This is a genomic window from Allobranchiibius sp. GilTou38, assembly GCF_017565325.1.
Lineage (GTDB): Bacteria > Actinomycetota > Actinomycetes > Actinomycetales > Dermatophilaceae > Allobranchiibius > Allobranchiibius huperziae.
In genome coordinates, this window is the sequence record NZ_JAGEKN010000006.1 from 746,323 (window position 1) to 860,012 (window position 113,690).

Annotated in this window: 107 protein-coding genes and 1 riboswitch (2 of these 108 only partly in view); of the genes, 39 read left to right on the plus strand and 68 right to left on the minus strand. The window is 70.3% G+C overall.

Annotation, left to right across the window (positions count from 1 at the left end; genetic code table 11):
* The 4 genes from JOB34_RS08610 to JOB34_RS08625 form a co-directional block, all read right to left on the minus strand.
* Positions 1-1,018, minus strand: partial view of a 3-deoxy-7-phosphoheptulonate synthase class II gene (locus tag JOB34_RS08610; protein ID WP_347813806.1) — the 5' portion only. 371 nt of this gene lie to the left of the window's left edge; only the first 1,018 of its 1,389 coding nucleotides appear in the window; it begins with the start codon at positions 1,016-1,018; the stop codon falls past the left edge of the window.
* Between the two features lie 42 nt (positions 1,019-1,060).
* Positions 1,061-1,561, minus strand: coding sequence for a hypothetical protein (locus JOB34_RS08615; RefSeq protein WP_208052275.1), 501 nt, complete (start codon positions 1,559-1,561; stop codon positions 1,061-1,063).
* A gap of 1 nt (position 1,562) precedes the next feature.
* Positions 1,563-2,432, minus strand: coding sequence for a heavy metal-binding domain-containing protein (locus JOB34_RS08620; RefSeq protein WP_208052276.1), 870 nt, complete (start codon positions 2,430-2,432; stop codon positions 1,563-1,565).
* A 76-nt stretch (positions 2,433-2,508) separates the two neighbouring features.
* Entirely contained in the window at positions 2,509-3,267 is a 759-nt protein-coding gene (locus JOB34_RS08625) for a lysophospholipid acyltransferase family protein (protein ID WP_347813792.1), read from the minus strand.
* A gap of 154 nt (positions 3,268-3,421) precedes the next feature.
* On the opposite strand from JOB34_RS08625, the gene JOB34_RS08630 reads away from it, so the two are divergent.
* On the plus strand, positions 3,422-4,171 hold the full coding sequence (locus tag JOB34_RS08630; RefSeq protein WP_208052278.1) for an alpha/beta fold hydrolase: 750 nt from the start codon (positions 3,422-3,424) through the stop codon (positions 4,169-4,171).
* The gene (locus JOB34_RS08635) at positions 4,168-4,629 is read left to right on the plus strand and encodes a hypothetical protein (RefSeq protein ID WP_179481384.1); all 462 of its coding nucleotides are present in this window, start codon (positions 4,168-4,170) and stop codon (positions 4,627-4,629) included. The genes JOB34_RS08630 and JOB34_RS08635 overlap by 4 nt, the downstream gene beginning before the upstream one ends.
* Before the next feature lie 62 nt (positions 4,630-4,691).
* Here the strand turns inward: JOB34_RS08635 and JOB34_RS08640 are convergent, their stop codons facing one another.
* The 8 genes from JOB34_RS08640 to JOB34_RS08675 all read right to left on the minus strand — a co-directional run bounded on the left by JOB34_RS08640 (position 4,692) and on the right by JOB34_RS08675 (position 10,699).
* Complete coding sequence (locus JOB34_RS08640) at positions 4,692-5,417, minus strand: endonuclease/exonuclease/phosphatase family protein (protein ID WP_208052279.1); 726 nt, start codon at positions 5,415-5,417, stop codon at positions 4,692-4,694.
* A complete protein-coding gene (locus tag JOB34_RS08645) occupies positions 5,410-6,402 on the minus strand; it encodes an ROK family glucokinase (RefSeq protein ID WP_179483708.1) in 993 nt (330 codons plus the stop codon). Before JOB34_RS08645 ends, JOB34_RS08640 begins: the two co-directional genes overlap by 8 nt.
* Before the next feature lie 56 nt (positions 6,403-6,458).
* The gene (locus JOB34_RS08650) at positions 6,459-7,409 is read right to left on the minus strand and encodes an ROK family glucokinase (protein WP_208052280.1); all 951 of its coding nucleotides are present in this window, start codon (positions 7,407-7,409) and stop codon (positions 6,459-6,461) included.
* Position 7,410: 1 nt separating this feature from the next.
* The gene (locus tag JOB34_RS08655; protein ID WP_208052281.1) at positions 7,411-7,998 is read right to left on the minus strand and encodes a hypothetical protein; all 588 of its coding nucleotides are present in this window, start codon (positions 7,996-7,998) and stop codon (positions 7,411-7,413) included.
* The gene (locus tag JOB34_RS08660) at positions 7,985-9,007 is read right to left on the minus strand and encodes a hypothetical protein (RefSeq protein ID WP_208052282.1); all 1,023 of its coding nucleotides are present in this window, start codon (positions 9,005-9,007) and stop codon (positions 7,985-7,987) included. The genes JOB34_RS08655 and JOB34_RS08660 overlap by 14 nt, the downstream gene beginning before the upstream one ends.
* Positions 9,007-9,450, minus strand: a complete 444-nt coding sequence (locus tag JOB34_RS08665; protein ID WP_208052283.1) for an SRPBCC family protein — start codon at positions 9,448-9,450, stop codon at positions 9,007-9,009. The genes JOB34_RS08660 and JOB34_RS08665 overlap by 1 nt, the downstream gene beginning before the upstream one ends.
* A 71-nt stretch (positions 9,451-9,521) precedes the next feature.
* Positions 9,522-10,433: a hypothetical protein gene (locus JOB34_RS08670; protein ID WP_208052284.1), complete on the minus strand. Its 912-nt coding sequence runs from the start codon at positions 10,431-10,433 to the stop codon at positions 9,522-9,524.
* A 20-nt stretch (positions 10,434-10,453) separates the two neighbouring features.
* Complete coding sequence (locus JOB34_RS08675) at positions 10,454-10,699, minus strand: hypothetical protein (RefSeq protein WP_179481398.1); 246 nt, start codon at positions 10,697-10,699, stop codon at positions 10,454-10,456.
* Between the two features lie 114 nt (positions 10,700-10,813).
* Here JOB34_RS08675 and JOB34_RS08680 point away from each other — a divergent pair, with 114 nt between their 5' ends.
* Positions 10,814-12,541, plus strand: a complete 1,728-nt coding sequence (locus JOB34_RS08680; RefSeq protein WP_208052285.1) for a DEDD exonuclease domain-containing protein — start codon at positions 10,814-10,816, stop codon at positions 12,539-12,541.
* Positions 12,542-12,557: 16 nt separating this feature from the next.
* Positions 12,558-12,839: an Lrp/AsnC ligand binding domain-containing protein gene (locus tag JOB34_RS08685; RefSeq protein WP_208052286.1), complete on the plus strand. Its 282-nt coding sequence runs from the start codon at positions 12,558-12,560 to the stop codon at positions 12,837-12,839.
* A gap of 44 nt (positions 12,840-12,883) precedes the next feature.
* On the opposite strand, the gene trpD is transcribed toward JOB34_RS08685, so the two are convergent.
* Positions 12,884-13,948: an anthranilate phosphoribosyltransferase gene (trpD, locus tag JOB34_RS08690; protein ID WP_208052287.1), complete on the minus strand. Its 1,065-nt coding sequence runs from the start codon at positions 13,946-13,948 to the stop codon at positions 12,884-12,886.
* A gap of 2 nt (positions 13,949-13,950) precedes the next feature.
* The gene (locus JOB34_RS08695; RefSeq protein ID WP_347813793.1) at positions 13,951-14,382 is read right to left on the minus strand and encodes a hypothetical protein; all 432 of its coding nucleotides are present in this window, start codon (positions 14,380-14,382) and stop codon (positions 13,951-13,953) included.
* 341 nt (positions 14,383-14,723) lie between these two features.
* Here JOB34_RS08695 and JOB34_RS08700 point away from each other — a divergent pair, with 341 nt between their 5' ends.
* From JOB34_RS08700 to JOB34_RS08715, 4 genes are all read left to right on the plus strand, one after another.
* Positions 14,724-15,284 carry a heme-copper oxidase subunit III gene (locus JOB34_RS08700; protein ID WP_233767754.1) on the plus strand — a complete coding sequence of 187 codons (561 nt, stop codon included), beginning with the start codon at positions 14,724-14,726 and terminating at the stop codon, positions 15,282-15,284.
* A 62-nt stretch (positions 15,285-15,346) separates the two neighbouring features.
* A complete protein-coding gene (locus tag JOB34_RS08705) occupies positions 15,347-16,132 on the plus strand; it encodes a c-type cytochrome (protein WP_179481410.1) in 786 nt (261 codons plus the stop codon).
* Entirely contained in the window at positions 16,132-17,262 is a 1,131-nt protein-coding gene (locus tag JOB34_RS08710; RefSeq protein WP_208052290.1) for a Rieske 2Fe-2S domain-containing protein, read from the plus strand. Before JOB34_RS08705 ends, JOB34_RS08710 begins: the two co-directional genes overlap by 1 nt.
* Positions 17,259-19,073: a ubiquinol-cytochrome c reductase cytochrome b subunit gene (locus JOB34_RS08715; RefSeq protein WP_208052291.1), complete on the plus strand. Its 1,815-nt coding sequence runs from the start codon at positions 17,259-17,261 to the stop codon at positions 19,071-19,073. The genes JOB34_RS08710 and JOB34_RS08715 overlap by 4 nt, the downstream gene beginning before the upstream one ends.
* A 309-nt stretch (positions 19,074-19,382) precedes the next feature.
* Here the strand turns inward: JOB34_RS08715 and JOB34_RS08720 are convergent, their stop codons facing one another.
* The 9 genes from JOB34_RS08720 to JOB34_RS08760 form a co-directional block, all read right to left on the minus strand.
* Positions 19,383-20,399 (minus strand): NADP-dependent oxidoreductase, encoded by a 1,017-nt coding sequence (locus JOB34_RS08720; RefSeq protein ID WP_208052292.1) that lies wholly within the window; start codon positions 20,397-20,399, stop codon positions 19,383-19,385.
* A 62-nt stretch (positions 20,400-20,461) separates the two neighbouring features.
* Positions 20,462-20,845 carry a cytochrome c oxidase subunit 4 gene (locus tag JOB34_RS08725; RefSeq protein WP_243757724.1) on the minus strand — a complete coding sequence of 128 codons (384 nt, stop codon included), beginning with the start codon at positions 20,843-20,845 and terminating at the stop codon, positions 20,462-20,464.
* 14 nt (positions 20,846-20,859) lie between these two features.
* On the minus strand, positions 20,860-22,626 hold the full coding sequence (gene ctaD / locus JOB34_RS08730; RefSeq protein WP_208052294.1) for a cytochrome c oxidase subunit I: 1,767 nt from the start codon (positions 22,624-22,626) through the stop codon (positions 20,860-20,862).
* Positions 22,626-23,564, minus strand: coding sequence for a cytochrome c oxidase subunit II (gene coxB / locus JOB34_RS08735; protein WP_347813794.1), 939 nt, complete (start codon positions 23,562-23,564; stop codon positions 22,626-22,628). Before coxB ends, ctaD begins: the two co-directional genes overlap by 1 nt.
* A gap of 135 nt (positions 23,565-23,699) precedes the next feature.
* On the minus strand, positions 23,700-24,389 hold the full coding sequence (gene aat / locus JOB34_RS08740) for a leucyl/phenylalanyl-tRNA--protein transferase (protein ID WP_347813795.1): 690 nt from the start codon (positions 24,387-24,389) through the stop codon (positions 23,700-23,702).
* A 16-nt stretch (positions 24,390-24,405) separates the two neighbouring features.
* A complete protein-coding gene (locus tag JOB34_RS08745) occupies positions 24,406-25,392 on the minus strand; it encodes a carbohydrate kinase family protein (RefSeq protein ID WP_208052295.1) in 987 nt (328 codons plus the stop codon).
* A gap of 137 nt (positions 25,393-25,529) precedes the next feature.
* Entirely contained in the window at positions 25,530-25,910 is a 381-nt protein-coding gene (locus JOB34_RS08750) for an iron-sulfur cluster assembly accessory protein (RefSeq protein WP_179481428.1), read from the minus strand.
* A gap of 287 nt (positions 25,911-26,197) precedes the next feature.
* On the minus strand, positions 26,198-27,328 hold the full coding sequence (locus JOB34_RS08755; protein WP_208052296.1) for a glycerate kinase: 1,131 nt from the start codon (positions 27,326-27,328) through the stop codon (positions 26,198-26,200).
* Positions 27,329-27,358: 30 nt separating this feature from the next.
* A complete protein-coding gene (locus JOB34_RS08760) occupies positions 27,359-28,069 on the minus strand; it encodes a M50 family metallopeptidase (RefSeq protein ID WP_208052297.1) in 711 nt (236 codons plus the stop codon).
* A 97-nt stretch (positions 28,070-28,166) separates the two neighbouring features.
* Between JOB34_RS08760 and JOB34_RS08765 the strand changes: the two genes are divergently transcribed.
* Together JOB34_RS08765 and JOB34_RS08770 are read left to right on the plus strand one after the other, a co-directional pair.
* A complete protein-coding gene (locus JOB34_RS08765) occupies positions 28,167-29,051 on the plus strand; it encodes a MurR/RpiR family transcriptional regulator (protein ID WP_208052298.1) in 885 nt (294 codons plus the stop codon).
* On the plus strand, positions 29,051-29,911 hold the full coding sequence (locus JOB34_RS08770; protein WP_208052299.1) for a DMT family transporter: 861 nt from the start codon (positions 29,051-29,053) through the stop codon (positions 29,909-29,911). Before JOB34_RS08765 ends, JOB34_RS08770 begins: the two co-directional genes overlap by 1 nt.
* Positions 29,912-29,962: 51 nt before the next feature.
* Here the strand turns inward: JOB34_RS08770 and JOB34_RS08775 are convergent, their stop codons facing one another.
* On the minus strand, positions 29,963-30,994 hold the full coding sequence (locus JOB34_RS08775) for a glutathione S-transferase C-terminal domain-containing protein (RefSeq protein WP_208052300.1): 1,032 nt from the start codon (positions 30,992-30,994) through the stop codon (positions 29,963-29,965).
* Positions 30,991-32,373, minus strand: coding sequence for a dipeptidase (locus tag JOB34_RS08780; RefSeq protein ID WP_347813796.1), 1,383 nt, complete (start codon positions 32,371-32,373; stop codon positions 30,991-30,993). The genes JOB34_RS08775 and JOB34_RS08780 overlap by 4 nt, the downstream gene beginning before the upstream one ends.
* Before the next feature lie 39 nt (positions 32,374-32,412).
* Between JOB34_RS08780 and JOB34_RS17850 the strand changes: the two genes are divergently transcribed.
* Positions 32,413-33,051 carry a DUF3043 domain-containing protein gene (locus JOB34_RS17850; protein ID WP_347813797.1) on the plus strand — a complete coding sequence of 213 codons (639 nt, stop codon included), beginning with the start codon at positions 32,413-32,415 and terminating at the stop codon, positions 33,049-33,051.
* A 15-nt stretch (positions 33,052-33,066) separates the two neighbouring features.
* On the opposite strand, the gene JOB34_RS08790 is transcribed toward JOB34_RS17850, so the two are convergent.
* Both JOB34_RS08790 and JOB34_RS08795 read right to left on the minus strand, forming a co-directional pair.
* Entirely contained in the window at positions 33,067-33,282 is a 216-nt protein-coding gene (locus JOB34_RS08790) for a hypothetical protein (protein ID WP_179481440.1), read from the minus strand.
* Positions 33,283-33,431: 149 nt separating this feature from the next.
* Positions 33,432-34,604 (minus strand): NADP-dependent malic enzyme, encoded by a 1,173-nt coding sequence (locus JOB34_RS08795; RefSeq protein WP_347813798.1) that lies wholly within the window; start codon positions 34,602-34,604, stop codon positions 33,432-33,434.
* 142 nt (positions 34,605-34,746) lie between these two features.
* On the opposite strand from JOB34_RS08795, the gene JOB34_RS08800 reads away from it, so the two are divergent.
* The gene (locus JOB34_RS08800; RefSeq protein WP_208052302.1) at positions 34,747-35,253 is read left to right on the plus strand and encodes a bifunctional adenosylcobinamide kinase/adenosylcobinamide-phosphate guanylyltransferase; all 507 of its coding nucleotides are present in this window, start codon (positions 34,747-34,749) and stop codon (positions 35,251-35,253) included.
* Between the two features lie 72 nt (positions 35,254-35,325).
* Here JOB34_RS08800 and gcvT read toward each other — a convergent pair whose 3' ends face one another.
* Positions 35,326-36,474, minus strand: a complete 1,149-nt coding sequence (gcvT, locus tag JOB34_RS08805) for a glycine cleavage system aminomethyltransferase GcvT (protein ID WP_208052303.1) — start codon at positions 36,472-36,474, stop codon at positions 35,326-35,328.
* Between the two features lie 103 nt (positions 36,475-36,577).
* Here gcvT and JOB34_RS08810 point away from each other — a divergent pair, with 103 nt between their 5' ends.
* The 7 genes from JOB34_RS08810 (at position 36,578) to JOB34_RS08840 (ending at position 44,978) form a co-directional block, all read left to right on the plus strand.
* Positions 36,578-38,071, plus strand: a complete 1,494-nt coding sequence (locus tag JOB34_RS08810; RefSeq protein ID WP_347813799.1) for a leucyl aminopeptidase — start codon at positions 36,578-36,580, stop codon at positions 38,069-38,071.
* Between the two features lie 66 nt (positions 38,072-38,137).
* Positions 38,138-39,535 (plus strand): dihydrolipoyl dehydrogenase, encoded by a 1,398-nt coding sequence (gene lpdA, locus JOB34_RS08815; RefSeq protein WP_208052305.1) that lies wholly within the window; start codon positions 38,138-38,140, stop codon positions 39,533-39,535.
* Positions 39,536-39,579: 44 nt separating this feature from the next.
* On the plus strand, positions 39,580-41,454 hold the full coding sequence (gene sucB / locus JOB34_RS08820) for a 2-oxoglutarate dehydrogenase, E2 component, dihydrolipoamide succinyltransferase (protein ID WP_208052306.1): 1,875 nt from the start codon (positions 39,580-39,582) through the stop codon (positions 41,452-41,454).
* Positions 41,455-41,461: 7 nt separating this feature from the next.
* Entirely contained in the window at positions 41,462-42,376 is a 915-nt protein-coding gene (locus tag JOB34_RS08825) for a TIGR01777 family oxidoreductase (protein WP_208052307.1), read from the plus strand.
* Between the two features lie 75 nt (positions 42,377-42,451).
* The gene (locus tag JOB34_RS08830) at positions 42,452-43,366 is read left to right on the plus strand and encodes an ABC transporter ATP-binding protein (protein WP_208052441.1); all 915 of its coding nucleotides are present in this window, start codon (positions 42,452-42,454) and stop codon (positions 43,364-43,366) included.
* Positions 43,366-44,166: an ABC transporter permease gene (locus JOB34_RS08835; protein WP_208052308.1), complete on the plus strand. Its 801-nt coding sequence runs from the start codon at positions 43,366-43,368 to the stop codon at positions 44,164-44,166. The genes JOB34_RS08830 and JOB34_RS08835 overlap by 1 nt, the downstream gene beginning before the upstream one ends.
* A complete protein-coding gene (locus tag JOB34_RS08840; protein ID WP_208052309.1) occupies positions 44,166-44,978 on the plus strand; it encodes an ABC transporter permease in 813 nt (270 codons plus the stop codon). The genes JOB34_RS08835 and JOB34_RS08840 overlap by 1 nt, the downstream gene beginning before the upstream one ends.
* A gap of 18 nt (positions 44,979-44,996) precedes the next feature.
* Here JOB34_RS08840 and JOB34_RS08845 read toward each other — a convergent pair whose 3' ends face one another.
* Positions 44,997-46,580: a serine/threonine-protein kinase gene (locus tag JOB34_RS08845; protein WP_208052310.1), complete on the minus strand. Its 1,584-nt coding sequence runs from the start codon at positions 46,578-46,580 to the stop codon at positions 44,997-44,999.
* A gap of 89 nt (positions 46,581-46,669) precedes the next feature.
* Between JOB34_RS08845 and JOB34_RS08850 the strand changes: the two genes are divergently transcribed.
* Positions 46,670-47,842, plus strand: coding sequence for a citrate synthase (locus JOB34_RS08850; protein WP_208052311.1), 1,173 nt, complete (start codon positions 46,670-46,672; stop codon positions 47,840-47,842).
* 6 nt (positions 47,843-47,848) lie between these two features.
* Here the strand turns inward: JOB34_RS08850 and JOB34_RS08855 are convergent, their stop codons facing one another.
* Entirely contained in the window at positions 47,849-48,991 is a 1,143-nt protein-coding gene (locus JOB34_RS08855) for a citrate/2-methylcitrate synthase (protein WP_208052312.1), read from the minus strand.
* 92 nt (positions 48,992-49,083) lie between these two features.
* Here JOB34_RS08855 and lipB point away from each other — a divergent pair, with 92 nt between their 5' ends.
* A complete protein-coding gene (lipB, locus tag JOB34_RS08860) occupies positions 49,084-49,713 on the plus strand; it encodes a lipoyl(octanoyl) transferase LipB (RefSeq protein WP_208052313.1) in 630 nt (209 codons plus the stop codon).
* A 13-nt stretch (positions 49,714-49,726) separates the two neighbouring features.
* Here the strand turns inward: lipB and JOB34_RS08865 are convergent, their stop codons facing one another.
* Positions 49,727-50,305 (minus strand): cysteine hydrolase family protein, encoded by a 579-nt coding sequence (locus JOB34_RS08865; RefSeq protein ID WP_208052314.1) that lies wholly within the window; start codon positions 50,303-50,305, stop codon positions 49,727-49,729.
* Between the two features lie 173 nt (positions 50,306-50,478).
* Between JOB34_RS08865 and lipA the strand changes: the two genes are divergently transcribed.
* Together lipA and JOB34_RS08875 are read left to right on the plus strand one after the other, a co-directional pair.
* On the plus strand, positions 50,479-51,504 hold the full coding sequence (lipA, locus tag JOB34_RS08870; protein WP_208052315.1) for a lipoyl synthase: 1,026 nt from the start codon (positions 50,479-50,481) through the stop codon (positions 51,502-51,504).
* A gap of 5 nt (positions 51,505-51,509) precedes the next feature.
* Positions 51,510-52,298 carry a DUF4191 domain-containing protein gene (locus JOB34_RS08875; protein ID WP_208052316.1) on the plus strand — a complete coding sequence of 263 codons (789 nt, stop codon included), beginning with the start codon at positions 51,510-51,512 and terminating at the stop codon, positions 52,296-52,298.
* A gap of 287 nt (positions 52,299-52,585) precedes the next feature.
* Here JOB34_RS08875 and JOB34_RS08880 read toward each other — a convergent pair whose 3' ends face one another.
* Complete coding sequence (locus tag JOB34_RS08880) at positions 52,586-53,035, minus strand: RDD family protein (RefSeq protein WP_343048506.1); 450 nt, start codon at positions 53,033-53,035, stop codon at positions 52,586-52,588.
* A gap of 172 nt (positions 53,036-53,207) precedes the next feature.
* Between JOB34_RS08880 and glnA the strand changes: the two genes are divergently transcribed.
* The 3 genes from glnA (at position 53,208) to JOB34_RS08890 (ending at position 56,317) form a co-directional block, all read left to right on the plus strand.
* Positions 53,208-54,632: a type I glutamate--ammonia ligase gene (gene glnA / locus JOB34_RS08885; protein WP_208052318.1), complete on the plus strand. Its 1,425-nt coding sequence runs from the start codon at positions 53,208-53,210 to the stop codon at positions 54,630-54,632.
* Between the two features lie 747 nt (positions 54,633-55,379).
* A complete protein-coding gene (locus JOB34_RS17855) occupies positions 55,380-55,502 on the plus strand; it encodes a hypothetical protein (RefSeq protein WP_279538877.1) in 123 nt (40 codons plus the stop codon).
* Entirely contained in the window at positions 55,499-56,317 is an 819-nt protein-coding gene (locus JOB34_RS08890; RefSeq protein ID WP_208052319.1) for a family 16 glycosylhydrolase, read from the plus strand. Before JOB34_RS17855 ends, JOB34_RS08890 begins: the two co-directional genes overlap by 4 nt.
* A 151-nt stretch (positions 56,318-56,468) precedes the next feature.
* Here the strand turns inward: JOB34_RS08890 and JOB34_RS08895 are convergent, their stop codons facing one another.
* Positions 56,469-57,173: a nitroreductase family protein gene (locus JOB34_RS08895; protein ID WP_243757727.1), complete on the minus strand. Its 705-nt coding sequence runs from the start codon at positions 57,171-57,173 to the stop codon at positions 56,469-56,471.
* A gap of 264 nt (positions 57,174-57,437) precedes the next feature.
* Between JOB34_RS08895 and JOB34_RS08900 the strand changes: the two genes are divergently transcribed.
* Complete coding sequence (locus JOB34_RS08900; RefSeq protein ID WP_208052320.1) at positions 57,438-59,606, plus strand: MMPL family transporter; 2,169 nt, start codon at positions 57,438-57,440, stop codon at positions 59,604-59,606.
* 79 nt (positions 59,607-59,685) lie between these two features.
* Positions 59,686-59,949 carry a DUF4031 domain-containing protein gene (locus JOB34_RS08905; RefSeq protein ID WP_208052321.1) on the plus strand — a complete coding sequence of 88 codons (264 nt, stop codon included), beginning with the start codon at positions 59,686-59,688 and terminating at the stop codon, positions 59,947-59,949.
* A gap of 57 nt (positions 59,950-60,006) precedes the next feature.
* Here JOB34_RS08905 and JOB34_RS08910 read toward each other — a convergent pair whose 3' ends face one another.
* On the minus strand, positions 60,007-60,495 hold the full coding sequence (locus JOB34_RS08910) for a VOC family protein (RefSeq protein WP_179481482.1): 489 nt from the start codon (positions 60,493-60,495) through the stop codon (positions 60,007-60,009).
* Positions 60,496-60,620: 125 nt separating this feature from the next.
* Here JOB34_RS08910 and JOB34_RS08915 point away from each other — a divergent pair, with 125 nt between their 5' ends.
* Positions 60,621-61,355, plus strand: a complete 735-nt coding sequence (locus JOB34_RS08915) for a TetR-like C-terminal domain-containing protein (protein WP_208052322.1) — start codon at positions 60,621-60,623, stop codon at positions 61,353-61,355.
* Between the two features lie 16 nt (positions 61,356-61,371).
* Positions 61,372-62,871, plus strand: a complete 1,500-nt coding sequence (locus JOB34_RS08920; RefSeq protein ID WP_208052323.1) for an amidohydrolase family protein — start codon at positions 61,372-61,374, stop codon at positions 62,869-62,871.
* A gap of 38 nt (positions 62,872-62,909) precedes the next feature.
* Here JOB34_RS08920 and JOB34_RS08925 read toward each other — a convergent pair whose 3' ends face one another.
* The 6 genes from JOB34_RS08925 to JOB34_RS17515 form a co-directional block, all read right to left on the minus strand.
* Entirely contained in the window at positions 62,910-65,024 is a 2,115-nt protein-coding gene (locus tag JOB34_RS08925; RefSeq protein WP_208052324.1) for a S9 family peptidase, read from the minus strand.
* Position 65,025: 1 nt separating this feature from the next.
* Entirely contained in the window at positions 65,026-68,592 is a 3,567-nt protein-coding gene (gene dnaE, locus JOB34_RS08930; RefSeq protein WP_208052325.1) for a DNA polymerase III subunit alpha, read from the minus strand.
* Between the two features lie 200 nt (positions 68,593-68,792).
* Positions 68,793-69,314 carry a DUF1643 domain-containing protein gene (locus tag JOB34_RS08935; RefSeq protein WP_208052326.1) on the minus strand — a complete coding sequence of 174 codons (522 nt, stop codon included), beginning with the start codon at positions 69,312-69,314 and terminating at the stop codon, positions 68,793-68,795.
* 58 nt (positions 69,315-69,372) lie between these two features.
* Positions 69,373-70,302 carry an RluA family pseudouridine synthase gene (locus JOB34_RS08940; RefSeq protein WP_208052327.1) on the minus strand — a complete coding sequence of 310 codons (930 nt, stop codon included), beginning with the start codon at positions 70,300-70,302 and terminating at the stop codon, positions 69,373-69,375.
* Positions 70,295-70,915: a signal peptidase II gene (lspA, locus tag JOB34_RS08945; protein WP_208052328.1), complete on the minus strand. Its 621-nt coding sequence runs from the start codon at positions 70,913-70,915 to the stop codon at positions 70,295-70,297. Before lspA ends, JOB34_RS08940 begins: the two co-directional genes overlap by 8 nt.
* Positions 70,888-71,382 (minus strand): TraR/DksA C4-type zinc finger protein, encoded by a 495-nt coding sequence (locus JOB34_RS17515; protein WP_343048507.1) that lies wholly within the window; start codon positions 71,380-71,382, stop codon positions 70,888-70,890. The genes lspA and JOB34_RS17515 overlap by 28 nt, the downstream gene beginning before the upstream one ends.
* On the opposite strand from JOB34_RS17515, the gene JOB34_RS17520 reads away from it, so the two are divergent.
* Positions 71,372-71,971, plus strand: a complete 600-nt coding sequence (locus JOB34_RS17520; protein ID WP_243757728.1) for a hypothetical protein — start codon at positions 71,372-71,374, stop codon at positions 71,969-71,971. The genes JOB34_RS17515 and JOB34_RS17520 overlap by 11 nt on opposite strands.
* 114 nt (positions 71,972-72,085) lie before the next feature.
* On the opposite strand, the gene JOB34_RS17860 is transcribed toward JOB34_RS17520, so the two are convergent.
* From JOB34_RS17860 to mraZ, 16 genes are all read right to left on the minus strand, one after another.
* Positions 72,086-73,180, minus strand: a complete 1,095-nt coding sequence (locus tag JOB34_RS17860; protein WP_208052330.1) for a DivIVA domain-containing protein — start codon at positions 73,178-73,180, stop codon at positions 72,086-72,088.
* A 93-nt stretch (positions 73,181-73,273) separates the two neighbouring features.
* Positions 73,274-73,561: a YggT family protein gene (locus JOB34_RS08960; protein WP_179481495.1), complete on the minus strand. Its 288-nt coding sequence runs from the start codon at positions 73,559-73,561 to the stop codon at positions 73,274-73,276.
* A gap of 177 nt (positions 73,562-73,738) precedes the next feature.
* Positions 73,739-74,242 (minus strand): cell division protein SepF, encoded by a 504-nt coding sequence (gene sepF, locus JOB34_RS08965; RefSeq protein WP_179481497.1) that lies wholly within the window; start codon positions 74,240-74,242, stop codon positions 73,739-73,741.
* A 67-nt stretch (positions 74,243-74,309) separates the two neighbouring features.
* Positions 74,310-75,023, minus strand: a complete 714-nt coding sequence (locus JOB34_RS08970) for a YggS family pyridoxal phosphate-dependent enzyme (RefSeq protein WP_208052331.1) — start codon at positions 75,021-75,023, stop codon at positions 74,310-74,312.
* A complete protein-coding gene (locus JOB34_RS08975; protein ID WP_208052332.1) occupies positions 75,013-75,765 on the minus strand; it encodes a polyphenol oxidase family protein in 753 nt (250 codons plus the stop codon). Before JOB34_RS08975 ends, JOB34_RS08970 begins: the two co-directional genes overlap by 11 nt.
* A 45-nt stretch (positions 75,766-75,810) precedes the next feature.
* Positions 75,811-77,151 (minus strand): cell division protein FtsZ, encoded by a 1,341-nt coding sequence (gene ftsZ / locus JOB34_RS08980; RefSeq protein WP_208052333.1) that lies wholly within the window; start codon positions 77,149-77,151, stop codon positions 75,811-75,813.
* A gap of 277 nt (positions 77,152-77,428) precedes the next feature.
* Positions 77,429-78,868: a UDP-N-acetylmuramate--L-alanine ligase gene (murC, locus tag JOB34_RS08985; protein ID WP_347813800.1), complete on the minus strand. Its 1,440-nt coding sequence runs from the start codon at positions 78,866-78,868 to the stop codon at positions 77,429-77,431.
* Positions 78,869-78,871: 3 nt separating this feature from the next.
* Complete coding sequence (gene murG / locus JOB34_RS08990) at positions 78,872-79,990, minus strand: undecaprenyldiphospho-muramoylpentapeptide beta-N-acetylglucosaminyltransferase (protein ID WP_208052334.1); 1,119 nt, start codon at positions 79,988-79,990, stop codon at positions 78,872-78,874.
* Positions 79,987-81,234, minus strand: a complete 1,248-nt coding sequence (gene ftsW / locus JOB34_RS08995) for a putative lipid II flippase FtsW (protein ID WP_208052335.1) — start codon at positions 81,232-81,234, stop codon at positions 79,987-79,989. The genes murG and ftsW overlap by 4 nt, the downstream gene beginning before the upstream one ends.
* Positions 81,231-82,712, minus strand: a complete 1,482-nt coding sequence (murD, locus tag JOB34_RS09000; RefSeq protein WP_208052336.1) for a UDP-N-acetylmuramoyl-L-alanine--D-glutamate ligase — start codon at positions 82,710-82,712, stop codon at positions 81,231-81,233. Before murD ends, ftsW begins: the two co-directional genes overlap by 4 nt.
* 43 nt (positions 82,713-82,755) lie before the next feature.
* Positions 82,756-83,832 (minus strand): phospho-N-acetylmuramoyl-pentapeptide-transferase, encoded by a 1,077-nt coding sequence (mraY, locus tag JOB34_RS09005; RefSeq protein WP_179481511.1) that lies wholly within the window; start codon positions 83,830-83,832, stop codon positions 82,756-82,758.
* Complete coding sequence (murF, locus tag JOB34_RS09010; protein WP_208052337.1) at positions 83,829-85,214, minus strand: UDP-N-acetylmuramoyl-tripeptide--D-alanyl-D-alanine ligase; 1,386 nt, start codon at positions 85,212-85,214, stop codon at positions 83,829-83,831. Before murF ends, mraY begins: the two co-directional genes overlap by 4 nt.
* Complete coding sequence (locus JOB34_RS09015) at positions 85,211-86,974, minus strand: penicillin-binding protein 2 (protein WP_208052338.1); 1,764 nt, start codon at positions 86,972-86,974, stop codon at positions 85,211-85,213. Before JOB34_RS09015 ends, murF begins: the two co-directional genes overlap by 4 nt.
* A 376-nt stretch (positions 86,975-87,350) precedes the next feature.
* Entirely contained in the window at positions 87,351-88,058 is a 708-nt protein-coding gene (locus JOB34_RS09020; protein WP_208052339.1) for a hypothetical protein, read from the minus strand.
* Complete coding sequence (rsmH, locus tag JOB34_RS09025; protein ID WP_208052340.1) at positions 88,055-89,038, minus strand: 16S rRNA (cytosine(1402)-N(4))-methyltransferase RsmH; 984 nt, start codon at positions 89,036-89,038, stop codon at positions 88,055-88,057. The genes JOB34_RS09020 and rsmH overlap by 4 nt, the downstream gene beginning before the upstream one ends.
* Before the next feature lie 192 nt (positions 89,039-89,230).
* Positions 89,231-89,665, minus strand: coding sequence for a division/cell wall cluster transcriptional repressor MraZ (mraZ, locus tag JOB34_RS09030; protein WP_208052341.1), 435 nt, complete (start codon positions 89,663-89,665; stop codon positions 89,231-89,233).
* Positions 89,666-89,920: 255 nt separating this feature from the next.
* Between mraZ and JOB34_RS09035 the strand changes: the two genes are divergently transcribed.
* The 3 genes from JOB34_RS09035 to JOB34_RS09045 are packed head-to-tail and all read left to right on the plus strand — an operon-like array spanning position 89,921 to position 94,465.
* Positions 89,921-90,922 carry an AAA family ATPase gene (locus JOB34_RS09035; protein ID WP_208052342.1) on the plus strand — a complete coding sequence of 334 codons (1,002 nt, stop codon included), beginning with the start codon at positions 89,921-89,923 and terminating at the stop codon, positions 90,920-90,922.
* 1 nt (position 90,923) lies between these two features.
* Complete coding sequence (locus JOB34_RS09040) at positions 90,924-92,204, plus strand: DUF58 domain-containing protein (protein ID WP_208052343.1); 1,281 nt, start codon at positions 90,924-90,926, stop codon at positions 92,202-92,204.
* Positions 92,201-94,465 (plus strand): DUF3488 and transglutaminase-like domain-containing protein, encoded by a 2,265-nt coding sequence (locus JOB34_RS09045; protein ID WP_208052344.1) that lies wholly within the window; start codon positions 92,201-92,203, stop codon positions 94,463-94,465. Before JOB34_RS09040 ends, JOB34_RS09045 begins: the two co-directional genes overlap by 4 nt.
* Positions 94,466-94,555: 90 nt before the next feature.
* Here JOB34_RS09045 and JOB34_RS09050 read toward each other — a convergent pair whose 3' ends face one another.
* The 6 genes from JOB34_RS09050 to JOB34_RS09075 form a co-directional block, all read right to left on the minus strand.
* A complete protein-coding gene (locus JOB34_RS09050) occupies positions 94,556-95,941 on the minus strand; it encodes an RNA polymerase sigma factor (RefSeq protein WP_233767745.1) in 1,386 nt (461 codons plus the stop codon).
* Between the two features lie 304 nt (positions 95,942-96,245).
* Positions 96,246-96,602, minus strand: coding sequence for a universal stress protein (locus tag JOB34_RS09055; RefSeq protein ID WP_179481529.1), 357 nt, complete (start codon positions 96,600-96,602; stop codon positions 96,246-96,248).
* 48 nt (positions 96,603-96,650) lie between these two features.
* Positions 96,651-97,841 (minus strand): homoserine O-acetyltransferase, encoded by a 1,191-nt coding sequence (locus JOB34_RS09060; RefSeq protein ID WP_208052346.1) that lies wholly within the window; start codon positions 97,839-97,841, stop codon positions 96,651-96,653.
* Positions 97,842-97,885: 44 nt separating this feature from the next.
* Positions 97,886-97,999: riboswitch (SAM riboswitch) on the minus strand.
* Positions 98,000-98,271: 272 nt separating this feature from the next.
* Entirely contained in the window at positions 98,272-99,255 is a 984-nt protein-coding gene (locus JOB34_RS09065; RefSeq protein WP_208052347.1) for a DUF4192 domain-containing protein, read from the minus strand.
* 97 nt (positions 99,256-99,352) lie between these two features.
* Positions 99,353-99,703, minus strand: coding sequence for a YkvA family protein (locus tag JOB34_RS09070; RefSeq protein WP_243757729.1), 351 nt, complete (start codon positions 99,701-99,703; stop codon positions 99,353-99,355).
* A 20-nt stretch (positions 99,704-99,723) separates the two neighbouring features.
* Positions 99,724-100,434, minus strand: coding sequence for an EcsC family protein (locus JOB34_RS09075; RefSeq protein WP_347813801.1), 711 nt, complete (start codon positions 100,432-100,434; stop codon positions 99,724-99,726).
* A gap of 84 nt (positions 100,435-100,518) precedes the next feature.
* Here JOB34_RS09075 and JOB34_RS09080 point away from each other — a divergent pair, with 84 nt between their 5' ends.
* From JOB34_RS09080 to JOB34_RS09095, 4 genes are read left to right on the plus strand one after another with little or no spacing between them, the layout of a single operon-like run.
* Positions 100,519-101,400, plus strand: coding sequence for a sulfurtransferase (locus JOB34_RS09080; protein ID WP_208052350.1), 882 nt, complete (start codon positions 100,519-100,521; stop codon positions 101,398-101,400).
* 20 nt (positions 101,401-101,420) lie between these two features.
* On the plus strand, positions 101,421-101,876 hold the full coding sequence (locus tag JOB34_RS09085) for a SufE family protein (protein ID WP_243757903.1): 456 nt from the start codon (positions 101,421-101,423) through the stop codon (positions 101,874-101,876).
* Positions 101,873-103,441, plus strand: a complete 1,569-nt coding sequence (locus JOB34_RS09090) for a hypothetical protein (protein ID WP_208052352.1) — start codon at positions 101,873-101,875, stop codon at positions 103,439-103,441. The genes JOB34_RS09085 and JOB34_RS09090 overlap by 4 nt, the downstream gene beginning before the upstream one ends.
* Positions 103,442-103,482: 41 nt before the next feature.
* Entirely contained in the window at positions 103,483-105,177 is a 1,695-nt protein-coding gene (locus JOB34_RS09095; RefSeq protein WP_208052353.1) for a DNA polymerase, read from the plus strand.
* Between the two features lie 64 nt (positions 105,178-105,241).
* Here the strand turns inward: JOB34_RS09095 and JOB34_RS09100 are convergent, their stop codons facing one another.
* Positions 105,242-106,159, minus strand: coding sequence for a PAC2 family protein (locus JOB34_RS09100; protein WP_208052354.1), 918 nt, complete (start codon positions 106,157-106,159; stop codon positions 105,242-105,244).
* A 140-nt stretch (positions 106,160-106,299) separates the two neighbouring features.
* Positions 106,300-106,725, minus strand: a complete 426-nt coding sequence (locus JOB34_RS09105) for an HIT family protein (protein ID WP_208052355.1) — start codon at positions 106,723-106,725, stop codon at positions 106,300-106,302.
* Positions 106,726-106,954: 229 nt separating this feature from the next.
* Here JOB34_RS09105 and JOB34_RS09110 point away from each other — a divergent pair, with 229 nt between their 5' ends.
* Positions 106,955-107,521, plus strand: a complete 567-nt coding sequence (locus JOB34_RS09110) for a cysteine hydrolase family protein (RefSeq protein WP_233761308.1) — start codon at positions 106,955-106,957, stop codon at positions 107,519-107,521.
* Positions 107,522-107,561: 40 nt separating this feature from the next.
* Here the strand turns inward: JOB34_RS09110 and hrpA are convergent, their stop codons facing one another.
* From hrpA to JOB34_RS09130, 4 genes are all read right to left on the minus strand, one after another.
* On the minus strand, positions 107,562-111,434 hold the full coding sequence (hrpA, locus tag JOB34_RS09115) for an ATP-dependent RNA helicase HrpA (RefSeq protein ID WP_208052357.1): 3,873 nt from the start codon (positions 111,432-111,434) through the stop codon (positions 107,562-107,564).
* A 104-nt stretch (positions 111,435-111,538) separates the two neighbouring features.
* On the minus strand, positions 111,539-112,129 hold the full coding sequence (thpR, locus tag JOB34_RS09120; RefSeq protein ID WP_208052358.1) for an RNA 2',3'-cyclic phosphodiesterase: 591 nt from the start codon (positions 112,127-112,129) through the stop codon (positions 111,539-111,541).
* A gap of 43 nt (positions 112,130-112,172) precedes the next feature.
* A complete protein-coding gene (locus JOB34_RS09125) occupies positions 112,173-113,321 on the minus strand; it encodes a DUF4185 domain-containing protein (RefSeq protein ID WP_208052359.1) in 1,149 nt (382 codons plus the stop codon).
* Between the two features lie 73 nt (positions 113,322-113,394).
* On the minus strand, positions 113,395-113,690 hold the 3' portion of the coding sequence (locus JOB34_RS09130) for a serine/threonine protein kinase (protein WP_208052360.1). It continues 772 nt past the right edge of the window; the window shows 296 of its 1,068 coding nt (coding positions 773-1,068); its start codon lies off the right edge, out of view — the gene reads right to left on this strand; it ends in the stop codon at positions 113,395-113,397.

Sequence of the window (113,690 nt, forward strand, 5' to 3'; positions counted from 1 at the left end):
TCCGCGGCAGCGCGTCGTGGATCTTGCCCGCGCCCATCCGGGTGATGAAGGTGAGCCGGCCCGGCTCGCGCTCGGGGTCGAGCTTGTCGATGACCCGCATCAGCTCGTCGGGGTCGGCGGTCGGTCCGACCTTCATGCCGATCGGATTGTGGATGCGGGAGACGAAGTCCAGGTGCGCACCGTCCAGCTGGCGGGTGCGTTCGCCGACCCACAGAAAATGCCCGGACACGGCGTACGGGTTGCCGGTGCGGCTGTCGATACGGGTGAGCGGCTTCTCGTAGTCCAGCAGCAGCGCTTCGTGGCTGGCGAAGAACTCCACGGCGCGCAGCGCGTCGAAGTCGGCGCCGCACGCGGCCATGAACTTCATCGCGCGGTCGATGTCGGAGGCGATGCTCTCGTAGCGCGCGTAGGCGCTGTTGGCGATGAAGCCGCGGTTCCACTCGTGCACGTGCCGCAGGTCGGCGAAGCCGCCCTGGGTGAACGCCCGCACGAGGTTCAGCGTGGACGCGCTCGTGTGGTACGCCTGCACCAGGCGCCGCGGGTCCGGCGTGCGGGACTCCGGCGTGAACGCGAAGTCGTTGACCATGTCGCCCCGGTACGCCGGCAGCGTCACGTCGCCGCGGGTCTCGCTGCCGCTGCTGCGCGGTTTGGCGTACTGACCGGCGATCCGACCCACCTTGATGACAGGGGTGCTGGCGCCGTAGGTGAGGACCGCGGCCATCTGCAGGATCGTCTTGATCCGGTCGCGGATGCCGTCGGCCGTCGCGGCGGAGAACATCTCGGCACAGTCGCCGCCCTGCAGGAGGAACGCCTCGCCGCGGGAGGCCGCAGCGAGTCGCTGCCGCAGGACGTCGCACTCACCCGCGAACACCAGCGGGGGCGCGGCAGCCAGCTCGGCCCGAGCGGCCGTCAGGGCGGCCTGGTCGGGCCAGTGCGGCTGCTGCGCGGCGGGAAGGTCGGCCCACTGCGGCAGGGACGAGGGCTCGTGGGACGCCGCGGCGGACAGGGTGGGACTGATGATGCTCACCGATCAAGACTAACGGCGCCCCGACCGGCGGATTTACAGCTCCAGTCCCGGGTCGCGCTCGCCGTACTTCTCCTCGAGGAAACGGTGATTGGCGCGCAGCTGGGTCTGGCCGACCTCGCCGGCCCTGTCCAGCAGGCCGCGGACCGCCTCCAACAGCAGGTCCAACTCCTCGATCAGGAGGTCCGCCCCGGTCCGGCCGTCCTGCAGCACCGCGGTATCCGCCGTCGTCGGAGGAAGCCCGAGGTAGGCGTGCACGGCCGAGGGCCCGAAGTCGTCGCGGATCTGGACCACCTCGAACGCGTCCCGCCCGGTGATCCCGCGAGCGGCCAGGTATTGCTGCGCCTGGAGCGTCTGCGTGTCGAGACGCAGGATCCGTTCGCGTGCGGCATCCGGCACGCGCGCGTGCCGCGCCAGCGTCTCCAACGCGCTGCTGGGCGCGTTCCCCAGCAACTCCGAGAACGGCCGCGGGACCGTAGGGCCGTACGCCGGTGGAGGCGGGGTCAGATCTCGACCCCGACGGCTCAGGAAACCCATGTCACTCCAGCGACAGGGTCATCGTGGGGTCGGGGATGCCGCTCTCCGGGGAACTGGTGACCCCGGTGCCGACGGCCAGGAACTCCGAGGCGTGCGCACCCCACACGTGTCCGCTGACCTGGGTGTTGACGCCCACGATCCCGTCGGCCCCGAAGCGGTTGGCCTCGTCCTCCATCCGCGTCATGGCCAGCTCGCGCGCGGTGTAGGCGGCCTCGGTGAACTGCGGCATCTCCATGTTGCGTCCGGCCATCCGCATCGACTGGCGGATGCTCTGGTGCGCCACGTGATAGACGCAGGCGCCGAAGACGAAGGCCCTGGGGAAATGTCCTGCTCGCACCAGCGTGTAGAAGTCCTGACCCGACAGGTCCGAGGTGAACGGACCCCCGTCGCGCAGCTTGTACGCCGGGTTGGGCTCGCGCGCCCGGATGGCCGTGCCCTGGGCGATAAACTCCAGCTCGTCGGTCGCCCACGCGTACCGCTGGATCTGCAGATCGACGCCGACGATCCCGTCGGCGCCCAACGCGTGCGCCTCGCTGCGCATCCGATCGAGCGCGAGGGACCGCGCGTGGTACATCGCCGCCGACAGCACCTCCAGCTCCATCGACTGTCCCCAGTTCTGGAACTGGTAGCCGATGTGGTAGATCGAGGTGCCCATGACGTAGCCGAGCGGCTCGAAGCCGAGCTTGTGCACGAGGACGAACTCGTTGACCGACAAGTCCGAGGTGAACGCGGACTTGTCGCTCTGCTCCCGGGCCGCGAGACGTTGGACCCGATTGCTGGCAGCAGCGGGGATCTGGGGCCCGGCTGCCGGGGGTCCACCCGCCTGAGTGGCACCGGGCAGTGGTGCACCATCACGTCGACCGAAAGCCATTGCACGCTCCTCGCATCGCAGGGGTCTGATCGCCCCGCCCGGACCGTACCCCCGGAAGCTGAGGGTCAGGGGCGTTTCAGCTGGTCGCCGTCTCGACGTCCTCGCTCGGCACGGTGCTCATCTCGGCGTGCTCCCCTGCGGCCCGGCCCTCGGAGCCCGGCACGAGCTTGTGGGCCGCCGTGCTCGCCAGGGCGGCGGCACCCTCGCCGATGCCCTTGGCCCGCTGGGTGACCCGGTCCTTCAACGACGAGGCGTAGACGTCGACGTACTCCTGGCCCGACAGCAGCATCAACTCGTACATGATCTCGTCGGTGATCGAGCGCAGGATGAAGCGGTCGTCCTCCATGCCCTCGTAGCGGGAGAAGTCCATCGGCTGGCCGAACCGCACGTGAGGGTGGGCCATCCGCCCGAAGATCTTGCCGGGAGGCGCGACCTCGTCGGTGCCGATCACGGCCACCGGGATCAGCGGGACCTTGGCCTCCAGCACCATCCGTGCGACGCCGGTCTTGCCCTTGTAGAGACGCCCGTCGGGTGAGCGGGTGCCCTCGGGGTAGATGCCGAAGAGGTCGCCGTTCGCCAGGATCTTCAGGCCGGTGGAGATCGCTCCGGCCGCGGCGCTGCCGCTGCTGCGGTCGATGGGCACCTGACCCGCTCCGGTGAAGAACCAGCGCTGCAGGGTGCCCTTCACGCCGGTGCCGGTGAAGTACTCGGCCTTCGCCACGAAGGTCACCCGCCGGGGAAGCGAGAGCGGCATGAACAGCCAGTCGGCGTACGACAGGTGGTTGCTCGCCAGGATCGCGGCCCCCTCGTCGGGGACGTGGTGAACGCCTTCCACGGAGGGTCGGAAGACACTCTTCAGAAGCGGTCCGACAAGGACCCACTTCAGCAACCAGTAGAACACCTTCGCTGGGCTCCTTCATCGCAAGATCGGCGCCTCGCACAATACGGCACCCACCACACCCCGACGGGCGAAGTGGAAGGATGATGCGATGCAGATCGTCCCCGGCGCGGAGCCGTTCACCCACGACGCCGGGGCGGTGGGCGTGCTGGTGTGCCATGGCTTCACCGGGACGCCGCAGAGCATGCGGTCCCTCGCCAAACGCTTCGCCGCCGAAGGCTTCTCGGTGCGCCTGCCGCGCCTCCCCGGGCACGGCACCACGTGGCAAGAGCTGAACAGGACGCGGTGGACCGACTGGTTCGCCGAGGTCGACGCGGCGTACGCCGAGCTGGCCGCCACCTGCGACCAGGTCTTCGTCGCGGGTCTGTCGATGGGCGGCACCCTCGCGACCCTGGTCGCGGAGACCCACCAGAACGACGTGGCCGGGCTGATGCTCATCAACCCGGCGTACGTCATGAAAGACAGACGACTGCTCGCCGTACCCGCGCTGCAGCACCTGGTGCCCTCGGTCGCGGCCATCAGCGGCGACATCAAGAAACCGGGCGTCGCCGAGGTGGGGTACGCGCGTACGCCGCTCAGGGCGTTGCGCTCGCAGATGCGGATGTGGGAGCAGGTGACCCGCGACCTGCCGCAGATCACGCAGCCGGTGATCCTCTTCCACTCACCGCAGGATCACGTCGTGCCCCCGGCGTGTTCGGAACTGTTCCTGTCCCGCATCTCCAGCGAGGACGTCACCGACGTGGTGCTGCACGACAGCTATCACGTCGCGACCCTGGACAACGACGCCGGCCTCATCGAGGATTCATGCGTCGACTTCATCACGAGAGTTGCGGACCTATGAGCGCACCCGGCAGCGAGAGCCACGACGAGCAGACCGATTACGACGCGCGGTTCGCTGAGATCGTTGCGCAGTTGTCCGGGACCGTCGATCCGGACGCCCTGGCCGAACCCGAGGTCGAGGAGCCTGAACCGCAGCCGCCCGCACCCCCCGCTCTGCCCGTGCAGTGGCGGGTGCCGGACTCCGGTGCGGCCAACGACATCCTGGAGGACGACGGCACCTACGAGCCTCCACCCCCCGCGCCGCTGCCCCGCGACGACGTGCAGTTCTGGGCCATCTGGGCCTCGCTCGTCGGCGGGCCGCTCTGGCTGATCTACCTCTTCGCCTTCGAGCGCGACTGCCAGCCCATCTGGTGGGTGCTGGCGTGCCTCGTCTGCATCCTCGGGGTCGTGTTGCTGGTGCTGAGGCAACCCAACAGCCGCGACGACCAGGACCCGTTCGACGACGGCGCCCGTCTATAAGTCACCCCACGAAGTTCTCCGCTGCGCTCCCCCGAATACTTCGGCGGGGCCCGAAGCTGCGTTCAGGGCGTCGCGGGGTCTGCCAGAGCGGTGAGGTCCATGTCCACGTAGACCGGCCGGTGATCGGTGGCCATCCGCAGCCGCAGCGGGTCCAGATCCAGCCGGGTCACCGTCGCGCCCACGGGACCGGAGACAAGCAGTCCGTCGATCGTCTTGCCGGGGGTCCCCGACGGGCTGGTGAGGACGTCGCCGGTCACCTCACGCATCCGCACTGCCAGGTCGCGCCAGGCGCCCTCGCCGTACGTCTCGTTGAGGTCACCGCCGAGCACCGCGGCCGCAGCTCCGATCGCGTCGATGTCGCGCAGGATCTGCTGCACGTGCGGCCCACGCTGTGCCGGCCGGAGGCTGAGGTGCACGCTCACCGCCGTGAACGGGAGATGACCGGGCAGGCGCAGGCGCGCCACGGCGTACCCCCGCGGCTCCTCACGCCGCCCGACCGGCAGGTTGCGGTGCTCGCAGGAGAGCAGGTCGAGCCGCAGCGAGCTCAGCAAGGTGGTGCTCATCCGACCGCGCCGCCCGTCGGCCCAGGCCAGTCCCACCTGTTCGGCGAACGCCGCCACCCGATGGCCCGACCCGGGATGCCTCGGCGCCTCCTGCAGCAGCAGGACGTCGGGATCGATCCGACGCACCACCTCCACCAACGCCTCACGGTCGTCCTTGAACGCGCGCACGTTGTACGACGCGACGCGCACCGTGTGGGCGTCGCGGGGTCCCGGGCGCTCAGTCATCCTCGTCGCCCAGGCGGGCGAGGTCGGCGGCGCCGATCAGACCCGCCTCGTTGCCCAGTTCGGCCTGCACGATGTCCGCCCGCGGGCGGTACCCCCGGCCGGTCAGCGACCGCGCGAACGCCGCACGCGCGGGATCCAGGAGCAGGTCCCCCGCCGCGCTGACGCCGCCGCCGATCACGAAGAGCCCGGGGTCGAACGCGTTCGCGAGGTTGGCCAGGCCCACCCCGAGCCAGGTGCCTACCTCGGCGAGCAGCTCGGCTGCTGTCGCGTCCCCGCCCTGTGCGGCCTGCGTGATCATCGGCCCGGTGAGCGCGCGAGGGTCCTCCCCCACGCGCTCGGCCAGATCGGCCGCGAGCGGCGAGCCCGCGGCGATCAGCGAACGCGCCTCACGGACCAGCGCGTTGCCACTGGCGTACTGCTCCCAGCACCCCCGGTTGCCGCACTCGCAGCGGTGCCCTCCCGGCACCATCTGCATGTGACCGAACTCGCCGGCGATCCCGAACTCCCCGCGCTGGACCGCCCCCTGGGCGATCACCGCGCCGCCGATGCCGGTGCCGAGGTTGACCATCACGACGTGCGACCGGTCGCGGGCCGCACCGAAGCGCCACTCGGCCCAGCACGCGGCGTTCGCGTCGTTGTCGATGAAGACCGGCACGCTGAGTCGACTGCTCAGGGCGTCGCGCAACGGCTCGTGCCGCCAGGACAGGTGCGGCGCGAAGACCACCGTCGCCCGGTCGGCCGTCACGAACCCGGCAGCGCCCACCCCGACCGCGACCGGCGCCGACCCGTGGTGGGCGTCCAGCAACTCCTCGACGACCTCCACGATGACGTTCTCGACGACGCGAGGGGACGTCGAGCGGTGCGGGGTGTCACGTCGGGCGCGTTGCTGCACCGTGCCGTCTGCCGACACCAGGCCGCCGGAGACCTTGGTGCCGCCGATGTCGATCCCGACGGCGAACTCGTCCTGGGCGAACTCGTCGGAGATCCCTGGATCGTGGGGGTCCTCGCCGTGCCCGGGGCGCGGGCCCACGGGTCCGGCGCTCACCGGTCGCCCGGGTTCACGGCCAGCGCCGCGACGCCGATCACCCCTGCGTCGTTGCCCAGCTCCGCCCGCACGAACGACGCCACGGGCCGGTAGCCGCGCCCGGTGAGTGAGCGTCCGTACGCGCTGCGCATCGGGTCGATCAGCAGCTCACCGGCGTCGGCGACGCCACCGCCGATCACGAAACCCTCCGGGTCCAGCAGCGAGGCCATCGAGGAGGTGGCCTCACCCAGCCAGTTGCCGACCTGCGCGAGCAGGTCGATCGAGGCGACGTCCCCCTCGAGGGCCGCGGTGGTCACCATCGCGCCGGTCAGCTTGTCGGCGTCGCCGTCGCACAGGTCGGTCAGTCGACGGCCGAACTGGGCACCGCTGCGCACCAGCTCGCGCGCGTCCCGGGTGAGTGCGGTGCCGCTGCCGTATGCCTCGACGCAGCCCCGGTTGCCGCACCCGCACAACCGGCCGCCGGGCACCAGCAGCATGTGTCCGAGCTCGCCACCGATGCCGTACGCGCCTCGGAACAGTTTGCCGTTGCTCACGATTCCGCCGCCGACGCCAGTGCCCACGGTCACCATCACCATGTGGCCGAGGTCGCGACCGGCGCCGTGCACGAACTCGCCGTACGCCGCCGCGTTGGCGTCGTTCTCGATGATGACCGGCAGGTCGGTGTTGGTCGCGACCCGTTCCTTGAGCGGTTCGTCGCGCCAGGCGAGGTTCGGGGAGAACAGCACGGTGGTGCCGGCGCGGTCGATGTAACCGGCGCACGCGACGCCCACTGCCGCGACGTCGTCGGTGTGCAGCTCGGCGATGAGTTCCGCGATCGCCGTCGCGATCGCATCCGGCGACTGCGCAGGCGTGGAGCGGCGGGCACGCGCGACGATGCTGCCCTTCTCGTCCACGCGCCCGGCGGCGATCTTCGTCCCGCCGACGTCGATGCCGATGCTGGTGACCATGTCAGTGCCTCTCGGGTGCGGTGGGGTCGTCGTCGCCACGCACCGGGATCGGGATCCCGGTGTCGGCCGGGCGCGGGGCCGGTCGACCGGCCCCGTCCTCGGGGTCGTTCGTGGATGCCTCCGAGGGCGCGGCCTGCGGATCGGAGCTGCGGTCCGCGGCGATCATCTGCAGACTTCCCGCCACCATCGCGAGCACATCGGCGACGCGCACCAGGACCTCGGGCCGCACGGTCTGCATGTACGACGCGATCCGGCACACCGGACACACCCGGCAGATCGCGTCCAGACCGGCGGTCCGTCCACAGTCGCAGGCCATCGAGGCGGGTGCGGCAGTGCCATCGGCCGCCGGTTCGTCGCCGACCGGCTGCGGTGGGGAGTCTTCCCCCGACTCCTCTGCAACAGGCTCGGATCCGTCCCGATCGCCTGCCTCGCCGGTCCCGCCTACCCCGCCCACCCACGAGGTGAAGGCGTCGGCGAGGCGTGTCGCCTCGGCCACCAGGGCGTCGGCCGCCTCCCCGCCGTCGTCGGCCCGATGGTCATGGTCGGCAGGCTCCCGCTGCCCGGCGGGCGTGTCGTCATCCCTGGTCACGGGCCTCATCCTGCCGCACGGGTGAGAAGCGCACCGTCAGGATGCCGTCGTGCAGCCGAGCGTCCACCGGTCGGCATCGGCGCAGGGCCGTGGGCATGGTGAGGACGCTGCGGTGGCCATGGGTCTGCAGCACGAGGTCGTCCTGCATCATCGACAGGCGCAGCTCGCGGAAGCGGACACCGGGGAGGGGCATTCGCCAGACGTAGTCCGCACCGTCGTGCTCCCAGGAGATCCCGGCGAGCCGGCCCGTGCGTGCCTGGTCGTCCAGCGCGCCGAGCTGATCGGGAACTCCACGTCCCGTACGCCACCGTGGCGGATCGTGCGGGCCGCTGCGTGGTCCGCCGACGACCGCGTTCACCGGGGCCCCGCCGAGCGCCATGCCGGCCACGACGCGGCGCACCTTCGCCGACGGCGCCGATCCGGCGATCACGATGGCCGTGCTGCCCTCGCCGATGAGCACCTCGCGCGCCGCGGACGCGTGCACGAGGGCGGCCCGGACCTGATCGGTGACCTGCTCGCCCGGCCATCGCGATCCCAGCGCCGCCGCGAGGAGCGGTCGGGATGTCGTGAGCCACCCCCGCTGCGCCGGTGCCAATCGTTGCAGGATCCACGGCACCGCCCCGGCCAGGCGCACCAGGTCCACGGCACGAGGGCCGGCATCGACCACGACGACCTCGCCGGGTGGCCGCTCGGCACCGATCGCCCAGAGCAGGCGCACGGTCGCGGCCTCGGTCAGGCGGGCGACCTCCGCCCCGAGCCTGGGGTCCAGGCCGACCATGTCGAGCAATGGCGCCATCGTGCCGTCCGCGTCATCGGCGTCCCGCGGGTCTGCGGTCCGCAGCGGGCCGTCCGCCGGGGCGTCGACCAGGCTCGTCGCGTCGTCGTACGGGTCGGTGCCGAGCAGCAGCACGGATCGGCCGCGGTCGGCGTACGCGCGGGCGAGCGTTGCGGCGTAGGTCGAGCACCCCGTGCCGCCGGGACCGGCGACGAGCACGCACTGCGCACCCATCAGCTCTCGCAGCGCTGCTTCAGCCCGCGCAGTGCCTGATCGATGATGCTCTTCTCCGCCTTGCGGCGCAGCACGGCGACCACCGGGATGTTGACGTCGACGCACAGTTGGTAGGTCACCTGGGTGCGGTCGCCCGCGGGCTTCAGCTGGTAGCTGCCGTCCAACGCGCGGATCACCGTGGACTCGACCAGCTCCCAGCTGACCGTGCCGGTGCCGTCCTCGAGGATGTTCCAGTCGTAGGCCAGCACGTAGGTGTCGCGCAGCACCCCGGCGTCCAGCTCGAACCGCACGGTGCGTGCCCACCCGTCGGAGTCCTGCGTCAGCACCTGTGCCCGGGTGACGTTCTCGGCCCACTGGTGGTAGTCGTCGAAGTCGGCGATCACGTCGAGGACCACCGCGGGGTCCGCGGTGATGGTCATGGACGACGAGGTGCTCTGCGACATAGCGCAGACAGTAACGGCCGGTGATGAGTGCTCTCCCCCGCGTCTCGACGGCTGCCCGGTCGGCGCGCCGGTCATCCGACCGTGTGACGCAGGAACGCGGCGTAGGCCGCGCGTAGACCCGTCGTCGTGGCTCCGTCGAAGTCGGCGCCGAACGCATCCGTCGACCCGGCCGAAGTCGCGAGCACGAACTGCTTCCAGGCGTTCTCGCCGAACCGGTCGACAAGGAAGCTCATGTAGGCGTGCGCGTCCTGGTAGGCCCGTTGCTGCTGGCCACCGGAGAACGCCGCGTCCGGCGGCGGCCCCGCGGGCAGTCGGTCCGCGCGCACGTCGGCCGCGAGGGTGGGGCACGCCGCCCCGAGCGACAGCCCGGTCCAGCGATACGCCGTGTACTCCGCGGACCCCTCGACCACCCATCGCGCAAGTCCGGTGCGCATCGTCTGCCGCAGCACGACGTGGGTGAGCTCGTGAGCGAGGACGACCCGCTGACCCTGCGCGGTCAACCCCTGCATGACCGCCGGGCCGATGACGACCTCACCGGAGGCGGTCGTGCTCGCGGCCAGGTCGTCGCTCTCGGGCACCCCGCCGCGGAGCCGGGCGAACTGCGCGGCGTTCGCGGCGACCTGCACCCGGACGGTGCCGGCGGCCGCGACCTGCGTCGGCCAGGTGCGGGCGACCCACGTGCGGGCGACCCGCGCATCGGCCAGCACCTGCGCGAGCTGCGTCGTCCCGACCGACCCGGTGACCTGCAGGCCGGTGGTGCTCAGGACGACGGTGCCGGTCGCGGGGGAAGACGTAGAGGACGTAGAAGACGTAGCGGACCGAGAGGAAACGGACCCGGTCGACGTATGCACCCCACCGCCCGGCCCCGAACCGTCGCATCCACCGAGGAGCATCGCGGCCAGCACCACTCCCGCCGCCGCCCCGGCCCGTCGGGCGCCCCCTTCAGTGGCTCGGGTGCGCTGTCCTCGCCCGATCGTCCGCACCCTGAGAGCCTAGGTGCGCCTCAGCCCGTCACCCGCAGGGCGCGACCCGGCTCGCGCACCGCCCTGGCCGCGTACGCGTCGGCCGGGCTGACCAGACCGGCCGCCACCAGTACCTCCAGCCCACGGCGCTCCTGCTCATCGGGCGCGAGATCGGCGTCGGCATCGTGGGCGTCCGTCCGCGGGACCGGCATCTGCAGCAGCACGGTCACCATGCAGTCCGCGCAGTGCCGGTCACGGGCCGGGCAGCTTCGACATTCGATGTGCATCTCGGGACTCCTTCCTGTCGTCCTTTGCGCAGACGCTAGGTGCCGGGTCCGACAACCCCTTCCGACGGCGTGGCGGAGGGGTGGGTGTCGGTGCACCCACCTAGCGTCCGTCGTATGCCGACCGCACACGCCATCCAGGCGACCTTCGACGATCTGGGCACACCGCTGTCCGGGGTGACCTTCGTCGTGGTCGACCTCGAGACGACCGGTGGCAACCCGCGATCCAACAGGATCACCGAGATCGGCGCGGTCAAGGTGCGCGGCGGCGAGGTGCTGGGCGAGTTCCAGACGCTTGTCAACCCTGGCGGCCCCATCCCGGCGTTCATCTCAGTGCTCACCGGCATCACCGACTCGATGGTCGCAACCGCACCGGGTATCGCCGCCGCGTTGCCGGCCTTCCTGGAGTTCGCGGCCGGCAGCGTGCTGGTGGCGCACAACGCACCTTTCGACATCGGCTTCCTGCGTGCCAACTGCGCCGAACTCGGCCACCCCTGGCCCGGGCACCAGGTCATCGACACCGTCCACCTCGCGCGTCAGCTGGTGAGCCACGACGAGGTGCCCAACCGCAAGCTCGGCTCCCTGGCGCAGCTCTTCGGGGCCACCATCACCCCCGACCACCGCGCGTTGCACGATGCCCAGGCCACCGTCGACGTGCTGCACGCCCTGCTCGGGCGGGTCGGCAATCTGGGGGTGCACACCCTGGAGGAGCTCGCGTCCTACACCAGCCGGGTCCGCCCGGAGCAGCGACGGAAGCGCTACCTGGCCGACGACCTGCCCCGGGCGCCGGGTGTCTACATCTTCAAGGACGACCGTGCGCGGGTGCTCTACGTCGGCACCTCGGTCGACATCCAGCGCCGGGTCCGCAGCTACTTCACGGCGAGCGAGCATCGTTCACGGATGGCACAGATGGTGGGGCTCGCGACCAGCGTCACCCCGATCGTGTGCGCCACGGTGCTCGAGGCCCAGGTGCGCGAGTTGCGGCTGATCGCCGAGCACAAGCCGCGGTTCAACAGGCGGTCGCGCCACCCGGAGAAGGGTGTGTGGCTGAAGCTCACCGTCGAGACCTTCCCCCGGCTCTCCGTGGTGCGAGAGACGCGTGACGACGGCGCCGAGTATGCCGGACCGTTCGGCTCGCGCGTGATGGCCGAGATGGCGGCGGCCGCCGTGCACGAGGTGGTGCCCCTGCGGCAATGCACGAAGCGGTTGTCCGCGACGACCACCTCCTCATCCTGCGCGCTCGCCGAGATGGGCCGGTGCGGAGCGCCGTGCACGGGTCAGCAGAGCCCGCAGGACTACGCCCAGGTCGCCGCGCGCGTAGCGGAGGCCATCGGTGGCGATGCCCGGCCGCTGGTCGACGATCTGCACGAGCGGATGCGCCGACTCTGCGAGAGCGAGCGCTTCGAGGAGGCGGCCACGGTGCGCGACCGGATGCTGGCCCTGGTCCGCGCCGCCGACCGCGCTCAGCGGATGGCGCCGTTGACTGCGAGCCCCGAGGTCGTGGCGGCACGCCCAGGTGCCGTCGGCGGGTGGGAGTTCGTGTGCGTGCGCTACGGCAAGCTCGCCGGCACCACGCTCAGTCCGCCCGGCGCCGACCCGCGTCCCTACATCGACGCCCTGGTCGACTCCGCCGAGGTGGTGGCCCGCCCGGTCGGGCGCGCACCGGCGACCCATCCGGAGGAGACGGAGAAGATCCTGCGCTGGTTGGAGACCCCGCAGGTGCGGATGGTGCGGATCGAGGGTGAGTGGAGCTGCCCGGTGCACGGCGCCGGTGAGGTCCGCGAGCAGCTCGAACCGCTGATGAGCCGCGTCGACAACGGTTTCGAGACCTCCGCGATGGCCTGAGTTCTAAGCTGTCCCGGTGATCTCCGCCATCGTCATGATCAAGGCCGACATCCATCGCATTCCGGAGGTGGCCGAGGCGGTCGTGGAGATCGAGGGTGTGAGCGAGGTCTACTCCACGACCGGCGACGTCGACCTCATCGCCGTCGTCCGGGTGGCGCGCCACGAGGACCTGGCGGACGTCATCGCCGACAAGATCAACAAGATCCCCGGGATGCGCGAGTCGCAGACCCACATCGCGTTCCGCACCTACTCCAGCGGTGACCTCGGGGCCGGCTTCTCCATCGGCCTCGACGACTGAGCCCTGCCCTCATCGCCCTGACCGGCCTGATCTTCACTCGGCGGTCAGGCTCGACGAGTCGCCGCCACCCACTGGTCGAGCGATCGGGTCGCCGCACCGTCGTCGATGGCGGTCCGCGCCCTCGCCACACCCGCACCGAGCGCCTCACCGAACGATGCGTGCGCGCCGAATCGACCCGACCCGTCCTCGTCGGCGACGGCCAGCGCGATGCCCGCATTGAGCACCACGGCGTCCCGCACGGGTCCCGTCGCTCCGGCGAGCACCTCGCGGACCACCCCCGCGTTGTGCAGGGCATCGCCACCGCGCAGCGCGTCCGCGCCCGCCGGTGCGATCCCGACCTCAGCCGGGTCGACCCGGTGCTGGGAGATCTCGCCGTCGCGAACCCACCGCACGCTCGAGGTGGTGGCGACGCTCAACTCGTCCAGCCCGTCGTCACCCCGGAAGACCGCAGCGGCGCTCCCGCGTTCGGCGAACACCCCCGCGATCAGATCGGCCACCCGCGGGTCCGCGGCGCCCACGGCGGAGTACCGCGGCCGGGCCGGGTTGGTCAGCGGTCCGAGGATGTTGAACGCCGTCGGGATCCCCAGTTCGCGTCGAGGGACCGCCGCGTAGCGCATCGAGGGATGGAAGGTCTGCGAGAAGCAGAAGGTGATGCCGACCTCGGTGGCGATCGGTCCGATCCGGTCCGCCGGCAGATCCAGGGCGATGCCGAGCGCCTCCAGGACGTCGGCGGCGCCCGAAGAGGAGGAGGAGGCTCGATTCCCGTGCTTGACGACCCGAGCGCCTGCTCCGGCACTCACGATCGCTGCCATCGTGGAGATGTTGACGGTGTGGGCACCGTCACCGCCGGTGCCGACGATGTCCAGGGTCGGGCCGTGCACGTTGATCGGCACGGCGAAACGCCGCATCGTGTCGGCGAGGCCCCGGACCTCGCCGACAGTCTCGCCCTTGGCCCGCAGCGCGACCAGGAAACCGGCGACCTGCGCGGGTGAGGCCTGCCCCGACATCACCTGGTCCATCGCCCACGACGTGTCGTCGGCGGTGAGGTCACCGCCCTGGAGCAGCGCCCCCAGCAGACGCGACCAGCTGCGGGCGGACGCGCCGGACATCACTACTGGCCGGTGGGCGCGGCGAGTTGCTCGCGATCGCTGTGTCGGCGCGCGACGTCGGCGATCGTGGAGCTGAGGATGAGCGGGTCGATCGGGTGCGGCACCGCGGCGTCCGCCTGAGACCACGACGCCAGCCAGCCGTCGGAGGGCCGGCCCGTGAGCACGATGATCGGGGGGCAGTCGAAGATCTCGTTCTTGAGCTGCTTGGCCAGGCCCATCCCGCCTACCGGCGTCGCCTCACCGTCGAGGATCAACAGGTCGAGGTCCTCGTTGTCCGCTGCCTCGATCACGGCCGCCGCGGTCGCGCACTCACGCCACGAGCCGATCTGCACATCCTTGGCCGGGCGCTTGCCGACTCCGATACGGACGGCGTCGCGCGTGGCGATGTCGTCGCTGTAGAGCAGCACCTTCAGGGTTCGGGGCGTGTCGGCCATGCCGAGGATGCTACCCATCGCGTCCGGTCGGTCGAACAGACACCGACGACGCCGGAACCTCACGGGCATGCGGATCGTTGACCGCTTCGAACGCCGAGCCGCCGCAACGCCGTACGCGGAGTGTGCGCCCACCGGGCCGCCACGCCGGGCGACGTCACCGCACGAGTCCCCCGCGAGATGGTCACGAGATGGCCTCGCGGCGGGGGTCGGCCGTGCCCCTCGTCCGTGGATGGGGCCATAATGTTCGGGTGGCCACCACAACGACCGCTACCACCAGCGACCACGGGATTCCGACCGGGCACGGCCCGGTCACGCGTCCCAATCTGACTGCCGTCGGCACGATGGTCTGGCTGTCCAGCGAACTGATGTTCTTCGCCGGGCTGTTCGCCATGTACTTCACGATCAGGTCGGTCGCTCACCCGCTGTGGGCGGACCGCACCAGTCACCTCAACGTGCCGTACGCCGCGGTCAACACAGCGATCCTGGTGATCTCCTCGGTGTGGTGCCAGCTCGGCGTCTTCAAGGCGGAGGCAGGCATCCCGTCCCGCACCGGCAAACTGCTGCAACCGGGTCTGTGGGGAATGCGCGAGTGGTACGTGCTGACCTACATCTTCGGCGCGCTGTTCGTCAGCGGCCAGATGATGGAGTACTCCAACCTCTTCGCCGAGGGCATCAGTCTCAACTCCGACTCCTACGGGTCGATGTTCTATTTGACGACCGGCTTCCACGCGCTGCACGTCACCGGCGGGCTCATCGCCTTCCTGTTGATCATCGGCCGCACGTTCACCAGCCGGAACTACACCCACCACCAGGCCACCGGCGCCATCGTGACGTCGTACTACTGGCACTTCGTCGATGTGGTGTGGGTCGCCCTGTTCGCGACCATCTACCTGCTGCAGTGACCCCCGGTGACCCCCTTGCCTGACTGTTCCGACTCCCTCCCCGACGACAGGATCTGCGCCTCGTGAGTTCGCTCGCCGCACACCGTAGGCACCCGGCATCGATCGTGCTGGTGCTTCTCCTCGGCCTGGTGATCACCGGTAGCCTCTATGCGCTCCTGGCGCCCAGCAGCGCCGGTGCTGCCGCCGCGTCCAGTTCCGACCTGAAGTCGGGCAAGGCGCTGTTCCTCGCGAACTGCGCGACCTGCCACGGCGTCAACGCCAACGGCCGCGCCAACAACCCCTCGTTGGTCGGCGTGGGCGCCGCAGCTGTGGACTTCCAGGTGAGCAGTGGCCGGATGCCGCTGTCCAACCCCTCGGTGCAGGCCGCGCGCAACAGCAGCAACGTGCAGTTCACTTCCCAGCAGATCAGCCAACTCGCGGCGTACGTCGCCTCCCTCGGCGCCGGCCCGGCGATCCCCTCCAGCAAGTACACGAGCCTCGGCGGCAACATCGCCACTGGCGGTGAGTTGTTCCGGGTCAACTGCGCCATGTGCCACAACTTCGCAGGCTCCGGCGGTGCCCTCACCCGCGGTAAGTACGCGCCGAATCTGGCTCCGGCCACCGGACGTCAGATCTACGAGGCGATGCTCACCGGCCCCCAGTCGATGCCGGTCTTCAACGACACCAACCTGTCGCCGCAGGACAAGAAGGACATCATCGCCTACCTCAAGAACGTCAAGAACGAGCCGAGTCAGGGTGGCCACACGTTGGGCAACCTCGGGCCGGTGACCGAAGGCATGTTCGCCTGGACCATCGGCATCGGCCTGCTCATCGGCGCCGCGGTCTGGCTGGGACGGAAGGCAGCCTGATGACGACGTCGTTCACCGGACCGGAGCGCCACGACCACTCCGAGCACCAGCCCGAGCCGGGCGAGGTCGCTCGCGGCGGCCACGGTTCAGACCTGATCAACCTTGGCGACGGGCACCACGAGGGCGGCGGCCAGCTGCTCGAACGGTTCGACAACCCCGGGCTGCCCGAGCACGTGCACCGCCTCGGCGACGACGACCCGGCCGCCGCGAGGCGCTCGGAGCGTCAGGTGGCCAGTCTTTTCGCCGTCTCGATGGTGGCCACCCTGCTCTTCGTCATCTCCTACATCGTCGTCGGCAAGGGCGCCATCGTCACCCTGCCGCTCATCGGACCGACCAAGGCGCTGCACGTCTCACTCGGCGTGACACTCGGGATCTCTCTGCTGTGCATCGGCCTGGGTGCCGTGCACTGGGCGAAGACCCTGATGTCCGACACCGAGGTTGTGGAGGAGCGGCACACGCTGCGCTCCCCCGACGAGGACCGGGAGGGCACGGTCCAGATCCTGACCGACGCTGCCGAGTCGACGCAGATCACCCGGCGGCCGCTGATCAAGTACTCCCTCGGCGGCGCGCTCGGCCTGTTCGTGGTGCCGCTAGGTCTGCAGCTCGTGGGCTCCCTCGGCCCGTTGCCGCACGACAACCTCGGCGTCACCCTTTGGGACCGCAAGCTGAACGGCAAGGGTCGTCGGCTCATGCGCGATCCGGAGAACACCCCGATCCGCCTGTCCGACGTCACCCTCGGCAGCGTCTTCCACGTGCTGCCCGAGGGCATCGACGACGTGCAGAACCCGCAGGACGCCAAGGTCAAGGCCGCGGTCCTTCTCGTCAGCATGCAGGAGAGCGACATCAAGAATGCCAAGGAAGCCAGTTGGGGCATCCAGGGCGTCGTCGCGTACTCCAAGATCTGCACACACGTCGGCTGCCCCGTCGGCCTCTACGAACACACCACGCACCACCTGCTCTGCCCCTGCCATCAGTCGACGTTCGATATGACGAACGACTGCGAGGTCATCTTCGGCCCGGCCAAGCGCCGTCTACCCCAGCTGAAGATCTCGGTGAACGACGCGGGTTACCTCGTCGCTGACCAAGGATTCCAAGAGCCCGTTGGGCCTAGCTTCTGGGAGCGCGCATGACCTCCGACATGCACACAGGTCGACCCGCCGACGCACTGCGCGGCGACGACGAGACATCGTCCGCGCCCAAGAAGAAGGGCGGAGGTGCGGTCGGCGGCGTCGCCAACTGGATGGACGAGCGGACCGGCGGTGCCAAGGGCATCCGCTACCTGATGAACAAGGTCTTCCCGGATCACTGGTCGTTCATGCTCGGCGAGGTCGCGATGTACTCGCTGATCATCCTGCTGATCACCGGCACGTTCCTCACCTTCTGGTACGTGCCGAGCATGGGCGAGACCGTGTACCACGGCTCCTACACCCCGCTGCAGGGCCAGCAGATGAGCGAGGCCTACAAGTCCACCGTCGATATCTCGATGGACATCCGTGGTGGGTTGTTGATCCGGCAGATCCACCACTGGGCGGCGTTGCTCTTCCTCGTCGCCATCATGCTGCACATGTTCCGGGTGTTCTTCACCGGCGCGTTCCGCAAGCCCCGTGAGATCAACTGGGTCATCGGCGTCGTGCTCTTCATGCTCGCCACGATCGAGGGTTTCGCCGGCTACTCGCTGCCCGACGACCTGCTGTCCGGTACCGGCATCCGTGCCGCCCAGGGGTTCATGCTCTCGATCCCGGTGATCGGCAGCTACGTCGCGTACTTCGTCTTCGGGGGTGCGTTCCCCGGCACCGAGATCATCCCGCGCCTGTTCACGGTGCACGTGCTGTTGCTGCCCGCGATCATCATGGGTCTCTTCGCCGCGCACATGATCCTGCTGATCGTGCACAAGCACACCCAGTTCCCCGGTCCCGGCCGCACCGATAACAACGTCGTCGGCTTCAAGCTGATGCCGGTCTACACCGCCAAGGCGGGCGGCTTCTTCTTCATCGTCTTCGGTATCACAGCGCTGATCTCCGGGCTCGTCACGATCAACCCGATCTGGATGTACGGGCCCTACGAACCGACCATGGTCACTGCGGGTGCTCAGCCCGACTGGTACATGGGCTTCGCCGACGGTGCTCTACGCATGTCGCCGGGGTGGTGGGAATTCACCCTGCTGGGTCACACCTTCAGCTTCAACGTGATGATCGGCGCCATCCTGCTGATCCCGGTGATCTTCACGGCGTTGGGTGCCTACCCGTTCCTCGAGGCGTGGGTCACCGGTGACAAGCGCGAGCACCACCTGCTCGACCGCCCGCGCAACGCACCGACCCGTACGGCGATCGGTATGGGCTTCATCGCGTTCTACTTCGTGCTGTTCGTGGCCTCCGGCAACGACATCATGGCGATCACCCTGCATCTGTCGATCAACGACATCACGCACGTCATGCAGGCATCGATCTTCATCCTTCCGCCGTTGGTCTTCTGGATCACCAAGCGGTTGTGCATGTCGCTGCAGCGGGCCGATCGAGACCTGGTGCTGCACGGCAAGGAGTCCGGTCGCCTCGTCCGCACCGCGGAGGGTCGCTTCTTCGAGGCCCACACCCCGCTGTCGGACTACGACCGCTGGCGCCTGGTGTCCTACGAGACGCACCGTCCCATCGCGGCTCCCACGGAGGCTGACGCCAACGGCGTGAGCCGCCGGCAGATCGCCAAGGACAAGGCACGAGCCCGGTTGTCGCACTTCTACTTCAGCGACCGCATCGAGGCCGTCACTCCCGCCGAGTTGGCTGCCGCACACCACGACGGTCAGGCGCACGAGTCGATCGAGGCGACCGAGTCCGGCGACCGCCCGGAGCTCGAAGCCGACGAGTTCGAGCAGCACATGCACGGCGGCGCCGAGGAACTGTCCTCCGGGCACGCCTACTCCCACCCGCAGGACCAGGAACCATCCTGACCTGACCTCAGGGTGAATTAGCCCTATGACGACTGCTGCCGATGTGCTCCCCGCACATCGGCAGCAGTCGTATGCGGTGCCGTGCGACAGGACCGATGGCCACCTGGCGCGTCGGCGAGGCGAGCAAGATGCTCAGCCGGCGCGCACGCCGTACAGGCGCTCGTGCAGCGGGCAGCCACCCCTACAGCGGGGCGGCCCATCCGGCAGTCACGGTCCTGGCCGGTAGCGCGCGCCTGATGGTCAGCGGGTTTCTGGCGCCGGCGTCACACAACTGCTGACAACCGCGCCGGGATGCGTCGCCAGGCAGGGTTACTCGGACACCTTCACAACGAGCTTGCCGAAGTTGCGGCCGGCGAGCAGTCCTCGGAACGCCTCGGGGGTGTTGTCCAGGCCATCGACGACGTCCTCGCGGTACTTCACCTGGCCGGAGGAGACCCAGCCGGACATCTCACGCTGGAAGTCGGCGAAGTGGTCGGCAACGAACTCGGTCTGGATGAACCCGCGGACGGTCAGGCTCTTGCGCAGGATGGTGCCCATCAGCACTCCCGACCGGTCCGGCCCCTCGGGCAGGGAGGTCGCGTTGTAGACCGACACCAGACCGCACAGCGGCACCCGGGCGTAGGTGTTGAGGCGCGGCAGCACCGCGTCCCAGACCGCGCCGCCGACGTTCTCGAAGTAGACGTCGATGCCGTCGGGCGTCGCTGCGGCGAGGTCGTCGCGGAAGTTCTCGGAACGGTGGTCGACGCCGGCATCGAAGCCGATCTCGCGGCAGTAGTCGACCTTGGCCTGGCCACCGGCGATGGCGACCGCGCGGGCGCCGCGCAGCTTGGCGATCTGGCCCACGGCACTGCCTACGGGGCCGCTCGCTGCGGCTACGACGACGGTCTCCCCCGGCTGCGGCTTGCCGATCTGCAGCAGTCCGGCGTACGCGGTGAAGCCGGGCATCCCGAGGACGCCGAGTGCGGTGCTCACCGGTGCAGTGCCGGTGTCGACCTTGCGCAGGTAGGAGACCGGCTCGACGGAGTGGCTCTGCCATCCGCCGTACCCCAGCACCACGTCGCCCGGTAGGAACTGACCACCGGGAGACTCCAGCACCCGGGACACCGTCGCGCCGACCATCGTCTGACCGATCTGCACCGGCGCGGCGTACGACGGCGCATCGCTCATCCGGCCGCGCATGTAGGGGTCGAGCGACAGGAAGAGGGTCTGCAGCAGCGCCTGGTCCTCGCCGGGCTGGCCGAGCTCGGCCTGCTCGATGCGGAAGTCGCTGTCGGCGGGTTCACCCTTGGGGCGGGCCTGCAGGGCGATACGGGTTGTCTGCGTCACGGGCGTCTCAGATCATCGAAGGGCCTGCGCCGTGCCGGCGCCGGCGTCGTGCGGGACGGCGATCAGATCGCCTCGTCACCCCGGAAGTACTCGAAGACCCAGCCGATCGCCGACAGGGCGAGCAGCGGCAGACCGATGATGACCATCCACCAGCCGACAGCCAAGCCGAGGAAGACGATCGCGCCGGAGAGGCCGAGGAACAAAGGCCACCACGAGTGCGGGCTGAAGAAGCCGAAGTCGCCCTCGACATCGCTGATCAGCGCATCCGGGTTGTCATCCGGTCGCAGGTCGATCTTGCGGCCGGTGATCCACAGGAAGAACGCGATCATCAAACATAAGCCGGAGGTGAGGAGGAGCGCGGTGGCACCAACCGGCTCCTGCCAATGAGTGAAGGTGCCGTAAATCAGACCGACCACCATCGCGAAAATGAACAGGATGCCGAACATCTTGTACTCGACCTTCATCGGTCAGCCTTCCGTTCGCCGCCCATGGTCTGGGAGCCGCGATCACCCGGGCCCATCAGCTTCGACAGGGCATCAGGTGCCGGCGCGACCGACTTCGCCGCGACCTCGGGGTGGTGCAGGTCGAACGCGGGGCGCTCGGAACGGATCCGCGGGATCGAGTCGAAGTTGTGCCGCGGCGGCGGGCAGGACGTCGCCCACTCCAATGATGCGCCGTACCCCCACGGGTCGTCGGTCTCGACCAGCGGCGCGGTGCGCCACGTCTTGTAGACGTTGTAGAGGAAGGGCAGCATCGAGATGCCGAGGATGAAAGAGCCGACCGTCGACACGTCGTTCATCCACTGGAAACCGTCCTCGGGCAGATAATCCGCGTAGCGGCGCGGCATGCCCTCGACGCCCAGCCAGTGCTGGATGAGGAACGTGGTGTGGAAGCCGATGAACAGCAGCCAGAAGTGCAGCTTGCCCAGGCGCTCGTCGAGCATCCGGCCGGTCAGCTTGGGCCACCAGAAGTACCAGCCGCCGAACATTGCGAACACCACCGTGCCGAAGACCACGTAGTGGAAGTGCGCGACCACGAAGTAGGAGTCGGACAGGTTCAGGTCGAGTGCGGGGCTGGCCAGGATGACACCGGTGAGACCTCCGAAGAGGAAGGTCACGAGGAAGCCGATGGCCCACAGCATGGGTGTCTCGAACGTGATCGATCCGCCCCACATGGTGCCGACCCAGTTGAAGAACTTCACACCCGTTGGTACGGCGATGAGCATCGTCATGACGGCGAAGAAGGGCAGCAGCACTTGCCCTGTCGCGTACATGTGGTGTGCCCACACGCTCACCGACAGCGCCGCGATGGCGATGGTCGCGAAGACCAACGTCTTGTAGCCGAACAACGGCTTACGGGAGAAGACCGGAAGTATCTCCGAAATGATGCCGAAGAACGGCAACGCGATGATGTAGACCTCGGGGTGGCCGAAGAACCAGAACATGTGCTCCCAGAGCATCGCCCCGGCGTTCTGGGCGTCGAAGACGTGCGCACCCATCACCCGGTCGGCGCCCAGCGCGAAGAGCGCGGCAGCCAGCACCGGAAAGACGACGATCACCAGGATGGAGGTGACCAAGACAGTCCAGACGAACATCGGCATCCGGAACATCGTCATACCGGGGGCGCGCATGCACACGATGGTGGTGATGAAGTTGACCGACCCGAGGATCGTGCCGAACCCGGATAGGGCCAGTCCGAAGACCCACAGGTTGCCACCGACACCGGGGCTGTAGACCGAGTTAGCCAGCGGCGCGTAGGCGAACCAGCCGAACGCCGCGGCGCCCTGCGGGGTGAGGAAGCCGCCCGCGGCAATGAGCCCGCCGAAGAGGTAGAGCCAGTAGGCGAACATGTTCAGCCGGGGGAACGCCACGTCCGGCGAGCCGATCTGCAGCGGCATGAGCGCGTTTGCGAAACCGGCGAAGAGCGGGGTCGCGAACAGCAGCAGCATGATCGTGCCGTGCATGGTGAACAGCTGGTTGTACTGCTCGGGGTTGTCCACGATCTGCAGCCCCGGCGCCCACAGCTCGGCGCGGATCAGCAGGGCCAGCAGGCCGCCGATCAGGAACCAGGAGAACGAGGTGATGAAGTACAGGTGACCGATGACCTTGTGGTCGGTCGCGGTGATCCACTTGACGATGGTGCGTCCGAGGTGACGCTCACGGGGTACTGAGGTCGACTCGCGGAAATCACCGGCGCCCCTGGTGCGATCCGCAGTGGTGCTCGCCATCACTTGCTCCCAACGTTGACGACGTCCGAGGAGTCGAGCCCGGACGGCAGGTACTGCTGCTGCCCGTTCTCGAGACCGGACCGGTTGAGCGCGTTGGACAGGAAGCCGGTCTGACCGGCCGCGCGCAGTCGCTGCATCTGCTTGGCGTAGTCGGCAGCGTCGACCACCTTGACGTTGAACAGCATCTGAGAGTGGTAGGCGCCGCACAACTCCGCGCACTTGCCGCGGTAGGTGCCGATCTGGGTCGGCGTGACATCGAACTTGTTGACCTTGCCCGGGATCATGTCCATCTTCTGCAGGAACGCGATCACCCAGAAGTCGTGGATCACGTCGCGGGAGGTGAGGATGAACTCGGTGCGCTCGTTGACCGGCAGGTAGAGCGTGGGAATGGTCTTCTCGGCGCCGGGCTTGCCGTTCAGCAGGGCCTGCTCACCGGTGTCGTAGACCTTGTCGTTGACATAGTTGAAGTCCCAGGACCACTGCTTGCCGATGACGTTCACGGTGTTCTGGGGGGTGCCGGAAGTGTCCAGCATCTTGTTCTCCAGCTGCACGGTCTTGCCGAAGAGCACGGCCACCATGATGACTGGAACGATCGTGTAGAGGATCTCGATCGGCACGTTGTAGGCCAGCTGCGGCGGCAGCCCGGTGTCGGTCTTCTTGCGGCGGTAACGCACCGCGCAGTAGATGATCAGACCCCAGACCAGCACGCCCACACCGAGCGCCCAGAGCCACGAGGCGACCCAGAAGTGGGTGATGTCCGGGGACACCTTGGTGATGCCGTGGGGCAGGAAGCCGCGCCGCTGTTGGGCGGTGCAGCCGGACAGCGCGGTGGCGCAGATCGCCACCACACCGGCGTAGCCCAGCCGACGGCGTAGCGACCGGGGCTTCACGGGTCGGCGTGGGGTGCCGCCGGACTGGTTTTCACGGGTTCCGGACACGACGAAACCTTATCTCAGCCTCGGACGTTGAGGCAGGGCGGTACCCGCGTCCGCGCGCCCCGTGAGGTGGCCGGCCGAGCAATGCATTTCCCGGTACGCCGAGTGGGCGGCGACGCGGGCCGCGGCCGGCCGTGCTCAGCCCCGGCTCGCCCCTGCGAAGACGGACGGCAACGTCCCTGTGACCGCGGGTCCGAGCAGACCCAGATACGCGGCCCGGTCGATCTCCCGCACGCCGAGCGTGCCGAGGTGCGTGGTGTGCCACTGCACGTCGATCAGCCCGGGCGCGCCACCCGCGAGCACCTGCTCGGCCAGCACCCATACCGCGACCTTCCCCGCGTCGGTGGCGCGGTGGAACATCGACTCCCCCGCGAAGAGCGCGCCGATCGCCACGCCGTACAAGCCCCCTGCCAGCTCTCCGTGCTCGTCCCACACCTCCACCGAGTGCGCCCAGCCGAGGTCGTACAGGCGCCGGTAGGCCGCGATCATGCGTGCGGTGATCCATTGCCCGTCCCGACCGGGATCGGCACAGGCCCGCACCACGGCGTCGAAGTCGCGGTCGATGCTGGTGGTGAAGTGCCGCCGGGAGCGGCGCAGCGAACGCGACACGTGGTGCTCCCCGGGCAGCAGCACGCCGCGGTCCACGGGCGACCACCACCCCATGGGCGGTCCCCCGTCGCGGCCGGTGCCCATCGGGAAGAGTCCGGACCGGTACGCCGCGAGCAGCGTGCCGGGCTCCAGGTCGGCGCCGACGGCGACCAGGTCGGAGGGGTGCGCGGGATCGAAGCGCAGCGACCACTGCGACGGCTCCGGTTCGATCGGCGACACGGGTCGACCCGATGTCTCAGTCGCGCGGGATGCGCAGTCCGGCCTGCACACGCGCCGCCGCGTCGTCGCCGTACGCCGTGGCCAGCCGGCCGAGGAAGTGAGCGCGCCCGAGGACGTACTCCTGGGTGCCGACGGTCTCCACGACGTACGTCGCGAGGGTCGAGCCGACCTGGGCGCAGGTGACCAGGTCCAGATCCCAGGCCAGTCCGCAGAGGAAGCCGGCCCGGAAGGCGTCGCCGACACCGGTGGGGTCCACGCTCGTGACCTCGGCCGCGATGGGTACGTCGATCGGGGCGGCGCCCTTGCGCAGGATGCGTGCGCCGTCGCGGCCGCGGGTGATGACCCGGACGTCGACGTGCTCGAGGATCTCCTCGCCCGTCCACCCGGTCTTCTGCTCGGTGAGATGCGCCTCGTACTCGTTGGTCATCAGGTAGCTCGCGCCCTTGATGAGCTCGCGGATGAACGGGCCGTCGGCGAACGCCAGTTGCTGGGACGGGTCGGCCACGAACGAGATTCCGCGCGAACGGCATTCGTCGGAGTGCCGGCGCATCCCCTCCGGGTCGTTGGCGCCGACCAGTACGAGGTCCAGACCCCCCACGCGCTCGGCGACGGGGCCGAGCTCGATCTCCCGCGCCTCCCCCATCGCGCCGGCGTAGAACGTGGCGATCTGTGCCTGGTCGTCGTCCGTCGTGCACACGAAACGCGCCGTGTGCCTGGTCTCGGAGACCCGGACCGACTCGCAGTCGACCCCGTGGCGCTCCAGCCACGAGCGGTACGACGCGAAGTCCTCCCCCACGGCTCCGACCAGCAGCGGGTGCTCGCCGAGGACCGCCACCCCGAAGGCGATGTTGGCCGCCACTCCGCCGCGACGGATCTGCAGCTCCTCGGCGAGGAAGGACAGCGAGATCTTGTTCAGCTGTTCCGGGACGAGGGAGTCGGCGAACCGGCCACGGAAGGTCATCAGGTGGTCGGTGGCGATGGAGCCGGTGATGGCGATCTTCATGGCGTGCAACCTATCCGCCGTACGGCGACAGGCCCGAATCGGCGCCGCGCCGCGGCCCCGCGGGGGCCGGGCAACGCGAGAGGCCCGAACCCGCTGGGGGTTCGGGCCTCTCGGTTGCTACGGGCGGATGCGGTCGATCAGCTGAAGCTGTCGCCGCAGGCGCAGGAGCTGCCCGCGTTGGGGTTGTCGATGGTGAAGCCCTGCTTCTCGATGGTGTCGGAGAAGTCGATGCTGGCGCCGTCGAGGTAGGGGGCGCTCATCCGGTCCACGACGACCTCGACACCGTCGAAGTCGCGCACCAGGTCACCGTCGAGGCTGCGCTCGTCGAAGTAGAGCTGGTAGATGAGGCCGGAGCAGCCACCGGGCTGCACACCGACGCGCAGGCGCAGGTCATCGCGACCCTCCTGCTCCAACAGGCTCTTGACCTTGCCGGCTGCGAGCTCGCTGAGCTCGACGCCGTGGGCCGGGGGCGCCTCGGTGGTCGGCGTCGAAACGGTGGTGCTGCTGTCCACGCTCATGGATCCTCCACTGGCTGGCGGGATGGTCGCGCCGAGTGCGGCACGATCCACGTTCGTTGCTGGCAACCGCGTGGTCCTGCGAATTGTTCCCGGACGTGGTACGCGGTGGCCACATCAAGGGTACGTCGTCGGCGCAGGAGGCCGTGACCGCCCGACCTGATCTCGACGAGGGGCGTGCGCGGGCCTTGGGCGAGCGTTCGGGACCGAGCGGGTCGAAACGGGGGGCGTGCGCGGGCCATGGGCGACCGTTCGGGACCGAGCGGGTCGAAACCAGGGCGAGGACCGGGTCAGGCAGGTGTCCACGTGCCGGCGACCCGGGCGGCGAGCTGAGCCACCAGCTCCGAGGGGTCCGGCACGGCCGAGGCCTCTGAGCCGTCTGAGCCATCTGAACCCTGCACGGATCCCGCGCCCTCACGCCGTACGTCGGCCGACAGCCGACCGGCCGGCACGGCGGAGTAGACGCCGCTCACGCCGAGCGACGCGGACTCCCGACGGCCGACGTGCGCCTCCCGTGACAGCACGACCACCGGCCTGCCCCGGGCGGCCGCGACCTCCCCGACGTGCGCCAGCACCGTGTCCTGCAGCGAGCGCCAGTCGAAGACGTCCTCGCCGATCACCACCAGGTCGCTGGCAGCGACGGCCCGGTCCAGTCCGGCCAGCTCGGCGCTCACCTGCGCGCCGGGACGGATCTGCGCGCCCATCAGCCCCAGCCCGAACGCCACCCCGCCCCCGGCGCCTGCACCCGGCTCGCGGTCCAACCGGCGGTCCTTGCCGGTGAGCAGATCGCGGCGCGGCGGCAGCGCGCGACGGGTGCGCTCGACGTACTCCCCCAGCGCGTTCTCTGCTTCCTGTGACTGCTGCCGGCTCAGCCCCAGCGCCTCCTCGGCGTGGGCTGCGGCACCGTGGAACCCGAGCATCGGCAGCGCATGCGACGTCGCGGCCACGATCGGCACACCCCGCCACGCGACGCGCGTCTCGCGCAGCCACCCGAGGTCGGTCTCGGCCGGGTCGTCGGGGCGTCCGGCCATTGCCTGGAGCATGCCCAGCCCGCCGTCGAGGCAGCGCAGGTCTCCCACGCCGACCAGGATCTTGCGCACGCCGGGCACATCGGCCGCGGCGACGAGCAAGGCGCCGACGGAGTACGACGAGCGGTCGGCCTGCGCCTGCGCGGCCTCGAGCACTGCGCTGGCATCGGGTAACAGGACGACGGTCCCGAGCGCGCCGCTCGCAGCGAGCGGCTCCTCCCGCGCACCCTCGACCCGGGCTGCCGCGGCCGCGAACCCCCGTCCTCCACGGGAGAGCGGGAGAGCGTCGACGGTCACCGCCGGAGCCCGCTGCAGCCAGGCCGCCCGGATGAGGTCGGCGGCCTCGGGCGGGGTGGCCACCCCGATCGCGTCACAGGTCACGAGCACTCGCACGCCGTCATTCTCCACCGGGCACGCGCCCGGTCAGCCCACCCTCCCGAGCAGCAGTGCGCCACCGAGCACGGTGACGGCCAGGCTGATGAGGGCGAAGGCCGCGATCCACAGCACCGCGGGGACCCTGGTGAGCGCGGCCAACTGGTCGGCGTCGGACCGGCCGCTCTCGTAGCGACGGTTACGCGCCAGGTCCAGGACGGTGCGCGGCGACCCCAGCAGCAGGAACCACATCAGCAGGTGCGCGAAGCCGGATTGGACCGGCGCGGTGCACCACCAGGTGATCGCGGCGACCGGCAGGGCACAGACCAGCATCACCAGCGCGCCGTACCAGTTGCGGATCTGCAGCGTCATCGCGGCGAGCACGAGCAGCACGGCCCACAGGACCCCGGCGGCGTAGCCGCGGGAGAGCACCCATGCGCCGAGGGCACCGAGGACCGCCGGGCCGGGATAACCGGCCGCGAAGGTCGCGATGGCCCCGGAACCGCGTGCAGGCCCGCGGGACACCGTGACGCCGGAGGTGTCGCGGTGCACGTGCACACCGTGCAGCGACCTCCCGACGCTGAGGGCCGCGATCGCGTGGGAACCCTCGTGGGCGAGGGTGATCCCGCTGCGCGCGACCCGCCAGACCGGCGCCCAGCAGACGATGACGAGGGCGAGCAGCATGGTGCCGATCACGACCTCGCGGGACGGCGGCGGCGCCGCAGCGGTGACCCGGTGCCACAGGTCGGTCGCGCTGCTCATGCCGGGAGGATGCCCCACCCGGCTGTGGGGCGGCGATGCGATCGACGCCCAGATCCAGAACGAGCGCGGCAGGTCCTCACCGGTTACGCTGTTACGCGTGGATGGAGTCGACAGTAACGGAGTTACTCCTCGCGGCGACGCCCTGGCGAAGTGGCTGGGGAGTGTCCGTGCGCGCAGCGGTGATCTCGCTGCGAGCGAGGCGAAGGTCGTGACCCTCCTGCTGTCGGACCCGCTGTTCGTAGGCACGAGCACCACAGCGCAGGTGGCCGCCCGAGCCGGCGTGTCCGCGCCGAGCGTCGTCCGTGCTTCCCGGGCCATCGGCTTCGACGGTTTCACCGGGCTGAAGCTCCAGATCGCCCGCGCCCGTGGGACCACGGAGTTCTTCGCGCCTCCCGCGGCGCTCACCGACGGCGCCTCGACCGCTGCCGTGCTCGAGACGTCCGTGCGCGCGGGCGCAGATGCTCTCACCGCGCTGAGCGGTGCGGTGAGCCTCGCAGCTCTGGACGAGGCCGTCGCCGCCGTACGACGGGCGGAGCAGGTGATCGCCTTCGGTGCGGGACCGTCCGCGACGGTCGCCGCGGATGCCGTCTTCCGCCTGCGGGCCCTCGGCGTGCGGACCGCCGGCATCCCGGACCACGAGTCGGCGATGATCGCGATGCGTCTGCTCGACGTCCACGACGTCGTGATCGCCGTCAGTTCGACCGGACGCACCGCGTCGACGCTCGCCGTGGCCGACGCGGCCTCCTCCGCCGGCGCGACGCTGATCGCGGTCACCAATCTGTACAAGACGCCGCTCTCGGATCTCGCGGACATCGCCCTCGTCGTCGGCGGCGTGCCCCTGCCGACCCAGATGGCGGCTGCGGGCAGCCGACTCGCTCAGCTGGTGGTCCTCGACGCGCTCTGTGCCGCTCTCGCCTTGCGCGACCCGGATCGGGTCGGTCGCGCCGAGCGCGCGGGCATCGACCTCCCCGACATCTCCTGATGCACCCCGGCACCGTCGGAATCGTCCTCATCGCGGCCGTGGCGCACGCGATCTGGAATCTGGCGTCGAAGTACAAGCGCGGCGACACCGTCCTCTTCGTCTGGGCCTACACGTGCGCGTCCGCGGTGCTGTTCGTGCCCATCGGCGTCGTCCTGGTGTGCACCGGCGCACAGCCCCTCGACTGGCGGCTCGCGGCCGGCTCGGTCGTCTCAGCCGCGTTGCACCTCGCGTACTCCCTGACACTCCAGGCCGGCTACGACCGCGCCGAACTGGGCGTCGTCTACCCGATCGCGCGCGGCACCGGGCCGGTGCTGACCATGCTTTTCGCGGTCCTACTCCTCGGCGAACGGCCGGGTCCGGTCGCGATGCTCGGTGCGCTCGGTGTCGTGGGCGGCATCGTCGTGGTCGCGGGCAACCCGTTCGGCAGTGGGCGACATCGTCCCGCCCGCGGCGTGCGCTGGGGCGCCGCCACGGGTGCGACGATCGCCGGCTACACCCTCTGGGACAGCTTCTCGATCACATTGCTGCACCTGGCTCCCGTGAGCTACTACTCCGGCACGCTGCTGCTGCAGAGCCTGATCCTGACCCCGAGCGCCCTGCGGCGAGGCGGCGACATCTGCGCCGCCGTCCGGCGGAACGTAGCCCCGGTCCTCACCGTGGCCGTCTTCTCGCCTGTTGCCTACATCCTCGTCCTGACCGCGATGCAGACCGCGCCGGTCGCACTCGTCGCACCGCTGCGTGAATCCTCGATCGTGATCGGTTCGCTCCTCGCGTGGCGGCTCTTCCACGAGGGCCATCTCGCGCGCCGCCTCGCCGGCGCGGCGATCGTCCTCGTGGGCATCGCGGCGATCAGCATCTGAGGTCCCGACCCGGCAAGGTCGCGTCCTCGCGACCTGGCCGCTGTAGGCGGGTCAGTTCGAGCGGTGCAGCAAACCGTCCGGGCCGACAGCCGGGTTGTCAGCGGGGTCCACCCGCTCACCCTCGGCGATCGCACCAGGGGCGGTGCCGTCGCCGAAGGCGCTGCCGCCGAGCGACTCCCGCCCATGCGGGGTCATCCAGCCGGACAGGTCCGGACCCTTCGGGACGATGCCGGTGGGGTTGATGTCCGAGTGCACGACGTAGTAGTGCCGCTTGATCTGCTCGAAGTCGACGGTGTCGCCGAAACCGGGCGTCTGGAACAGGTCCCGCGCGTAGGCCCACAGCGCCGGGAACTCGATCAGCTTGGCGCGGTTGCACTTGAAGTGCCCGTGGTAGACCGGATCGAAGCGCACCAGAGTGGTGAAGAGACGCACGTCGGCCAGCGTGATGTGATCGCCGACGAGGTAGCGACGGTCGGTCAACCGCTCCTCCAGCCAGTCCAGGGCGGTGAAGAGCCGGTCGTACGCCGCGTCGTACGCCGTCTGCTCACCGGCGAAACCGCAGCGGTACACCCCGTTGTTGACCTCGGTGTAGATGCGCTTCATTACCGGGTCCATGTCCTCCCGCAGGGCCTGCGGGTAGAGGTCGGGCGCACCGTCGCGGTGGAAGGCGCCCCACTGCTCGATGAGGTCGATGTCCATCTGGGGGAAGTCGTTGGTGACCACCGACCGGGTCGGTACGTCGACCAGCGCGGGCACCGTGATCCCGCGCGGGTAACCGGGCTGGCGGTTCTCGAACGCGTCCTTCAGGCGCGGCATCTTCAGCACGGGATCGAGGCCGCCCGGATCCAGGTCGAAGGTCCAGCTGTCTGCGTCATGGGTCGGCCCGCACACCCCCAGGGAGATGGCGTCCTCGAGGCCGAGCAGCCGGCGTACGGTCGTGAGCCGACTGGCCCACGGGCACGCGCGGCTCACCACGAGCCGGTAGCGCCCCGGCTCGACCGGCCAGGTCGGTGAGTCCTTCGTGATCCGGTCATCGATGTAGTTGGTGTCGCGTTCGAAGCTGGGCTCGACGTAGGCGGTCATGAGCCCATCCTGCCCAGCCGGTCCAGCAGGAACGCCTCCGCACGGCAGACACGCTCGAACTCGCCGAGGTGCAGGCTCTCGTTCGCGCCGTGCGCACGGGTGTCAGGGTCCTCGACGCCGGTCACCAGGATGGCCGCATCGGGGAAGCGCTCGGCGAACGCCGCCACGAACGGGATCGACCCGCCCACCCCGATGTCGACCGGCTCGGTGCCGTCCCAGGCATCGCGGAACGCCGCCCGCGCCTGGTCCTGCACAGGACCGCTCGCGTCGGCCGAGAACCCGGCGCCCTCGTCGTCCAGGGTCACCTCGAGCTGTGCGCCCCAGGGCGTGTGCTCGCGCAGGTGCTCCTGCAGCAGCCGGTAGGCCTCCCGCGGGTCCTCGTCCGGCGCGATGCGCATGGAGACCTTGGCGCGGGCGGACGCGGCAAGCGTGTTGGAGGCCGTGTCGACCGACGGCGCGTCGATGCCGATCGTGGTGATGGCCGGACGGGTCCACAGGTCCGACAGCAGGTCGCCGGAGCCGATGACCTGGACGCCGTCGAGCAGGCCGGACTCCAGGCGCAGGCGGGCCTCGTCGTACCCGAGGTCAGAGGCATTGCCGCCACGCAGTCCCTTCACCGCCACGGTGCCCTTGTCGTCGTGCAGGGAGGCGAGCAGCCGCACCAGGGCGGTGATCGCGTCCGGGACCGGGCCGCCGTACATGCCCGAGTGCACGCTGTGGTCGAGGGTGCGCACGGAGACGACCACGCGGATCATCCCGCGCAGGGTCGTGGTGAGCGCCGGCGTGCCGATGTCCCAGTTGGTGGAGTCGGCCAGCACGATCGCGTCCGCGCGCAGTCGGTCGCCGTGTCGTTCCAGGATGGTCGCGAGCGAGTCGGATCCGACCTCCTCCTCCCCTTCGACGAACACCGTGACGCCCACGGGCGGGCGCCCGTCATGTGCCCGGATCGCCGCGATGTGCGCCATCACGCCGGCCTTGTCGTCGGCGGCGCCGCGGCCGTAGAGCCGTCCGCCGCGCTCGACCGGCTCGAACGGCGGGCTGTCCCAGTCCTTCTCGTCGCCGGGAGGCTGCACGTCGTGGTGGGCGTAGAGCAGCACGGTCGGCGCGCCGTCGGGGGCCGGAAGGTGACCGATGACCGCGGGGCGGCCGCCCTCGCGGACGATCTCGACGTCCAGACCCTCCGCGCGGAGCAGCTCGGCGACCGCCTCGGCGCTGCGATCGACCTGCGTCTGGTCGAAGGAGTCCAGGGAGACGCTGGGGATCGCCGTCAGGGCCTCCAGGTCGGCGCGTACGCCGGGCATCAGGTCCGCGATCCTGGCGGTCAGTCGTGCGGTGTTCTCGGGCCCGTTGTGAGGGGCTGCGGCGTCGGTATCGGTCACGGCGGCCACCGTAGTCCCGACCCCCGTAGAATCATCAGCGTGTTAGGCCGCAGCAAGTCCGAACCCGTCACCACGAGCACCCCGGATCCCGGCGAGGGGGTGGTGCTCACCAAGGACGGCAAGAAGGGTCGGCCGACGCCGAAGCGTCGCGAGCAGCAGGCGGCTCGCCGCCAGCCGCTGGTGCCGCAGGACCGCAAGGTCGCCAAGACCGCGTCCCGCGAAGAGCAGCGCAAGTCGCGCATCGCCCAGCGCGAGGCCATGGCGCGCGGCGACGAGAGTGCGCTGATGCCGCGCGACCGCGGGCCGGTGAAGCGCTTCATCCGCCACCACGTCGATGCCCGCTTGCGGCTCGGCGAGGTCGTGCTACCGCTGATGCTGATCCTCTTGATCGGTTCGGCGGTGCTGCCGAGCAACCTGCTGAAGACCAACGGCCTGCTGATCGTGTGGGCCATCGCCGTGATCAGCGTCATCGACGTGGCGTTCATGTGGCGTCGCCTCAAGAAGCGCATCGTGGAGGCCACCGGAGAAGCGCCACCGAAGGGCTCCTTGCGGTACGCCGGGATGCGCGCCTTCCAGATGCGCTTCACCCGGATGCCCAAGCCCCAGGTGCCCCGCGGCATCCCGCTGGACGACATCCCCCCGCCCGGTCGAGCGAGCGGTACCAGCAAGACCCGCTGACCTGCGGCGAGCGGCCTACAGCTCGTCGGACAGGCTCATCGGCCCGTAGACGACCTCGCCGTTCTCCAGGAGCGTCACCGAGGCGACGCCGGCATCGGCCAGCTCGCGCCAACTCTGCCCGAGCCAGGACTCGGCGTCGCTCTGCGTCGGGAACGCCGAGGTCACCATCGCGGTGCCGCGGAGCTCCCCGCCGTCGCGGTCGGCGTAGGTCCAGGTCCAGGCATCGCTCATGCGGGCGAGCCTATGCGCGGCCGGTGACATCCGTCGTACGCCGGTCGGAGAGCGGCGCCGCGGTCACTTTCCCGCGCGCGCCGCGCGGGCGTCCGGTCGGAAGTCGGCGCCGCGGTCACGTTCCTGCGCTCGCCGGCCGGGTGCCGGTGTCAGGCGTGCGCGGCCACCGCTGCGGCAACCGCCGGCGCCACACGCTCGTCGAACACGCTGGGCACGACGAGATCGGCCACCGGCATCTCGACGAGGTCGGCGATCGCCTGAGCGGCGGCCAGCTTCATGGCCTCGGTGATGCCGCTGGCGCCGGAGTCGAGCGCGCCGCGGAAGAGACCGGGGAACGCCAGCACGTTGTTGATCTGGTTCGGGTAGTCCGAACGCCCGGTGGCCACGACGCGTGTGTGTCGGGCGGCGACCTCAGGGTGCACCTCAGGGTCAGGGTTGGCCAGTGCGAAGACGATCGCGTCCGAGGACATCGTGGCGACGATCGCCTCGGGCACACTGCCCCCGGAGACGCCGATGAAGACATCCGCACCGACCATGGCGTCAGCGAGCACCCCCGTCACCCCGCGCGGGTTGGTGGTGGCAGCCACCCGCACCTTGTGCTCCGCCAGGTCCGTGCGGCCGGAGTGCACCACGCCGCGCGAGTCGCACACGACGACGTCACGGACACCCCGGCGGATCAGGATGTTGGCGATCGCGACGCCGGCGGCACCGGCGCCGGAGACGACCACCCGCAGCGTCTCCAGCTCGCGTCCGACCACCGTGGCGGCGTTGATCAGGGCGGCGAGCGACACGATCGCGGTGCCGTGCTGGTCGTCGTGGAAGACCGGGATGTCCAGGCGGGCCTTCAACTGCTCCTCGATGGCGAAGCAGCGCGGCGCGGAGATGTCCTCCAGGTTGATGCCGCCGTACGTCGGCGCGAGACGCGCGACCGCCTCGACGATCTCCTCCACCGTGCCGGTCTCCAGGCACACCGGCACCGAGTCGACACCGGCGAAGTGCTTGAAGAGGACCGCCTTGCCCTCCATGACCGGCAACGCGGCGACCGGGCCGATGTCACCCAGGCCGAGCACGGCCGTGCCGTCGGTGACGACCGCGACCGTGTTGCGACGGGTCGTGAAGCGGAACGACAGCGACGGGTCGACCGCGATCGCGCGACATACGTCGGCCACGCCGGGCGTGTAGAGCAGCGCCAGGTCCGCGCGGTCGCGCAGCGGCTTGGTCGGGACCGACTCCAGCTTGCCGCCCTCATGGGCCTCGAACACCGGTCCGGAGATATCCGGCTGCGAAGGGGCGAGCACGAGTGGGACGGGGTGTTCGGTCACGCTGGGTGCACCTCTGCGGTCTCGGGGCGGGCGGGACATCGGCTGGTGCCGTGGTGGGCCCGCGTCACCCAACCACGTGGGGATCGGGGGGCGCTACTCGCAACCCGCTGCCGGGCGCGTCGCGAGCCCCTAACCTGTCGGAATGAGCACGACGTTGATCCTCGGCGGCACCGCACGATCGGCACGCAGGTACGCCGCGGCGTTGCTTCCGGCCGGTTCCCCGGTCACGGTGGTCTTCCCCGGCGAGCCGATGACCGACCAGTACCCCGACGAGTGGACCACCGTGCGGGCCGACGACCTGACCCGCACCATCCTGCGCGGCCGCACGCCGGTGCTCATCGACTCCCTCGAGACCTGGGTGAGCGGGCTGCTCGACCACTACGACGCCTGGTCGGGCGACGAGGCGCGCCTCGCCACGGTGCGCGAGGCCATTGCCGAGTTCGGGGCGCTGTGGATGCACGCGCCGTACGACTCGGTCGCGCTCAGCCGCGAGGTCGGTCTGACCGCCATCCCCGAGGACGACCGCAACCGGCGACTGCGCGACGTGCTCGAAGAGGTCAACGCAACGGTCTCGGTCATCAGCAAGCGCACCCACCTCATCGTGGCCGGCCGCGCTCTGGACCTGTCGGACTCGGTCCGCATCGACTGACGGCACCAATCCTGCACGCTGACGGCGTTCGGCACGGTTGACGGCGTTCGAACGCCGTCAGCGCGCGTCGGCTCAGCTCGGCTGCACGTGCACGAACGGCGGCTTGACGACCGTCACGGGCAGCGCGCGACCGCGTACGTCGACAACGAGCTCGTCGCCCGCGGTGATGCCGCGGTCGAGCAGTGCCAGGGCGATCCCCTGCTTGAGCGTGGGCGACATCGTCCCGGACGTGACCTCGCCGACGACCGTGCCGTCCTCGCGCGTCACGGCACAGTGCGCACGGGGGATGCCGCGACCGGTGGCCAGTAGGCCCCAGGCGAGCCGGCACGACTTCTCGGCCCGCTGCTTCGCGAGCACGTCCTTGCCCCAGAACTGCTCCTTGTTCCACCCGACGGCCCAGCCCGCGCGCGCCATGTTGGGGGTGATCCGCATCGACAGATCGCTGCCGTGCAGCGGGTAGCCCATCTCGGTGCGCAGCGTGTCGCGCGCCCCGAGGCCGCAGGGCAGTCCGTCCAGGTCGCGGATCGCGTCCATCAGCGCGTCCCACAGGGCCGGGGTGTCATCCCAGCGCGGCACCAGCTCGAAACCCTTCTCGCCGGTGTACCCGGAGCGCAGGACGATGATGTCGCGGCCCTGCCAACTCGTGGCGGCGCTGGTGAAGGACATATAGCCCAGGTCGGTGGGCAGCCCGAGCCGCTGCAGCACCTCGACGCTGCGCGGACCCTGCACCGCCACGATGCCGTAGTCCTCGTGCTGGTCGCGCACCTCGATGCCCTCCGGGGCGGCAGCCTGCAGGCGTCGGACGACCTCGGCGGTATTCGCGGCGTTGGGGACGAGGAAGACCTCGTCCTCGCTCGTGAAGTACTGGATGAGGTCGTCGACCACGCCACCGGTCGCCTCGTCGCAGCACATCGTGTACTGCGCCTTCGGCGGCGCGATCTTGCGCAGATCGTTGGTGAAGCACCGGTTGACGAAGTCGGCGGCGCCCGGCCCGCGGACCGAGGCCTTGCCGAGGTGACTGACGTCGAAGATGCCGACACGCTCGCGGACGGCGGTGTGCTCGCGCAGCACTCCGCCGCCGGCGTACTCGATCGGCATCTGCCAACCGCCGAAGTCGGCCATCTTCGCGCCGAGCGCGCGGTGGCGTTCGTCGAGCGGCGAGGTGCGGACGGGCACGTCGGCGGCGGGCAGGGCGGTGGCGTCGGGGGGCAGCGAGGTCATGGGCGTCACGGTAGCTGTGAGCCGCGCGTACAGTCGCGAGAGGCATTCACCGCCCAAAACAACACAAGCACCACCGATGACGACGAGAACGAGGACGACACACGTGACGACCACCGTTTCCCTGACCGCCAAGACCGCTCCCGATGGAGCCGACGTGACGGTCGTGCTGACCCGCAAGGGCGCGAAGGGGGCGGTCGCCGTACGCACCCCCGCCCTGACCGACGCCGGCTGGGCGCACCTGGACACGCTGCTGACCGCGGTCCAGGCGACCGGCGCGGCCGACGAGGTGCTGAAGTTCACCGGTGTGCCCGGTGCGGGCGACCTGGTGGTGGCGACCGGGTCCGGGCTGTCGGGTGAGCCCACCGCGACGGACGCCGAGACCGTACGCCGCGCCGCGGGCGCCGCCGTCACGAAGCTCAGGGGCACTCCCTCCGCCTATCTGGCACTCCCGGCTGAGGATCCCGCCCTGCTGACCGCATCGGTCGAGGGCGGTCTCTTCGGTGCGTACGCGTACACCGCCTACAAGACCGGCGACGTCAAGGCTCCGGTCGCCACCCTGCGGGTGCACGCGAGCAGCCCGACCGGCAAGGACGCGAAGGCCCTGGTCGCCCGCGCCCAGACGGTGGCCGCCGCGCAGAACTGGGCGCGCGACCTGGTCAACATGCCCCCGCTCGACCTCTACCCCGAGTCGTTCGCCCAGGCGGTGCGCGAGCGGTTCTCGGGCACCAAGGTGAAGGTCGAGGTCGCCGAGGAGGCGCAGCTCGTCAAGGACGAGTGCGGCGGTCTGATCGGCGTCGGTCGCGGCTCGGCCCGCCCGCCGCGCCTGGTCACCCTCACCTACAAGCCCCGCAAGGCCGCAGCCCACCTGGCACTGGTCGGCAAGGGCATCACCTTCGATTCAGGCGGCCTCTGCATCAAGCCAGCCGACGGCATGCTCACCATGAAGAGCGACATGGGCGGTGCCGCTGCCGTCGCCGCGACCATCGAGGCCGTCGCCGCGCTCGGCCTGCCCGTGGCCGTGACCGGTTACCTCTGCCTGGCCGAGAACCTCACCGGCGCCGACGCGCAGCGACCCGGCGACGTCGTGCGGATGCCCAACGGAAAGACCGTGGAGATCATCAACACCGACGCCGAGGGCCGCCTCGTGATGGCCGACGGCCTGAGCCTCGCCTCGCGGCTCACCCCCGATCTGACCATCGACGTCGCGACCCTCACCGGCGCGGCCGTCGTGGCCCTGGGCGACCAGACCGCTGCCGTGGTCAGCAACGAGGACACCGTGCGCGAGGAGATCGTCGACGCCGCGGGACGGGCGGGCGAGGCCGCGTGGCCGATGCCGCTGCTGGAGCACCTGCGCGCCGGCCTCGACTCCAAGATCGCCGACGTCAAGCACACCGGTGCGCGCCCAGGCGGTCTCATCAGTGCCGCGCTCTTCCTGCGCGAGTTCGTCGGCAACGGTGCCGACGGGTCGCAACTGCCGTGGGCGCACATGGACATCGCCGGACCGGCGTACAACGAGAAGCCCTACGGTTACACGCCGTTCGGCGGCACCGGGTACGCCGTGCGGACCCTCGTCACGCTGGCCGAGGGCCGGGCCTGACCGCACCACCGAGCGGCTGACAAGCTGCCGACCTGACATCACTGACGCAAAGGAGCGTTGACCCGTATGACGTCCGCGGACCCCGGGACCGACCAGACCGACACCTTCGACATCGTCGTGCTGGGCGGTGGCAGCGGCGGCTACGCCTGCGCGCTGCGCGCCACCGAGCTCGGTCTGAGCGTCGCACTGGTGGAGCAGGGCAAGCTCGGCGGCACCTGCCTGCACCAGGGATGCATCCCCACCAAGGCACTGCTGCACGCGGCCGAGGTCGCGGACGCCGCACGCGAGAGCGCGAAGTTCGGGGTGAAGGCCTCGCTCGACGGCATCGACATGCCGGGGGTGCACTCCTACAAGGACGGGGTCATCTCCCGGCTCTACAAGGGTCTGCAGGGCCTGATCTCCGCGCACAAGGTGGAGTACGTCGAGGGCACCGGTCGGCTGAGCTCCCCCACCACGGTCACCGTCGGGGATCGGGTCCTCACCGGCCGGCACGTGGTGCTCGCGACCGGTTCGACACCGCGGCTGCTGCCCGGGCTCGAGGTCGGCGGCCGGATCGCGACCAGCGCCCAGGCCCTCACCCTCGATCACGTCCCCGACCGCGTCGTCGTGCTCGGCGGCGGCGTCATCGGTGTCGAGTTCGCTTCCGTCTACAAGTCGTTCGGCGCCGAGGTGACCGTCGTCGAGGCGCTGCCCCGTCTGGTGGCGAGTGAGGACGAGGCCGTCTCCAAGGCGCTGGAGCGCGCGTTCAAGAAGCGCAAGATCACCGTGCGCACCGGCGCCCGCTTCGCGTCGGCGACCGACGGTGCGGACGCCGTGACGATCACCCTGGAGTCCGGCGACACCATCGAGGCCGACCTGCTGCTGGTCGCCGTCGGCCGCGGCCCGGTGACCGCGGATCTGGGATACGAGGAGGCCGGCGTCACCCTCGAGCGCGGCTTCGTGCCCACCGACGAGCGGTGCCGCACCGGCGTCGCCGGCGTCTACGCGGTCGGCGACATCGTGCCCGGGCTGCAGCTCGCGCACCGCGGCTTCGCCCAGGGCATCTTCGTGGCCGAGGACATCGCCGCACTCGCGCCGGCCCCCGTCGACGAGCAGACCATCCCCCGGGTGACCTACTGCGAGCCGGAGATCACGGCGGTCGGGATGACCGAGGCGCGCGCCCGCGAGGAGTATGGCGACGACGTGTCGACGTACGAGTACAACCTGGGCGGCAACGGCAAGAGCCAGATCCTGCAGACCCAGGGATTCGTCAAGCTCGTACGCCGCACCGACGGGCCCGTCGTCGGCGTGCACATGATCGGCGCCCGGATGAGCGAGCAGGCCGGGGAGGCCCAGTTGATCGTCGGCTGGGAAGCGCTGCCCGACGACGTCGCACCGCTCGTGCACGCCCACCCCACCCAGAACGAAGCGCTCGGCGAGGCGCACCTCGCGCTCACCGGGAAACCGCTGCACGCCCACTCCTGAGACCCGCCCACCACACCGCCTGAACATGAAGGAGAATGTCGGCCATGTCTGAACGCGTGACCATGCCCGCACTCGGAGAGTCCGTCACCGAAGGCACCGTGACCCGGTGGCTGAAGCAGGTGGGCGAGGAGGTCGCGGTCGACGAGCCGCTGCTGGAGGTCTCGACCGACAAGGTCGACACCGAGATCCCGTCGCCGGTGGCCGGCACGCTGCAGGAGATCCTGGTGCAGGAGGACGAGACCGTCGAGGTCGGCGCCGACCTGGCCGTGGTGGGCGAGGGTGCGGGCGGCGATTCCGCCGGCAGCGGGTCCGACGCGGCATCATCGGAGTCCGCCCGATCCGAGGAGCCCGCCCAGTCCGAGGAGCCTGCTCCCGCCGAACCGTCGGCCGCCGCGGAGCCGGACGAGAAGAACACCGAGGACGAGGCCCCCGCCCAGGCGGCCCCGGCACAGGCATCGAACGACGCGAGCGGCGCTGATGGTCCCGGCGAGGGCGAGGGCGAGGGCGAGGGCGAGGGCGAGACCGTGACCATGCCCGCGCTCGGCGAGTCCGTCACCGAGGGCACCATCACCCGGTGGCTCAAGGCCGAGGGCGACGAGGTCGCCATGGACGAGCCGCTGCTGGAGGTCTCGACCGACAAGGTCGACACCGAGGTCCCCTCCCCGGCCGCGGGCACGCTGACCAAGATCCTGGTCCAGGAGGACGAGACCGTCGAGGTCGGCGCGAAGCTCGCCGTCATCGGGGGCGCGTCCTCCGGTGGCGACGCCGCGTCTTCCCCGGCTGCGTCGACCGGGTCTTCTGGGTCCTCTGTGCCGGCTCCCACCAAGGACACCGAGACGACCAAGTCCGAGCCGCAGGCAGAGCAGAAGGACGAGGCGCCCGCCCCCGAGCCTGAGAAGAAGGCCGAGCCCGCCCCCGAGTCCAAGCCTGCCCCCCAGAAGCCGGAGCCGGCCGCGGCGCCCGCCGCGCAGCCGTCGGCGTCCTCCGAGGGCGACGGCGGTTCGTCGACGTACGTGACCCCCCTGGTCCGCAAACTCGCGACCCAGCACGATGTCGACCTGGCCTCGGTCAAGGGCACCGGGATCGGCGGGCGCATCCGCAAGCAGGACGTGCTCGAGGCCGCCGAGGCGGCGAAGGCGCCCGCCACACCGGAGGCACCCGCGGCACCTGCGGCCGCGAGCACCCCGGCAGCGCCGTCGATCGACGTGTCCGCCAAGCGCGGCACCACCGAGAAGATGACCCGGATGCGCCGGCTCATCGCGACCCGGATGGTCGAGTCGCTGCAGGTCTCGGCGCAGCTCACCACGGTTGTCGAGGTCGACGTCACCCGGATCGCCCGGCTGCGCGACCGCGCGAAAGCCGGCTTCGCCGAGCGGGAGGGCGTCAAGCTCAGCTTCCTGCCGTTCTTCGCGCTCGCCGCGGTGGAGGCACTCAAGACCCACCCGGTGCTCAACGCCAGCGTCGAGGACGACTCGATCGTGTATCACTCCAGCGAGAACCTCGGGATCGCCGTCGACACCGAGAAGGGGCTGTTCGTCCCGGTCATCCAGAACGCCGGAGACCTCAACATCGCCGGTCTGGCGCGCAAGATCGGCGACCTGGCCGCGCGTACCCGGGACAACAAGGTGACTCCCGACGAGCTGGGCGGCGGCACCTTCACGCTGACCAACACCGGCAGCCGGGGCGCACTCTTCGACACCCCGATCATCAACCAGCCGCAGGTCGCGATCCTCGGCACCGGCTCGGTCGTCAAGCGCGCGGTCGTGCTGAGCGACGCGGACGGCGGCGAGACCATCGCGATCCGCTCGATGGTCTACCTGGCGCTCTCCTACGACCACCGGATCGTGGACGGCGCGGACGCCGCCCGCTTCCTCGGCACCGTCAAGGAGCGCCTGGAAGAGGGCGCGTTCGAGGTCTGATCCCGTCATGACGCAGTCAGACGCACGGGTGGCGCAACGGGTCGCGATCACCGGATCCTCCGGGATGATCGGCACTGCTCTGATCGAGCACCTCACCGCCCGCGGCGACGAGGTCGTGAAGGTGGTGCGGCATGCACCCGGCGCGTCGGACGAGGTGCAGTGGGACCCGGCGAAGGCCGAGCTGGACCCGGCCGACCTGCGTGGGGTGACCGCGGCGGTCAACCTCGCCGGCGCCGGCATCGGCGACCATCGGTGGACGGCGGCGTACAAGCGCACCATCACCGAGTCGCGGGTCTCCTCGACCGCGACCCTTGCTCACGTGCTCGCCTCGCTCGAGGCTCCGGTGCGTCTCGTCAGCGCGTCCGGGATGTCCTATTACGGCGAGCGGGGCGACGACGTGGTCGACGAGTCCGGTGCGCCCGGCGACTCCTTCCTCGCCGGCGTCACGCAGGTGTGGGAAGCGGCCACGGCACCTGCGGCGGCCGCCGGCCACCCGGTGTGCTTCCTGCGCACCAGCCTGGTCCTGGACCAGAAGGGCGGGTCGATGGAGCAGGTGCTGCGGCTGGCCAGGCTCGGGCTCGGCGGCCCGCTCGGCTCCGGGCGCCAGTGGTGGTCGTGGATCTCGTTGGAGGACCAGGTCCGCGCGATCGTGCACCTCATCGACCATCCCGAGATCACCGGGCCGGTCAACATGAGCAGTCCCTCCCCCGCCCGGCAGGCCGACTTCATGCACGCGCTGGGACGCGCCCTGCACCGGCCCGCGGTGCTGCCGGCCCCATCGTTCGCGCTGCGGGCAGTGCTCGGCGAGCTGGCATCGGAGATCATGACCAGTCTGCGGATGCAGCCGAAGGTGCTGCAGGACAGCGGCTTCGTCTGGTACCACGGAGAGTTGGGCGAGGTCGCGGAGTGGCTCGCTCGCTGATCCCGGCACGTCTTCCCGCACCCTGTCGGCCGCGGTAGGTAGGTTCGCCGGGTGCCCACGCGAGCGGACGACCCGATGATCCAGGCCCGTTCGCTGCGCAAGAGCTTCGGATCGTTCGAGGCGGTGCGGGGCATCGACGTGCAGATCCACCGCGGTGAGTCCTTCGGCTTCCTCGGGCCGAACGGCGCCGGCAAGTCCTCCACGATGCGGATGATCGCCGCGGTGTCCCCGGTCACCTCCGGTGAGCTGCGGATCCTGTCGATGGACCCTGCCACGCACGGCTCGCAGATCCGCGGCCGGATCGGCATCTGTCCGCAGGAGGACACCCTCGACAACGACCTCAGCGTGCGCGACAACCTGATCGTCTACGGCCGCTACTTCGGCCTCTCGCGCGCGGCCGTCCGCTCCCGAGCCGACGAGCTGCTGGAGTTCGCGCAGCTGACCGAGCGGGCGCAGGCGAAGGTCGACGATCTGTCCGGAGGCATGAAGCGTCGGCTGACCATCGCCCGGTCGCTGATCAACGACCCGGAGCTGCTGCTCCTCGACGAGCCCACCACCGGCCTCGACCCGCAGGCCCGGCACTTGTTGTGGGACAAGCTGTTCCGCCTCAAACAGCAGGGCGTCACCCTGGTGCTGACCACGCACTACATGGACGAGGCCGAGCAGCTGTGCGACCGGCTCGTGGTGATGGACAAGGGCGAGATCGTGGCCGAGGGGTCGCCGTTGCGGTTGATCGCCGAGCACTCCACGCGGGAGGTCGCCGAGCTGCGCTTCGGCGTCGGTGAGCACGAGGACATGGCAGACCGGGTGCGCGATCTTGCCGACCGGGTCGAGGTGCTGCCCGACCGGCTGCTCCTCTACACCCAGCACGGTGAGGAGACTCTCGCCAAGGTCGGCGAGCGCGGGCTCACGCCGACCGCCGTCCTGGTGCGGCGTTCCACGCTCGAAGACGTCTTCCTGCGGCTCACCGGCCGCAGCCTGGTCGACTGATGAGCGCCACGACGGACCGGCCGAGCCCCTTCCAGGCGTGGCGGCTGGCGGACTACTGGTTCACGCTCTACCGCCGCACCTGGCGGGGCAGCGTGGTGACCAGCTTCGTCAATCCGCTGCTCTACGTGGTGGCCATGGGGGTGCTGCTCGGCGGTTTCGTGCACGCGGACCCCCAGCGGCTCGAGGGCGCGCACAGCTACCTGCAGTTCGTGGTCCCGGGGATGCTTGCCGCGCAGTCGATGCAGGTGGCGATCGGCGAGGTCACCTTCCCGGTGATGACCATGCTCAAGTGGCACAAGACCTACTTCTCGATGGCCGCCACACCGCTCCGGGTCGTCGACCTGGTCGTGGCGCACCTCGGTTTCGCCGTCCTGCGGCTGGCGCTCACCGCGGTGGTCTTCACCCTGGTGCTCGCGCCGTTCGGTGTCTTCCACTCGGTGCTCGGCGCCTGCGGCGTGGTGCTGGTGCAGTTGCTGCTCGGCCTCGCGTTCGCCGCGCCCATCTACGCGTACGCGGCGGCCCTGCGCAACGAGATGGGATTCACTCTGATCTTCCGGCTCCTGATGATCCCGCTGACCCTCTTCTCGGGTGCCTTCTTCCCGCTGTCCAACCTCCCCGCGTCGCTGGAGGCCATCGCCCGTGTCAGCCCCTTGTGGCAGGGGGTGTCACTGACCCGGATGTTCGCGCTGGGGACGAGCGAGCCCGGTCCCGTGGCCGCGCACCTGGCCTATCTCGTGGTGCTCGCCGCGGTCGGCGTCTGGCTCAGCGTGCGCGCGCTCACCCGGCGGTTGATCTTCTGATGGCGATCCTGTCCGCACCGATCACCCGTGACCGCGGTCGCGAGCTGTCCCGCGCCGCCGCGACGGGCGTGCTGCTCTACCGCAACTACCTGGTCTACCGGCGCGGCTGGATCATCTTCCTGACCGGCTTCCTCGAGCCGGTGCTCTACCTGCTCTCCATCGGGATCGGCGTCGGAAAGCTGGTGCACGGTTTCGACGTCGGCGGTCGCTCGGTGCCGTACGCAGACTTCGTGGCGCCGGGCATGCTCGCGGCGTCGGCCATGAACGGCGCCATCTTCGACACCACCTTCAACGTGTTCTTCAAGTTGAAGTACCAGAAGCTCTACGACCAGGTCCTGGCCACACCGCGTACGACGAGCGACGTCGCCCGCGGCGAGATCACCTGGGCCCTGTTACGCGGCGGCATCTACTCCGCGGCGTTCCTGCTCGTGATGCTCGCCCTCGGACTCGTGCACAGCTGGTGGGCTGTCCTGGCGCTGCCGGCGGCCCTGCTGATCGGGTTCGGCTTCGGCGGGATCGGCATGGCGCTCACCACCTGGATGCGCAGCTGGCAGGACTTCGAATTCATCGCGCTCGGCACGTTGCCGCTCTTCCTCTTCTCGGCGACCTTCTTCCCGGTCTCGGCCTTCCCTGAGTGGCTGCAGTGGGTCGTGCAGTGCACCCCGCTCTACCGCGGGGTCGTGCTCTGCCGCGAGCTCACCACCGGGCAGGTGGGCATCGGGTCGATGGTCTCCGTGGTCTACCTGCTGGTGCTCGGCGTCATCGGCACCCGCATCGTCAGCCGACGACTGTCGGTGCTGCTGCTCACCTGACCGCGCCGACGGGCGCGATCACGACGCTGTCCATGCGGTGATCCGCCACCCGTCGGAGGTCCAGACGAGCGAGACGTCGGCGCGCTCCCCCGCCGTCGCGGGCAGGGTGCTGGTGCCGTCCGGCCCTGACACGGTGTACGCCGACCGCTCGATCACCGCCTGCACCTGCGTGGTGCCTCCCGTCGTGGAGACGGTCCGCGCACTGCGGACCCGAAAATCCAGCCGCGAGTAATGCATTCCGCCCGCGCGGGCGGTGCTCAGGTCCGCGCTGTCGGATCGGTACGCCGTTGAACCGACCTGCACCGCCGACCGCAGATCACCCGCATCCCCGGTGACCCACGCGTGCGCCCGGGCGCTGACGAGCAGCTGGAGCACGCCCAGCGGCGAGCGCGACAAGCGTTGCTGGGGCGATGCAGTCGTGGAGGACGGAGGCGTCGGGTGGAGCGGGCGCGACGTGCTGGGCGCCGAGCGGGTCGGGGTGGCCACCGGGGCCGCACGGGTGCGGGGTGCGCCGGCCAGGCTGCGAGACGACGTCGGCGTCGCGTGGTCGGCACCGGCGGGCGTGCCGTCCCCGACCAGCATCAGGCCGCCGGTGACCAGTCCGACGAACGCCGCCGCACCCGCCGTACGCACCACGACCGGGCGCCGCCACCATGCGCCGGCCTCCGCACTCGCGCTGTGCCGCCCGATGCCCTCCCACGGTCTCGCCGCCGGCTCACCCCCCTCGGGCTTCGGGCTCCTGCCCTCGCGGCCCGCGTCCTCACGGATGCGGCGGGTGAGCTGCACTCCGGGATCGTCCCCCGACCCCCGCGGCGCCGTACGCCGTCCTGCCGACCCCTGCACCGGCGCGGGCTCGGCGGTTGCCATCGCCCAGAGCGCCACCGCGAAGTCCTCCGGGGTCGGACGTGCAGATGGGGTGTGCGACAAGCAGCAGAGCACTAAGTCGCGCAGCTCCGGCGCGAGCTGCGGGGCGAGATCAGCCAGGTCGGGGCGGAGCGCGGCGGGCTCGGGTGCGTTGCCGACGAGTGCGGTCCATGCGATCGCGCCCAAGGAGTACGCGTCGCTCGCGGGGGTGACCTCCTGGCCCGCCAGGACCTCTGGCGCGGCCCAGCTCTCGGTGACCCACAAGGGGAGGCCGTCGTGCCCGGCCAGCTGGGAGAAGCCGAGGTCGGCGATCAACGGCTTGCCCTCCTGGGTGAAGAGGAGGTTGCCCGGGCTGAGGTCGCCATGGACCAGGCCCATGCTGTGCAGATCGTGCAGGGCGCGGGCCACCGGGCACAGCACCGTGACCAGTTCCCCCGGAGTCAGGTGGTCGCGGGTGCGCAGACTCTCGGCCAGCGACCCGCCCTCCGCCAGTTGCATCACGAGCGCCTCTCCCCCGTCGCCGAGGGTGACGACCTCGTGCAGCCGCACGACGTGCTCGTGGCGCAGGGCCTGGAGCAGGGACGCCTCGTGCTGCAGGACGTCACCCTCGTCGGTGCCGAGCACCTTCGCTGCGAGCCGCACGCCGTCCGAACGACGGACCGCCCACACCTGGCCCGACCCGCCGGCACCGAGCGGATGCAGCACCTCATACCCCGGGATCTGCGGTCGCGCGTCCATGGCACCAGACCGTGCCATCCGCGGGGCGCGGCCCGCAGAACTTGTCCACAGCCCCCACCCCCATTCTTGAGGGAACTAGCGTGCCTCTCGTGGACGACGCCGATCTGATCAGCACCTCGGTCGCCGCGGAACTGTTGGGCGTGCAGGTGCGCACCGTGTACGCGTACGTGAGCCGTGGCGTCCTCACCCGGGCCGACCTCGTCGGGTCGCGGCACGACGGGTCCCGCTTTCGGCGGTCGGACGTCCTTGCCCTCGCCGAGCGGCACCGGCGTGCCGTGGCCGGCCGGTTCGAGCTCACCATCGACACCCGGATCACCTCCCTCATCCCCGAAGGAGTGCTGCTGTATCGCGGTGCCGACGCGACGCAGCTCGCGACGGACACGGCGTACGAGCGGGTGGTCGAGCTGCTCTGGGAGTGTCCCGAGTTCGATTGGGCCCCCACGCCGTCGACCGATGGCGTGGCATTGCAGGTACGCCGGCTGTGCGGACCGGAGGCCACCGGCGCGGACCGCGTGCGGATGGCGGTGCACCTGCTGCACGACGAGACGCAGGGAGACCCGGTCGCCACCGACACGACCCGATTCGCCAGGGCCGGTCACGCGGCGCTGCTCGCCGCGGTGGCGTCCGTCGGGACGGCCGACCACGCCGCTCAGGGCACGCTGGCGGGACGCCTGGGTCACGGGCTGCTGGGTCGCCCTGTCGACGCTGCGGAAACGACGCTTCTGAACGCCGCGCTGGTGCTGCTGGCCGACCACGAACTGGCCACCTCGACGCTGGCGGCCCGCACCGCAGCGGGCACCGGCGCGCCGCCGTACCTGGTGGTGCTGGCGGGGTTGTCGGCGCTGGGCGGCCCGCGACACGGAAGCGCCTCTGTAGCGGCGGAGCATCTGCTCCGATGCAGCATCGACGACGGCGCCTCGGCCGCGCTCGACGAATACGAGGGGTCACCACCGGGTTTCGGGCACGCCGTCTACCGCGGGATCGACCCGCGTGCGGAGACCTTGCTGGGGCTGCTGGAGGAGACCGCGCCGAAGGTGGTGGCAGCCGCCGATGCGCTGCGCCTCGAGGTGCACCGGCGCGGCGGAGGCTACCCCAACGTCGACCTTGCGCTGGCGGCGCTCGCCGTCGGCCACGACCTGCCGCACGACGCCGGGGAGACCATCTTCTCCGTGGCCCGGATCGCCGGCTTCATCGCGCACGGGATCGAGGAGCACGGCCACCCGCTGCGGTTCCGCCCGCGCGCGATCTACACCGGTGACTGAGAACGTTTACTGCACAGGCGGTCCCACGTATCGCGAGCTCGGCCGGAAGATCTTGCGGCCCCTCGCCTGTTCCAGGATGTGCGCGGTCCACCCGATGACCCGGCTGCACGCGAACGTGGGTGTGAAGAGCTCACGAGGGATGCCGCACTCCTGCATCACCACGCCGGCGTAGTACTCCACGTTCGCGCGCAGCGGGCGATCCGGCTTGGCCTCGTCGAGCACCCGCACGACCTCCTTCTCGACCCGCACCGCGATCTCAGCGGTGTCGCCGCCGAGCTCGGTCGCGGTCTCCCGCAACAGCTCCGAGCGGGGGTCCAGACCCCGGTAGACCGCGTGGCCGAAGCCCATCACCCGCTGCCCCGCGGCCAGCTGCGCGCGTGCCCAGGGTGCGGCGTTCTCGACCGTGCCGATCTGGTCGAGCGCATCGAGGGCGCGACTCGGCGCACCGCCGTGCAACGGCCCGGACAGTGCGCCGATGGCCGCGACGACGCACGCCGTGAGGTCGGCGCCGGTCGAGGCGACGACCCGCGCAGTGAACGTCGAGGCGTTGAACCCGTGGTCGACCGTCAGACACAGGTACCGGCTGAGCGCCCGCACGGCGCGCTCGTCCGGTGTGCCGCCCGTGACCATCCAGAGGTAGTTGCCGACGTACCCCAGCTCGGGGCGTGGCGGGCGGGGCTGCTCACCGCGTCCGACGGCGTACGCCGCCGCGACCAGCCACGGGACCGCAGCAGCGGTCCGCAGCGCCGCCTGTTCCCGCGCCGCGTCGTCCAGGTCCCACAGCGGCTCGTCACCTGTGAGAACGCCGTACGCCGAGATAGCAGTCCGCAACGACGACAACGGTGCTCGCGTCGGCGCGGCACGCAGGACAGCGATGAGCTGCTCGGCGTAGCGATCCGTCGCGAGCAGATGCTCGGCGATCTCCCCACGCCATGCGCGGGCGGTCTCGGGGTCCGGCAGATCGCCGCGCAGCAGCAGGTGCCAGACGTCCTCCACGCTGTGGTCGCGGGCGAGACCGGTGGCGTCGTACTGCCGGTAGTGGAAGAAGCCCTCGGCGCCGCGGACGTCTCCGAGGGCGGTGTCGGCGACGATCACGCCGGCCAGACCCGGGGGCGCGATCAGGGGTGCGGGGTCAGCGGTCTGTGTCATGGCGCCAGCTTCACCGGGCCGCGACGCCGCGCCAATGTTGATCGTGTCAATGTGACGCGGGAGTACGGAAGGTCCCGGCGTACGCTCGAACGATGCGCATCGAGCAGCTCGGCTTCGCCCCCGATCTCGTCGATTACCAGGCCGCCTGGGACACCCAACGCGAGGTGCACGCCCGCGTCGTCGCCGGTGAGCAGGAGGACACCGTGCTCCTCTTGGAGCACGCCGCCGTCTACACCGCGGGAAAACGCACCGAGCCGCACGAGCGTCCGTTCGACGGCACGCCGGTGATCGACGTGGACCGCGGCGGGAAGATCACCTGGCACGGCCCGGGACAGCTCGTCGGCTATCCGATCGTGCGACTGCCCAACCCGATCGACGTCGTGGGACACGTGCGCCGACTCGAGCAGCTGATGATCGACGTCTGCGCCGACCTCGGCCTGGCCGCTCAGCGCGTCGAAGGTCGCAGCGGGGTGTGGTTCGCCGCATCGGACGGCAGGCCCGAGCGCAAGGTCGGCGCAATCGGCATCCGGGTCAGCCGCGACGTGACCATGCACGGGTTCGCGCTCAACTGCGACTGCGACATGTCCTGGTCCAACACGATCGTCCCGTGCGGGATCCCCGACGCCGGCGTCACCTCGCTCAGCCAGGAGCTGGGCCGCGACGTCCCCGTGCGCGAGGTGCTGCCCTTCGTACAGAAGCGGCTCCCGGACATCCTGGGCTGAGCAGCCGCCGCACTCACCTAAGCAGGTCGGCGGTCTTCACGACGGTCGCGAACTCCCCGTGCAGGTTCGCCGCCGTAACCCGCGACAGCTCGGCGGCGGTGTACTCGGCGCCGTCCGGACCCACGCGGTCGAAGGTGTGCGTGGCGTCGATGACGAAGCGCACGTCGTAGCCGAGGTTGCCGCCGACGCGCGCGGTCGTCTCGCAGCAGTGGTTGGTGGTGATCCCGCAGATCACGATCGAGGAGATGCCCTCCTGCTGCAGCCACGCGTGCAGGTCGGGCGTGCCGTGAAAGCTGGAGTTGACCGACTTCGCGACCAGCAGGTCCGGCTCACCCGTGATGACGTCCCTGAACGCGTGGCCCGGCTGACCGGGACGCAGCGGCGAGCGGGGGTCGAGCGAGTCGTGCCGGACGAACACGACCGGGCGCCCGTCCTCCCGCCACCGTCCCAGCAGGGCCGCGACGTGCTCCTCGCACAGCGGGTTGTCGCGCGGTCCCCAGTAGCCCGCGTCGTCGAAACCGCGCTGCACGTCGACGATCACGAGTGCCGTACGCGCGTCGATGTCCGGTCCGCCCTGCACCGCGTTGCTCATCCCCTGAGCGTAGGCAGCGACGGCGCCCCGCCCCACCGGGCTGCGCTCGACGGCAACGGCGATCGGCCCGCGGCGCCCGCGTACCCTGGAACAAAGCCTCTCCCACGGCGGTTGCGCCAGAGGGCAGAGCTGGGCGAGATGCCCGACGTCGAAGGCAAGGGAGCAGCGAGACCGTGACCGTGGCACCGGAGGGACGGCGCATGTTGCGCGTCGAGGCGCGCAACAGCGAGACCCCGATCGAGCGCAAACCGGAATGGATCCGTACGACGGCCAAGATGGGCCCGGCGTACACCTCGCTGCACAACCTAGTGAAGACCGGCGGCCTGCACACGGTCTGCCAGGAAGCCGGGTGCCCCAACATCTTCGAGTGCTGGGAGGACCGCGAGGCGACCTTCCTCATCGGTGGCGAGCAGTGCACCCGCCGCTGCGACTTCTGTCAGATCGACACCGGCCGCCCGAGCGACCTGGACCGTGACGAGCCGCGTCGGGTCGCCGACTCCGTGCAGCAGATGGGTCTGCGCTACGCGACCATCACCGGCGTCGCGCGCGACGACCTGGAGGACGGCGGCGCATGGCTCTACGCCGAGACGATCCGCCAGGTGCACGAGCACAACCCCGGCACCGGTGTGGAGATCCTGATCCCGGACTTCAACGCCGTCCCCGAGCAGGTCGGCGCCGTGATCGACGCGGCCCCCCAGGTCTTCGCGCACAACGTCGAGACGGTGCCGCGCATCTTCAAGCGCATCCGGCCGGCGTTCAAGTACGAGCGGTCGCTGTCGGTCATCACGATGGGCAAGGACGCCGGGCTGGTCACCAAGTCCAACCTCATCCTGGGGATGGGCGAGGAGGACCACGAGATCGAGCAGGCGCTGCGCGATCTGCACGAGGCCGGCACCGACCTGATCACCATCACCCAGTACCTGCGCCCCTCCCCGCGCCACCACCCCGTGGACCGGTGGGTGAAGCCGCAGGAGTTCGTGCACTGGTCCGAGGTCGCCGAAGAGCTCGGATTCAAAGGCGTCATGAGCGGGCCACTGGTGCGTTCGTCGTACCGCGCCGGGCGGCTCTACGCCCAGGCGATGGAGCGCTCGGGACGCGAGCTCCCGGCCAACCTCGCGCACCTGGCAGCCGCGGCGTCCTCCCCCGCACGCCAGGAGGCGGCGTCGCTCGTGGAGCGCGCCCTGCCGCACGTATCCTGACCTCCATGTCGGCGACACCCACACCCGCGAAGAAGAGCCGGTTCTCCCGGAAGAAGAAGAACGAGGCCTCCGGAGCGACGGCGGTCGACGGGGGCGAGCCGGGGCGGATCGCACAGATCAAGACCCTCTACGCGCTCGCGAGCAAGCAGAACCCGCGGATCCCGCTCTACCTGATCGGTGCGTTCCTGCTCGGGTTCGTCGTGCTCCTGGTGATCGGTATCGCGATCCAGCACCCGATCTACCTGGGCATCCTGGGTGTCTTCCTCGGCGTCATCCTGGCGATGCTGCTCTTCGGGCGGCTGGCGCAGAAGGCGGCGTACGGACAGCTCGAAGGGCAGCCCGGCGCGACGAGCGCGGCGATGAGCGGTCTGCGCAAAGGCTGGTACTACGAGCAGGAGCCCGTGGCTGCCGACTCCGGTCGGGCGCGCAAGATGAACGAGATGCAGAACGCCGCCATGGTCTTCCGCGCGGTCGGTCGCGCCGGCGTGGTGCTGGTTGGCGAAGGCCCGCGCGGTGGCGCGACGAAGCTGCTGGAGTCCGAGCGCAAGCGGGTCTCGCGGGTGTCGGGACCGGAGGTGCCGGTGCACACGATGCGCGTCGGTGAGGGTGACGACGCCGTGGCGGTGAGCAAGCTGACCGCCACGATGACCAAGCTGCCCAAGAAACTCACCGATGCCGAGGTGCAGGCCGTGAACAAGCGGCTGCGGGCGCTGGGCGGCGTGAAGCCCCCGATCCCCAAGGGCATGGACCCGCGCGCGGCGCGGCCGGACCGCAAGTCGGCCCGCGGCCGCTGACGGAGCACGCAGCGAAGGGTGCGCCGAGCGAAGCGAGGTGCGCCCGCAGCGGAGTGCGGAGGCAGCGGCCGCAGAAGGAACAGTCGCTGCTCTGCGAAGGGTGCTTCGCGAAGAGCGGGAGCGTGCGCCGAGCGAAGCGAGGTGCGCGCGCAGCGGAGTGCGGAGGCAGCGGCCGCAGAAGGAACAGTCGCTGTCCTACGTCGCGTCATAGGGTTCCCACCACCTCGAACGCATTGACACCGCGCGGTCCCTTACGCGGCCGCCGACGCAGAGCAGCAGGGCGGGCGTCAGCGCGTGCGGACCAGGATGGTGCGCGCGAGCTTGTCGTGCAGCCCGCGCTGGTCGGTATCGAAGATGAGCGCCGGGATGACCACGCAGAGCAGCACCGCGCGGATGATCGCGGCGACCGGCCCGGCGACCGCACCGTCGAGGCGGGTGACGCGTACGCCGACGATCCAGTGACCGATCGTCGAGCCCACGACGCCGACGAGCAGGATGTTCTCCACGGCGAAGACCAGCAGGGGCGCGAACCCGGAACTGCCCGACCCTCCCCAGCGGTAGCCGAGCAGTCCGGCGGCGATCACGCTGCACAGCGCCCAGTCGATGATGAGGGCGAGGACGCGCGGCCCGAGACGAGCCACGGAGGTGACGCCCGACTCGGCACACCCGAAACGCTTGCCCGGCCACCCGGTGTCGGCGGCCGGCTCCGTGGACGGGGAGGACTGAGGGGATGCCACCCGGTCAGCGTAATGACCGCGGTCCGGGTCCTGAGACCGGCATCCCAGCGCGTAACACCGGCGAAACGCTTCAGTCATGGGCGGGTAATCGCGGTCCGCTAGGTTCGACGCACCGCGCGTGGGTCTGCCAGGTGACGGCGCGCGGCCATTTTTCCAAAGCCATGGAGGTTTCATGTTCAACACCAGCGATGAGGTCCTGAAGTTCATCAAGGACGAAGACGTCAAGTTCGTCGATGTGCGCTTCTGCGACCTCCCCGGTGTGATGCAGCACTTCAACGTGCCCGCCTCGACCATCAGCGAGGACTCGTTTACCGAAGGTGCGATGTTCGACGGCTCGTCGATCCGCGGGTTCCAGGCCATCCACGAGTCGGACATGAAGCTGATCCCCGACCCCCGGTCGGCGTTCGTGGACCCGTTCCGCAAGCACAAGACGCTGGTCATGAACTTCTCCATCGTCGATCCGTTCACCGACGAGCGCTACAGCCGCGACCCGCGCAACATCGCGGCCAAGGCGGAGGCCTACCTGAAGTCGACCGGGATCGCCGACACGGCGTACTTCGGCGCTGAGGCGGAGTTCTACATCTTCGACGACGTCCGCTTCGAGACCAAGCAGAACGCCGGCTACTACTTCATCGACTCGATCGAGGGAGCCTGGAACACCGGCCGCGAGGAAGAGGGCGGCAACCAGGGCTACAAGCCGCGCTACAAGGGTGGCTACTTCCCGGTGCCCCCGGTGGACCACTTCGCCGACCTGCGCGACGACATCGTCGCGGGGCTCGAGGGCGTGGACCTGAAGGTCGAGCGGGCGCACCACGAGGTGGGCACCGCCGGTCAGCAGGAGATCAACTACCAGTTCTCCACCCTGCTCGGCGCCGGCGACGACATGATGAAGTTCAAGTACATCGTGAAGAACACCGCGTACAACGCCGGCAAGACCGTCACCTTCATGCCGAAGCCGCTCTTCGGCGACAACGGCTCGGGCATGCACACCCACCAGTCGTTGTGGAAGGACGGCGAGGCGCTGTTCTTCGACGAGAACGGGTACGGCGGCCTGTCCGACATCGCCCGTTGGTACGTCGGCGGGTTGCTGAAGCACGCGCCGTCGCTGCTGGCGTTCACCAACCCGACGATGAACTCCTACCACCGTCTGGTGCCGGGCTACGAGGCACCGGTCAACCTGGTCTACTCCGCACGCAACCGCTCGGCCTGTATCCGCATCCCGATCGCGGGCACCTCGCCGAAGGCCAAGCGCATCGAGTTCCGGATCCCCGACCCGTCGGCGAACCCCTACCTGTGCTTCGCGGCGCAGTTGATGGCCGGCCTGGACGGCATCAAGAACCGCACCGAGCCGCCGGAGCCGGTCGACAAGGACCTCTACGAGCTGCCCCCGGAAGAGCTGGAGAACATCGGCCAGGTGCCGGGTTCGCTGCCGGCCGTGCTGGACGCGCTCGAGGCCGACCACGACTACCTGACCGAGGGCGGCGTCTTCACCGAGGACCTGGTCGAGACGTGGATCGACTACAAGCGGACCAACGAGGTGGACCCGATCCGCTTCCGCCCGCACCCGCACGAGTTCGAGATGTACTACGACATCTGAGTAGTCGCGCAGCGGATGGTAGGGACCGAGCGAAGCGAGGTTTCCGCCATCCGCGGAGCGACGGATCAGATGTCGTAGAAAGAACAGCCATCTGACCGGGCACGAACCAGTACAAAGCGAGGCGGCCCCACGCCGCCCCGAGCGGAGCGACGGATCAGATGTCGTAGAAAGAACAGCCATCTGACCGGGCACGAACCAGTACAAGCGAGGCGGCCACACGCCGCCCCAGACAGACACGAGTCCTCACGAGTTGCCGGCGCACTGCGTACGGCGGCTCGTGAGGACTCGTCTGCGTTCGGCCACATGCGCCCGTACGCATCGAGCGTGCCGTCGCCTGGCTTGTGTGCCCGTCGGGCCGCAACACACGCAACGAGGTCGACTGAGCTCAGAAGTCTCGCGAAACTGTGTCGAACGTCACGAGGTGACGGTGCCGAGCCCTGAGCACCCTGCAGAAGCCCCACCCGACCGCGTCCATCGCCTGGCGCATGAACGCTGCCTACTGGGCCCCGGTGGACGCGTTCTGCGCGTATTGCGGTCATTCACAGATGAATTCGTGATTGCCGGTGCTGAGGCCGGGTATGGCTCCATCTGCGTCGCCGCAGCCAAACCGATCCCCATGGCCAACCAGATCGGCCGGTCCTACACGTCCCTGACATCCCAGCGCCCGACCCCGCGGCCGGGTTCGTAGACGCCGGCGGCCTCACCGTCGCTGCCGCCTGGGTCCAGGGTCGTGAGACTCACAAGACGGTGTCGCGCAGGACTGACCGATCACCCACCCCCAAGGAGTGGGTCACCGCCGTTGCCTCCGCCGCGATGGGCATGTTCACCGCTGACCGCATTCTCATCCTCACCTCGAAGGAGGAGCTATGAAACGACGCATCGTCGCCGTCTCAGTAGCCCTCACCCTGAGCACTGCAACCGCCGTCACGCTCCCAGCGCACGCGGCCACCACGACCAACTACTACCGGAGACTGGTAGCCAACCTGGAGTTCAACCGCGGCAACGTGCCCGCCGGGTCACGGTGGAATCCCACCGACAACTCCGGCGACCTCCCCTCGTCCAACCCCTATGCCTCGACGATGACGACCTACCCGTCCGGTTGGGGCACGCCGGCGCAGGGGTACTACCACCCCGAGCGCACCATGTCCGTCGCGAACGGTGTGCTCACGATCAGGGCGCTCGGCAGCCAGGGCACCGAATGGGGCGGCTCCGTCCTCCCGATCGCCACCGACAACAAGGTCGGCTCCCGGCGCTATGGACGCATCGAATACCGGCTACGCGCAACGGGCGCGGCAGGACACTCGTTCGCCGCCTTCGAGTGGCCGTCCGACGACAACTGGGTGTACGAGATGAACGCCACCGAAGGCTTCGAAACACCCGGCACAACCGTCGGCGGCACCTATCACTACAACGGCGCGGCAGGGCAGCAGGGCTTCACCGCCAGGCAGCACCAGCAGACCAGCAACTGGCACACCTTCCAGATCAACTGGTGGCCCGGCGGGCAGTCGGTGTGGATCGACCGGCGCTACCTGGAGTACGACGACGCCGCAGCCGGCCACCTCGCACCCACCCAGATCATGCGGTTCCTGCTGCAGACGAACAAGGCGTGGAACGGCACACCGGCCAATGGGTCCACCGGCACCGTGCAGCTCGCCTACGTGAAGGAGTGGGCGTACAACAACTGACCTGACCCGCAAGGACGAACGCGCCTCACGCTGGCACCTCAGCGGCGTGGGCGCTCTCGTCCTGCACGGCGCGTCGCTCGACGCGCGCCTTACCCCGGCCTGGTCATCGACGTTCGCCCCGGTGCGATCGTCCAGGCAGTCGGCCGTCGTCTCACCAGCGGTCGATGTGCAGGACCTCGTCGACGGGCTGGCGAGGCGCCGGCTTGAAGGTCGTACCCGTGCAATAGGCGATCGGCGTGAGCAGAGCCTGATGCACGCCGTCGGGCAGCTCGAGGATCTGGGCTGCCTCCCGCTCGTACTCCAGATGCAACGTGGTCCACGCGGTGCCCAATCCGCGGGCGCGGGCGGCGAGCATGAAGCTCCATGCCGCAGGCAGCACCGAGCCCCAGATGCCCGCCTGGTTGCCATCCGGCAGCGGACCGCCCGTGTCGATACACGGGAGGAGCATCGCGGGCACATCGCGCATGACCCTGCCCAGGTGGAGGACGCTGTCACCGACCCGTTGCTGGACGCGGGACCGGTCGGCGTCATCCGCGGCGAGGTTGCCGGCGAACCCCTCGGACGCGGCATAGTCCTGCACAGCCCGCCAGTAGAGGTCGCCGATGGCAGCCTTCTGAGCCGGGTCCGTGATGAGGATCCACTGCCAATGCTGGCGATTGGAGCCGGAGGGACCCTGGAGCGCGATCGTCAGGCACTCCTTGATCAGCTCCAGGGGCACCGGCCGGGTGAGATCCAGGCGCTTGCGCACCGCGCGGGTCGTCGTCAGCAGCTCGAACGGATCCAGCGGTGCCTGCCCGACGCCGCTCATCGCGTCGCTTCGGTGGCTGTCATCTCCCACATTCGAGTCGTCGATCATGCGCTCATCCTCCCGGGTCCTGCTCTTTTGCGCTGAGGGTGTCGGTGGGTGATGGTCCAATCAGCTCCTCAGCGCGCACCGATCCCGACGTGGAGACCCGAGCATGCAGGTGTCCGACCGCTCAACCCGGAACCGCTGCCGGCGGGAGGCCGCTCGTCGCGAGCGAAATCTCTGTGCAAGATCGGGTGCCATGCAGGAAACTTGCCCCGTTGCCGCACGTGCCCGCCACCTCGAGATTCATCGCGCCGTCACCCGGGAGATCTCATGGACGCCCTAGCCCGCTGGGTCATTCACCACCGCCTGATCGTCGCCCTCTTCTGGCTGGCGGCATTCATCGGCGGCGCCGCGGCGGCCGGAGTCGTCCCCGGCCGACTCACGACCGACTTCTCCCTGCCCGGTCAGCCCGGCGACACCGCCGAGAAGGCGCTGATCAAGCAGTACGGCGTGAGCAGCTTCGACACCACGGTGCTCACCGTCACCGTGCCGCAGGGACAGACGGTGCAGCAGCAGTCGGCCAAGATCGCGCAGGTCTTCGGCTCCGCCACGCGCGTCTCGGCGGTCCCCCGCACCCGCGTGGTGGACTACGCCAGCACCGGTGACCAGAAGTTCATCGTGAACGGCGGCCGGACGACCTTCGCGCTCGTCCAGGCCACTCCACCGACGAGTTTCGCGGTCAGTTCCGGCGTGGAGTTCGGCAAAGCGCTCAACATCACGGCCGAGCGGGCCGGATTCCAGTCGGGCACCACGTCGTACCAGTTGCTCTCGGCCGGCACCGACCAGAGCGGCGGCCCGAGCGTCCTCGTCGAGACATTGTTGGGGGCCCTGGGCGCGCTCGCTGTGCTGCTCTTCGTATTCGCGTCGTTCCTCGCACTGATGCCGTTGATCATCGCGGCGGTGTCGATCCTGACGACGTTCCTGCTCGTGCTGCTGCTCACGACGTTCAGTGACGTCAGCTTCGTCGTGGAGTTCCTGATCTCCCTCGTGGGCCTCGGCATCGCCATCGACTACTCCCTGCTTCTGGTTTCACGATGGCGTGAGGAACGCGCCCACGGTCAGTCGAACGACGAGGCGATCCTCACCGCGGTGCGCACCGCCGGGCACGCGGTGCTGGCATCCGGGGCGACGGTGGCGATCAGCCTGGTCGCCCTCGTCGTGGTCCCCGTGCCGTTCCTGCGCTCGATGGGCTTCGGCGGCATGCTCATCCCCCTGGTCAGCGTGGCCGTCGTGCTCACCCTGCTACCGGCGATGCTGTCCAAGATCGGACCACGCGTGGACTGGCCGCGCATCCGGCACGAGGGCCGCGCGTCCCGCGGGTGGACGGCGTGGGCACGCTTGATCGTGAAGCGCCGGGTCGTCGCCGTCGCCGCCGGGATCGTGCTGCTCGCGCTCCTTATCACCCCGGTCTTCGGGCTGAAGATCGGCCAGTCCAACATCGCCTCGCTCGGCAAGACCGGGCCCGCCGTCCAGACGCTCGGCACCCTGCGCGACGACGGAGTCGGCGGCGGCGTGCTGACCCCGATCACCGTCCTGGTCCCCGCCGACCAGCGCGACAAGGCGATCGCGGCGGCGGGCAAGGTCGACGGCGTCCAGCTCGCGACGGGCGACAGGACCAGCGACGGCCGGATGGCGGTCGTGGACGTCCTGCCGAAGAAGGAGACCGTTGACAGCTCCGGCGTCCAGGTGGTGCATCGCGTACGCACCGCGGTCGAGAAGGCCGTCGACGGCGACGTGCTCGTCGCGGGTCAGGGCGCGGTCGTCGACGACTACTTCAACGCCGTCTACGACAAGTTCCCCTACGTGCTCGGCCTCATCGCGCTGGTGACGTTCGTGTTGCTGATGCGCCAGTTCCGCTCGGTACTGCTGCCGATCAAGGCCGTGGTGATGAACCTGGTCTCCCTGTCGGCTGTCTTCGGCGCGGTGACCTTCTTCTGGCAGGAGGGCCACGGCTCCGGCACGGTCTTCGACATTGCGGGCACCGGCGCCATCACGTTCTGGCTGCCGATCATCATCTTCGCGTTCCTGTTCGGCCTGTCGATGGACTACGAGGTGTTCATCCTGGCCCGCATGCGCGAGGAGTACGACGCCACCGGCAGCACGAGCGCCGCTGTGACGGTCGGCCTCGGGCGCACCGGGAGGCTCGTCACCTCGGCCGCGTTGATCCTCTTCTTTGCCTTCGCAGCGCTCGCCTCGTCGCCCGGCACCGACATCAAGGTGCTCGGCACCGCGCTGGGCGTCGGCATCCTCATCGACGCGACCATCGTGCGCGCGCTGCTGGTGCCCGCCCTGGTCAGCCTATTCGGCAAGTACAACTGGTGGCTGCCGGGCGGCCTCGCGAAGGTGCTCTTCGTCGAGCCGTCACCCCTGCGCAACGAGACGCACGCGGGTCCACGGGAGTTCGATGAGACCGGTCGGGAGATCGCTACGTCCCGCTGAAGTCTCCACGCCGCCGACGCGGGGGCGAGACCGTGACGGGCTCGTCCGGCGGCGTCCTCGGAAGGGGTAGTTTGCGAGAGTGACCGTGTTGATCGACCCGCCGACCTGGCCGGCCTACGGACGGTTGTGGTCACATCTGGTGAGTGACACGTCGTACGACGAGTTGCGCGACTTCGCCGTTGCGGCAGGGCTTCCCGAGCGGCTCTTCGATGGCGACCACTACGACGTGCCGCAGGAGCGCTACGAGGCGATCGTCGCCGCGGGCGCGCAGGAGGTGGCCGGGCGCGACCTGATCCGCCGGCTGCTCGCCAGCGGCCTGCGGCTGCACCAGCGCGAACGCTGACCTCGATTTCACCCTGCACAACGGGGCAAATATGCCCCGCTGTGCAGGGTGAACAGGTCAGCCGGCGGCTGCCCGTTCGATCTCGGCGATGTCGATCTTGCGCATCGTGAACATCGCCTTCATCGCCCGACCCGCGCGGTCCTTGTCCGGGTCGGAGACCAGCTCCGTCAGACGCGTGGGAGTGACCTGCCACGAGACGCCGAAGCGGTCCTTGCACCACCCGCACTGGCTCTCCTCACCACCGTCGGCGGTGAGCGCATCCCAGTAGCGATCGGTCTCGGCCTGGTCGGCGCACGCGATCTGGAACGAGACAGCCTCGGTGAAGGGGAACTGCGGACCGCCGTTCAGGCCGACGAAACGCTGCCCGCCGATGGTGAAGCTCACCGTCATGACCTCCCCGGCCGTGCCGGCGCCGGCATCGGCCGCCGCCTGGGGATATTCGTCCTGACGCTCGATCCGCACGTCGGGGAAGACGGTGGCGTAGAACCGAGCGGCTTCCGAGGCATTGCCCGGGAACCAGAGGAAGGTGGTCAGTTCGGTGCTCATCAGGGGTCCTCTCCCGGTTCGTGATCGACAGGCGGTGCAGGCTCGGCCGGTACACGCCGCCATAATGTGTACGGCGTGCACTTACGAAAGTTCACACCGTACACATGACGGATGGAGGCGACAAGATGACCGACGGCACCGCGGGGAAGGGGTCATCCGCTCATGGCCGCTACCACCACGGTGACCTGGCAGCCGCACTGGTCGCAGCGGGGCTGGAGCTCGTCCGCGCTGGAGGCCCTGCAGCCCTCGGCCTGCGCGAGGCCACCCGCGTCGCCGGCGTCAGCCCGAGCGCCGCGTACCGACACTTCGCCGACCGCGCCGCCCTCGTGTCCGCCGTGGCCGACCAGGCGTTGCATCAGGCCGGCCGAGCCATGCAGGCCCGGATGGACGACGACGGAGCCGACACGGATCCCGCCCGCCGAGCGCGCGGACATCTCCGCGCGGTGGGTCTGGGGTACATCGACTTCGCGCTGGCCGAGCCGGGCTTGTTCCAGTTGGCCTTCCAGACGCCGGGACCGTCCGACGCGACCCCTGACGTCGCGACCCACTACGCCTCGCCCACCGACCAGGTGCAGCACCCTCTCGTGCTGCTCATGTCCGCGCTCGATGAGCTGGTCGAGGTCGGGGTGCTGACCGCGGCGCGCCGGGCGAATGCCGAATGGGCGTGCTGGTCGGCCGTGCACGGTCTGTCCGACCTGGCGACCCGCGGACCTCTGCACGCGCAGGCCCGGGCCGCCGTGCAGCAGTTGGCCGAGTACGTCGTGGACGCCGCGATCGACGGCGTGGTGGGTGGCGATCCGAGCGAGCCGAGCACGACGAAGCCCGTCACCGGGGCGGGGGCGAAGCGGTCCCGAGGCTGACCCCTACCCTGGTGCGGTGCAGTCCGAACCCCTCACCATCCGCGCTGCACGCATCGTCCCGGTCGGCCGCCCCGCCCCGTCGGGAGCGATCGATCTGCACCTCGAAGACGGTCGAGTGGTCGAGGTCGGGAAAGCCTTGCCCGACAGGGGTTTCCGCCAGGTTGATGCCGACGGCCGCTGGCTGACACCGGGCCTGTGGGACCACCACGTGCACATAACGCAGTGGGCGCACACCCTGTCCCGGCTCGACGTGAGCGCCAGCGCCTGCCCGGACGACGTGGTCCGCATCGTGCGAGCCCACGACCGGGCGAGCGCCGACCGGCACTCCACGATCGTGGGCTTCGGTTACCGCTCCGCCGGCTGGCCGGCTGCTCCCACCGTGCGCGAGCTGGACGAGGCCGTCCCGGACCGGCCGGTCGTGCTGATCTCCGGCGACGCGCACAACGGCTGGTTGAACTCCATAGCGCTTCGACTGCTCGACCTTCCGCTGCGCGACACCCCGGTCAGCGAGAACGCCTGGTTCGACGTCTTCCCGCTGCTCGCCGCCCTACCCGGCGCCGAACCGGACCCTGTCCAGGCCTACCGTGCCGTCCTGCGCAACGCTGCGAGCAAGGGCGTCGTCGGCATCACCGACATGGAGTTCGAGAGCTCCGTCGCGACCTGGGGGCGGATGGTGCCCCTCGGGCTGGACACCCTGCGGGTCCGCGCATCGACCTACCTCTACGGTCTCGACGCCACGATCGCCGCCGGGCTGCGGACCGGTGACGCCGTGCCGGGCGGCGGCGGGATGGCCACGATGGGACCGCTGAAGATCATCGCCGACGGGTCGCTCGGCACCATGACCGCGCTGTGCTGCGCGCCGTACGCCGGGCACGCCACCAGGGGGACCTGCAACGTCTCGCCCGAGGAGCTTCTCGAAGCGTTGCGCACGGCCCGGGCGCACGGCCTCGACGCCGCCGTGCACGCCATCGGTGACGCCGCAGCCACGATGGTCCTGGATGCGTTCCGGGACAGCGGGATCCGCGGCTCCATCGAGCACGCCCAGCTCCTTGATCCGGCCGACATCACGCGGATGGCTGCCCTGGGGGTCCGCGCATCGGTGCAGCCGGCGCAGCTCTACGACGACCGCGACCTGTCCGACCAGCTGTGGCCCGGGTGCGCCGACCGCTCGTTCATGCTGCGGTCGATGGTCGACGCCGGAGTGCAGCTGAGGATGGGCTCGGATGCCCCCGTCGCGTCACTGGACCCTTGGCTGGCGATGGCAGCCGCGGTGCACCGCAGCGCCGACACCCGCGGGCCGTGGGGAGCGGCGCAGGCCATCACGCCCGCGGAAGCCCTCGCCGCGAGCACCGACGGTCAGCGAACGGTCGCGGTGGGGTCACCGGCCGATCTCGTGCTCGTCGACGCCGATCCCCTTGCTGCCACTGATGATTCAGCAGTCGCGGGACATGCGTTGCGGACGATGGGCGTCGCGGCCACTCTGGTCGGCGGCCGGGTCGTGCACGACGCGCTCTGAGCGCCCCCACTCCGACCGTCGCGACAGGCGGCGACCGTTCATCGCAGAGCGGTGGCGCCGAGCTGGTCGAGCAGGAAGGCCAGCTCGAACGCGGTGTCGCGCCACGCGTCGTACCGCCCGCTCACTCCGCCGTGGCCCGCGACCATCTCGCACTTGAGCAGGACCGGCCGATCCACCGGATCGGAGGTGACGGTGGCGCGCAGCTGCTGCACCCACTTGGCCGGCTCGACGAAGAAGACGCGAGTGTCGTTGAGGCTGGTGGTCGCGAGGATCGCCGGATAGGCGGTGGCGGCGACGTTCTCGTAGGGGCTGTAGGTCTTCATGTAGGCGTAGACCGACGGGTCGTGCAGCGGGTCGCCCCACTCCTGCCACTCCCCTACGGTGAGCGGCAACGACGGGTCCAGGATCGTGGTGAGCGCGTCGACGAAGGGCACCGCCGCGTGCACGGCACGGTAGAGCTCCGGCGCCAGGTTGACGACTGCGCCCATGAGCAGGCCGCCAGCCGAGCCGCCTTCCGCTGCAAGACGATCCGGTGAGACCCAACCGGCGTCGATCAGCGCGCGGGAGCATGCCACGAAGTCGGTGAAGGTGTTGCGCTTGGCGAGCATCTTGCCTTCGTCCCACCACCGGCGACCTAGCTCACCGCCGCCGCGCACGTGCGCCACGGCGAAGACGACGCCCCGGTCGAGCAGCGACAGGCGGCTCGCGGAGAACCGCGGGTCGGAGGGAATCTCGTAGGACCCGTAGCCGGAGACGAGGCCGGAATTGCACCCGTCGGCGACGACGTCGCGTCGGCGGACCAGCGAGATCGGCACCTGGGTGCCGTCGTCGCCGCGGGCCCAGAGGCGCTCCTCCAGATAGTCCTGCGGCGTGTATCCGGGCACCTCCTGCTGTTTGAGCACCTGCAGGTCACCGCTCGCCGGGTCGAACTGCAGCACGCTCGGTGGCAGCAGGTAGGAACCCATCGCCAGGCGCAGCGTCGACTCGTCGTACTCGGCGTTGGCGCCGAGGCGTACGACGGCCAGCGGGCTGTCGGTCGGCACGTGCACCGCGTCGCCGAGCCCGTCGCCGTGCTTGGGCAGCACCCGGACGGTCGGCAGACCGCCGGAGCGCAGAGACACCGCCACGAAGCCGGCGAACGCGTCGACCCCCTCGAGCCGCTCGTCGTCCACCAGCTCCAGGACCGGGGTCCAGTGCGCCCGATCCGGCGTCGCCAACGGAGCCTGCGCCAGGTCGAAGTCGGGTCGACGAAGGTTGTGCGCGATGAAGATCCGATCACCGTCGACCTCGACGGAGTACTCCACGTCGGCTGCACGAGGCTCGACCATCACCAGGTCGGCGTCGGGCCGGGTCAGATCGCCCAGCAGCACCTCACTGCTGGTGCGCGACTCGGACTCCACGATGAGCCAGCGGTCGTCACGCGACACCTCGAAGCCGATCCCGAACTCCGGGTCGGCCTCCTCGCGCACCAGCACGTCCCCCGCCGGGTCGCCGCCGACGGTGTGACGCCAGATCTGGTGGGGTCGCCAGGCGTCGTCGTGTCGGATGTAGAAGACGGTGCGCGCGTCGAAGGACCACGCGAGCCCGTAGTGCGCATCCTGCACGCTCTGGTCGAGCACCGCGCCGGTGACGAGGTCACGCACCTGCAGGTCGTAGCGCTCGTCACCGCTGACGTCGACCAGCAGTGCCAGGAAGCGACCGTCGGGGCTGATCTCCAGGCCGCCGAGCTCGAAGAACTCGTGTGCGCCGGCTTCGTGGTTCTCGTCCAGCAGGACGACCTCACCGTCGACGGGTGCGCCGGGGGCCGGCACCGGGCGCGCTGCACCCTGACGGTACGGCGCGCGGCAGTGCACGGCGTACTGCGCACCCTCCGCCGTGCGCGAGTAGTACCACCAGTCGCCCTTGCGCACGGGCACGTCGACATCGGTCTCGACGACGTGGCCGCGGATCTCCTCGAAGATGGTCTCGACGAGCGGCTGCAGGTGCGCCGTGCGCGCCTGCGTGTAGGCGTTCTCCGCCTCCAGGTGGGCGATGACCTCGCGGGAGTTCTTGTCGCGCAACCACTCCCACTGATCCTCGAACCGGTCACCGTGGTGCTCGCGCACCGTCGGCGTACGTCGGGCGACGGGTGCAGAGACCTCGTGGGGTGCCATCTCATGCACCTACCAGGCAGGACGGGCCGAGCAGCGCCTTGAGGTCGCCGAACAGAGCGGGTGATGCGGTGACGCGCAAGGAGTCCTCCAGCTTGACGGTGACGGATCGACCGGGTTGATGCAGTTTCAGATGCACCTCGGTGGCGCCGGGGTGCTCGACCAGCACGGTGCGCAGTTTGTGCGCGAGCCCGGTGTTGGCCCGCGCCAGGGGCATGGTGAGCACGACCGGGCCGCGTACGTCGCCCTTGAGCTCCGGCAGCGTCAGCTCGGAGGCCATCAGCTGCGGACCGTCGTCGCGCGTCTGGAAGCGACCCTTGATCACGCAGACCACATCGGGGTTGAGCATGGTGGACACGGTCATATAGGTCTTCGCGAAGAACATCACCTCAACGGCGCCCTCGAGGTCCTCCACCGTCGCGATCGCCCACAGCTCACCGCGCTTGTTGCGCTTCAGCTGCATCCCCGTGATCAGCCCGGCGATGGTCAGCTGCGCGCCGTCCTTGGGTGCGTCCTCGCCGTGCAGACGGGCGATCGACATGTCCGCGTGCTGGGACAGGATGTGCTCGATCCCGAAGAGCGGGTGGTCGGAGACGTAGAGCCCCAGCATGTCCCGCTCGAACGCCAGCAGGGTGGGTTTGTCCCACTCGATCTCGGGGATCGCAGGCAGCGCCGCCAACTCGATCGCGGCCTCGTCGCCGAACCCGCCGAAGAGGGAGTCCTGCCCACGCTCCTCGAAGCGCTTCTCCTCCGCGACGGCGTCGACATAGGCCTCGTGAATGTGCACCAGCCCCTGCCGCGGGTGCTGCAGATCGTCGAACGCTCCTGCCTTGACCAGCGATTCGATGGTCCGCTTGTTGCAGACGACGGCGGGCACCTTGCGCAGGAAGTCCTCGAACGAGGCGAAGCGGCCCTTCTCCTCGCGCGCCTTGACGATCGCCTCCACGACGTTGCCGCCGACGTTGCGGATCGCGGCCAGCCCGAAGCGGATGTCGGTGCCGACGGCGGTGAAGTCGGCGACCGACTCGTTCACGTCCGGTGGCAGCACCTTGATGCCGAGCTTGCGGGTGTCGGCCAGGTAGGTGGCCATCTTGGTCTTGTCGCCCTCGACGCTGGTCAGCAACGCGGCGGCGTACTCGGCCGGGTAGTTGGCCTTGAGGTAGGCGGTCCAGTACGACACGAGGCCGTACCCGGCGGTGTGGCTCTTGTTGAACGCGTACCCGGAGAAGGGCAGCATCACGTCCCAGAGCGCCTTGGTCGCTTCGGCGCTGTAGCCGCTGGCGACCATGCCGGCCTCGAAGTTGCCGAACTCCTTTTCCAGGATCTCGATCTTCTTCTTACCCATCGCCCGGCGCAGCAGGTCGGCGCCGCCCAGGGTGTAGCCCGCGAGCTCGCGGGCGATGGCCATGAGCTGCTCCTGGTAGACGAGCAGGTGGTACGTCGTGCCGAGGATCGGCTCGAGCGCGTCCTTGAGCTCCGGGTGGATCGGGGTGATGGCCTGCCGGCCGTTCTTGCGCTCGGCGTAGTTGATGTGTGCGTTCGCAGCCATCGGCCCGGGTCGGTAGAGCGCCAGCACGGCCGCGATGTCCTCGAACCGGGTCGGGGCCATCAGGCGCAGCAGGCTGCGCATCGGCCCGCCGTCGAGCTGGAAGACACCGAGGGTCTCCCCGCGCGCCAGCAGCTGGTAGGTCGCCTCGTCCTCCAGCGGGATGGTGGCCGTGGTGAGGTGCACGCCGCGGTTGGTGTCGATGTTGCCGAGGGCCTGGTCGATGATGCCAAGGTTGCGCAGGCCCAGGAAGTCCATCTTGACCAGGCCCATCTCCTCGCAGTGCGGGAAGGAGAAGCCGGCGATGATGGTGCCGTCCTTGTCCCGGCGGTGCATCGGGATGAGGTCGAGCAGCGGCTCGGAGGACAGGATCACCGCGGCGGCGTGCACGCCGGTGCCGCGGATCATCCCCTCCAGCCCACGCCCGGTGTCGACGACCTTGCGGACCTCGGGCTGCGCTTCGTAGAGCGCCCGGAACTCCGTCGCCTCGGCGTACCGCGGGTGCTTGGGATCGAACAGGCCGGTGAGCGGCACGCCCTTGCCCATCACGTCCGGCGGCATGGCCTTGCTGATCTGCTCGCCGAGCGCGAACGGGAAGCCCAGGATCCGGTTGGCGTCCTTGACCGCGGCCTTGGCCTTGATGGTGCTGAAGGTGTTGACCTGCGCGGTGTACTCGGCGCCGTACTTGGTCGTGACGTAGCGGACCATCTTGTCGCGCTGGCGGTCGTCGAAGTCGAGGTCGACGTCCGGCGGGTTGATCCGCTCGGGGTTGAGGAAGCGCTCGAAGAGCAGCTGGTGCTCCAGCGGATCCAGCTCGGTGATCCGAGTCAGGTAGGCCACCATCGACCCGGTCGCCGAGCCTCGTCCCGGGCCCACCGGCACGCCGTTGTCGCGCGCGTAGCGGCAGATGTCGGCGACCACGAGGAAGTAGGAGGAGAAGCCCATCGGTTCGATGACGGCCATCTCGGTCTCGATGCGCTCGAGCACCTCGGGGCCGGGGTCGTCGCCGTACCGCTCCTTCAGACCCACGGTGATCTGCTCGCGCAGGTAGGCCGCCTGGGTCTGGCCCTCGGGGACGTCGGGGAACTGCGGCATCCGGTCGACGGGCGCGAAGACCTCGCTGTAGTCCTCGATGCGCTCGGCGATGGCGAGGGTGTTGTCGCACGCCTCCGGCAGCTCGGCGAAGAGCTCGCGCATCTGCTCGGCGGTCTTGAGGTAGTAGCCGGACCCGTTGAACTTGAAGCGGTGCGGATCGTCCTTGTTCTTGCCGACTCCGACGCACAGCAGGTTGTCGTGCGCGTCGGCCTGGTCCTCGGTGACGTAGTGGCTGTCGTTGGTCGCGAGCAGCGGGATGTGCAGCTCTCTGGCGATCTTCAGCAGGCCGTCACGCACCTGCCGCTCGATCGACAGCCCGTGGTCCATCAGCTCGAGGAAGTAGTTGTCCGCACCGAAGATGTCCTGGTACGCCGATGCCGCCGCGATCGCCTCGTCGTACTGACCCAGCCGCAGCCGGGTCTGCACCTCACCGGAGGGGCAGCCGGTGGTGGCGATGATGCCCCGGCCGTGCTCGGCGAGCAGCTCCCGGTCCATCCGGGGCTTCATGTAGTAGCCCTCGAAACTGGCCAGCGAGCTCAGCTTGAACAGGTTGCGCAATCCGCGCGCGTCCTGCGCCCACATGGTCATGTGGGTGTAGCGACCGCCTCCGGAGACGTCCTTGCCGCCCTCGCCGTCGACGTTGGCGTCGCGGTCTCGCGAGCCGGCCCAGAACTCCTGGGTGCGCGAGTGCCGGGTGGAGGGTGCGACGTAGGCCTCGATGCCGATGATCGGCCGGACGGGGCTGGTCTGCGCGGCCAGCTGGAACTCGTAGGCGCCGAACATGTTGCCGTGGTCCGACATCGCGATGGCGGGCATCCCGAGCCGCTCCGCCTCGGCGAACATCGGCTTGATCTTGGCCGCCCCGTCCAGCGTGGAGTACTCGGTGTGCACGTGCAGGTGCACGAAGTTCGAGGCAGGCGAAGAAGACATCGCGATGAGTCTAGGTCGGTCTACCGACACCCCGGTCCCCGACGCGCACGGTGGGGCGCACGGGCCGCGTGGTACTCGGCGAAGGACGCGCGCGGGTGGCGGTCGGTGCCCGCGACCGCTGCCCGACACCGCGTCCTCGACGAGGCGGATCCGTGGTTCGTCGAGGACGTCGGCCGGCGAACCGACCCACGCCGGACCGGTCAGGGTGACGGGTGCGGCAGCTCCACGAGGGGTTGGTCGCCGCGGACATACAGGGGGTGGCGGGGGTGCCCGCCTTCGGTGACCCCGAGACAGGTCAGAGCGACGACACCCGCGGCCAGCTCGTGGACGGCCCCGACCCGGTCGGAGCGCGCGTGGGCTCCCCATGCGGCGATGACCGGTCCACCGCGGAGGCGAGCGAGCCTCAGCGCGCCGCTGATCGCCTCGTCGTTCTCGGGGCCGACGGGGTCGTCCGCGGTCCACAGGTCCGCGGGCTTCGTCGCACGCCAGGCGTACAGGTTGACGACGACGAGCCCGGTGCAGCCTTCGCGCCCGGCGAAGCCGATGCATCGGCGGATGGTGGGGTCGTCGACGTCAGCGTCGGCGGTCGACGGGTTGAGCATGATGAAGGTGGCTGTCGGGCCGCCCTTCGATCCCCAGCGACGGCACAGCCGATACCGGTGCCGGCCGCAGCCGCAGATGCTCGCGTCGGATGACGAGGCGAACAGGTCGTCGCCGCTCATGCTGAGCCGTCCTGGGTGCGTGATTCACGGTCGGCGTGGGCTGACCGGACGGGCGGGGTCAGTCTCCCGCGCGGACCAGGTCGAGCGCGTGCTGCAGATCGGCCGGGTACGGGCTCTCGAACGTCACGTACTCCCCCGACCCCGGATGGTTGAACCCCAGCGCCCGCGCGTGCAGCCACTGACGGGCCAGGCCCAGCCGTTTGGCGATGGTCGGGTCGGCGCCGTACATCGGGTCGCCCACGCACGGGTGGTGCAGCGCCGCGAAGTGCACCCGGATCTGGTGGGTGCGCCCGGTCTCCAGGTGGATCGTGAGTAGTGACATCGACCGGAACGCCTCGAGCAGTTCGTAGTGCGTCACGCTGGGTCGCCCCGCGCCGAGTACCGCGAACTTGTAGTCGTGCCCGGGGTGCCGCCCGATCGGGGCGTTGATGGTGCCCTCAAGCGGGTCGGGCAGACCCTGCACCAGCGCGTGATAGGTCTTGTCGACGGTGCGGTCGCGGAACGCCTGCTTCAGCACGGTGTACGCGCGCTCGCTCTTCGCGACGACCATCAACCCGCTGGTGCCGACGTCGAGGCGCTGCACGATCCCCTGCCGTTCCGCGGCGCCGGAGGTCGAGATCCGGTAGCCCGCGGCGGCGAGACCGCTCACCACGTCGGGACCGTCCCAGCCCACGCTCGGGTGCGCCGCGACACCGGCCGGTTTGTCGACGACGATCAGTTCGCTGTCGTCGTGCACGATCGTCATTCCGGGCACGTCGCGGGGTACGACGGCCGGTCCTTCCCGCAGGGCCGGCAAGGTCACCTCGAGCCATTGGCCGGCGCTGACCCGCTCGGACTTGCCGACGACCTTGTGATCCAGGGTGACCGACCCGTCCGCCGCGAGGGCCGCCGCGCGGCTACGGGACAGACCGAGCAGACGGGCGATGGCCGCGTCGACCCGTTCGCCCTCCAGCCCCTCGGGGACCGGCTGCGCCTTCAGTTCAGTCATCGTCGTCGCTCCGGCGCTCGGACGAAGCGGCGGTGTCCGCGCGCTCACCGGCGTCGGTCGTGTCGCCGGACGCGCCGGCCCGCCGGCCGTCGATCCCGATCCCGCGGATCGCGAGCAGCGCGATGAGGGCCGCAGCGCACACCACGCACATATCGGCGACGTTGAAGATCGGCCAGTGCGGCAGCTCGAGGAAGTCGACGACGTGACCCTGCCCGCCGCGCGGCGGGCGCACGAACCGGTCGGTCAGGTTGCCGAACGCACCGGCGAGTAGCAGTCCGAGCGCGACCGCCCAGGCCCGACTGCCGATCCGGCGTGCGGCGAAGATGGTCGCCGCGATGACCGCGATCGCGATCAGCGTCAGCACCCAGGTGGCGTTGGTCGCCATCGAGAACGCGGCGCCGGCGTTGTGGGTCAGGTGCAGTTTGAGGACCGGCCCGACCAGATCACGCGGTCGCGCAGGGTCGAGGGCGGAGTTCGCCCACGCCTTGGTCCCCTGGTCCAGGAGGTACCCGAGGACGGCGACCGACCCCAGCACCGTGAGGAGTCGGGTGCGGGTCGGGGTGCGCCTCGGGCCGGCGGACGTGGTCAGCGGCGTTCCTGCTTCTGTTTGCATTGCATGCACAGGGTCGCACGAGGGAAGGCCTGCAGACGAAGTTTGCCGATCGGCTTGCCGCAGCTCTCGCAGATCCCATAGGTCCCGTCGGCGATCCGGTCGAGCGCGTGCTGAGACTGTTCGAGCATCTCCCGCGAGTTCTGCGCGAGAGAGAACTCGTGCTCGCGCTCGAAGGACTTGCTGCCGGCGTCGGCCTGGTCGTCGCCGGCACCGTCACCGCTGTCGCCGATCAGGTCGGCGATCTCGTGCTCGATACCTGCCAGCTCGGAGCCGAGCCGGGCCACGTCGGTCTCCAGCTCGGCCTTCACACCGGCGAGTTCCTCGGCGGTCCAGGGCGATTCGTCCTCGCGCACCTTCAACTGCTTGCGCGGCGAGGTCACCGCGGACTTGGGCGCGGGCGTGGAGGCCTGCACGGAGGTGTGTTCCGCCGCATCCTTCATCGTCGAGGAGGTGGGTGTGCTCTTCACGGCAGCCTTCTTCGTAGTGCTCGTCTTCGGGGATGACTTCTTGGCGGTCTTCTTCGTGGTCTTCGCAGCGCTGGCCGTCGCGCGAGCGGCGGGCGTCGCGGCGTCCCGCGACGCGACCTTGCCGGCGGCCGGCCGGGCTGTCCTGCGTGCCGTGGCCGACGTCTTGGCGGCGGACCCGGTGAGGGTCGCCTTCTTCGCGGGCGTCTTCTTCGCGGGGGGCCGGGCAACGGTCGCCTTCTCCGATGCCTTCTTCGCCGATGCCTTGTCGCTCGCCTTCTTCGCAGGCGCCTTCTTCGCGGTCTTCGCCGCGCCCGACTTCGCCGCGACCGACTTCCTGGTCACCGGCCGCTTCGCGGTCGCCGGGCGCGCGGATGCCGGCTCAGAGGTCTCCCCCGCACCGGTCACCACCCGCGCAGCTTTGCGCAACACCGACGTGACTCTGGACGACCGGGCAGCCGCCGCTGCGATCACCCGCGCCGAATCTGCGGGATGTGTGCTTCCCATTGCGCCCCTCCGGCCGCTCGAGGCCGGGACCGGCCTGGCACGTTCGTGTCTGCCGCAGGATAGGGGATCACGCGGGACTTGCTGACCGCGGCGCGACGGACGATCGAATGACGGCTCGCAATCATGCCCGCACCTGGCCCTGCAGGCACGTGCGACGGCCCCGCACCGGGTGCGGGGCCGTCGTCATGTGCTGCAGGTGTCAGTGCTGCCCGCCCGGGGCGGACTCCTTCTCCTGCACACCCTCGCCGTCGAGGTCCTTGAGCTGACCCTGGATGAATCCCTTCAGCTTCGAACGGTATTCGTGCTCGAACGACTTCAGCTGCTCGATCGCCGTGCTGATCGACTCACGCTCGGTGGTGAGCTGGCCGATGATGCGCTGCTTGCGCTCCTCGGCCTCCTTCACCAGTCCGGTCGAGCGTTCGTTGGCCTGTCGCATCAACTCGTCGTGCCGCTTCTGGCCGGTCCCCACGAGCTCGTCGTGCTTGGACTGGCCCTGCTGCACGAGCTTCTCGCGCGTCGTGGTGCCCTCGCCGACCATCGAGTCGTGCCGCTCCTGGGCCTCCTTGATGAGGCGGTCGCGGGTGGTCTCACCCTCGCGCACGTGCTCATCGTGCAGGCGCTGCGCGAGCGCGATCACGCCGGCTGCGCTGTCGTTGCCCGCGGTGGCCGCCGTACCCGGTGCCTGGGCACCGGCCACGGAGGAGCCGCCCTGAGCCGCACCGGCGTCACGCATCCGTGCCTCGGACTGCGCCTCGGCCTCCTCGGCGCGCTTGGCGGCCGCGGCGGTCCGCTGCGTGGAGTCGGCCTCGGCCTGCTCGATCTGCTTCTGCAGTGCGGCCAGCCGCTCCTTGGCCTCGTCGACCTCGCGCTGCACCTTCTCGCGCTCGCCCTTGGCGGTCGCCAGGTCACGCTCGGCGCTCGCGAGCTCTTCACGGGCCTTGGCCAGTGCGGCGGCGTCAGGTGAGTCGGTCGCGCCACCCTTCGTCGCCACGGGGATGGCCGCGGTGGCGTCGGCGTCGGCCTTGTCGGCATCGCCCTTCACGGGGGTGAGGGCCGGGACGCCGGACGCGGTGTCCGCGGCCGTGGAACCGCCCTCCTTGCCCGCCACTCCCTTGGAGCGGCGCAGGTCCTCCAGCTTGCCGGTGAGGTCCTCGTTCTCGGCGTTCAGCCGACGCAGCTCCACGACGATCTCATCGAGAAAGTCATCCACCTGGATCTCGTCGTAGCCGCTTCGACCAAACCCCTTGGGTTTGGTGAACTCTTTCTTGACTACGTCCTCAGGCGTCAACGCCATGTGTTCACCTCGGTGCACCTAGATGCCGCGGCGCTCGCGCGCGCACCTGCGCGCACGGCAGACCGCCGGCAGAAATCGGATGTGTTGTCCTGCTCAGGCCAGAGAGCCTATGAGATTGAGCAGCAAAGAGACAGCCAGCAGCAGGACGAGGAAGGCCAGATCAAGCTGGATCGAGCCGATCCGCACCGGTTTGAGGACCTTCCGGACCGCCTTCAGGGCCGGGTCGGTGGCGGTGTACGTCGTCTCGGCGAGTACCAGCACGGGTCCGCGCGGCTGCCACTGACGCGCGAAGACCTGGATCCACTCCAACACCAGCCGTGCCAACAACAGCACCAGGAAGATGTAGAGCACGATCGAGATGACGCCCAGCAACGTGGCCATGAGCCCATTGTCACTCATCCCGGCGCCGGGCACGACGACGGCCGGTGAGCTAACCGCTCGATGCCGGGAAGAACCGGCATCCCGGACGCTTCGCCACGCCGATGCGCGCCGCCCGGCACGACGACGGCCGGTGGCGCGGGGTAGGCGCCGACCGGCCGGTGGTCGTGAGGTGCTGCCTCAGCTCTGGTTGAAAAGCCCCCGGGGTGTGCGCGCGGCGTCGGCACCGGTCGTGGCGACCTCGACACCGGAGGGCGACAGCAGGAAGACCTTGGCGGTGACCCGCTCGATGGTGCCGTGCAGACCGAAGACGAGGCCGGCGGCGAAGTCCACCAGGCGCTTGGCGTCGTTGTCGTCCATGTCCGACAGGTTCATGATGACCGGCACGCGACCGCGGAAGTTCTCCCCGATCTCCTTGGCCTCGTTGTAGGTGCGCGGGTGGATGGTGGTGATCCGGCTGATCGGACCACCGGCCGCCGGCGCACCGGCCGGTGCGTTCTTGTGCAACTGCGTCACGGGTGCCGCCTCACGTTCCTGCTCGATGTGGGCGGTCTCGTCGTAGCCGCTGTCGGCGTACTCGTGCGACTCGTCCGTGGTGTAGGTGTCGTCGTACTCGTCGTCGTAACGACGGTCGGCCTCGGAGAGACCGAGGTACTCCGTCATCGCGCGCAGCTTTCCAGCCATTCGTGGTGCTCCTCGTATCGTCAGGCCGGATTCGGCCGGGCAGGTGGCCTGGTGGTGTGAAAAAACGCTACCGCCGGGGAGGTCGCGAACCGAGGATTGCGCTGCCGACACGCAGGTGTGTCGCACCCGCGGCGACGGCCGACTCGAGATCGCCGGACATCCCGGCGGAAATCCACGTCGCGCCGGGATGATGCGCGCGTACGTCGGCGGCCACCTCGCGCAGCCGGGCGAACGCCGCCCCCGCATCGCCGTCCAGAGGCGCCACCGCCATCACCCCGCGCAGGCGCAGCGCCTGCGACGCGGCGATCCGGTCCGCGAGCTCGGCCACCTGGTCCGGCGACGCTCCCCCGCGTCCGGCGTCGTCACCGGACAGGTCGACCTGCACCAGCACCTGCGGCGCCCGCTCGTGGGCGACGGCCCCCCGGTCGAGCGCGGCCACGATCTTTGCGCGATCGACCGAGTGCACCACGTCGGCGTACGCGCTCACGTGCGGGGCCTTGTTGGACTGCAGCTGACCGATGAAGTGCACTCGCAGGTCGGCCCGGACGTCCGTCGCGAGGTCGGCCACCTTGGCCGCCGCCTCCTGGTCGCGGCTCTCGCCGATGTCGCGGACCCCGAGGGCGTGCAGGCGGAGCACGTCCTGCGCAGGGAAGAACTTCGTCACCACGATGAGCGACACCTTGCCGCGGTCGCGCCCGGCGGACGCGCACGCCGCCGCGATGCGCTCCTGCACCGCGGCCAGGTTGGTGGCGAGCTCGTCGGCGCGGGGGTCAGACGCCACGGTCGGTCCGTTCCCGGAGCACGACGACGCCGGCGAAGCGCCCTTCACCGTGGTCGCGGCGATGGGAGAAGAGGCGGTCGGACTCCCGGGTGCAGCCGGGCACCCACGTCACCGGGACGTGACGCGAGCGCAGCTGCGCGACCACACCGGACGCGACGTCGATGGCAGGGGTGCCGGTCCAGCTGACGGCACGACTCTCGGGGCTGCGGCGAGCCGCGTCCTCGCGCATCTGCTCGGGCACCTCGTAGCACCGGCCGCACACCGAGGGGCCGACGAAGGCCTGTGGCGCATCGGCGCCGAGCCCGGCCATCTCGTCGAGGGCGGCGTCTACGACGCCGTTGGTCATTCCGGGACGCCCGGCGTGGACGGCCCCGACCACCCCGGCGTGCACGTCGACCAGCAGCACGGGCGTGCAGTCCGCGACCAGCACCGCCAGCCCGAGACCGGGGACGTCGGTGACCTGACCGTCGCACTGCTGCGGCTCGCCGCTGCCCGCGGTCGTGGTCCGGATCGTGCGGTTGCCGTGCACCTGGTGCATGAAGGCGAGCCGGTGCGGAGCCAGGCCCATCGCCCGCGCCACGGCGGCGCGATTGGTGCGTACGGCGTCCGGGTCGTCGCCGACGAGAGCGCCCAGGTTGAGCGAACCCAGCCGCCCGCTGCTCACCCCGCCGGTGCGGTCGGTGAACGCCACGTCGGCGGACCGGCCGTCACGGCCGGTGACCGTCTCGCGCCACCAGAACACGGGCTCAGACCCGCGCCGTGGACCGACGCCGACCGCGCCCGGCGATCACTTGAGGAAGTCGGGGACGTCCAGGTCCTCGGGCGGGTCGACCGGAGCCTGACGCGGCGGGCGCACCGGAGCGGCCTGCTGCGGGACGCCCTGCTGACCCTGCCGGCCCTCGCCCTGCCGAACGTCGGCGCCCTGCTCGCGGCCCTGGCCGCCCTGCTCCCCTCCGACGGGACGCTGCGCCGGCTGGCCGTAGCCCTGCTGGCCCTGGCCACCCTGCTGACCCTGCGCCGGACGGGCGGGCTGCGCCGCACCGTCGCGCTGCACCGGGGCCTGCTGGTGGGGCGCGCTCGGCGAGGCGCCTCCGACGGCGGCCGCCACGGGCTGCTGCTGCCGCGCCGTCGGGCCGCCCTGGATCTGACCGATCGCACGCTCGTCCGCCCGACGCTGCGGGGTCCCGCCGTCGAAGCCGGCAGCGATGACCGTGACCCGCACCTCGTCGCCGAGGGCGTCGTCGATGACCGCACCGAAGATGATGTTGGCCTCCGGGTGGGCGGCCTCCTGCACCAACTTCGCCGCCTCGTTGATCTCGAAGAGTCCGAGGTCGCTGCCGCCCTGCACGGACAGCAGCACGCCCTGGGCGCCGTCGATGCTGGCCTCCAGAAGCGGGGAGGAGATCGCGTACTCGGCCGCCTGCACCGCACGGTCCTCGCCGCGCGCCGAGCCGATGCCCATCAGGGCCGAACCGGCACCCTGCATGACCGACTTCACGTCGGCGAAGTCGAGGTTGATCAGACCGGGGGTGGTGATCAGGTCGGTGATGCCCTGGACACCTGACAGCAGCACCTGGTCGGCGGTGTGGAAGGCCTCCAGCATGGAGACGTTGCGATCGCTGATCGACAGCAGCCGGTCGTTCGGGATGACGATGAGGGTGTCGACCTCCTCGCGCAGCGCGTTGATGCCGAGATCGGCCTGGCCGGCACGACGGCGTCCCTCGAACGTGAACGGCCGCGTGACGACGCCGATGGTCAGCGCGCCGAGGCTCTTGGCGATCTTCGCCACGACGGGTGCGCCACCGGTGCCGGTGCCGCCACCCTCTCCGGCGGTCACGAAGACCATGTCGGCGCCCTTCAGCACCTCTTCGATGTCTTCCGCGTGATCCTCGGCGGCCTTCTTGCCGACCTCGGGGTCCGCGCCGGCGCCGAGGCCACGGGTCAGCTCCCGGCCGACCTCCAGCTTGACGTCCGCGTCGCACATCAGCAGCGCCTGGGCGTCGGTGTTGATGGCGATGAACTCCACGCCCTTGAGGCCACCCTCGATCATCCGGTTGATCGCGTTGACACCGCCACCACCGATACCGACGACCTTGATGACAGCCAGGTAGTTCTGAGGAGTTGGCACGAGGTGGAGCCTTTCGAGGATTGCCGGGTGAAGTGCTGCGGTGCTGCTGTGCTGCGTCCAGATGCGGTGCGCGGCGAATGTCCGGGCGTGCAGAGGGCACCGTACCGGCCACGATCATGCCGGGGGCGGTTGCAAGTGCCCCTACGACACGCGCCGCGACCTGTCGAAAACCGCCCAGACCTGCACGAGGTGCGCAGAAAGAGCGGTGCAGACGACCGCTCACCCACGCGACCGCGATCGTACGCGACCCCGCTCGACATCGACAGTCGCCTTGACCTCAACTAGAGGTCGAGCGTTCGGCGAGCCGCTGCAGGATGAGAGACGCCAGGGCCGTGACGTCGCCCGCGCCGATCGTGAGAACGAGGTCGCCGTCGCGTGCGGCGTCGGCGACGGCTTCCACTGCGTCGGCTCCGGAGGCCACGAAGACCGCTCCGGGGACTCTGTCCGAGAGCAGTCGCCCGGTCACTCCGGGCACCGGCTCCTCGCGGGCGGCATAGACGTCCATGACGAACGCCGCGTCCGCCAGTCGCAGTGCCGCGGCGAACTGTTCGGCGAAGGCCTGCGTGCGGGAGTACAGGTGCGGTTGGAACAGGACGACCAGGCGCCCGCCCTCGCGCAGTGCCAGGCCCGTGCGGATCGCGGCCTGGAGCTTGTCGGGGTTGTGCGCGTAGTCGTCGACGACCCGCACACCGGCCGCGCTCCCCCGCACCTCGAACCGGCGGGAGGTGCCACGGAAGTCGGCGAGTCCACGGACGGCTGCCTCGGGCGCGATGCCGCAGCCGGCGGTCAGGGCGAGGGCCACCGCGGCAGCGTTCAGCAGGTTGTGCGCGCCCGGGACCTGCAGGCGCATCGCCACCCGCTCCCCGGACGGGAAGAACAGCAGGGCGGATGCCGACATCCCGTCGGCGCTCTCATCGGTCAGTCGCAGGTCGGCGTCGGGCGACCTGCCGTAGGTGAGCACTCGCAGGCGGGCCGCGTGCCGGCGTGCCAGGGCCGCACTCCCCTCGTCGTCCGCGCATGCGACGAGCAACCCGCCCGAACGAATCGAGGCGGCGAAGTCGTCGTACGCCGCGTGCAGCCGCTCACTGGTGCCGTAGAAATCGAGGTGGTCGTCGCGCACGTTCGTCACGACGGCGATCTGCGGCCGGTAGACCACGAACGAGCCGTCGCTCTCGTCGGCCTCGACGACGAACGACTCGCCGTCGCCGACACCGGAATTGGCGCCGATCCCCGCGATGTCGGAGCCGATCGCGAACGACGGTCCCGCCCCCGCGGAGCGCAGCGCGACGACCGCCATGGCGCTGGTGGTGGTCTTCCCGTTGGCCCCGCCGACCGCGATCGCCCGGCGTCCCTGCGTGAGCACGGCGAGGGCCTGTGAGCGGTGCAGCACGCGCAGACCGCGCCCGCGCGCCGCCGCCAGTTCCGGATTGCTCTCCGCGATGGCACTGGAGACGACCACCAGGGTCCCCGCGTCGAGCCCGCTCACGTTGTCTGCGCTCTGGCCGATCACGACGGGCACACCGGCAGCGCGTAGTCGCTGCACGGCGGCGCTCTCGGCCCGGTCCGAGCCGGTCACGGTGACACCGCGCGCCAGGAAGAGCGCGGCGATGCCGGACATCCCCGAGCCGCCGATGGCGATGAGGTGGACCGCGCGGACGTCCTGCAGCAGGGGCAGCGGCGCGGCGAAGTCGAAGCGGCGATTGATGCCGTCGGCCACCGGTCAGCTCCCCGTGGTGGCGTGCTCGATCATCGTCACGAGAGTGCCGGCCGATTCGCCGTGGCCCGAGCCGCGTGCGGCCATGGCCATCTCCTGCAGCCGAGCCTCATCGCGCAGCAGCGGGATCAGGTGGGCGTCGACCCATTCGGGGGTGAAGTACTCGTCGGGCACCAGCTGCGCGCCACCGGCGGCGACCATCTCTGCGGCGTTCAGCTTCTGCTCGCCGTTGCCGACGGGCAGCGGCACGAAGACGGCCGGCAGCCCCACGGTCGCCAGCTCGCAGACCATCCCGGCACCGGAGCGGGTGACTGCGAGATCCGCCGCGGTGTAGGCCAGATCCATCCGGTCGACGTAGGGCAGCACGACGTACGGTGCGCCCCCGAGCACTGGGGGCAGGTCGATCTCCTTGCCGCGGCCGGTTACGTGCAGCACCTGGATACCTGCGGCGCTCAGCTCCCGGGCCCGCTGCGCGAAGGTGGAATTGAGTCGTGCCGCGCCGAGCGATCCGCCGGTCACCAGCACGGTGGGCAGGTCCGGACGCAGTCCGAAGAAGGCGCGGGCCGCCTCGCGACCGACGGACCGGTCCAGCCGCGAGATCTGCGTCCGCAGCGGCATGCCGATCACCCGGGCGTGCGGCAGCTGCGTCGTACGGAAGGTGGTCGCGACGTACGGCGTGAGGCGTGCACCGGCACGGTTGGCCAGGCCAGGTCGGGCGTTCTGCTCGTGGACGACCATCGGGATCCCGCGTCGCTTGGCGGCGAAGAACGCGGGCGGGCTGACGAAGCCGCCGAATCCGACGACGACCTGCGGGTCGACGTCGTCGACCACCGCGCCGGCCTCTGCGATCGCGCCACGCAGGGCGACCGGGAAGCGCACTGCAGCGGAGTTCGGTCGGCGCGGGAAGGCGACCTTCGGGATCAGCCGTAGCTCCAGGCCGGCCTCGGGCACCAGCCGCTCCTCGAGGCCGCCCTCGCTGCCGAGCACGGTGATCCGCGCCTGCGGATGGCGGGCGGCAAGCTCCTGCGCCGTCGCCAGCAACGGTGAGATGTGCCCTGCGGTGCCTCCGCCGGCCAGCAGCACGCTGCGCAGCGGCGCCGACTGCGGGCTCTGCCCGCCGCTCATCGCCCGGCGCGGGAGGACGCGAGGACGGCCGAGGCCTTGCGCAACAGGCTCGGGCGCGCCTGCAGGGCGGCCCGGCACTCCGGCTCCGCACGCGCGAACGACAGCAGCATTCCGAGTGCGAAGAGTGTCGTCACCAGGGCAGATCCACCAGCCGACACCAGCGGCAGCGGCACCCCGATGATGGGCAGCAGGCCGGTCACCGATCCGATGTTGACCATGGCCTGGAAGACGATCCACAGCATGATCCCTGCCGTCGCCAGCCGCACGAACAGGTCGTTGCTCGTGACGATCAGGCGGTAGCAGGCGTACGCCAGCACGACGTAGAGGCCGACGACCGCCATGGTGCCGGGGATGCCGAGCTCCTCGCCGATGATGGCGAAGATGAAGTCGTTGTGCGCCTCGGGCAGCCAGAACCACTTCTCACGGCTGGCACCGAGGCCGACGCCCCACCAGCCGCCGTCGGCCATGGCGTACATGCCGTGCACCTTCTGCCAGCACCCAGGGGTCTGGGCGTCGATGCAGGTACCGAGCCAGGCGTCGATGCGACCGGTGCGGTTGCCGCTGGTGAGTGCGAAGGTCAACGCGCCCAGCGCCGCGGCGCCGGCGGCGACACCGAAGATACGCAGCTGCACACCGGCCACGAAGAACATTGCGCCCATGATGGCCAGCAGGACGAGGCAGGTGCCGAGGTCACCGCCGCCCATCACAGCGGCGAGCACGATGAAGAGCAGCGGCCCGAGCGGCAGGAGCAGGTGCTTGTAGCTGTCGAGGACCCGACGCTTGCGGGAGAGCACGGTCGCGATGAGCAGGACGACAGCGATCTTGCCGACCTCGGACGGCTGCATCGTGAAGCCGCCCGCACCGATCCAGTTGGTGTTGCCGTTGACCGTCAGGCCCAGCGGCGTGAAGACCAGCAACTGCAGGAACACCGCGAAGAAGAACACCGGAAATGCGATGGTCTTCCACATCCGGACGCTGATCCGACTCGCGACGAACGCCCCGATCACACCCACCACGGCGAACGAGGCCTGGTTCAAGAAGATCGTGTACGAGGAGTGCGTCGGCGACGCGTACGACGTGACGCTGGACGCCGACAGCACCATCGTGAGCCCGAAGATCAGCAGCAGGGTGCCGGATCCGAGGATCAGGTAGTACGGGCCGACCGGCGAGGTCACCCGCTCCTTGACCTGCTGCAGATAGCCGCGCGCCGGATCGAACCCGGGGTTGGCGCCACTCGCGGTCATCGACCGGCTCCGCTCACCCGACGGGCGGCCTGCGCGAAGAGGTCGCCCCGCTCGGGGTAACCGGAGAACATGTCCTTGGACGCGGCCGCGGGAGCGAGGAGTACGACGTCGCCCGGCCGGGCGAGGCGGGCAGCCTCGGTCACAGCGAGATCCATGGCGTCAGTCTGAATGCTGTCGATCTGCACGACGGGGACATCGGGCGCGTGTCGCCGCAGCGCCTGCGCGATCACCTCGCGGTCGGCCCCGAGCAGCACCGCGGCGCGCAGCCGCGGCGCGGCGTCGCGCACGAGATCCTCGACGTCGGCGCCCTTCAGCTGGCCGCCCGCGACCCAGACCACGTGCTCCACCGCGCGCAGTGCGGCCGCGGCCGCGCCGGGATTGGTCGCCTTCGAATCGTCGATCCAGCGCACCCCGGCACCGGACGCGACGACCTGCCCGCGATGCGGCTGGGGCGTGTAGCCCATCAGGCCCGCGCGCACGGCCGCCGGCGGCACGTCGTAGGACCGCGCCAGGGCCGCGGCCGCGAGGGCGTCGGCGACGTAGTGCGGCGACGGCGCCTCCTCGCCCGCGGCGAGCTCGGCCACCGTGCACAGCTGCGCGGCGTACCGGCGGTCGGGCACGAACGCGCGGTCGGCGAGCACTCCGTCGACCACGCCGAGCATCGATGGTTCCGGCAGGCCGAGGGTGAATCCGATGGCGCGCGCGCCGTCGACGACGTCGGCGTCCTCGACGAGCTCACGCGTCGTGGGGTCGTCCTCGTTGTAGACGCAGGCGTGCTGGGTGCGTTCGTAGACGCGCCCCTTCATCCGGCGGTACTCCTCGTAGGAGCCGTGCCAGTCCAGGTGGTCCGGTGCGACGTTGAGGCAGCAGGACGCGTACGGCGACAGGCTGGACGACCAGTGCAGCTGGAAGGTCGACAACTCGACGGCCAGCACGTCGTAGGGCTGCGGATGCAGCACCGCCTCGACGAGCGGCGTGCCGACGTTGCCCGCCGCGATCGCGCGCAGCCCGCCTGCCTGCAGGATCCGCTCGAGCATGGTGACGGCGGTGGTCTTGCCGTTGGTGCCCGTGATCGAGAGCCACGGTGCGGCGCCCTCGCGTCGGCGCATCCGCCAGGCGAGCTCGACCTCACCCCACACCGGCACCGCGGCCGCCGCAGCGGCCCGCATGTACGGATGCGTGGGTGGGATGCCCGGCGAGGTCACCACCAGGTCGGTGCCCGGTCCGGGGCGCTGCTGGTGCTCGGCGCCGAACCGTACGACGGCGCCCAGGATCTCCAACACGGTCGCCTGCTCGCGCTGGTGGTCGGTGGGGGTGCCGGACAGCACCGTCACGTGCGCACCGCGCTGCAGCAGGGCGTCGGCGGCGGCGTACCCGCTCACACCGAGACCGAAGACCACCACGTGCAGCCCGGCCCAGTCCGCGTCGGCATGGTCGAGGGCGGCGAGGCGGGTACGGCGGCCGTCGTCGACCGGCATCAGCCGCGGACCGTCTGTGCCTGCCGGACGAGCCGGGAACCCATCAGGTGACGACCCACTCGGCGTAGAACAGGCCCAGCGCCACCGCGACGCACAGGCCCGCGATGATCCAGAACCGGATCACCACGGTGACCTGTTCCCACCCGAGCATCTCGAAGTGGTGGTGCAGCGGTGCCATCCGGAAGATCCGTTTGCGGCGCAGTTTGAAGGACCCCACCTGCAGGATCACCGAGAGCGTCTCGAGCACGAACAGCCCGCCGAGGATGACGACCAGCAGCTCCGTGCGCGAGCAGATGGCGAGGCCCGCCAGCGCGCCGCCCAGCGCGAGCGAACCGGTGTCGCCCATGAAGATCTTGGCCGGGGTGGCGTTCCACCACAGGAATCCGAAGCACGAGGCCATCACGCACGCCGCGACGACGGCGAGGTCGAGCGGGTCGCGCACCTGATAGCACTTGTTGCTGAAGTGGTACTCGCAGTTCTGGTTGTACTGCCACACGCTGATCAGGATGTACGCGCCGAAGACCATCGCGCTGACGCCGGTCGCGAGACCGTCGAGGCCGTCGGTGAGGTTCACGCCGTTCGAGGTGCCGGCCACGATGAGGTTGGCCCAGAGGACGAAGAGGACGACGGCGAGGGCCGTGCCGCCGAAGGCCAGGTTGACCCAGGTGTCCCGCACGAACGAGATGTGGAAGCTGCCCGGCGTACGACCGCCCTTGTCTCCGAAGCGGGTCGCGAGGATCGCGAACACCGTCGAGACGAGCACCTGCAGCACGAGCTTCTGGACAGAGCGCAGGCCGAGCGAGCGCTGGTGGGAGATCTTCATCCAGTCGTCGGCGAACCCGACGAGACCGAGGCCGACCAGCAGGAACATGACCAGACACCCGGAGACGGTCGGCGGCGACCAGCTGAGCAGGTGGGCGAGGAAGTAGCCGCTCACCGAACCCGCGATGATGACCGCGCCGCCCATCGTGGGCGTGCCGCGTTTGGTGTGGTGGCTGGTGGGTCCGTCGTCGCGGATGAACTGCCCGTACCCGCGCCGCACGAGGAACTGGATGAAGATCCGGGTCCCGAACAATGCCACTGCCAGCGCGATCAACGCGCCGATCAGGACAACCTTCACAAAACATCCTCCGCTTCGAACCGTTCGGTGATCCGGTCGCCAAGGTAACGCAGCCCGGAGTCGCGGCTCGACTTGAACAACACGACGTCCCCCGGTTGCAGCATGGAGACCAGCAGGTCGTACGCCGCGTCGGCGTCGACGACCCGCTGCGCCGCCCCCGCGGCGTCCTGCACGGCATCGGCGACCGGCGATGCGTCGGGACCCACAGCCACGACGATGTCGATCCCCCGCGCCACGGCGTCGGTGCCCACGGCGCGGTGCGCCGAGACGCTCTCGTCGCCGAGTTCCCGCATCGCCCCGAGCACCGCCACGGTACGACGTTCGCGCCCGATCTGCGCGAGCGCCGCCAGCGCGGCGGACATCGACTCGGGGTTGGCGTTGTAGGCGTCGTTGACCAGAGTGATGCCCCGCTCCAGCTGTTGCACCTCCATCCGCCAGCGCGCCTGCGCCGATGCACCCGACAGGGTCTGCACCGCTTGGGCCAACTCCACACCGGACTCCACCGCGGCCGCCAGCACCGCCAGGGCGTTGCCGACGTGGTGCTCGCCGTGCACGGCGAGGGTCACCGGGATGCTCCCCTCACTGGTGACCAGGGTGAAACTCGCCCGACCGGAGGTGTCGGAGCGTACGTCGACCGCCCGGTAGTCCGCAGCCTCCGAACGGCCCACCCCGATCACCCGGGCCGACGTCTTCTCGGCCATTACGGCGACCCGCGGGTCGTCCAGGTTCAGCACGGCCACGCCGTCGGAGGGCAGGGCTGCGACCAGCTCGGACTTGGTGCGCGCGATGGCGTCCACGGAGCCGAACTCGCCGACGTGGGCGTGACCCACGTTGAGCACTATCCCGATCCGGGGCGGCGCCATGCGCGTCAGGTAGGCGATGTGTCCCACACCCGAGGCCCCCATCTCGACCACCAGGTGACGGGTGGCAGCGGTGACCCGGCACAGCGTCAGCGGCACGCCCACCTCGGAGTTGTAGGACCCCTGGGGCGCGACGGTCTCCCCGTCCTGCGCGAGCACCTGCCCGAGCAGGTCCTTGGTGGAGGTCTTCCCCGAGCTGCCGGTGATGCCGATGATGTTCAGACCCGACACCCGGTCCACGACCGAGCGCGCCAGGGACGCGAAGGCGTCCTGCACGTCGGGGACGACGACGGTCGGGGTGGCTTCGACCGGTCGGCTGCCGAGCGTCGCGACCGCACCCGCGCGAGCGGCACCGTCGGCGAACTGGTGGCCGTCGGCGTGCTCACCGACCCGTGCGACGTAGAGGCTGCCGGCCTGTGCCTCCCGGGAGTCGGTCACGACCGGGCCATCGACGAGGACGTCGTGGCCCACCAGAGATCCGCCTACGACCCGGGCGATCTCGCTCAATGCCAGAGGGATCATCTCGGACGTTGCTCGGTGCTGACGGCGGCGTACTGGATCGGGTAGAGCGAGACCGGCTTGCGGCTCGGTGCGACGCCGCGCGTGCGCAGCACATAGCCGGCCACCTGGGAGAAGATCGGCGCGGCCGCCTCACCGCCGTAGATCGTGGTCTTCGGGTTCTGCAGCGCGACCGCGACGATGTACTGCGGGTTCTCCGCCGGAGCCATCCCGATGAAGGAGGCTGTGTAGCCGTTGTAACGGCCGAGCTTGGCGTCGTACAGCTCCGCGGTGCCGGTCTTGCCGGCGACGTTGTAGCCCGCGACCTTGGCCTTCTGCGCCGTACCGTCCTGGCCGACCACGCCGCTCAGCATCGTGCGCAGCTGGCTCGCGACGCCGGTCGAGATGACCCGCACCGGCTTGCGCGAGTCCGCGGGCTTGGTCCACCCGCCGGACGCGTTCTGCACCCCCGCGATCAGGTTGACCGGCAGACGCACCCCGTCGTTCGCGACGGTCTGGTAGACCGACGCCTGCTGCATCAACGTGGTGGACAGGCCCTGCCCGAACATCACGGTGTACTTCTGCGAACCGCTCCACTGCGACGGTGGCGCCACGATGCCGCCGGTCTCTCCGGGGAAGCCCACGCCGGTGGGCGCGCCCAGGCCGAACTTGCGCATGAAGCCGTAGAGGTAGTCGGAGGACACCTTCGACCCGGTCAGCATCGTGCCCATGTTGGAGGACTCGGCGAGGACGCCGGCGACCGTGAGGCTCTCGGTGCCGTGCGGCTCGGAGTCGTGGAAGAGGGCTCCCCCGCGGCGCAGCTGCGACGGCACGATCACCTGGGAGGTGGGAGTGGCGACGCCGGCGGACAGCGCGGCGGCCATGGTGATGATCTTGCTGGTCGAGCCCGGCTCGTAGGTCTCGGCGAACCCTCGGGGCTGCAGGTTGCCCGGGGATGCCGCGCCCGGGTTGGTCGGATCGAAGCTCGGGTACGACGCCGCGGCCAGCACGTTGCCCTGCCGGTCCATCACGACGAGGTCCCCGGCCTCGGCACGGGTCTTCTTGACCCCGGCAGCGAGCGCGTTGCTCGCGTAGTACTGGATGTCGGAATCGAGCGTGAGCTTCACGTTCGAGCCGTTGACCGCGGGGGTGTCGGAGTTGCTACCGGTGGCGATGACCGTGCCGTCGGGCGCCTCCTCGTAGGTGCGGACACCGGGCCGGCCGTTGAGGATCCCCTGCTTCATCAGCTCGACACCGCCGGCACCCGCGCTGCTGCCGGCGTCCACCCAGCCGACGATCGACGATGCGCTCGCGCCCTGCGGGTACTGCCGGGTCTGGGTGGACTCGGGGTAGATCCCGCCGAGCTTGAGGGCCAGGACCCGCTGCCACTGCTCGGGCGTGACGTTCTTGACCAGATAGACGAACCTGGACTTGCGCTGGGTCGCGGCCTGCAGCGTCGCGTAGTACTGCTTGGCGCTGCCGCCGAGCACCGATGCGAGCCCGGCTGCCACCCCGGAGTTGCCCAGCACCGTGGTGCGGCCGTCCACGAAGCTCTTGTACTGCGAGGTCTGAGTCGCGTCCGCGGTCACGTTGTAGCGCTGCACACTGGTCGCCAGCGCGGCACCCTTGTCGTCGACGATCTGACCGCGCAGGGCGGGCACGTTCTCGTGGTGCAACCGGCTGTCACGGGCCTTCGCCGACACGGCGGCGGCATCGACGCCCTGTACACGGATGATCTGCGCGGTGAACAGACTGAAGATGAACAGCATGGCGACCATCAGCATCCGGGCACGCCGGCCCGGGTGTCCGAGGCGCATCGTGACCGGGCGACGGCGCGGCGGCCCCCCGTTGCCTCCGCCGCCGGCGGAGCGTGCCGGGCGCCCCGGACGCTGCGAGCCGGTGACGGATGCAGGGCGTCGTACGCCCGTTCCGGTCGGTCGGTCCGACCCCGTGGCCCTCGCACGCGTCGCCGCGGGCTTGGAGGAGTCCCGTCGCGGATCTCGTTGCCCCGCCGCCCGATCGGCCGGTCGTGCACCGGTGCGACCGCGCGAGGTCGTCCCGGTCGTGCGCGGACGGGCGGAGCCGGCGCCGCGGGCCCCTCGCGAACTCTGGGATCCCTGCGAGCCCTGGGAGCCCGGAGGACGGGTCTGACTCAACGGGTCACCTCGTGGTCGTCGCGTGCGTGCCGGTCGTGTTCTTGGTCTTGGTCTTCGTGCCCGTCGTGCTGCTCTTGCTCTTGGTGCTCTTGCCCTTGCTCTTCGGGCTGTCCTTGGTGCTCTTCGTCGTGCCGGTCTTGGCCGTCTTGGTCGCCTTCTTCGGTGCCGGAGCACCGACGCCGGCACCGAGGGAGGCCCCCGTCGCGGCAGTCCCGGCGACCTTCGCAGCCCCGCCGGTGGTCAGCGGACCCACGGTAAAGGGGGTGCTGCCCGCCGCCCCGTTCGCCACGCCGATCGTCTTCCCATCGGATCCCACGTAGCGGACCCGGGACGCGGGAGCGAGGCCCATGGCGTGTGCGCGGGACGCGAGGGAGGCCGGAGACTCGGCCAGTTGCAGCGCGGAACGCAGGCTCTGCTGGGTGTCGGTGTACGTCGCGGAACGCGCTTGCAGAGAGTCCATCGTGAACGACTGCTGGGCGCGCTGGGTGTTGAGCACCAGCAGGGTGGCGAGGCCCATCGCGAGCACGAACACGCAGGCGGCGATGAACGCGGCGCTGTGCCCGTCACGGGAGTCGGCGGGCGCGACGACCCGCAACCGCACCGACGACGCACCGCTCGTGGGCAGGGACCGCGACTTCGACCCGGGGGTCGGGTGCGGCACCCGCGCTCGTGGGGCGCGCAGCGGTACGGCGGCCTGCGGGCTCATGCTCATCGGGAGGTCCCCTTCGTGGATCGACGACGTTCTGCTGCGCGCAACCGGGCGGAGGCCGCGCGCGGGTTCTCGGAGGTCTCCTGCTCGGAGGGCCGTTCGGCTCCCCGGGTGAGGCGACGGAGGTAGGGCTCGTGCTCGGGCAGCTCGACCGGCAGGTCCACCGGCGCCGAACTCGTGGTGCCCTCGGCAAGGACCTGTTTGGCGATCCGGTCCTCGAGGGAGTGATAGGCCAGGATGGCGATCCGGCCGCCGACGGCCAGGTGCTCGATGGCCTGGGGCAGGGCGCCGGCCCAGGAGTCCAGCTCGCGGTTGACCTCGATGCGCAGCGCCTGGAAGGTGCGCTTGCCCGGGTGGCCGCCGGTGCGCTGCTGCGCTGCGGGGATCGCGTCCCGCAGCAGGTCGACCAGCCGCGCGGACCGGTCGAAGGGCGCCTTCTCGCGTTCGCGGACGACGGCGCGGGCGATGCGGCGGGCGAAGCGCTCCTCGCCGTACTCGCGCAGGATGCGTTCGAGCGCCGCGGCGTCGTAGGTGTTGAGGACATCGGCGGCAGTGGGGCCTTCGCCCTGGTCCATCCGCATGTCGAGCGGCGCGTCCTGGCTGTAGGAGAAACCCCGCTGGGTCTCGTCCAACTGCAGGGATGAGACGCCGAGATCGAAGAGCACTGCCTGCGACTCGCGCACGCCGAGACGGACCAGCTCGGTGAACGCGTCGTCGTAGACGGCGTGCACAGGGCGGAATCGGTCGCCGAAGCGCTCCAGCCGCTCCCCCGCGAGGGCCACGGCCTCGGTGTCACGGTCCACACCGTATGCCGTGACACCGGAGAAACGTTCGAGGACGGCCTCGGTGTGTCCCCCCATTCCGAGGGTCGCGTCCACGAAGACCGCGCCAGGGGTCTCCAGGGAGGGTGCGAGCAGCTCCAGGATGCGTTCGCGCATCACGGGGGTGTGCCGCTCGGCGGCGTTGCTGTCGGTGTGGCTCATCGCGGCGGATCTCCCCTCTGGTGCGGCTCGGACGGCGTGACGTGCTGATGGGTGCTGCGGGATCTGTGCGATGTGCTGCAGGGCGCTGTCTGATGCCTGGTCCCCAGCCGTCGCTGTTGCCGACGAGCGGCTGATGCTCCGGTGCCGGGGAAGTGGCATCGGTGCATCCGGCGAACGGATGGAGGCCGGATCTCAGAAGAACCCTCCGGGGATCACCTCCTCGCCCTGGGAGGCGAAGTCGTCCTCGGTGGCTTCCAGGAACTGGGTCCACGCGGTGGTGTCCCACAGCTCGAGCCGGTTGCCCGTGCCGATGACCGTGCAGTCCTTGCTCAGGCCGGCGTACTCGCGCAGCACGGCGGGGACGGTGACCCGCCCCTGCTTGTCCGGGATCTCATCGGAGGCGGCCGACAGCAGGACGCGCTGGAAGTTGCGGACCCCCCGGTTGGTGACCGGGGTGTTATTCATCTGCTCGGCGAGCCGCTCGAAGTCCGACATCGCGAAGACGTAGAGGCAACGGTCCTGGCCGCGGGTGATGACCAGACCGCCCGCGAGTTGGTCGCGGAACTTCGCGGGAAGGATCAGGCGGCCCTTCTCGTCGAGGCGGGGGTGGTGGGTGCCGAGGAACATCGCGCCACACCTCCCGATCGTCGTCCCACGAGGTTCGGCCGACCCGACTCTCCGCTGTCCTCCACTTTACTCCACATCCCCCCACAAACGAAGCAAAAGGAGGCCGCTGAATCTCATGTCGCCCCAAAAAGTGCAGGTCAGGGCGGGTGGAGGATGGTGGAGGACCGGCAACGGCGTACGCCGGCCGCATGACCGGTCGGACCCGAGGTCGGGCACCCGGCTACATGGCGCCTGCCCATCAGGCAGGATTCATCCATGAAGCATTCCGCATCGGTCGATGCGCTCTCGCAGACGGCGACTTCGCGATCGGCGATGAGTCTGGACGACGTACGCCGGGTCGCCGGCGACATCCAGGCCTCGGTGGCCGGGGTGATCGAGGGCAAGAGCGAGGCCATCGCCACCGCGGTCGTGGTGCTGTTGGCCGAGGGACACCTGCTGATCGAGGACGTGCCCGGTGTCGGCAAGACGATGCTGGCCAAGGCCCTCGCGCGGTCGATCGACTGCACCATGCGTCGCTTGCAGTTCACCCCTGACCTGCTGCCCAGCGACGTGACGGGGGTGAGCATCTTCAACCAGGACACCCACCAGTTCGAGTTCCGCCGTGGCGCGGTCTTCGCTGGGATCGTGGTGGGCGACGAGATCAACCGCGCCTCGCCCAAGACGCAGTCGGCCCTCCTGGAGTGCATGGAGGAGAACCAGGTCACCGTCGACGGTCAGACCTACCTGCTGCAGCGCCCGTTCATGGTGATGGCCACCCAGAACCCCATCGAGATGGAGGGCACCTACCCGCTCCCCGAGGCGCAACGTGACCGGTTCATGGCGCGCATCTCGATGGGCTATCCGACCGCAGCGGCGGAGATGCGGATGCTCGACCTGCACTCGGCGCACCGTCCGTTGGAGGCGCTGCGGCCGGTCGCCGACGCCGCCCTGGTCCTGCGCGCCATTGAAGCGGTCTCCGGTGTCTATGCCAGCGCCGCGCTGCGCCAGTACATCGTCGACCTCGTGACCGCGACCCGGACGGCGCCCGGCGTCCGCCTCGGCGCCTCACCCCGCAGCGCGCTGCAGCTGCTGCGCGCCGCCCGCGCGCAGGCCGCACTCGACGGCCGTGACCACGTGCTCCCCGAGGACGTGCAGCGGCTCTGGATCCCGGTCCTGTCCCACCGCGTCATCATGGGCGGCGACGCCAGCGGACGATCTGCGTCCGACACTCTGGCGCAGCTGTTGGAGCGTGTCCCCGTCCCCGCGCAGGCCCGCTGACATGGTGCGCGCACCCGCTGCCGGGCGGCGGCACACACGCGCGCGCCTGACCTCGCGCGGGCACGCCGTCGTTGCCGCGGGAGTCGCACTCACGATCACCGGGCTGGCGCTCGGTTACGGCGACATCACCCGGATCGGGATCTTCCTCCTCCTGCTGCCGTTGTTGGCGACGCTGCTCGCCTCCCGCCGCGCGGCGCACCTGGAACTGACCCGCACCATCGCGCCGGTGATCCTGCACCCGGACGAGCCGGCGCCCGTACGCGCCGTGTTCGCGAACCGGGCGAAGCGCGCCAGCCGGTTCGGCACTGCCCAGGACAGCATCGACGCCAGCCTCGGGGACCGACCTCGCTACACGCTGCCGAGCATCCCGGCGCGGGGCAAAGCCGTCGTCGAGTACACCGTCCGGGGTCGCGCCCGCGGGCTGCACACGATCGGACCGACCACCATCGAGCACCCCGATCCGTTCGGCATGTGCTGGGCGGGCACCGTCATCCCCGCCGACGACCAGATCCTCGTCCTGCCCCAGACCTTCCCCCTGGTGCGGCACCGGCTGCCGTACGCCAGCGGCGGCGAAGGCGACTCGGGTCACTCCATCGCGTTGCACGGAGAGCAGGACGTCAGCATCCGCGCCTACGTCGAAGGCGATGAGCTGCGCCGGATCCACTGGGCCGCGACCGCGCACCGGGGTGAGCTGATGGTGCGCCACGAGGACCGGCCCGCATACAAGCACGCCCTGCTGATGTACGACGCCCGCACCAGTGCCCACCGCGTCGACGGCGCCTACGACTCCTTCGAGTGGACCATCAGCGCCACCGCCTCGATCGCGCTGCTGCTGCACGACCTGAACTATCTGACCCATCTGCTCGCCCCCGAGTCGCTGGACGACGAACGGTACGAGACGCCGTCGTCCTCCGACACCATGCTGCGCGACCTGGCCGAGGCGCAGGAGTGCGAGGACGGGCTGCACGCGCAGGTGCTCGCGCAGGCGTCGCGGACGGCGTCCGGATCGACCACGATGGTCGCCGTCCTCACCGACCGCCCGGCCGCCGGCCTGCGCCAGCTGGCCGCATGCTGCGGTCGCGGGGCCGTCGGCATCGCCATCGTGGTCGACACCGACGCCTATCGACGCGATTCGGAGGTTGAGGGGGCGGACGCCCGGGCGGTCGCGCACGAGTTCCAGGCGGCCGGCTGGCGCACGGTGGTGGTCGGCCCGCGATCCGGCGTGCCCGCTGCCTGGCGATCGGTGGCCGGCATCGCGCCGGTCGGGGCGGCGATGCGATGACCCGCGCCCGTCCCGCACAGACGTTCCTTGCCGCTCTCGCGACGATGATCGCGGCCTGGCCCATCACCACCCTCTTCGTGGGTAATGCGTGGATCGACGAAACACTCGGGTTGGTCACGCTGGCAGCCCTGCTCGGGATGGCCGGGCGGGCATTGGACCTGCCCCCGATGCTCACGCTGTCGGTTCAACTGATCGGAGTGACCGCGGTCACCGTGGTCACTCACCTGCACGACCACCTGGACACCAGCCTGCCCTCGGCGCTGCGCGCGCTCGGAGCGGACGCGCACCACACGGTGACGGCGTACGCCGCGCCGGCCCCGTCCACGGTCGGCGTCGTCTTCTTCATCGGCCTGATCATCGCGATCATCGCGATCACCGTGGACTTCCTGGCGGTGTCGGCCCGCTCGCCCGGCCTGGCCGGCGTCCCGTTGCTGGTGGAGTTCGTGATCTCCGCGGCCAACTCCGGCGGGTCGTTGCACCCCCGCTACTCGTTCGCTCTCGGCCTCGCCTGGCTGGCGATGCTCTACGCCGCCTCCGAGCGGTCCGCGCGTGACTGGTCGGGGCTGCGGGCGCGCATCCCCGGACGCCCCAACAATCCGACCGCCCTGCTCGGCGGACACGATTTCGGTCCCTTCACCCGGACAGCCGGTGTCGGCGCCCTGATCGCGGCGCTGGTGATCGCCGCATCGCTTCCCGCCGCCTCACAGAAGTTCATGGCCAACGGTCTCGCACGCGGCAACGGCCCGGCCACCACCGTCGGCTTCTCGACCGATCTGGACCTGCACAACAACCTCGTCGACCGCGACCACTCCCCCGTGCTCACGCTGCGCACCGCGGACCTCAACCCACCGCCGCTCCGCGCACTGGTCGCGGACGACTACACCGGCGACCACTGGGTCCCGGCGCGGCCGTCGTACCTGTTGCGCGGAGTCAACGGAGCGCCGCTGCAGCGCTACGGGCAGAACACGGTGCCGATCACCAGCTCCCCCTACACCATGGTCATCACCCAGAACACGATGCGCCCGCCGTACGTCGTGGCCCCCACCCAGGTCGCCAGCGCCAACTTCGGGGGCGCCACCTGGAGTTACGACCCGGACACCACCCAGCCGTCGACGACCCGGCTCGAGGACAGCTACACGGTCCGGTACCTCAGTCAACCCGCGAGCGCCCGGCCCTCGTCGCAGACCATCGATACCACGGGATTCGGCCCCGACCTCGTCGTCGACCAGGCCTCGCAGAGCCGCATCGAGGCGCTCGTGCACACCGCGGCGCCGAGCGGGACGCCCTTCCAGAGGGTCATCGCGATCCAGGACTACTTCCGCGACGGTGACAACTTCAACTATTCGCTGACGTTGGACCCGACCCGCAAGGACTCCGCGGGGCGGCCACTGGACCCCATCAGCAACTTCCTGGTGACCCGGCGGGGCTACTGCATGCAGTTCGCCACGGCGATGGTGATGGCGGCCCGCTCCATCGGGGTGCCGGCGCGCCTCGGGGTGGGCTTCCTCCCCGGCACGGTGGACTCATCCGGCTCCTACCAGGTGCATCAGTCCGACGCGCACGCCTGGCCCGAGCTGTACTTCCCGGGGATGGGCTGGACCCGATTCGAACCCACCCCTGCGGCACGGACGGGTCTCGCGCCGCCGTACGCGAGCCCCACGATCGGCAGCCCCGAGAGCGCCGCCCCCCGACGTTCCGCCTCCGGCGGCCGCACCGCACGGGGCAGCAACTCGGTGACCAGCGCACCGGGCACCACCACCCCCACCGCCTCGCGCTCCGTGAACCTGCACCTGGTCTGGCTGCTGTGGGTGTTCGCCGCCCTGCTGGTCCTCGCGGCCGCGTTCGCCGTCCTGCCGTTGCTGGCCCGGTGGTCCCGGCGCCGACTGCAGGTCGGGCACGGCGCCGCAGACGATGCCGCCCGCGTGCAGGCGCAGTGGGACGACCTGGTCTCGCGGATGGAGGACCTGGGCATCGACCCGGCGCCGCAGGTGTCGCCGCGCTCCCAGGAGGCGCACTACCGGTTGCACCTGGTGGTGGGTCGGGAGGGGCAGGAGTCGCTGCACCGCGCGGTCGACGTGCTGGAGCGGGTCCGCTACAGCCCGCGACCCGGTCCGGGTGACGATCTGTCGGCTCCCGCCGACGATCTGCTGATGCGGATCCGCCGGAGCCGCTCGTTCCGTACGCGGGTCGTCGCCACCTTGTTCCCGCGGTCGGGACGGCGCGCGGTGCGCTCCCTCTTCTCGAGGCGCACGCGGCGCTGAGGGACCGGCGACGGACCGCGGCAGATACGCAGAAGGCCGCGCACTCTCGCGAGCGCGCGGCCTTCTGTTCCTCCGATGTCGACCTGGAGGTCAGTCCAGGTAGTCGCGCAGCACTTGCGACCGCGACGGGTGACGCAGCTTGCTCATGGTCTTGGACTCGATCTGGCGGATGCGCTCGCGCGTCACGCCGTAGACCTTGCCGATCTCGTCGAGCGTCTTGGGCTGGCCGTCGGTCAGACCGAAGCGCATCGAGACCACGCCGGCCTCCCGCTCGGACAGGGTGTCGAGCACCGAGTGCAGCTGCTCCTGCAGAAGGGTGAACGAGACGGCGTCCGCGGGCACGACGGCCTCGGAGTCCTCGATGAGGTCACCGAACTCGGAGTCGCCGTCCTCACCGAGCGGGGTGTGCAGGGAGATCGGCTCGCGGCCGTACTTCTGCACCTCGACGACCTTCTCCGGGGTCATGTCGAGCTCCTTGGCGAGCTCCTCCGGGGTCGGCTCCCGGCCCAGGTCCTGCAGCATCTGACGCTGCACCCGGGCCAGCTTGTTGATGACCTCCACCATGTGCACCGGGATGCGGATGGTGCGGGCCTGGTCGGCCATGGCACGCGTGATCGCCTGCCGGATCCACCAGGTGGCGTACGTGGAGAACTTGTAGCCCTTCGTGTAGTCGAACTTCTCGACCGCACGGATCAGACCGAGGTTGCCCTCCTGGATCAGGTCCAGGAAGAGCATCCCGCGACCGGTGTAGCGCTTGGCCAGCGAGACCACGAGGCGCAGGTTGGCCTCCAGGAGGTGGTTCTTGGCGTTCTTGCCGTCCTGGGAGATCCACCACAGCTCGCGCTTGAGCTTCATGTCGATCTTGTCGCCGGAGTTCAGCTTCTCCTCGGCGAACAAACCCGCCTCGATGCGCTTGGCGAGGTCGACCTCCTGCTCGGCGTTGAGCAGCGCGACTTTGCCGATCTGCTTCAGGTAGTCCTTGACCGGGTCGGCGGTCGCTCCCGCGGTGACGACCTGCTGGGCCGGGGCGTCGTCGTCGTCGTTCTGGCTGAGCACGAATCCGCCGGCGGCCTCCGAGGCCTCCTTGGCGGCCTGACCGTCCTGCTTCGCGGTGGTCTCGTCGGTGGACTCCTCCGGCTCGGCCTCGGACGACGCGGCGGCCGCGTCGGCAGCCTTCGCGGCCCGTGCACGCTTGGCCGTCGCGGTCTTCGCGGCAGCGGCGGTCTTGGCGGCCGCGGCCTTCGTGGTCTTGGGAGCCACCTTGGTCACTGTGACACCGTCGTCCTGGCCAGACTCGACGGCGGCCTTGGCCGGTGCCTTCTTCGCGGCGACCTTCTTGGTGGCCGCGGCCTTCTTGGTGGTGGTCGCAGCGACCACGGGGGTGCGCTCGGCGGCGGGGGTCACCTCGACACCGGCCGCGGCGAGGGCGCGCAGCACAGCAGGGGCGCGACGTACGTCGTGCCCGGCCTCATGCATGGCCGAGGTCAGCTCCGCACCGCTCACGCCTCCGCTGGTCCGCGACGTACGCACCAGCTTCTCCAGGGCGGGGTGGGAGATGTGCTGCGGCAGCTCGGACGCAGTGTTGACTTTGGCCACGGGTGGTCACCAACTACCTTTCGAAACAACAGCATCGGCGCGATGAGCGCGCGCGACACCGACCGCTTAGGGCGGCATCGAAGTTTGGGGATCGTGAAGCTCGTCCGCCCAGGTCGGCGACAGCCTCTGGTTACCATTATAAAACGACTTCGGCCGTGCTCCGTCCACCGGCCGATCGGGCCGCTCAGGGCTTGACCGCGAGCACCGGACAGTCGGCGTCCAGCAGGATCCGTTGCGCGTGCGAGCCGAGGATGAGTTTACCGACCGCGCTGCGCCGTCGTAGGCCGATGACCAGCAGTCGAGCGGACCGGGACCGCACCAGATCGAGCAGGAAGTCGGTGATGTCATCGCCGTCCGGGTCTGCGACCTCCGCCTGCACCCCGTCCGCCCGGATCCGCTCCAGCGCCGCGTTCAGCTCATCCCGACGCCCCCGCGACGGGACGACGATGAGCGGGCCGCCGCCGTCGCGCGCCTCGTCGGCCGCGCGGGTGATCGCCGCCTCCCCCTCCGGGCTCGGCAGGTAACTGACCACGACGCTCATCGTTGCCTCCTTGGACCGGCGGGGCGGGCTCGACGTCTGCGGCCGACGCTACCCGACCTCGCGGGGTCGCACCCCGCGGACGGCATCCACCGCGTCAGCCACCGCTGCGGCGATGGCGTCGGTCTCAATCAGGAAGCCGTCATGACCGTGGGAGGACGACATCACCTGCACCCCGCCTCGCCCGTGGGCCTCGACGATCTCCTGCGACAACTCCACCGGGAAGAGCCGGTCGGAGTCGACGGCGACCGTGCGCAACATTCCGTCGTACGCCCCGAGCACGTGCGCGAGCGAGCCGCGCCCGCGGGTCACGTCATGCGTCGCCATCGCCCGGGAAAGTTGCAGGTAGGACCCGGCGTCGAAGCGGGCGGTCAGTTTGGCGGCCTGATGGTCCAGATAGCTCTCGACGGCGAACCGGCCGTCGCTCATCGGGTCCTCGGCGCCCTGCGGGTCGCGCCCGAACCTGGTGTCCAGCTCGGCGGCGCTGCGGTACGTCGTATGCGCGATCCGGCGGGCGAGGCCCAGCCCTTGCCGGGGGCCCGGTCCGTGCCCGTAGTAGTCGCCGCCGAGGTAGTCCGGGTCGGAGGTGATCGCGAGTGCCTGCGCCTGGCCCCAGGCGATCTGGTCGGCCGTGGCGCGGGCGGTGCTGGCGATGACGAGCGCGCCGTCGACCCGGTCGGGGTGACCCGCCACCCATTCCAGTGCGCGCATCCCGCCCATCGATCCGCCGAGCACCAGCCGCCAGCGGTCGATGCCGAGCGCGTCGGCGAGCCGTGCTTCCACGGCGACTTGGTCCCGCACGGTCGTCGCCGGGAACCTCGCGCCCCACGGGCGACCCGCCGGATCCGATGATCCCGGACCTGTCGTGCCGCGACAGCCGCCGAGCACGTTGCTGGCGACCACGAACAGCTCGCGGGTGTCCAGCGGCGCACCCGGCCCGATGAGCCCGGGCCACCAGCCGGCGGTGGGCTGCCCGGGCCCGGCCGGGCCCACGACGTGGGAGTCGCCGGTGAGTGCGTGCTCGACCAGGACGGCGTTGTCGGCGTTCGCGTTGAGGGTCCCCCAGGTCTGGAACGTCACGGTCACCTGGGGCAGCGGCACACCGCTCTCCAGAGTGATCTCGGGCAGCAGCAGGGCTCGAGATGCGGGGTTGGTGCCGACGGGCGGGCGCACCCAACGGTCAGCCGGGCGCGCAGCGTCGCGCTCCGGGGTCGGTCGGTGGCGTTGTTGCGTCACAGTCATCGGCGACTTCCGGCTCAGGGGGCCGGTGCCTGGAGGGATGGCTGACCCCGCGCTTGCCGGTGCCATGTCGACATCGGCCTTGTCCTCACCCGGGGCACCCCACCGCGGTGGAGGGTTGCCGCCCAGTCAGCCGGGGCTTGGCACTGGGACTCTTGACGTCGACCACCGTAGCAGCGGGACTTGGTGCCCGACCTCGGCTCCAGCACACCGGTGCGGGCGGGCGACGCACGCGGGCGCAGGAAAGTGACCGCACCGCCGACACCCCACCCCGGCGCCGTGCGTCGGCGCAGGAAAGTGACCGCACCGCCGACACCCCACGCACGCGACGTCCAGCAGCGCGAGCGGACCGCAGCGCTCCCCTCCACGCCGCTCGAGAACCCGCCGTCTCCACAGCAGAGCGGCCGCAGCGCCGACACCCACCCGGGCGGAGTCAGGCGCACCGGCGGGGACGGGCGCCGAGCTCCACCGCCCTGCCCAGCAGCCGCGCGAGCCGGTATCCCGGGTCGATCCGCAGGGCCTGCTCCACCGCGACGGCCGCGAGCGCTCCGGAGCCGCTGCTCCACGCCGAACCGGCGATGAAGGTCAGCACCGGAGGACGCATCCACTCCGGGAGGCAGTGCAGCCACTGCACGAGCCTCGCCCGAATGGCGCGGGGATCGAGAGCCCCCGCCACGTAGGGGGACAGCGCAGGCGTCGAGGGCGTCGGGCCCGGCAGGCCGGGCGCCACCCAGCCGAAGACCTCGTCCCGCACGGCCGGGTCGGCGATCGCGCGGCTCAAGGAGGCCAGCATGGGGACCGGCATCTCATGGATCGGTGCCGAGCCGTGCAGGATCTCCCACATCGCGGCGGTGAGCGCAGCCGGGCGCATCGGCCGATCAACGACGGGCGCGGCGCCGACCGCCCGCGCGACCTCCGTGCGGCACTGGTTCAACGACGCGCGCAGGTCGGCACGCGAGGCGTGCGGCGCGATCCCGTCCAGCACCGACTCGAAGACCGCATCGACCCGGTCCGGGTCCGGCAGCGCGGCGGGACGTCTCGGGCAGCTTCCGCAGCCGCACCGGTGGGCCCACCATCCGCCGTCCCGGGTCACCAACAGGTGCGCCGCGTCGACGTCGTGGGCCCGGAGCACGTCGTAGGCCACGTCGAGCAGTCGGGTCGGCGCATCCTGCGGCACGGGAGGGGTGTCCACGAAGGCGCAGCACAGCGCGCTTCGCACCCCGGCCCGGGCGAAGACCTGCCCGATACGACCGATCCCGGGCAGGAGGTCGTCCTCCTCCCCCAGGTCCAGGCGGGCGACCACCCGGATCCGTTGGTCGGCGAGCCCGACGACGACCAGGGAGTCGGTGGGCCGGAAGCCGAGCTCGTAGGGCAGGTAGGCGATCAGTTCGCCGAGGCCGTGCAGAGTGCTGCGCATGCGCCCACCGTGGCGCGGCGCGACGCACGCGGGACGTCCGCCCTCAGGGGGTGTGGATGTCTCCTGGGTGCCTCGGGGGATGTGGACGACCGACGGGTCAGCGCAGACGACGCCCGCGCACCGTGTGCTTGCGGGCCGCCTCCCAGGCCAGGAAGTCGTCGGTGTCGTGCACCAGCGCGTTGGCGAGCCAGGCGAGGACCACGGCGTCGTCCGCCAGGCCCACGATCGGTGCCAGCTTCTCCGGGATCAGGTCGACGGGTGAGGCGATGTACGCGGCGGCGGCGACCATCGCGGCGACCCGGGCGGGTGAGGATCCGGTGTACTCCTTGGCGGCCACCGCGCGCACCATCCGGGGCAGCGCGGTCAGCCGCGCCGCGACGCTCGGCCCGGACGGGTCCGCCACCGAGGCGATCGAGTCCCGCAGGGAACGGACCGTGGAGGCACTCATCCGACGACTCTGCCGCGGGCTCATGCGCTGGCGCTCGCAGTGCCGGGCGATCCCGGCCGGGCCACCGGGAACTGGATGCGGGCCGTCTTGGCGACCTTGTTCAGCAGATAGACGTCGAGGCCGGCTCCGACGACCCCACCGGCGAACGGGATCGACTTCCCGAGCCGGGGCAGCAACTTCTCGCTGACCTGGGCGATGAGACGGAAACCGACCGCTTTGTCGATGACCATCCGGGCGGCGGGCGGCAGACCCCTGGTCGCGAGGTTGGCGAGCCGACCGGTGCTCACCACTCCGGCCTTCTTCAGCAGCGCGTCGGCCTCCCCGCCGACCAGCGCCAGAAGGATGGCTGATCGCAGATCGGGGTTGCGCAGGTCGTAGCCGCGCAGGTGCGCGATCGCCGCCGTCATCCGGGTCGCCAGCGTATAGAAGCCGGCGATGTTGGCCGGCAACGAGACGGTCATCGTGACGAATCCGCCCAGCCCGGTCACGAACCCGCCGGCAGCAGCAAGTCGTCGGTGGTCGGCGATCACCTTCTCGATGGCCGCGTCGACGTCGCCGCCGCTCTCCTGCAGTGCCCGCTGGGCCACGTGATCAGCCGAGTCGAAGCGTCCCTTCCCGTCGATGCCGACGTCCATCAGCCGGTTCGCCAGGGTCATCGAGGTACCGGCGAACGCCCCCTTGTTCAGGTCGAGTTCGGTCGATTTCTTGGAATTGCGATGAAGGAGGGCCACGAACCCATCGTGCCAGTAGCCGAGCCGGGCCCGCGGAGGCTGCGCGTGCATCGGCTGCAGAGCGCCCCGGCGTAGCGTGGCGCCATGGCTGCCCCCACTGACAACGACCCGGCATTCCAGCACTTCGCGCACCCGGAACGGCTCGTCTCCACGCAGTGGCTGGCCGACGCGCTGGACCGCGGCGAGGACCTCGTCGTGCTCGAATCCGATGAGGACGTCCTGCTCTACGACGCCGGCCACATCCCTGGTGCGCACAAGCTCGACTGGCACCTCGACCTGAACGATCCGGTGAGCCGCGACTTCGTCGACGGCGAGCACTTCGCGCAGGTGATGGGCGAGCGCGGCATCGGCCGTGACACCACCGTGGTGATCTACGGCGACAAGAGCAACTGGTGGGCGGCGTACGCACTGTGGGTCATCACGCTCTTCGGCCACGAGGACGTGCGGCTCCTCGACGGCGGCCGGGCCGCGTGGGCGGCCGAGGACCGCCCGCTGACCCGCGAGGTGCCCACCGCGACACCGGTGCAGTACCCGGTCGTACGACGCGAGGACCCGCCCATCCGCGCGTACCGCGACGACGTCCTGGCGCACCTGCCCGGCCCGCTGGTCGACGTACGCTCCCCCGGCGAGTACAGCGGTGAGCTGCTGAGCATGCCGGACTACCCGCAGGAGGGCGCGATGCGCGGCGGCCACATCCCCGGCGCGCGATCCGTGCCGTGGGCGCGGGCGGCCGCCGAGGACGGCCGGTTCCGCGGGCGCACCGAACTCGAGGCGATCTACCAGGGCGAGCAGGGGCTCGCGCCCGACGAAGACGTGGTCGTCTACTGCCGCATCGGCGAGCGGTCGTCGCACACCTGGTTCGTCCTCACCCATCTGCTCGGCTTCGGATCGGTGCGCAACTACGACGGCTCGTGGACCGAATGGGGCAACTCGGTGCGGGTGCCGATCGAGACCGGCGCACCGTGAACGAGGACCTTCCCGCCCCGATGGCGGAGCTGGCGGACGACTTCAACGCCCTGGAGCCCAAGGACAGGTTGCAACTGCTGCTGGAGTTGAGCGACGAGCTCCCACCGCTGCCGCAGCGGTACGCCGACGAGCCGGGCAAGCTCGAGCAGGTGCACGAGTGCCAGTCCCCGCTCTTCCTCGCGGTCGAGGTGGACGACCGGGAACGGGTGCACCTCTTCTTCCAGGCCCCACCGGAGGCGCCGACCACCCGGGGGTTCGCCGGCATCCTGCACACCGGGCTCGACGGTCAACCCGCGCGTGCGGTGCTCGACGTACCCGATGACGCCGCATGGAGGTTCGGGCTCGCAGAAGCGGTGTCTCCGTTGCGAATGCGTGGGATGCTGGCCATGCTCTCCCGCATCAAGAGACAAGTCCGCGAACGTACGTCGGGGATGCCTGTGCCCGACCACACCGGTGAGGTTCGAGAACACCTATGAACAAGAAGGCATTGATCGCGATCCCCGCAGTGATCGCGGTGATCGGCCTCGTGCTGCTGATCATCGGATTCGCCTCCGGTGGGGGTGCGAAGGTCTCGTCGTTCTCCAACGGCGCCCGCGTCACCTCCTCCGACGCCGGCTTCTCCCTCTACAGCAAGGACAAGGCCGCTCGCGCCGCCACGGTGTGCACGGCGGTGTCCAACGGCAAGACGTCCACGATGGGGCGTCCGAGCTCTGATTTCTCGGTCAAGAGCGGCGGAAGCACCTACTGGGAGGTCGCGCGCAGCACCGACGGCATGACCAAGGGCGACTACACCGTCAACTGTGCGGGTAGCAACAACCTGTTCGCCGGCACCCGCGCTGACAAGGTCGGCGGCGGCTTCAAGGTGCCCAGCATCGTCCTCGGCCTGATCCTGCTCGTCGGCGGTCTGCTCGGCGTCGTCCTGCTCAGCCTGCTGGGTCGCAGGAAGACGGCTGCGGGCGGCGCCCAGGGGCAGTACACGGGCTACCAGCAGGGCAGCGCCTACGGCCAGGGGTACGGCGCGCCCGGCGCGTACGGCTCGTCCTCGGGTCAGCAGGGCCGGCAGGGTGGCTACGGCCAGCAGCCCGCTCAGCAGAGCGGGTACGGCCAGCAGCCCGCCCAGCAGAGCGGGTACGGCCAGCAGGGCCAGCCCGGCCAGCGGGGTGGCTACGGCCAGCAGGCCGCCCAGCAGGGCGGGTACGCACCCCAGTCCGGCCAGGGCAGTCAGTCGGGCAGCGGGTACGGCCAGCAGGGTGGCTACGGCCAACAGCCGGGCCAGCAGGGTGGATACACACCTCAGTCCGGCAGCGGGTACGGCCAGCAGGCTCAGCCCGCACAGCAGGGCGGCTACGGCCAGCACTCGGGCCAGCAGGCTCAGCCCGCACAGCAGGGCGGCTACGGCCAGCACCCGGGCCAGCCCAGTCCGTCCGGTGGCTACGGTCAGCAGGGTGGGTACGGCCAGCAGCCGGGCCAGCAGGGCGGGTACGCACCCCAGTCCGGCCAGGGCGGTCAGTCGGGCAGCGGGTACGGCCAGCAGGGTGGTTACGGTCAGGGTCAGCCCGCTCAGCAGGGTGGATACGGTCAGCAGGCTCAGCCCGCTCAGCAGGGTGGGTACGGCCAGCAGCCGGGCGGATACACCCCACCGTCCGGTCAGTCCGGTCGGTCCGGTCAGTCCGGCCACTCCAGCCAGCCCGGCCAGTCCGGGACTGCCTACGGCCAGCTGCCCTCCCAACAGGGCGGACACGGCCAGCAGCCGGGTCAGTCCGGTGGGTACGGCCAGCAGCCGGGTCAGTCCGGTGGGTACGGCCAGCAGCCGGGTCAGCAGAGCGGTTACGGCGAGCAGCCCTGGCAACAGGGGCAACAGGGGCAACAAGGGCACAGTTCGACCCCGGTCGATCCGGCCGACGCGCCCACCACGGCCATCTCGGGACTTCCCGTCGATGACCAACAGGGTCAGCAGAACCAATATGGTCAGGACGGTGGCCGGCGCCCGCAGGGCGAGCGTGACGAGCACGGCACCGACGACCAAGGCGGGCAAGGCTGAACCAGTCGACTGTCACCGCACGGGCCCCGTATCCCTCGTGGATGCGGGGCCCGTTGCTCGGCCTTGCCGTCGACGCGCGCACGGGCGAGGTGGCCATCGCGACGACTGCCGACTCACCCGGCACCGCGCAGATCGACCACCAGGCGCACCTGTCCGAACCCGTCCGCGCGGGCGAGTTGATCGCCGCTAGGGACGGCGACACCGCCCATCCCGTGCGCTGGGTCTGGTGGTCCGACCAGGTCCCTCGCGCGCTGCTCGCGCACGGCATCCGCCCAGGCCGCGGACTCGACCTGTTGCAGACCGACCTGCTGCTGCACGGCGGTGCCCGAGCCGCGCCCGAGCACATCTGGGCCCGCGCGATGGGCCTGGACCCTGACGGCGTGCCTGCCCGCCACCAGGGTGATCTGTTCGACAGCCCGGACGACCCGCCCGTCGGGAGCGACGGGCCGCAGCCCCTAGACGAGCAGGGCTACCTGCGACCGGGTTTCCTGGCCGCAGAGGGGTCGACCGCTTCTCAGTGGGCGCATCTGGCCGTGCGCGTGGCCGAGCAGCAGACACAGCAGCTGCAGGAGCGTCCTCGGGCGGTGGCGACGGCGTACAGCGAGTCGGGCGCCGCGATGCTCGCGCTGGAGTTGGAGCGCACCGGCCTGCCCGTGCACCGGCCCACCCTCGAGCGGCTCATCGAGGCCTCGGCCGGACCTCGGCCGCACACTCCGCAGGACGAGATCGACGCGCGTGCGGTCCGCGATGCCGCCGTGCTGGCGCTGATCCCGCCGGGGCGGGCCGTCGATCTGCGCAACCCCGAGCAGGTGCTCACCATGTTGCACGGGTTGGGGATCCGGGTGGACAACACCCGCAAGTGGGAGCTGGATCGATACCGCGGCACCCACCCCGTCGTCGACGCCCTGCTGCGGTGGCGGGCCGACGAGCGCATCGCGACGACGTACGGCTGGGCGTGGCTGCGCGACCATGTCGGACCCGATGACCGACTGCGGGGGCGGTGGCACTCCTTCGACGGCGGGGCGGGGCGGATGACCGCGGAGGCGGGGCTGCACAACCTGCCGGCCGCTCTGCGCCCGGCGGTCGTCGCCGCGCCCGGGCACCTCTTCGTCCGCACCGACCTCGGCCAGATCGAGCCGCGCGTACTGGCCGTCGTCTCCGGCGACCCGGCGCTGATCGCCGCGACCGCACAGGACGACCTCTACCGCACCGTCGCCGACCAGCTGCGGGTCGAGCGGCCGATCGCCAAGGTCGCGGCCCTGTCGGCGATGTACGGCGGCGCGGCGGGTCAGGCGGCCGCGGCGCTGGAGGGTCTGGACCGGGCCTACCCCACCGCGATGGCGTATCTGCGGGCAGCGCAGGCCACCGGTGAGAGCGGGGGCTCGATCACGACGTACGGCGGACGACTCATCACTGTGCCGCGCAGCACCGAGCAGGCTCAGGCGCGGGCGCGGGGGCGCTTCGCCCGCAACGCCGTGGTGCAGGGGGCTGCTGCGGAGTTCTTCAAGGCCTGGGCGCTCACCGCGCGGCACGCGATTGCGGCGTACGACGCCCGCATCGTGCTGTGCCTGCACGATGAACTCCTCGTGCACGTGCCCGAGGAGCACGCTCCCGCCACGGCGGCCGCGGTCGACTCCGCGCTCCAGGACGCCGCACGCCGCTGGACCGAGGGCTCACCGGCGCGTTTCGTCTCCGACACCGGCATCGTGCGCAGCTGGGCCGACGCCAAGGCCTGACTCGACAAAATGGACATGCAGGGCGGGGCACATGTGCCCCGCTCTGCATGTCCGAAACGTGAGATCAGTTGGAGTTGTCATCCGACTCGTCGCGCAGGAACTTCTCCAGCTCGGCGCCGATCTCGTCGGCGCTCGGCAGTTCGGCCATCTCGTTGGCCAGCAGGTTCTGCCGCTGCAGTCCCTCCTGGAACGCGTCGTACTGCTGCTCCAGCCCCTGCACCACCTCGACCACGTCGGGGTTCTCGGCGACCTGGCGGCCGATCTCGGCGCGGTGCAGTCCCGCGACGGCGGTCAGCTCCTGCATCGGGATGCTGAGGCCGGTGAGGGCGCACACCGCCCGGAGCGCGGCCACAGCGGCGTCACCGAAGTCGGTCTGGGTCAGGTAGTGCGGCACGTGGATCGCGAATCCGGCAGTGTCGATGCCGGATTCGGCCAACCGCAGGTGCATCAGCGACTCGAGGCTCGAGGGGATCTGCACCATCCCGAAGACCGGGTTGTTCTCCGGCATCAGCCGCTGGTCGCTGGCATAGCGCGTCATACCGACCGGGCGGGTGTGCGGCACGGCCATCGGGATGCCGTGAGCGCTCACGACGAGCTGCACACCGAGGCGGCGTACGAGCATCCGCACGGCCTCGATCACGCGCTCCCACTGGTGGTCCGGCTCCGGGCCGGCCAGCAGCAGGAACGGGGTGCCGTCGTCGTCGGTCATCCGGAAGAGCGTCAGCGCCGGGTCGTCGTAGTCGCTGTAGTGGTCGCGGTCGAACGTCATGACCGGACGGCGTCCGCGGTAGTCGAGCAGTTGGTCCAGGTCGAAGGACGCCACCACCGTGTGCTCGAGGGTGCCGAGCAGGTGTGACACCACCTGCTTCTGGGTGTTGCCGGCGTCGATGAGGCCACCGAGCGCCACGACCATCGTGTGAGCGCCCAGCTCGCTGGGATGGGTGTCGTTCTCGAAGCGATACAGCTCCTGTGGATCCTGCACGGTGCTCTCCTGCTGACGAATGATGCGCTGTTCGCGCCTTCCTCTGCCCGTTCCAACGCCCGGCCAGCGCGCACGATTCCCGCGTGGCACTCCCCCGTCGCGCGGTCTGCGTCACTGCCCGCGCGGGACGCCGGCACGCGTCAGGCGGGGACCTGCTCGCCGTATCCGAGAGTGCGCAGCCGCGCACGGAGCCGGTCGGCGTTCGTGGCCAGCACCTGCGGGTCCTGTCCGTGCGTGACGGCGTTGACGTCGAAGTCGCCGTGACCGTTCGCGGGCCAGACGTGCACGTGCAGGTGGGGCACCTGGAAGCCTTCGATCAGCACTCCCGCCCTCCGTGCGCCCCACTCCTGCACCTGCGCGCGGCCGATCACCTTGCCGACCGACATGAGGGTGGCGACGAGGTCGTCGTCCGCGTCGAGCCACTGATCCACCGGTGTACGCGGCACGACCAGCGTGTGTCCGTCGGTGAGCGGGTCGACCGAGAGGAACGCCACGCACACCGGGTCCTGCCACACGATCTGGCCGGGGATCTCTCCGTCGATGATCTTCTCGAACAGGGTGCTCACGGGGCGCCTCTCGACCGCAGGGACATCGGGTCCGGCCAGCATCTCAGGTCACGGGTGCCGTCTCATCCCCGTCCGTGGCGCTGGAGGCTCACGGCCGTCGTCGGCGTGCGGCAGTTCTCACCGGGTTCGGCACTGCGGCGTCGCCGGGCTTAGCGTGGAGCTCCGAGCATCGACAGCACTGGATGGGACCGCGATGACCGAGCACGCGACGCTGCGACAGTTGAGCGGCATGCCAGAGGCACCCGCGCCGTTGGCCGACTCGACCTTGATCATGATCGACCTCCAGAACACCTACACCCGTGGCGTCATGGAGCTGGACGGCGTCCAGGCGGCGCTGGACCAGGCTGAGGAACTCCTGTCGAACGCGCGGGACGCCGGCATCCCGATCCTGCACGTCATGCATGACGACGGTCCGGGATCGCCCTACGATCTGCAGGACGACATCGGCCAGATCGTCCCGCGCGTCGCCCCACGTGACGGCGAGCCGGTCATCGTCAAGAATTACCCGAACGCCTTCACCGACACCGATCTTCACGAGCGGCTGCAGGCCGCACCGGGCCGCGACCTGATCATCGCCGGGTTCATGACCCACATGTGCGTCAACTCGACGACGAGGGGGGCGTTCAGCCTCGGATACTCGCCGTCGGTCGTCGCGGGGGCTACGGCGACGCGCGCCCTACCCGGCACCGACGGCGGCGCCCCGGTGTCGGCCGCTGCCCTGCAGGCCGCCAGCCTGGCCGCCCTCGCCGACCTGTTCGGCGTCGTCGTCGGCACACCCTCCGACATCCCGGGCTGACCGCTTCGAGCGTGGTCGTCGCATCCGGGCCGGCCACGTATCAGGTGGTCGGCGCCGCCTCGATCCGGTCCATCGCCTTGCGCAGTCGCTGCACCGAGACCGCCCCTGAGGTGCCGAGCCGTTGGGCGAAGAAGCTGATCCGCAGCTCCTGCACCTGCCAGCGCAGCCGGCGTACGGCGTCCTCGCGGCGGCGCGCGGGCGGCAAGCCCTCGATGAGGTCGCCCAGCTCCCGCTCGACGGCGTGCACCTCGTCCATCCGCTGGGCGTCGCGGGCGATGTCCTCCGGCGCACGTTCGAGGCGTTCGAGCATCCCGCGCAGATAACGGTCCAGATCGCGCAACCGGGAGGCGCCCGTCGCCGCTATGAACCCGGGATAGACGAGGCCTTGATGCTGCCGGCGCACGTCGGCGACGAGCTCCGCGACGGACGGGCGGATCATCGAGTCGAGTGCGAGCTGTACCTCGCGGGAGTGGTGCAGCACGGGCACCAGGCCCTCCACGATCGACAGCACCTGCGCCGACGCCTGCTGGCGTGTCTGCCGCAGCACCGCGTCGAACCGCTCCCGGGTCCGCACCGGCCCCGGTGAGGAGTCCGCTGCCACCACGGCGTCGACGGCGGCGGCCAGGACGTCGGAGAGCACCGCCTGCTGGTCGGCGTGCGGTCCCCAACCGAGCGCGAGCCGCTGGGCGTTGTCGAGCATCCCCAGCAACCGCGACCAGGGCACATCCAACTGCAGCAGCAGCAGGCGGCGTACGCCGGCCGGGTGCTCGGCGTCGCGCTCCGCGGCGCTCGGCAGCACCCGCAGGGCGACGCTGTCTCCCTCGTCCACGAGTGCCGGGTAACCCTGCACGGTCCGCTTGCCGACGCGCTCGGCGAGCTCGGCGGGCAGCTCCTCGAAGTCCCAGGTGGTCAGTCCGGATCGCTCGATCTCGCTGCCGGCCCGGGACAGCACCGAGCGCACCCGACCGGAGAGCTGCTCGCGCAGGGCGGACAGGTCCTCACCGTGCGAGAGCGCGCGGCGCCGCGAATCCTCAACGCGGAACGTTGCTTTGAGGTGGTTGGGCACTCGGTCCCAGTCCCACTGGTCGGCCGGGACGCGCACGCCGGTGAGTTGCTGGAGTGCTCCGGCGAGCTCGGTCGTGATGGAGCCGCGTGCCGGGTCCATCAGCGGCAGCGCCCGCGCCGCGACGTCGGGCGCGGGCACGAAGTTGCGACGCATCGCCTTCGGTAGCGACCGGATGAGCGCGGTCACCAGCTCGCCGCGCACACCGGGCACCAACCAGTCGAAACCGTCCTGGTCGACCTGGTTGAGCTGTTCTACCGGGACATGCACTGTCACACCGTCATCGCCGGATCCCGGCTCGAAGCGATAACTGAGCCGCAGATCGAGCTCTCCGCTGGACCAGGTCCGTGGATACTCGTCGAGGTCGATGTCGGCGGCGTCGTCGCCGCGCAGGTCGTCCTCGGACATCGTCAGCAGGTCGGGTGAGCTGCGCTGCTCCTTCTTCCACCACGCGTCGAAATGCGCTGCGGAAACGATGGATTCGGGGATCTTGGCGTCGTAGAACGCGTAGACGGTCTCGTCGTCGACCACCACGTCACGGCGCCGGGTGCGTGCCTCCAGATCGCGCAGCCGCGCGAGCGTCTGACGGTTGCGTTCGGTGAAGGCGTGCCGACTCTCCCAGTCGCCTTCGACCAGCGCGGATCGGATGAACAGGTCGCGCGACATCACGGGGTCGATGGACCCGTAGTCGACCTTGCGACCGGCGGCCAGCGGCAGCCCGTAGAGGGTGACCCGCTCGGCGGCGACCACACTGCCGCGGCGGCGCTCCCAGTGCGGCTCGGCGTAGCTGCGCTTCACCAGATGACCACCGGCGCGCTCGACCCAGGCGGGGTCCACCGCGGCGTTCGTCCGCGCCCAGAGCCGGCTGGTCTCCACCAGCTCTGCAGACATCACCCAGTCCGGCGGTTTGCGGAAGAGCGCCGACCCGGGCTGGATCGCGAACCGCACGCCGCGGGCACCGAGGAAGTCGCGCTTCTCGCGGTCACGCAGACCGACGTGCGACAGCAGACCGGTGAGCATCGCCTGGTGCACGGCGTCCTCTCCGGCCGGGGTGTCCGCGCGACGCATCCCCTGCTGCTTGCAGGCCTCGCGCAGCTGGGTGTGCAGGTCCTGCCACTCACGCACCCGCAGATAGTGCAGATACTCCCGTTGGCACATCCGGCGGAAAGCGCTGCTGGACAACGCCTTCTGTTGCTCCTTCAGATAGCGCCACAGGTTGAGCAGCGACAGGAAGTCGCTGGTCTCGTGGCGGAAGCGGGCATGCGACTGGTCGGCCTGCGGACGCTTCTCGGCCGGTCGCTCACGAGGATCCTGGATCGACAGGGCCGCGACGATGACCAGCACCTCGGCCAGGGCGCCGTTCTCCGCGCCGGCGAGCAGCATCCGGGCGAGCCGGGGGTCGGTGGGAAGCGCGCTGATGGCGCGGCCGGCGGCGGTCAGACGCGGGGTGCCCCGGGAGCCGCGCTCCTCGACGGCCTGCAACTCCTCCAGCAGCCGCACCCCGTCGCTGATCTGGCGGGAGTCCGGCGGCTCCACGAACGGGAACCGGGCCACGTCGCCCAGGTCCAGCGACGCCATCTGCAGGATGACCGAGGCGAGGTTGGTGCGCAGGATCTCCGGATCCGTGAACTCCGGGCGAGCGAGGAAATCCTCCTCGGAGTAGAGCCGGATGCACACGCCGTCGGCCACCCGCCCGCATCGGCCCGACCGCTGCCGCGCGCTCGCCTGCGAGACGGGCTCGATGGGCAGCCGCTGCACTTTGGTGCGCTGGCTGTAACGGGAGATGCGCGCGGTGCCGCTGTCGACGACGTACCGGATGCCCGGAACGGTCAGTGAGGTCTCGGCGACGTTGGTGGCGATGACGATCCGTCGTCCGCCATGCGAGCCGAAGACCCGGTGCTGCTCGGCGGCGGACAGCCGCGCGTAGAGCGGCAGCGTCGCGGTGCCGGGGAGGTCGAGGGCGTCGAGCGCCTCTGCGGCGTCACGGATCTCGCGCTCGCCGGAGCAGAAGACCAGGATGTCCTGCGGTCCCCCGTCGGACACCGGCTCGCTCCACAGCTCCTCGACGGCGCGCACTATGCCGGTGACCTGGTCGACGTCGACCAGTTGGGGCCCGGACGGCCCGGCGATCTCCTCGACCAGGGGCCGGTAGCGGACCTCCACCGGGAAGGTGCGCCCGGAGACCTCGATCACGGGAGCGGGCACGCCGTGCTGGGCGAAGTGCTCCGCGAACCGGCCCGGATCGATGGTGGCCGAGGTGACGATGACCTTCAGGTCCGGTCGCCGCGGCAGCAGCTGCTTGAGGTAGCCGAGGATGAAGTCGATGTTGAGCGAGCGCTCATGGGCCTCGTCGATGATCAGCGTGTCGTAGCGGCGCAGATCGCGGTCGCGGCGCAGCTCCGACAGCAGGATGCCGTCGGTCATCACCTTGACCAGGCTGTCCGGGCCCGAGTGGTCGGCGAAGCGCACCTGGTAGCCCACCACTCCCCCGAGCGGGACGTGCAGCTCGTCGGCGATCCGGTCGGCGACCGAGCGCGCGGCGATCCGGCGCGGCTGGGTGTGCCCGATCATCCCCGCGATGCCGCGGCCCATCTCCAGCAGAATCTTCGGCAGCTGGGTGGTCTTGCCCGAGCCGGTCTCGCCGGCCACAACCACGACCTGATGCGCCTCGATCGCGGCACGGATGCGCACGCGCTCGGCGACCACCGGCAGCTGGGGCGGGTACTCGATCGCGGGCAGCAGCGACCGGCGGCGTTGCTGCGCGGCCTCGTCCAGGCGCGGCGGACGCCCCGCGGACGTCGTACGCGGGCGGCGGCGGGTCGGGCGGGTGCGGCGTGAGGGCTGGGTCATCGGGGATCTGGTCCATTCTCCCGTACCGGCCGGGCAGGTCGCGCTGAGGTGAGATCCGCGTTCGGGACGGTGAGTCGCGCTCAGCACCATCGCGAAGCCGGATCTCAGAGGGACGGTGACGGCCCGAGGTCGCCGAGGGGCAGGCGCGCCAGCACCTCGTGTCGCGCTCTGCCATGTGGCCCCTCGCCCAGGTAGGAGGCGATGACCTCGACCTCTTCGGCCGACCAGAACGCTCCGCTGTAGCCGTCGAGCAGACGCACCCAGCGGTCGAGCGGGGTCGGGCGACCGCAGCGGGCGACGGTCACGTGCGGCCGGAACCGCTGTCCGTCGACCTGCGCGCCGCTGTGGGCGGCGGAGCCACGGACGCCGGCCGCGAGCGCCTGCAGTTCCTGGTCGGCGTGCTCGTCGGTGCGCAGCCCGACCCACATCACCTTGGCGCGCGCGGGATCGGGAAAGGCCCCTCCTCCGCCGAGGCACAGATCGAACCGGTCCCGGCGCCCGGCGGCCGCCGCGACAGCCTCCACCAGGTCGTCGAGGCGGTGTTCGGGGACATCGGGCAGGAAGGCCAGGGTGAGGTGGAACTGCTCGGCGTCGGTCCAGCTGAACGGCGCGGCGTCGCGTCGTACGTCGAGGAAGTCGTCGAGGCGCGCCACCTCCTCCTGAGGGGGCCGCAGAGCGACGAAGACACGGGGCATGAGGATGCCAACCACCCTGCGGGTGCTGGCATTCCGTGCAGCCCTAGGGCATGGGCACCTCGATGAACACCGGGCGTGATGCCTGGGGCGCCTGCGCCATACCCGCGAGGGTCGTAGCGGTGCGAGACAGCGAGACGAGCAGGTCACCGTCGCGCAGGGCCAGCTCGGGGTGCGCCAGCGGCTGGTAGGTGATGGTGCCGTCGCCGGGAGCCGGCACCGCGACGGTGCGCGAAAGCGCCCACGGGCCCTGCGGCTGCGATGCGGTCCACACCCCCACGCGCTGTTGCAGATCGCCGCCGCGCATCGAGACGGCGACCCAGGAGGTTCCGAGGTGACTGACGCTCAGGGCCTGGCTCACGGTGTCCCTGCCGAGCAGGGGTTGGGCGGCTGCGGCGTCGGGGATCCAGGCGAGGCCGTTCCAGTAGGTCCACGCGGTCGGATCCTGCACGCCGGATGCCGCCACCCGCGCGATGTACAAGCTGCGTCCCGCACCACGCGCGGAGCCGCCGCGGGTGCCGTAGACGTACACCTCGTTCCAGTCGCGGACCAGGGCCGAACCCCAGGTGATCTCCTGCGAGCGGGGTACGGCGACCACCGGGCCGGGCACCGGCGTCCCGCCACGCGGCACGTCGAACCGCGCGATCGCCGTACCGGAGATGGTGAAGTCCAGGAGCGACCTGCCACGCCGGATGCGCGAGCACGCGACGTAGACCTGGTCGCCGCGCGCGGTGGGCACGGCCGTGACCGAGGTCGGCCAGCACACCGTCGGCGGGGTGTCGGCGATCACCGGACCCCGGCCGGCCGGCACCACCTGCGAGGTGCACAACCCCGAGGTGACGAGCATGGAGTTCGCGGCGAACCGGTCGGCCGCGCTCGGATCGCGCAGCGTGTCGCCGAACGCCCACAGCACCCGTCCGTCGCTGAGCGGCGTGCTCGCGCCCACGTCGGCAGCCCGCCAGAGCGGAAAGCCCTGCAACGACTGCATCCAGGAGTTGAGTTCGCCGACGTCGTAGGTCTGGCCGGGCGCCACGTCGCCGCACGCGGTGACCGTCGAGAGCGCACCCGCCTCTCCGCTCCAGGATCGAGCGGAGTAACTGGGCGGCGCCTCGTCCCTCGGGAGGGCGCAACCGGCGACGGCCGACGCGCAGATCACCGTCAGCACAGCGACGACGACCCGGCAGGGCTCCCTCATCCGGCCACCCTAGGTGGCGCACGGCGGCGGCGACGGCTCGTCGTACTCAGCGGAACGCCTCGTCTCCGGGACGTCAGGGAAGCACGCCTGCGGCGGTCAGGGCCTGCGTGATGCGATGCGCGGGGTACGGCGTCCTGGGGCGGCCGGCGTACAGCTCCCAGTGGAAGTCGTTCATCACGACCGCGATCGCGGCATAGCGACACACCGTCGACCCCAACGGTGCGGGCAGTCCGACGGCGGAGCCGTCACGGACGCACCGTCGCAGGTAGTCGTTCCGTTCGACCGGGCCGGGAGGGGCGATCACGGTGGTGACGATGGTGTTGACGAGCTCGGTCACGACGTAGGCGAGGTCGTGATCGACCGTGTGCT

What these genes read in the sequence shown, in the direction of transcription:
- lpdA (WP_208052305.1), top strand. Translation starts at nt 38,138, where the DNA reads ATGACGTCCGCGGACCCCGGGACCGACCAGACCGACACCTTCGACATC.
- JOB34_RS08855 (WP_208052312.1), bottom strand. Translation starts at nt 48,991, where the DNA reads ATGACACAGACCGCTGACCCCGCACCCCTGATCGCGCCCCCGGGTCTG.
- thpR (WP_208052358.1), bottom strand. Translation starts at nt 112,129, where the DNA reads ATGCCCCGTGTCTTCGTCGCTCTGCGGCCCCCTCAGGAGGAGGTGGCG.
- JOB34_RS09080 (WP_208052350.1), top strand. Translation starts at nt 100,519, where the DNA reads ATGGCTGCCCCCACTGACAACGACCCGGCATTCCAGCACTTCGCGCAC.
- JOB34_RS09055 (WP_179481529.1), bottom strand. Translation starts at nt 96,602, where the DNA reads ATGAGCGTCGTGGTCAGTTACCTGCCGAGCCCGGAGGGGGAGGCGGCG.
- JOB34_RS08640 (WP_208052279.1), bottom strand. Translation starts at nt 5,417, where the DNA reads ATGACTGAGCGCCCGGGACCCCGCGACGCCCACACGGTGCGCGTCGCG.
- JOB34_RS08830 (WP_208052441.1), top strand. Translation starts at nt 42,452, where the DNA reads ATGATCCAGGCCCGTTCGCTGCGCAAGAGCTTCGGATCGTTCGAGGCG.
- JOB34_RS08710 (WP_208052290.1), top strand. Translation starts at nt 16,132, where the DNA reads ATGACGACGTCGTTCACCGGACCGGAGCGCCACGACCACTCCGAGCAC.
- JOB34_RS09065 (WP_208052347.1), bottom strand. Translation starts at nt 99,255, where the DNA reads ATGCGCAGCACTCTGCACGGCCTCGGCGAACTGATCGCCTACCTGCCC.
- JOB34_RS09110 (WP_233761308.1), top strand. Translation starts at nt 106,955, where the DNA reads ATGCCAGAGGCACCCGCGCCGTTGGCCGACTCGACCTTGATCATGATC.
- JOB34_RS08865 (WP_208052314.1), bottom strand. Translation starts at nt 50,305, where the DNA reads ATGAGCAACGCGGTGCAGGGCGGACCGGACATCGACGCGCGTACGGCA.
- trpD (WP_208052287.1), bottom strand. Translation starts at nt 13,948, where the DNA reads ATGTCCGGCGCGTCCGCCCGCAGCTGGTCGCGTCTGCTGGGGGCGCTG.
- JOB34_RS08915 (WP_208052322.1), top strand. Translation starts at nt 60,621, where the DNA reads ATGACCGACGGCACCGCGGGGAAGGGGTCATCCGCTCATGGCCGCTAC.
- JOB34_RS17860 (WP_208052330.1), bottom strand. Translation starts at nt 73,180, where the DNA reads ATGGCGTTGACGCCTGAGGACGTAGTCAAGAAAGAGTTCACCAAACCC.
- JOB34_RS08800 (WP_208052302.1), top strand. Translation starts at nt 34,747, where the DNA reads ATGAGCACGACGTTGATCCTCGGCGGCACCGCACGATCGGCACGCAGG.
- JOB34_RS08845 (WP_208052310.1), bottom strand. Translation starts at nt 46,580, where the DNA reads ATGGACGCGCGACCGCAGATCCCGGGGTATGAGGTGCTGCATCCGCTC.
- ctaD (WP_208052294.1), bottom strand. Translation starts at nt 22,626, where the DNA reads ATGGCGAGCACCACTGCGGATCGCACCAGGGGCGCCGGTGATTTCCGC.
- JOB34_RS08630 (WP_208052278.1), top strand. Translation starts at nt 3,422, where the DNA reads ATGCAGATCGTCCCCGGCGCGGAGCCGTTCACCCACGACGCCGGGGCG.
- JOB34_RS08675 (WP_179481398.1), bottom strand. Translation starts at nt 10,699, where the DNA reads ATGCACATCGAATGTCGAAGCTGCCCGGCCCGTGACCGGCACTGCGCG.
- JOB34_RS08665 (WP_208052283.1), bottom strand. Translation starts at nt 9,450, where the DNA reads ATGTCGCAGAGCACCTCGTCGTCCATGACCATCACCGCGGACCCCGCG.
- JOB34_RS08650 (WP_208052280.1), bottom strand. Translation starts at nt 7,409, where the DNA reads ATGGTCACCAGCATCGGCATCGACGTCGGCGGGACGAAGATCGCCGCC.
- JOB34_RS09040 (WP_208052343.1), top strand. Translation starts at nt 90,924, where the DNA reads ATGGTGCGCGCACCCGCTGCCGGGCGGCGGCACACACGCGCGCGCCTG.
- JOB34_RS08960 (WP_179481495.1), bottom strand. Translation starts at nt 73,561, where the DNA reads ATGGCCACGTTGCTGGGCGTCATCTCGATCGTGCTCTACATCTTCCTG.
- JOB34_RS08715 (WP_208052291.1), top strand. Translation starts at nt 17,259, where the DNA reads ATGACCTCCGACATGCACACAGGTCGACCCGCCGACGCACTGCGCGGC.
- JOB34_RS08680 (WP_208052285.1), top strand. Translation starts at nt 10,814, where the DNA reads ATGCCGACCGCACACGCCATCCAGGCGACCTTCGACGATCTGGGCACA.
- JOB34_RS08935 (WP_208052326.1), bottom strand. Translation starts at nt 69,314, where the DNA reads ATGAGCGGCGACGACCTGTTCGCCTCGTCATCCGACGCGAGCATCTGC.
- dnaE (WP_208052325.1), bottom strand. Translation starts at nt 68,592, where the DNA reads ATGTCTTCTTCGCCTGCCTCGAACTTCGTGCACCTGCACGTGCACACC.
- JOB34_RS09090 (WP_208052352.1), top strand. Translation starts at nt 101,873, where the DNA reads ATGAACAAGAAGGCATTGATCGCGATCCCCGCAGTGATCGCGGTGATC.
- JOB34_RS09095 (WP_208052353.1), top strand. Translation starts at nt 103,483, where the DNA reads ATGCGGGGCCCGTTGCTCGGCCTTGCCGTCGACGCGCGCACGGGCGAG.
- glnA (WP_208052318.1), top strand. Translation starts at nt 53,208, where the DNA reads ATGTTCAACACCAGCGATGAGGTCCTGAAGTTCATCAAGGACGAAGAC.
- JOB34_RS08750 (WP_179481428.1), bottom strand. Translation starts at nt 25,910, where the DNA reads ATGAGCGTGGACAGCAGCACCACCGTTTCGACGCCGACCACCGAGGCG.
- JOB34_RS09060 (WP_208052346.1), bottom strand. Translation starts at nt 97,841, where the DNA reads ATGACTGTGACGCAACAACGCCACCGACCGACCCCGGAGCGCGACGCT.
- JOB34_RS08925 (WP_208052324.1), bottom strand. Translation starts at nt 65,024, where the DNA reads ATGGCACCCCACGAGGTCTCTGCACCCGTCGCCCGACGTACGCCGACG.
- JOB34_RS08745 (WP_208052295.1), bottom strand. Translation starts at nt 25,392, where the DNA reads ATGAAGATCGCCATCACCGGCTCCATCGCCACCGACCACCTGATGACC.
- JOB34_RS09035 (WP_208052342.1), top strand. Translation starts at nt 89,921, where the DNA reads ATGAAGCATTCCGCATCGGTCGATGCGCTCTCGCAGACGGCGACTTCG.
- JOB34_RS09050 (WP_233767745.1), bottom strand. Translation starts at nt 95,941, where the DNA reads ATGCATGAGGCCGGGCACGACGTACGTCGCGCCCCTGCTGTGCTGCGC.
- lspA (WP_208052328.1), bottom strand. Translation starts at nt 70,915, where the DNA reads ATGCAAACAGAAGCAGGAACGCCGCTGACCACGTCCGCCGGCCCGAGG.
- JOB34_RS08700 (WP_233767754.1), top strand. Translation starts at nt 14,724, where the DNA reads ATGGTCTGGCTGTCCAGCGAACTGATGTTCTTCGCCGGGCTGTTCGCC.
- JOB34_RS08835 (WP_208052308.1), top strand. Translation starts at nt 43,366, where the DNA reads ATGAGCGCCACGACGGACCGGCCGAGCCCCTTCCAGGCGTGGCGGCTG.
- JOB34_RS08900 (WP_208052320.1), top strand. Translation starts at nt 57,438, where the DNA reads ATGGACGCCCTAGCCCGCTGGGTCATTCACCACCGCCTGATCGTCGCC.
- JOB34_RS08635 (WP_179481384.1), top strand. Translation starts at nt 4,168, where the DNA reads ATGAGCGCACCCGGCAGCGAGAGCCACGACGAGCAGACCGATTACGAC.
- JOB34_RS08910 (WP_179481482.1), bottom strand. Translation starts at nt 60,495, where the DNA reads ATGAGCACCGAACTGACCACCTTCCTCTGGTTCCCGGGCAATGCCTCG.
- JOB34_RS08940 (WP_208052327.1), bottom strand. Translation starts at nt 70,302, where the DNA reads ATGACTGAACTGAAGGCGCAGCCGGTCCCCGAGGGGCTGGAGGGCGAA.
- murD (WP_208052336.1), bottom strand. Translation starts at nt 82,712, where the DNA reads ATGCCGGTCGACGACGGCCGCCGTACCCGCCTCGCCGCCCTCGACCAT.
- sepF (WP_179481497.1), bottom strand. Translation starts at nt 74,242, where the DNA reads ATGGCTGGAAAGCTGCGCGCGATGACGGAGTACCTCGGTCTCTCCGAG.
- JOB34_RS08660 (WP_208052282.1), bottom strand. Translation starts at nt 9,007, where the DNA reads ATGGGTGCGCAGTGCGTGCTCGTCGCCGGTCCCGGCGGCACGGGGTGC.
- JOB34_RS08615 (WP_208052275.1), bottom strand. Translation starts at nt 1,561, where the DNA reads ATGGGTTTCCTGAGCCGTCGGGGTCGAGATCTGACCCCGCCTCCACCG.
- JOB34_RS09045 (WP_208052344.1), top strand. Translation starts at nt 92,201, where the DNA reads ATGACCCGCGCCCGTCCCGCACAGACGTTCCTTGCCGCTCTCGCGACG.
- JOB34_RS08890 (WP_208052319.1), top strand. Translation starts at nt 55,499, where the DNA reads ATGAAACGACGCATCGTCGCCGTCTCAGTAGCCCTCACCCTGAGCACT.
- murG (WP_208052334.1), bottom strand. Translation starts at nt 79,990, where the DNA reads ATGAGCGGCGGGCAGAGCCCGCAGTCGGCGCCGCTGCGCAGCGTGCTG.
- rsmH (WP_208052340.1), bottom strand. Translation starts at nt 89,038, where the DNA reads ATGAGCCACACCGACAGCAACGCCGCCGAGCGGCACACCCCCGTGATG.
- JOB34_RS08775 (WP_208052300.1), bottom strand. Translation starts at nt 30,994, where the DNA reads ATGACCGCCTACGTCGAGCCCAGCTTCGAACGCGACACCAACTACATC.
- JOB34_RS08695 (WP_347813793.1), bottom strand. Translation starts at nt 14,382, where the DNA reads ATGGCCGACACGCCCCGAACCCTGAAGGTGCTGCTCTACAGCGACGAC.
- gcvT (WP_208052303.1), bottom strand. Translation starts at nt 36,474, where the DNA reads ATGACCTCGCTGCCCCCCGACGCCACCGCCCTGCCCGCCGCCGACGTG.
- hrpA (WP_208052357.1), bottom strand. Translation starts at nt 111,434, where the DNA reads ATGACCCAGCCCTCACGCCGCACCCGCCCGACCCGCCGCCGCCCGCGT.
- murF (WP_208052337.1), bottom strand. Translation starts at nt 85,214, where the DNA reads ATGATCCCTCTGGCATTGAGCGAGATCGCCCGGGTCGTAGGCGGATCT.
- JOB34_RS09070 (WP_243757729.1), bottom strand. Translation starts at nt 99,703, where the DNA reads ATGAGTGCCTCCACGGTCCGTTCCCTGCGGGACTCGATCGCCTCGGTG.
- JOB34_RS09015 (WP_208052338.1), bottom strand. Translation starts at nt 86,974, where the DNA reads ATGCTGATGGTCGCCATGCTGTTCATCTTCAGTCTGTTCACCGCGCAG.
- JOB34_RS08840 (WP_208052309.1), top strand. Translation starts at nt 44,166, where the DNA reads ATGGCGATCCTGTCCGCACCGATCACCCGTGACCGCGGTCGCGAGCTG.
- JOB34_RS08875 (WP_208052316.1), top strand. Translation starts at nt 51,510, where the DNA reads ATGTCGGCGACACCCACACCCGCGAAGAAGAGCCGGTTCTCCCGGAAG.
- JOB34_RS09020 (WP_208052339.1), bottom strand. Translation starts at nt 88,058, where the DNA reads ATGAGCATGAGCCCGCAGGCCGCCGTACCGCTGCGCGCCCCACGAGCG.
- JOB34_RS08790 (WP_179481440.1), bottom strand. Translation starts at nt 33,282, where the DNA reads ATGAGCGATGCCTGGACCTGGACCTACGCCGACCGCGACGGCGGGGAG.
- JOB34_RS08825 (WP_208052307.1), top strand. Translation starts at nt 41,462, where the DNA reads ATGACGCAGTCAGACGCACGGGTGGCGCAACGGGTCGCGATCACCGGA.
- JOB34_RS08770 (WP_208052299.1), top strand. Translation starts at nt 29,051, where the DNA reads ATGCACCCCGGCACCGTCGGAATCGTCCTCATCGCGGCCGTGGCGCAC.
- JOB34_RS09125 (WP_208052359.1), bottom strand. Translation starts at nt 113,321, where the DNA reads ATGAGGGAGCCCTGCCGGGTCGTCGTCGCTGTGCTGACGGTGATCTGC.
- JOB34_RS09085 (WP_243757903.1), top strand. Translation starts at nt 101,421, where the DNA reads ATGGCGGAGCTGGCGGACGACTTCAACGCCCTGGAGCCCAAGGACAGG.
- JOB34_RS08760 (WP_208052297.1), bottom strand. Translation starts at nt 28,069, where the DNA reads ATGAGCAGCGCGACCGACCTGTGGCACCGGGTCACCGCTGCGGCGCCG.
- mraZ (WP_208052341.1), bottom strand. Translation starts at nt 89,665, where the DNA reads ATGTTCCTCGGCACCCACCACCCCCGCCTCGACGAGAAGGGCCGCCTG.
- JOB34_RS08725 (WP_243757724.1), bottom strand. Translation starts at nt 20,845, where the DNA reads ATGTTCGGCATCCTGTTCATTTTCGCGATGGTGGTCGGTCTGATTTAC.
- JOB34_RS08620 (WP_208052276.1), bottom strand. Translation starts at nt 2,432, where the DNA reads ATGGCTTTCGGTCGACGTGATGGTGCACCACTGCCCGGTGCCACTCAG.
- JOB34_RS08895 (WP_243757727.1), bottom strand. Translation starts at nt 57,173, where the DNA reads ATGATCGACGACTCGAATGTGGGAGATGACAGCCACCGAAGCGACGCG.
- sucB (WP_208052306.1), top strand. Translation starts at nt 39,580, where the DNA reads ATGTCTGAACGCGTGACCATGCCCGCACTCGGAGAGTCCGTCACCGAA.
- lipB (WP_208052313.1), top strand. Translation starts at nt 49,084, where the DNA reads ATGCGCATCGAGCAGCTCGGCTTCGCCCCCGATCTCGTCGATTACCAG.
- ftsW (WP_208052335.1), bottom strand. Translation starts at nt 81,234, where the DNA reads ATGACCGCGAGTGGCGCCAACCCCGGGTTCGATCCGGCGCGCGGCTAT.